Raw genomic sequence first — 115,343 nt, 5'->3', positions numbered from 1 at the left:
TTGAGGAAGGATCTTGGATACAGATCACTGACAATAGCCACTTGCTTCGAGGAAATATCGTAGCATCCAAAGATGAATCTGATAAAGCACTTAAGGATATTAACAAGTCACTAGCTTCTGCTAAAGGAGTGGATTCGGAAGGAATCAAAAAGCAATTGTTAGGAAATATCTTGCAAGGTGATCGGATTGCTTTGCCTTTTCAATCCAGCGGAAATATCAAAAATCCAATAGTAACCCTAGCAATTCAATTGCCTTCACTTACTGATTTGTTAAAAGGACAAGCAACTAAAGCTGTTAAAGATGCAATTGGTAAAGAACTCGAAGGTAAAATTCCAGGTGGTGCCAAAGACGCATTGAAGAGTTTCGGATTTTAATTTTTTCGTTAGTAAATTTAAAATTTCTGCGGATTTAGTTAATCTTAGTTTAAACAAAAAACCCCGAGAAGCTTCAAACTTCTTGGGGTTTTGTTTTTTTGAATTAGATTTTTATGAAATTACAAAAAGGGAAATGAATTATTTCCCGCTTCGTTTTCTCATATTCGGATCTAAATGTTTCTTTCTGAGCCTGAGGCTTGCAGGTGTGACTTCGAGCAATTCATCGTCATCCAAGAATTCTATCGCTTGTTCTAATGAAAGTTTCTTATGCGGAACCAATCTGATTGCCTCATCGGAACCAGATGCTCTCACGTTGGTTAGCTTCTTTTCTCGAACTGGGTTCACTTCAAGATCGTTTTCACGGCTATGAACGCCAATGATCATTCCTGAATAGACAGAGATTTGAGGTCCAAGAAAAAGATCGCCTCTTTCTTGAGCTTTCCACAATGCATAAGCTGTAGTTTCTCCTGTGTCCATGGAAATGAGTGCACCGTTTTTGCGTCCTGGCATTTCACCTTTGAATTTATCGTAGCGAAGAAATAGACTCGACATTGACCCTTCACCGCGAGTCTCCGAGATAAAGAACCCTCTAAATCCAATAATTCCACGAGTTGGAATGATGTATTCAACACGAGTCATTCCAGAAGCATGTGCATCCATAACAGTCATTTCACCTTTTCTTCGGTTCAATTCTGCAATGATTGTGCCGCTATAAGCATCTGGTATGTCCATAACAAGATTTTCGTATGGTTCAAGCTTGTCGCCATTCTCGTTCTTTTTGATAATAACTTCCGGTCTGGATACATTCAATTCATATCCTTCTCTTCTCATGGTTTCAATGAGAACGGATAGATGAAGCTCACCTCGACCGAGAACTTTGAATCGATCTTTATCTTCTGTTTCTTCGAGTCTTAAGGCAACGTTGGTTTCTAGTTCACGCTCCAATCTTTCTTTGAGTTTACTTGTTGTAACAAATTTTCCTTCTTTACCAGCAAATGGAGAATTGTTTACAAGAAAGAACATCGAAACAGTTGGTTCTTCAACTTTGATTGCAGGAAGTGGAAAAGGTTTGCCTAAATCACAAACTGTATCTCCGATAAACACATCTGGAATACCGGCAATAGCTGCAATATCTCCTGAGCCCATTTCATCTTGCTCAACTCTTTGTAATCCTTGAAAGCCAAAGATTTTGGAGATTTTGTAGTTGGAGTTTGTACCGTTTGTACGGCACATAGTAACATCCATTCCTCGTTTGATTTTTCCAGCATAAATTTTACCAACAGCGATACGACCAACATAATCGTTGTATCCCAGGGATGTTACTTGGAATTGTAGAGGCTCTTCATCTTTTGGTACAATTTTTGGAACATGCTTTAGGATCATATCCAATAGAGGAGAAATATCTTTACCAGGTGCATCTTTAAGATCGGTAACTGCCCAACCTTCTTTTGCCGAAGCATAAATAATTGGAAAGTCCAACTGTTCATCATTTGCACCAAGATCACTGAATAGATCAAAAGATTTATCTACAGAGAATCCTGGACGCGCGCCATCTCTATCTACTTTATTGATTACTAATATTGGTTTATGTCCTAGTTCTAAAGACTTTCCTAGAACGAATCGAGTCTGCGGCATTGGACCGTCGAATGCATCAATTAGAAGAAGAGTACAGTCTGTCATAGACAAAACTCGCTCTACTTCTCCACCGAAGTCAGCGTGACCTGGTGTATCAACAACGTTAATTCGAGTATCTTTATAAATAACCGATGTGTTCTTGGCAAGGATAGTGATTCCTTTTTCTTGTTCTAAGTCATTAGAATCCATGATTCTTTCACGATCTTCTTTTGCATTTACAGAACCAGTCTGTCTCAAAATTGCATCTAGAAGTGTAGTTTTTCCGTGGTCGACGTGGGCAATGATTGCGATATTGCGAATTTCCATAATTTAATTACCATAAATTTGTTTGTGTTTTTCCTGTCTATGGGTATTTGACCTTGACTACAGCGCCTGTCCTGAAAACCTGGACAATTAGCATAGATTCAAGGATTTCTCATATGTTCGCAATTATTTCAGTCGGAAACAAACAATACAAAGTAGAAAAAGACCAAGTTTTCTTATCAGAGAAAAGTGGGAAAAACCCAGGTGAAGAATTCAACGCAAGTGTTCTTCTTGTTGCTGATGGTAACAAAGTAAATGTTGGTGCATCTCCGCTCGCAGGTGCAAAAGTTGTATTGAAGGTAGTTGAAGATTTACGAGGTAAAAAGATTCGTGGATTCAAATACAAAAGGAGAAAGAACTACAAACGTGCTTGGGGACATAGACAAGATCTCCAAAAATTGCAGGTAGTTTCAATCGTTCCAGCTTGATAGAAGTTTTAATAACTAAGAAACAAGGACTTTTTACCGGACTTCTAGCTCAAGGACATGCTTCTTTGGCATCCGGTTCTAAGGGAACCAATGTTCTTTGCGCTGCGGTATCTACTTTAGTGCAGACCATGTTTCTATATTTGAAAAAAGAAAAAGCTGTCACTGCGATGGCAAAACAAGAAGGTGTTCTCGGCTTCCAGTTGTCGGAAGTTCGGAATCCAAAGCTTTCGATCTTGGTTGACCAAGCATTTCAGATGACAATTATTGGTCTGGAAGCACTAGCCTCAGAGAATCGCGAAGAGATTCAGGTTAGGATTATTGAAGAATTTATAGAAGAAGATAAGAGAGCGGTGTCATAAAAGGCACTTCTTTACATTAGGAGATTTAACATGGCACATAAAAAAGGTGGTGGTTCATCTAAGAACGGTCGCGATTCTCAATCGAAAAGATTGGGTGTAAAGATCTATGGCGGTCAAAAAGCGATCTCAGGAAATATCCTAGTTCGTCAAAGAGGAACCAAAATGAAGCCTGGCAAAAATGTTGGAGTCGGTCGTGACCACACATTGTTTGCTCTCGTTGATGGCGTAGTTGCCTTCGAACATGTGGATAAGAAGAGACAGCAGGTTTCTGTTCATCCAGCAATCGCCTAACCAGGCAGAATTTTTACCACCTGTCTAAGTTCATTGATGAAGTTTCCATCAGTTTAAAAGCTGGGCACGGTGGTGCTGGTTCTGTCCACTTTCGGCACGAGAAATATGCTGAATTTGGTGGACCAGACGGCGGTGACGGAGGAAAAGGCGGAAACATCATCCTTCGCTCTCGAATAGCAATCCAGACTCTAGATAAATTTAGACCAGATAAAACATATGCAGCGGAAGTTGGCGATTTTGGTCGTGGACAGAAGCGTGATGGCAAAGATGGCGAAGATTTAGTTCTACTTGTTCCGATCGGAACTCAAGTAATTGACAAAGTGACTATGGAATGCATCTACGATTTCACAGAAGAAGTGGATTTTGTGATAGCACGCGGTGGTCGTGGCGGTAAAGGAAATACATTTTTCAAATCATCAACGCTACAAGCTCCCAAATTTGCTCAACCAGGTGAACCAGGCGAAGAAAGAGAAGTTTTACTTACTCTCAAATTACTTGCAGACTTAGGTATTGTGGGTTTTCCAAATGCTGGAAAATCTACCCTGCTCTCAAAAATTACAGAAGCCCAACCAAAAATTGCAAACTATAGTTTTACAACATTGATTCCCAATTTGGGAGTTGTGAAACGGCAATCCGATAGTTTTCGTTATACAATCGCTGATATTCCTGGAATCATTGAAGGTGCCAGTCGGGGCTTAGGTTTAGGATTGTCATTTTTAAAGCATATTGAACGAGTTAAAGGAATCTTATTTTTGTTAGATGGCTCGAGGCTTGAAATTGAGCATGATCTCGCCCTACTCCGCGCTGAATTGGAATCATACGATCCTTTGATCATGGAAAAGCCATTTCTTATCGTTTTGAATAAGGTAGATTTATGGGAAAGTGATCCTAATTTTACTGAAGAAATTATGAATCAATATTCTCAACTTGGGGAGATTGTTCCGATCTCTGCTGAGAAAAATATAAACATTGAATTATTGTTAGATAGAATTGATCAAATATTTTTCCCAATTGAAACAAATCATGAACGATCAGATATTTCATAAAATACAAAATGCAGAAATCATCGTTATCAAAGTAGGTTCTGCTCGAGTCTCTGGCGATAAGAATTCAGTTAATGATTTTCTCTACCATCTAGCGGGCGATATTCGAAGCTTACGAGATAAAGGAAAAAAAGTAATATTGGTGTCTAGTGGAGCAATCGCCCAAGGCAAAACCATTTTTTCTGAGACAAGTGAGCATAGTTTCACTTCACGCAAGACTACAATGGAAAAAGAGCAATCTCGAGAAGATAAATCTGATATTGGATCCAATAAAACTTTTGTAGATGAGATAGCTTCCACAACTAAACATAAACTTGCAGATAAACCAAGTCTTGCTGAAAAGCAAGCTCTTGCTGCATTGGGCCAAAACAAATTGATGAATTTGTATGAAAGATTTTTTTCGCAAGTGAATATACCCATTGCCCAGATTCTTTTTGGTAAGGGAGATATAGTTACCAAAGAGGGTCACAAAAACTTAGAAAATACTTTTCGTAAATTATTAGAATGGAATATACTTCCAATTGTTAATGAAAATGATTCCATATCCACTGATGAATTGAATCTTGGAGACAACGATTTTCTATCTGCAATGGTTGCAAGTCTTCTGAATGCTAATGTATTGCTAATACTAACAGGCGTAGATGGATTTCTTCGAGATGATAAATTAGTTCCGTTTTTGAATAAAGTAGAAGATGATGATATGAAATTTGCCTATGGGCCAACTGGACCTGGAACTGGCGGAATGACAACGAAATTGAAAGCAGCGAAAATACTTTTGGATTTTGGAATCATCACTGGAATTGTGAATGGCACTAAACCTAATTCTGTTCGAAATTTTTTTGAAGGAACGAATAAAGGAACTATCATAGCATCCGAGAATTTTGAACAAACGAGCCAAAATCAGAAAAATTGGATAGAGAGGTTTTTTTAATCATGAAGGATTGGACAGATTATACAAACCAGATTGCAAGTCGTGCATACAAAGCAAAGCGATCTGTTAAATCATTAACTACAAATGTAAAAAACAAAGTTCTAATTGAACTCGCTGATTCCTTGGTAGCAAACACAAAGCTTATTGTATCAGAGAACGAGAAAGATATTGAGAATGCAAAAATAAAAAAACTCAGTTCAGCGTTGACCGATCGTCTTCTGCTGAATGAAAAAAGAATTGCAGGAATCGCTGATTCTGTTCGAGAGATTGCTAACTTGCAAGATCCAATCGGACAGGTTGTACGCGGAGTGAATTTACCAAATGGTCTTGAGTTGGTGACAGAAAAGGTTCCAATCGGTGTATTGCTTGTGATCTTCGAATCTAGACCCAATGTTACCATTGATGTTGCTGCTCTTTCTTTTAAATCGGGTAATGTTTGTATTTTGCGAGGTGGCAAGGAAGCAGTTCATTCCAATACAATTCTTGCAAAAATTTTCTCAGATGTTTTAGCGAATAATCATCTTCCAGCAGACGCTGTAGTATTTGTGGAAGAAACAGATCGAGAAGTAATGGCTCCCTTGCTTAAGCTAGATAAGTTTATTGATATAGTTGTACCTCGTGGTGGTGAAGGTTTGATAAAAACTGTAGTCGAGCTATCCAGTATTCCTGTTGTGAAGCATGACAAAGGAGTAGTAAATCTATTCATTGATGAATCTGCCGATTTCCAAAATACTATTGATATTGTGATCAACTCGAAAGTTCAGAGACCTGGAGTATGTAATGCACTCGAAAATCTTATAATTCACAAAAAATATCCTTATACCAAAGAAGTAATTTCAGCTTTAAAAAATTCTAATGTGGAATTGTATCTAGATGAATTGCTCGCGAAAGATTATCCTGGCAATAAACTTGCGACTGAGGAAATCTATTCAGAAGAATTCTTGGATCTTCGACTGTCTTGCGCGATGGTTAATGATTTGGATGAAGCCATTCAATTCATAAATAAATACACTTCTGGACATACAGAAGTTATTCTATCGAAAGACTATTTGAATATCCAACGATTTAAGAAAGAAATTGATTCTGCGGGAATTTTCGTAAATTGCTCTTCTCGTTTCCATGATGGTGGAGAATTGGGACTTGGTGCCGAAGTTGGAATTAGTACGGGCAAATTGCATGTGCGAGGTCCAATGGGACTTGAGCACCTAACAACAACTACAACCTATCTTTCTGGAAATGGTCATGTCCGAGTCTAAGAGAATTGCTTTATATGGAGGAAGTTTTGATCCTCCACATTTAGGACATAGAAAATTAATAGAGTTTTATTTAGACAGATTTCCCTCAACGCATAAGGTTTTGATTGTTCCGAATCGACTATCCCCATTCAAAGAAAATAAATTATTCCTTCCAGAAGAATCATTGATATTATCGAAAATAAATTTCCAAGATATCAATCCAGAAAAAATCGAAATTTGGGATATCGAAATTCTCAAAGAAAATATCAGTTATAGTTATGAAACCATTCTTGCAGCCAAGAGTTTATATCCCGGATACGCCTTAGATCTACTGATTGGTGAAGATCAATTGGAAGATCTAGAAAACTGGAAAGCAATTGAGATTATTTTGAAAGAAATATCTCGTTTCGTTGTGTTTCGCAGGAATTCAGAAATCACGCAGACTGTTCCAATCCCTGTGAAAATGTTTAAAGAGAATTTTGAGATATTGGATAATCCATTATGGATTGTATCTTCCAGTGAATTTCGAATGTATCCAACTGGAGATGGAATCTATCCGCCAGTGTTTGAAGAGATGAAGAATATCTATTCATTAAAATACAATGAAAATGTTATAAAAAAATGGCAAGGGATCATGAAGGGTGAAGTTACTGAAACAAGGTTCAACCATTGCCTGCGAGTTTCTGACTTTGCAAAGCAATTGGCTTTGTCTCATAATTATCCTTTTCCAGAAAAAGCAGAAATCGCTGGTCTGATTCATGATATTACAAAACAAAAAACAGACAATTATCACTTAGATCTATTTCAAAAATACGGATTCAATTCCGAATCGATACCGAAGCAATCCTATCATGCGTTCTCAGCAAAATATAAGCTAAGAGAAATGGGAATTGAAGATAATGAAATACTAAATTCGGTGTCCTATCATACTCTCGGATCAGATTCAATGGGATTTCTTGCAAAAATTCTCTACGTTGCTGATTTCCTTGGTTCTGACTACGCATTAAAACATGAGGACCGTCAACTCTGGATTGAAAAATCCTTGATGTCATTAGAATTTGGAATGTTTATGAAATCTAGAACTACTATGAATGATCTGATTGCCAATAAAAAAAGTATTCATGCGAACACATTAGCTGTTTATAATATGTCGATCAATCAATTAGAGGAAATGTCATCATGATTAAAAATCGAACCCAATTTATCATTTTAGTGGTCGCAGCAACACTCGTTTTGTTTTCTTTGGTGCTTTTTGTATCCAAGCAGATGGGACATCTAAAGCTAGACAAACAAATCACTCAATTGAGAAAAGTTACCTTCCTTGTTCATGCAATGAGTGACGATGATGATTATTTTTTTAGCGTTCTCATTACAATTTTCCCCAAAGAAAAGAAAGTGGCATTGTTTTTTGTGAATCCACTTGCTAGTTTTGAATCCGAAGAAACCTCATTAGAAAAATTGAAATCAGGTGCGCCAAAAACTGTAGAGAATGAAATCGCTGATATTTTAGGATTTAATCCTAATTATACTGTTACGATTCATGAGAAAAATTTTAAGAAAATTATTGATTTTAGTGGTGGATTGCCTGTATTTTTTGAGCCCAAAACTGCTTTAAATACGGATCGATACAATCGCCCATCCAATGGATTTTATACTTTAGATGGATCCGATGCATACGACTATCTTACTGCCTTGTCATCAAAGAAAGCTCTTGACTATGTTGCAAGGCTAGAACGTCAAGAGAGTGCTATACTTTCTTATTTTTTCTATGTCCAATCGTTAAAAGAGACAATTAAAAAACCTTGGATATCATTTCTCTATTCATTAATTCAAACCAATTTAGACGAAAACGAATTTACAAATTTGATTGAATTTCTGATATCAGAGGATATCGGATTTGGAATTTCTGAGTTACCAGGTGAGCTAGTTGGAGTTCCTAATAAAGATGAATCACTACTAAAAGTGAGATCTGATACAGCAAAAATTGCTTATAAGAAATTCGAAGCAGATGTCTTATCAGAATTCTTCGCAGATTCTGAACGTGGCAGGACAGAAGTCCTAAACGGAACTCCAATCAATGGACTTGCTAAAAAAGCAAAGTCACTACTTGGTGAAAGAAGAATCAAAGTTCTTTCCGTAGAAAATGCATGGGAATCCGATTTCAAAGAAACCTTTGTGATCGATCGATCAGGAAATACTAGACTCTCCGAAAAAGTCTATTCCGCTATGGGTGAGAAGAATCGTTTTTTTGTAATTAGAAAAGAGTTGGGTTTAGATGTAACGGTCGTTTTGGGAGAAGATTTTGATAAAACAAAGCAATAAAAATTCTGATGTAATCGGAATATTAAAAGAAATAAAGCGAATTTTCGTAGAGAAAAAATGTGATGATATGCAATTTTTAGATTTGCAAGATGTAAATTCTTATCTAACCTATTTTGCAATTGCAACAGCTAAGACCAATACGCAAGCTAGGTCGGCTGCTCGTGATATTGATAAGTATATGAAGCCATTGCGTAAAGGAAAAGGAATCCAAAATCATCAATTGCCTTCCAATGCCGTCGGTAAAGATTCATCAGGATGGTTGCTATTGGACTACGGTGATATTTTAGTTCATATAATGGAACCAGACATTCGTACATACTATGATTTAGAAAGATTATGGGGTGACGCAAATTTTCTATCTCTGGAGGATTGATTTTTTTAAAGCGTCCAGGCTATGAACTGGCAATAGACAACGTCTATTCTGACAGATATATATATCCAGATTGGACGTTGGTTTTCTACCTTCCAAAATCGGAATAAGCTTAACGTCTTCAGAAAATGTCGAACTGGTTGAACTAACTATGATCTTACCCGGAAGGAACTCTTCTTTTAAAAACTGAATCACTTCATCATAATTGGAATTTTTTTCTTGGGCTACGACAACAATTTCTGATGCGAGTTCTCTTGATTCTAAATAAGTTTTAAGCATATGAGCATAGCTGATTCCTTGAGTAGATAGTTCCTTAGAAAAATATCGAAAAATATTTTCAGAATGAAACATAAGAATATCTGTATTAATTCCTAGACTCACTAGCGCGAGAAAGAAACGGACGGTCGCACTATTCCCTGATGGCTCCACAGAATCAAATCCGTCTATGGAACGTCGAATAAGGTCCGAATTATTTTTTTCAGTTTCATAGAATGGTCCGATGTCAGAAGAAAATTTATTGAGAATCCATTCACTGATTTTCTTTGATTTTGATATATATTGAATATCTTGCGTTGCTCGAAACAAACTCATTGCCGCAAGACCCAATTCGGCATAGTCAACGAGGGTTCCGGAATATTTACTTTCACCATCCCTATATCTGCGCTGAATTCCCAGATCCCAATTGATCAATTTTTCTTCTATAAAATTAAAAGTCTTACAAGCCAGGTTTATATATTCTTGGTTTTGAAAAGCGGCTCCAGAATATGCTAATGATTGGATATACAATGCATTCCAAGATGCTAATACTTTATCATCTCGTAGAGGTCGAATTCTTAGATTACGAACTTCAAGTAATTTATTTTTTACGATTTTGATTTTTTCTTGAAACTCTTTCGTATCAAACACTGGATTTTTATCCGAATCTTGATTTGGTTTTGAATGAAAAGTTTCATTGAGAATATTCTTTGAATCGAAATTTCCTTGTTCAGAAATATTCCAAAATTTTGTAAATAAGTGATAGTCATCTTCAAGGATTGCTTTGATCTCTTTGGAATCCCAAATGTAGAATCTACCCTCTTCTCCTGCACTGTCAGCATCCTCGGCCGATGCTATTCCTCCTTCCTTAGTTCGTAAATCTCTTTCAATATATTCGATAACATCGAGCGCAGCTTTTTTATAAAAATCTTTTTTTGTTATCTGCCAAGCTTCTGTTAAAGCCTGTAAGAATAATGCATTGTCATAAAGCATTTTTTCAAAATGAGGAACAAGCCATTCATGATCCGTAGAATAACGGCAAAGTCCACCACCTATCTGATCGTAGACGCCCCCTTTTTTCATTGCCTGTAAAGTAAGCTCTGCCATCTCTAGAGCATGAGGTTCATTGATCCATTGAGCAAATGCCATAAGGTAAGATAAGCCCATACTAGGTGGAAATTTATTTTGGTTATTAGTCTTAAATCCATAATAATCAGGATCAAAATACTGCTCAAAGAGTACATAAGCATTCTCAAACGCAAGCCTTTCTGGAAGTTCTAATTTTTCTGAATCTGAATTTTGATCTGAATTCAGGTATTCGGTTAATTGTTGGGCTGCATTCAACATCTCATCTTTATTTTGTTTCCAGTATTCTTGCACGGATTCCAGCACTTCAGGGAAACTTTTCATTCCATACCGAGCCTTTGGCGGAAAGTAAGTTCCGCCAGTAAGTGGCAATTTGTCGGGAGTTAAGAAAATATTGAGTGGCCATCCACCTTGCTGATTGAGAGCATGAATTGCGTCCATATAGATTCGATCCACATCTGGCCTCTCCTCTCGATCTAACTTGATTGATACGAAATTTTCATTCAGTATTTTTGCTGTTTCAACATTCTCAAAAGACTCTCTTTCCATTACATGACACCAGTGGCAAGTCGCGTAACCGATCGAAAGAAATATTAGTTTGCCTTCATTTTTAGCTTTCGTGAAGGCTTCATCACCCCATGGAAACCAATCCACTGGGTTATGTGAATGTTGTAGCAAATAGGGACTTTTTTCGTGGATCAGTCTATTGGTGTATTCCATTTATAGTGTTTTCTCTCAGTTTTGACTCTAGACCAGGGTCGAATATAAGCTTGAAGTTTCAATGAACAAAAATTCATTTTCTCTTGAACTATCGGATATGGTTTTCATATTGACAAACAGGAAGCTTTGAACCGAATTTTATGAACCTCTTTTACAATCGAAAGGCATCACTCGCGGTTCCTATTCTGTCGTTTTCGTTGTTGCTTTCGCTTCCTTCAAACTTGAATTCTGATGAATTTGATGAGCAGATAAGAAGAGCTGCGATTAATGAGTTGGAAAATCCTGGGCTAATTCTTCCTGAGCTTACTAAACAAAAAAAGTTAAATCTCACGATTGATCAAGCAGTACAATATGTAATTTCCAATAATTTAACTGTACAAAATGCAAAATTTGAAATTTTAAAAGCGGATAGTCCTGAACTAAAAAACGAATCCAAATTTATTTGGAAAATAGTTGGTGGAGTTACAGTTTTTAAGCAACAACTACCTCAGAACAATGTAAACCTTTTTCAAGGAACGAAAATTAGCCAAGATAGAATTTCTGCAGGAATTGAAAAGCAGTTTGCTCAAGGAACTTATTTCAAAGTAGAAGGATATACACAACGCTTCGACTCATCTGCATTTGAAGGTAACAATACTCCTAGTAGTTTTAGCATTCTAGCAATCCCTCCCCTTTATACAGGAGGTTTGAGTTTTACACTCTCTCAAGAATTATTAAAATACTCTTTTGGACAGTCAGAAGAGAATACAAAAAAGATTCTACGCAATCAAACAAAATTGAAAAGAGACGAGATGATCAATATTTTGACTCAGCTTGTTGTGAGTGTACTAATTGACTATTGGTCCCTATCGATCTACGACTCACAAGTTACAACTTATGAAAATTTACTTAAGAATACACAAGAGATTCGTAGCTTAACGATTCGTAAACAAGGCTTGGGCTTGTCCGAAAATTTTGAAGTCAATCAATGGAATTCAGTTTTGAGTAAAACTGAATCCATTCTGGAAAAAGCGAAAATTGAGAGATTACAAAAAGAAAGAGATCTTGTACGAATTCTCAATGTGGATACTAACTCATCAATTTCTGGTTTAACGGATCTGAACGAGAAACCTCCAGCTAAAGTGAACCTAGAAAAGGACATTGACTATGCTTATAGTAATAGGCTTGATTTAATTACCATTAGACGATCCAAAGAAATGGCGAAATTGGGGCTCGCCAATGCCGAAGAAGAAGAAAAACCATCTGTGAAAGCAAGCCTCACATATGGCAGTATAGCTCAGTCGGTATTGGGTCCTCAATACAACTGGTCAAATCCCAATCAGTCAGCCTATGCATTTTTATTTCCTCAATTGTATGCAGAAATGAAGATTGATTATCCTCTATGGAATGAAGAAACAAAAGCAGAAATTCGTGCAGCAGAAGTGGATATCGCCGATTTGGATATTGCCGAGAAGCAACTTCGCGACGGAATTCGAGATGAGTTAAAAGATAGATGGAATAATATTCAATCATCCTACGCAGTTCTACAAGAGACCAAGCAAACGCAAGTTGAAAATCAAAAATACTATAACGGCCTTTTGTCAAGATTTAGACAAGGTAGATACAATGCAGTCGTTGTTAAAACTGCACTTGATGCATTGGTTCAAACAGAACTTGCTGTAACTCAGGCAAAAATCAATTATAATATCAACCTTTTACGATATGATTTAGCAAAAAATTTCATATTTGAAAAATATGGAGTGGATATCTATAGAATTTTAGCTGAAGTGGAAAAGGAAGCTGTAAAGGCGGGTATGCCAAGTTCCGGTTCCCTTTTTGATGAGTCTAAATGACATGTTATCTAATTTAGTATCCGATCAGAGATATCAGGAAATGGTATCGAATCGACGAACCATTCACAAGCATCCGGAATTAAAATACGAAGAAGTCCAGACTGCAAAGTTTGTTGAAAAACACTTAACTACTTTAAATTTTACTTATGAAGGTGGTATTGCTGAGACTGGCATCGTTTGTTTGATTGATTCAGGAAAACCAGGCAAGACCCTACTGGTTCGTGCTGACATGGACGCACTTCCCATTTTTGAAGAGAATAATGTATATTATAAATCAACCCATGAAGGAATTATGCATGCCTGCGGTCATGATGGACATACTTCTATCCTCATGGGTTTAGCATCGGACTTACATGAAGATTTGAAATCTATAATTCCACAAGGTCGTGTTTTGTTAGTTTTCCAACCTGCTGAAGAAGGCGGAAGTGGTGCGGATCGAATGATTGAGGCAGGAATATTAGAAAAATACAATGTGGATGCCTGTCTTGCTCTACATGTTTGGAATCATATAGATATCGGTCGAGTCGGAGTGGTCAATGGAACTATGATGGCTTCGGTTGATCAATTTGAAATCAAGATCAAAGGAATCAGTGGCCACGGCGCTATGCCTCAACATACAGTTGACCCGATCGTTGTAGGATCTCATATAGTTACTGCACTTCAGACAATTGTATCTAGAAATACTGATCCGTTGGACTCTTGCGTTGTCACTGTCGGTTCTTTCCATAGTGGTAATGCTTTTAACGTGATTCCAGAAACGGCAACTTTAACAGGAACTGTTCGAACTTTCTCTAAATCTGTATATGAGTCCGTTCCAGAAAAAATAGAAAAATTGGTAAGAAATATTGCTTCCGGTTTTGGTGCTGAGATTGAATGGACTTATACAAGAATTGATAAACCTACAATCAATGATTCGAACATGGCTGATCTTGTTCGCAAGTCCGTAATAGAGGTATTAGGTGAAGATTCCCTTACAGAAGAAAATACAAGAACAATGGGTGGAGAGGATTTTTCTGCATTTCTTATGAAGGTACCAGGTTGTTATTTTTTTGTTGGTTCGAGGAATCCAAGCAAAGGGTTTACACATTCTCATCATAGCAGCTTTTTCGATTTTGATGAGGATGCAATGATCTATGGCCTTTCTATATTAAAGAAAGCAATTTGGAATTATCTTAAGAATTAGCGAAGGCTCTAATCTCTTCGATATCAGATAATTCTTTTGGTATCGCTTCAGTTAGATTGATTGGCTTCTTACCAGATACCAAAATATCATCTTCAATTCGAATTCCAATTCCCCTGAACTCTTTCGGTATAGTTTTATCATCTGGATCAAAATACAGACCTGGTTCAATTGTGACTATCATTCCATCAACCAACGCTCGATTTTTGCCTTGGATATAGTATTTACCCACATCATGAACATCCATTCCTAGATAATGGCCGATTTTATGCATGTAGAATCGTTTGTATTCGCCCGATTCAATATTCTTATCAATGGATCCTTCTAATATACCTAGATCAATTAGACAATCGACAAAAAACCGAATCGTTACATTTTGAATATCGTAAAATGGACGCCCAGATTGAACCATAGAGATTGCATTTTTCTGCGCTGCTAGAACAAGTTGGTAAATATGTGCTTGTGCATCCGAGAATTTATTGCTAACAGGAAAACAACGGGTAACGTCCGCAGTATAGTTTTTGATTTCTGCTCCGCTATCAACTAACACAATATCACCATTTTTCAGCATTGCATTGTTGGATACATAATGTAATATGCATGCATTTTTACCGCTAGCTACAATATGTCCATATCCCCCACCCCAAGCTCCTTCGGAGAGATATGCTTTCTCAAGAATTCCTTCCAATTCATATTCCATCATTCCAGCCTTTGCTTCATTGAAAAGCTGACTATGTCCGAGAAAAGTAATTCTCGCTGCTTCTTTAAGGATTTGGATTTCTTCTTGTGTCTTGATCAATCTCATCTCGTGTAAGAAACTCGGCTGCTCAATTTTTTCTGGACCAAATTTGCCATCTCTTGAACGAGAAGAAACTTTTTCTACGGCTTGAATAATTTCTGTATCACGAATGCTGTTCTTACCAAAGAAATAGAATAATCTAATTTTATTGCTTAATAAATTGGGTAAGGTTTTCTCCCATTCACTAATATCGAAAGCCTCATCTAAATTAAGGTATTTTTTTATTTTTGCTCTACCTAAGCGTATCCCTGTCCAAATTTCCTCGTCCTTATTCTTCGGAAGACAGAACATACATGAATAGTTTTTGCTTAAAACGAGTATTGAATCATGTTCTTCGATTCCAGTTAGATAGTAAAAGTCTGAATCTTGTCTGAATTTATATTCAACATCTCGATTTCTAATTTTATGAGAAGCTGCAAATAAAATAAGTAAATCATCGGACTCGAGTTTTGATTGAACTTTTTTAATTCTTTGTTGGAAAACAGAATAGTCTATTTCTTTCATAATTTCTCACTTTTATTGTAGATTCTATTTAGAATATTTTCAATTTTCGAAAAGAGGGTTTTTGGATCTTGATCTAGCATACATCTAAAATGTTTTTCGGGACAGATTCGTCCTCCGTGAATGCCACAAGGTCTGCAATCAAGTCCAGTTATCTCCGCTATTTCCTGATTTTCGACTAAGGTTGAATATCCAAATTCAGGAATCGTTGCACCATAAATCATCAATGTAGGAATATTAAATGCTGAGGCATAATGAATTGGAGACGAATCATTAGATACAATAATTTTACTTTTTGAAATCAATCCAGCAAGTTGAATTAGATTTGTTTTGCAAGCCAGATTCAGAAGTCTTTCTTTCCATTTCGGTTTTGATTCGATGACAGATTCGTAAATTGAATTAGTTAATTCTAAATCACTTGGAGATCCACTTAGCACAATTGCCAGATTGGTTCTTTCCAAAATGATTTTGCTGAGTTCTATGAATCCAGAAGAAGGATATCTTTTTGTCTCCCAAAGAGAAGATGGCGAAATGAGAATAAAATCCTGTATATCTTTGGATAATAAACTATTGACGAAGTTTATATCTTCGGACTTAGGATATAGATAAGGTCTTCTCTCCCGTCCTTTTGGGAATTCAATTGTATTATCATAAATCAAAGAAAATAATTTATCCACTTCATGCATTCCTTGCAGCGGACGGTTCACCTTTTTTGTATATAGAAAAGAAAAACCTGCCTGTTTGTAGCCAATTCTAACTTTTGCTTTGGTTAACCAGGACAGCAGACTTGATCGAAAGGAAAAATGTGGACTCAATACTAAATCAAATTTCTTTTTCCTGAGTTCATAAGCAAATCTTACAAAGTAGCTTACACTTTTCTTTGCTCTTTTCTTATCGAGCTGAAGTATTTGATCCAAATCTGGATTACCTTCTAATACACTTGCGGTTCCTTGATTAACCACAATGGTTATCTTCGAATTGGGATACAGCTTCTTCACCTGGTGAACGAAGGGAGTCGTCAGAATTAGATCACCCAAAAAGGCAGTTTGTATTATAAGTATATTTTGATATGCTTGTTTCATGATAAATGTTCCAAAATGGTAACAAAGTTATTTGTTGCAAGTCCACCTATGGAATGAGTTAATCCAATATTTAATTCTGGACGTTTATTCCAGAATCGTATAATTTCAGCTATTTGAGCGAGTCCAGATGCACCTACGGGATGACCTCTAGATTTTAAGCCACCGGACGGATTGATCGGAAGTCGATTGTCCGGATGGGTTTCTCCGTTTACAACTGATTTAAGTCCTTTTCCTTTTTCAAACATCCCGCTATCTTCCATTCCGATTATTTCAAATATTGTAAAAGCATCATGTAGTTCAGCGACTCTAATATCTTTTGGATTTAGTTTTGCATCTTTGTATGCTTTATCAAATGCTAAATTGGAAGCAGGAAAAGAATTATTGATAATTGATGAATCGACAGCAGCTGTTCCATATCCAAGCCCTCTAACTTTTACTTTGCTTTTATTCTTGGAAACAATTAATGAAACAGATCCATCAGATAGAGGTGAAATATCATATAGACATAGAGGGGAAGCAATCATAGGAGATTTTGAATAGTTTTCCCATGAAATATTTTTTTGAATTTGTGCATTTGGATTATGGCAACCATTATCATGTAATTTTTTCGACAGCGCGAATAGATCTTTTTTGGTATATCCGAATTCATGCATATATCGATTTGCTACTAATGCACCACCTTGTGCCATCGACATTCCGAGGGAAATTTGTTTCGGTGATAGAACTTTTCCAAGCAATAAATTATTTGCCTCCCGATCAAGCTTAGACATGATTTCCGTTGCAACAACCATCCCAGATTCAAACCTTCCCGATTCGATTAGATTGCATGCTAGATGAAATGCACTTGCTCCACTACTTGAAGCCGTCTCCGATCTTAAGCAGAATATTTCTGTTAATCCAAGACCTTCGGCAATTCGATTCGGGATATGGTATTCTCCAGTGTAATTTTCCGGACAGAAGGATGTGAAAATTAGAAATTCGATTTTATGATTTTGGAATTCACTGAGAGATTTTTTTGCAGTATTGAGACTCAGTTCAAGTACAGTTGTTGAATGCTTACCAAATTGACTCATTTTTGGAGCATGGATGTATACCTCAGGCATAATTCCAATAAAATAGATTGCATGTCTTGAGAAAACAATTTACCATGAAGTCGGAGGGTTTTTATGAAAGGAAAACAAGAGGTATTAACTGTTCTCGCAGATGTTTTATGCGCAGAGCTTACAGCAATCAATCAATATTTTATTCATGCAAAGTTATGTAAAAATTGGGGTTATCTAAAAATTGCTGATTTTTTGAAGCATGAGTCTATCGAGGAAATGAAGCATGCAGATGCAATTATAGATAGAATTCTCTATTTAAATGGCGTTCCTGATCTTCAGAAATATATGGTTATCAAAGTTGGAAAAAACTTTCCTGAGATTTTGGAACATGATTTGTCATTGGAATATGCTGCAGTGGATCGATTGAATAAGGGAATAGACATTTGCGTAGCCTCTCATGACAATGGAACTCGTGAACTTCTCGAAAAAATCCTCGTATCCGAGGAAGAGCATATCGACTGGATCGAAACCCAACAATCCATCATCTCAGATATTGGAATCGAACGATTCCTCGCAGAAAAACTCGGCGAGTAAATTTCAATTTTTTCGACCAGAAGAGTTAGAATTCCATGCTGCCTGCAGTGATGGACTTGCTAACCTTTTGGTTGCAGAAATTCAATCTCATAACCTCAAGATTACATCTCAGAATCGAGGTGGAGTTTTTTTCAAAGGAAAAGCTCATCAACTTTTTCAATTTTTTATTTCCACAGAAGTGAGTTCAAGGATCGGTTTTACAATCGCCGATTGGAAAATTCGCGATTATGATGATCTTTATAATGAAACTATATCTTTCCCTTGGGAAGATTTCCTAGGACCAAGAGTTAGTTTTCGACTTGATTCTAAAACAAAAGATTGCCTTCCCGATTCACGTTTTGCGATGTATCGTCTGAAAGATGGAATACTGGATCGATTTAGAAAAATCGAGAAACCCATTCCTGATGTCCAGAGAGATGATGCTGATTTAGGAATCTTACTAAGATCTTACATGGATCATGCGAAAGTTGAAATTTTGTTAGATCCGTTGAGTCTGACCAAACGAGGATACAAAGGATCGGTTGGCGATGCAACGCTCAGGGAAAATCTAGCTTCTGCGATTCTGAATTTCTCGGAATGGGATAAAAAATCTCCATTGATTGATCCATTTTGTGGGCAAGGGACAATTCTTATTGAAGCTGCTCTGCATATCAAAAATGGAAAAGCGAGAAATCTAGACCGACTTAAGAAATCCTATGTATTCAAAAATTTATTTCCAAACGAAATTGATGATCTAGATTTAAAATCCAAATCGAATTCTGGATCTAAATTATTGAATAATGATACTGATCGACCAAAACAGAAAATCGAATCTGAAGATCTAATGCAAAGCTCTAACTTTCCCGTTTTAATCGGATTGGATTTATCTGAAGATGCATTGAGACAAGCAAAAACAGATGCCAAAAAAGCTGGTGTCTTAGATCTGATTCATTTTGAATATGGTGATCTCAATGATCTCAATCATATTTTGGATCGCAAGAATCCTAAAGAAGAACCGATCTGGATTGTAACAGATCCCCCATTTGGCAAAAGAATGGGCACAAGAGAAGAAGCAAGCGAGGTCTATTCTTTTATAGGACGTACTCTTAAGGATTCCTTTCCTAATACAAAACTCTGTTTAATTACAGGTGATTCATCATTATTGGGTTATTTAAAACTAAAAAAAGATGCAGAGATGGGTCTAAAAAATTCGCAAATAAAATCAAAAATGGTTAGATACACGATCGAATGGAAACCCGAGAAATAATAACCAAACTTCTTGAAGTTACAGAAGAGAGAACAGATGGTGTTCGGTATTTAGAATTTTTTCGATCTTTAGAACCTTGGAAATTTGGACTAGTTTACCCGACAGCTGAATCGATTTATGAATCTTGGAATCTTTTACTATATGATTTAAAAGTATTGCATAGCCTAGAATTGTATCCAGTTGTCTACTTACATTCGTCAATTCCAAGTTATATTAAAACTTTTTTATATCAAGGCATAACTGATTCAGAACATAAGAATACAGAGAAATTTGTACCAATGCAATTGATTCGGATGTCTGGCGATTTAAAATCAAAAGTTGTTCAATGCATATCCGATCACAAAATTCCGATAATTCTTAATGAAGAAGATGAAACTAATGGATTTGAAAAGATTAGTGAGGTTTTGAGAATTCTCGAATCCAATAAATTAATTATTCTCAATTCTAATTCAGGAATAAGAAAGAGAAATGATGCGGGCAACTATTCTATTATTAGTCTTCAAAGAGATTTTGATAAACTAATCCATGATTCAGGCTTAGGAAAAAATGATTCAAAGTTATTAACTTTTATAAAAGATATATTTCTATTAAACAATAAATTAAAATTCACGGTATCTATAACTTCACCAGCCCTTTTACTAAAAGAATTATTTACTGTAAAAGGTAGTGGAACATTAGTTAAGCGAGGAAGTCAGATTCATATTTTAGATAGTTTAGATCAAGTAGAAATGCCGAAACTCAAAAATTTGGTTGAGGCGTCTTTTCGAAAGGCAATTAAACCCAATTTTTTTGATCAAAAAATTGTGAAGATCATTTTAGAATCTGAATACAAAGCTTGTGCATTGATGGTTGCAACACCGATAGGAATTTTACTTTCCAAATTTGCAGTTGATGAGATCGCTCGTGGTGAGGGTATAGGTCGTGATATTTGGGATAGAATGCGCGAAATCTATCCTAACTTTTTTTGGAGAGCTAAAAAATACAATTCTATAACAAAGTGGTATGCTAAGGAAGCGGATGGATTGCATAAAACTGGAGATTGGGTGTATTATTGGATCGGAGAAAAACCTGAGAGAATATCTGAAATCATTCACTATCTAGAAAATCTCCCAGAAGATTTGGTATCTATTTCATGAAACATCTTTTTCTCTATGATGGAAATTGTGAGTTTTGTACAGGACTTGCGTCAAGTCTAGAAATACGCTGTGAGGATAAGCAAGTTGAATTTCGATCTTTTCGTAATCTGGATGATTTGGAACTCGCAAAGATTCATCCAAATCTAAATAAAGATTTATGCGAGGGCAATGTACAGTTTATCAAAAATTCAAAACGATATCCCGGTTTTTTTGCAGTTCGAAAACTTTCTCAGTCTTTGAAGATATATAAATATTTTTTTTGGATTCTTTATCTTCCACTTGTCCCATTCATTGGTATGGGTGTTATGTATTTATTGAAATCAATTCGAAATCGTGAGTAATCCCTTGTAAAAAATTTCTCGAGCATCCAATGCCCATTGATTGCCCTCTTCCACGAATTTTCTTTTTTCGTGATCGACAGCCATTTTTTCTATCAAATCAAATAGTCTTTTTGAATGCCCTTCATCTGCATCTAGGTTTACTTGAAAAAATTTTGGTTCTGGTAAAATCACATTCTTTGATTCATAAATATTTCGTTTGAGAATATCATAGATCCGACTCATCTCAAAATATTCGAGCTTTAGCAAATACTCATTGGCTGGACCCAAAGCGCCCAAAGCATGAAAAAATGAATAATTTACAATTTCTTCCATTCTATATAAGTAGGCTTTGGTTTCTTCTAGTTGGGTTCTCAGATCAAAAGTCAATCCCAATTCATTGAGAAAATCATCTAGGATTCTAACGTGAGTATTATTTAGATCGCCTTCCCCTAACTCTTCCCAGATATTTTGAACCAAGATTATTTTTGCGGACTGATCGTTCGTTTTCGTCGCAGCAATAAGAAACCAGTTTACGAAGGCAATGGAAACCAAATATTCTTGGCTCAGCCATAATTTCATATCGAACAAAGAAATTGAATCTTGCCTAGATCTCAACCATTCATTTTTTAATATGGAATGCCCTTTTACTTGATCGATCAATTTGTTAGTTATTGTGATGGTGTTTTCCATAATTGTACCTTGGCTTTCTTGAAAAGTTCTCTAGCGCAGTGGTGATTATATTTTGTATGATTGATTCATAATTTAAAAGAGATGATTCAAACATTTTAGGCAAAAGGCTATAAAATTTAGAAAGTCCTGGAGTGATGTTTGCTTCAAGAAATTTTACATTGCCCGCATGGTCATCACGAAAATCAAGCCTTGCGTATCCTTCTATGCCCATTGCCATAACAAATTCTAGACTCATTTGCTCGATGGCTTTTTTCTTTGATTTATCAAACTCCAACAGAAAAGTTTCTGGCATGCAATCCTTTCTTTTCACTTCTTCACCATAAACTACATCGGGATATTGGATCAAAGCAGAACAAATTTCCCATTTACCAAAGCTTGTCTCAAGCATAGCAACGCTATACTCATTGCCTTCGAGATATTCTTCGATCAAAATTTCTCGGAATGATTCAGAATACTTTTTGATGTAGAATTTCAAATCTGAAACTTGCTTGATAATGCTCTCTTGGCCAACACCCAAACCTGAACCTTCGCCGTTGGGTTTAGCAAACCATGTTTTAAAATTTTGATCGTTGCCCTTTCCGTTCCAAAGTTTTCCTGATTCAATGATCCTATCTATTTCCGATCCTTGGGAAGAAAGTGTAAGAATTCCTAATTCTTCAGCGATTGGAATTCCAATCGCTTGAGCTTTTTGTTTTGTCAATGATTTATCTAGGCAAATTGCCTGCGCATAGGAATCACTTCCCGTATGACAGATACCTAGGTATTCTGCTATAGATGGAATGTAGCTCTCGCGGTTTCTACTTTGGTAACCTTCAACTAGGTTCCATATAATTGTTTTATTTCTTTGATTCAAATTTATATGATTCAGTCTATGAATCAGATTTTTTGGTGAATCAATGATATAAGATTGATATCCCAGTTTTTCTATCGTAGAAGAAAGATATTCAATGCTCTCAATACTTTCCCACTCCTGAGTTCCAATATTCTTAGATTCCTTGTTATCCTTAGGATAGATATCACAGGCTAGCAGGCATTGAATTTGGGAATCGTTTGATTTGTTTGGATTCATTTATTTTTGCTTTTACTATTTACATGTCTTGCAGTTGGCGAGACTTCATTCCATAATCTGATATCAACTTCTTGGTATGAATTTTCATATTCAGAATCCAAAGGTTCAGGAGATAAATGGTATGTTCCGTGAGCTGCGGAACGAAAAAGATGGCGTTTGGATTCTTTATGGTAACCGAGATACCAATTGGGTGAGAGTGTGATTTTGCCTCCACCGCCAGGTAGATCATTTACAAAATGAGGAATTCCCATTCCACTGATTTTGCCACGCATATATTCAATGATCTCAATTCCTTTATGTAATGGTGTGCGAAAACCCCTTGAACCAGGCAGAATTTCTGGATCATACATATAATAGGCTCTCACTCTCATTTTTAAAAGTTTTTTATGCAATTCCAGCATAACTTCCCCGGAATCATTGATACCTTTCAAAATTACGGTTTGATTACCAACGCTCACGCCAGCTTTCAATATTCTTAGAATTGCGTCTTCTGCATCCTTTGTGCATTCTTTCGGATGGTTGAATTGAGTATTACAAAAAATTGACAATTGATCGGAATTTCGTTTTTCAATAATTTCACATAGTTCTTTGGTGATTCTCATTGGATTTGTTACAGGATTTCTTGTTCCTAATCTACAGATCTGAACTGATTCAATAGATTCCAGTTCACCTAATATCCAATCTATTTTTGAATCAGAGAGATTTAAAGGATCTCCACCTGACACAACTACATCGGTAATTTCTGGATGGCTTCTCAAATAATCAAAGCATTTCGATAATGCTTCGTGATCCATGCGCTCTTTATTATCTGACACTTTTCTTCCGCGCATACAATGTCTGCAATACACACTGCATTCATGATTTGCAAAAAGCAATGCTCGATCAGGATACATACAAGTGAGACCAGGAACTGGAGATAAATCTTCCTCATTCAGAGGATCAGCTGATTCTTCTTGAGATATAAAAATTTCTGTTTCTGTTGGAACGATCATTCTTCTGATCGGACAATTCGGATCAAATGGATCAGATAGTAGGATATAATAAGGAGTTGAACTCACATTGAGCCGAATAGTTTCTTTGATTCCTTTTTCTTCCGATTCAGTAAGCAGAAAATAATTTTTTAGATCGCTCGATCCTATTCGATTCTTTAGCTGGAATTGATAATTTGAATTTTCAGAAATGGAAGCGAGTTTATCTCGATTCGTTTGAATCCTTGATTTTTCTTCCTTATTATCCAGCATAGAATAAGGTTTTTTCAGTGCTGAAATTCGACAAATGCAAAATCCTGTATATCAATGAGATTTGAAATTCTTGCACTAGATATTGATGGCACTGTTTTCTCATCGGAAGACATTATTCTCGAAACTTACTTAGATTCTGTTTCGGAATACTCGCAAAAGTCTGGAGAAAATATCCAATTGCCATCTCATGAACGGATAATGGCTGAGATTGGAAAACCCGTTAAAACGATTTTTAGAAACCTGCTTCCAGATCTACATGAGCAAGGAAGAGACCAAATTTCTGATCGTGTTTTGTCATTGCTTGTTGAAAAAATACTTTCTGGACGTGGTAAATTTTATGATGGAATCGCTGAGACGATTTCTGAGCTACACAATCAAGGATTTCGAATAGCTGCATGTTCGAATGGACGCTATGCCTATGTTGAAGCCATTTTGAGAAAATTGGATGTTTTGCAATACTTCTTGCCAATCGTCGTGCTCGACAATGAACAACGTAAAGTGAAAGGCGATATACTGTTGCATTATTTGGATGTCTATAATTTGGAATCAAAACAAATACTAATGGTCGGAGACAGGCATTCAGATTGGGAAGCAGCTCAGGTTGCCTTAACCCCATTTGCTTTCTGTGAATACGGGCATGCGGAACCCAACGAGATTCCAAGTTACGATTTTGCTTTAAAAACTCCTAGTGATTTAAAAAAAATCGTACTTTCTCAAAAATAGAAACGATCCGATACATTTAGTGTGGGTCCTCCTAACCAGCCAGATAAATCTAAATCATTAGTCTACCTGTTATCAGGTATTCTTTTCGTGCTCGTATTACTTGAGAAGTCTATGACACCAAAAATCCAGCATCTGGACCCTTCTCAAGTTGTGAATCAGGCACAAGATAATTTTTCTTTGGGTAAGGATTGGACAAAAGGATTCTCGGAATTTAGGAATTTAGGAAAATCCAAGAATACATTGGATGAAATTCCTAATCAAGAAATTCCAAAACCAATCCCTATTGAAGAGACCGATTATAAGCCAATCTGGGATGATGAAGATGTAGCGGTAAAGGAATTGAATGCGCTTGTAGAAGAAGACGAAATTCCAGTAATAGACGACTCATCTGCGGTTGCAAGTTCTCATGTGAATATATATTTTATCAAATTCTTTGGATCCGATAATAAAGCTGAATCGAGATTGGTGAAAGTTCCACGCAAACTTCCCAAAGGAGCTGATCCAATTGAGTTTACTTTGTCGGAGTTAAAAAAAGGTCCATCAGCTGAAGAAAAAGAAAAAGGCGTTCTGAATGCTTTGCCCACAAATTTTAGTTATGCGAAATCGTATAAATTGGAAAATGGAATTTTAAAAATTGATCTTGGTGGAAGTTTTGAATATGGTGCAGGTCCTGAAATTTTAAAAGATCGAATGGATCAGATCGCTTTTTCTTTGATTGGAATATCCTCAATTCGCGGAATACAGTTTACGCTTGATCAGAAAAAAGTAACAAGTTTGGGTGGAGATGGAATTCCAGTTCCAATTGTTTTGAGTAAAAGAGACAGACGAGTTACTACATTGTGAAAGGCTTGCCACCTTGCTTAAATGTCTAAATCCTGGTATTAAAGGTTTTAGAAGGCTAGAAAAAATTGAGTAAAAATCAGTATTTAATCAAAAGGTATTGGAATCGATTTCGGTATCTATTTTTTCAATACTTTCGAACTGGTTTTATAAGATCAAATAGCGTAGACATTCGTGATTCAATATTAATCGTTACAAGTTTACTCAGTATTTCCAGTTTAGTAAATATATTTTTGATAGATCGTCATATCTTAGATGATATGATTAGGCATAAAGTAGTTGCCATTCGTTTTTGCTTTATAATTCTTCCTCTGGTCACTTATCTAATTCTTCGAAAAAGATTGGTCATTATCAACCGAAATTTCGGAAATTATCTCTCGGGTTTATTATTGATTCTATTGTTTTTGCATGTTCCATTGATCCAATTTGATCCAGGCAATCATTTTTACTATCTAATCGGATCGAGTGTGATTTTGCTTGCGTGCAGTATTATCCTCTGGATGGAACCGATGCGAATCGGACTCGTATCACTTGCATATATTTTTATTCTCATACCATTGATTACGAATATTAGTACCGAATTTGGAATCAGTTCCCAGGTCGTGAATCAAAATGTTCTAAATTCATTATTTCTCACTTTTATCGGATTTGTAGCCAATACGATGATCAATTATTGGAGATTTGAAGACTTTCGATCTAATGAAAGATTGAAGAGAACTTTAAAAAATCTCAAGATTACCAATGATAAAATCCGCATTCTTTCACACCAGGACTCGCTAACATCACTCTACAATAGAAGATTTTTATTGGAATCTTTTCCAATCCGCGTCGAAGAAGCAAAACGTGATGCTTACAATTTTGGTTTGATTATTTTGGATTTGGACTACCTAAAAAAAATCAATGATAAATATGGACATATTCAAGGCGACAGAGTCATCCTACAATTTTCTGAGATATTTCTGAAGAATATAAATAAAACGGATATAGCTGCACGAATTGGTGGTGATGAATTTTGTTTGATTACGGGCAAAATCACCAGATCAGAGTTAGCTGTTCTATCCGAGAAAATTCGAACCGAAATTGAAAATTATCCTATGAAAGTTTACAACAATGAATCTACGCATAAATTCACCGCAAGTATTGGAGCGATTCTTGTGGATCCCAATAAAGTTAAGAATTTTGATGTGTTATATCATAGCATAGATGAAGCTCTGTACAAAGCCAAAATGGAAGTTCGAAACAAAGTTGTTTTCTTGGATAAGGACTTTTTATAAAGCATAGTCTTTGTAACGATCATAGTTGTAGAATAGATCTCTTCGTTTAGGTTCAAATCCGGCAGACTTTAGAAATTTTACTGCTTCCTTTTCTGTTTTTAGACCAAATGATCTTAGTACGTTTTCTTCAATCACAACACTTGATATATCATCCGCACCAGCAAATAGAGCAAGCTCTCCGACTCCTTTTCCAAGCACCATGACCGATGTCTCAATATGCGATATATTATCCAAGAAGATTCTAGATATTCCTAAAACTTTCAGATATTCATGAGTTGGCACATGCCGAATTTTGAAACGTTTAGTCTGTGGTTGAAAAGTCCAAGGAATAAAAGATAGAAATCCGCCTGTGCGATCTTGAAGATTTCGAATCAGACTGAGATGTTCTATGATTTCTTCAGGAGTTTCTTCCGATCCAATGACAATATTTGCACTTCCTGGAAGTCCGTTCTCATGACAAGTTTCCATCGCTCTAATCCATTCATCAGCACTCGCTTTCTTAGGAGAGATAATATTGCGCATTCTCTCTGTCAGTATTTCAGCCCCGGCTCCGGGAACAGAATCCAAACCGATTTCTTTGAGTTCAATTAAAACTTCTTTTAGAGATTTGCCGGTGATTTTTTCTAAGTTTATAATTTCAACGGGTGAAAATGCTCGTATATGCATATTCGGATATTTGGCTCGAACAGCTTTGATAACGCCTGTGTAATATTCATAAGGAAGATCTGGATTGACTCCTCCTTGAAGAAAAATCTGATCTGCTCCCATATCCACAGCATAATCCATTTTCTCGATGATCTCATCTTTACTAAGATTGTATCCTTTTCCACTTCCGATTTCGTCCATAAAAGAACAAAAACTACATTCCACATTACAGTAGTTAGTATAGTTTACTACTCGAAACATAGTATAACTTGCATATTCATGACTTAGGATTTTTTCTCTTAATCCCCGAGCAACAGACATAACTTTCAGATAATCTGCATCTTTATAGAGAAGAAGTGCTTCTTCTGGGGAAATTCTTTTTCCTTCAGATGCCTCCATTAAGATACGATCTGATTGAGAATCTTTCTCATAATGGAAACTATTTATATGCATTTGAAATCCTCTAAGTTCATGTATTAAGTTAGACTGGAAATAATTTTATCGACACGATCGTACATTGAATTACGCTGGTCTCAGTAAAATTAGAAAGAAGGGTACCCATACCAATGGAAGTTTCCAGAATTATTTTCCATGTATTATTCATTATCTTATTCGCGGTAGCCAATTTTGTGTTCGTCCGCGCAATCGTTTATCGTCTTGGACTTGTGTTCCGTGCAAGAGAAGCGAGGTTCAATGAGGATGCAAGAACCAATCTCAATCTTGGCTTCAGAATTAAGTCTTTTGTCGAAAATGTTCTCTTGCAAAAGAAAAACTTCAAAGAACCGCTTCGCGGAATCATGCATGCCTTTATTTTCTATGGATTTATCGTCTATCTTATTCATACTTCAAGCCAGATGGTTGCGGGAATTTTTGGTTGGGGAATGGATGATCCCTATTCTTTTACTCTCATTGGATCGCTCATCTCGGAAGATCTGGAACATACGTATACAGCAATTTTAAACTTTGTTTCCATTCTTGTTCTTATTGGATTGGGATTTTTTGCCTGGAGACGATGGATACAAAAGGCTCATGGTCTAGATGTTCATTCGCCAGCTTCTGCTATTGTAATTGGAATGATTTCCACTCTGATGATCAGCACTATTCTTGGCGAAGGTGCTAAATCTGTAGCGAGCGTATATAATGTAGCAGATGCAGATTTTATTGCGGCGGGTCTCGGAAGTCTTTGGAAGTCCATTGGGGTTGATTATGACCGAGCAGATATTGCATTTCAAGTAATGTGGTGGGGTCATATCCTAACTGTATTTGCATTCATGTTGTATGTTCCAACTTCGAAACATGCGCATTTAATATTTGCTCCTGTGAACTATTTTTTCGCAACGGATACTCCTAAAGGCGCTCTATCTAAGATGAATTTGGAGGATGAGACTGGAGTTTGGGGATCGAACCGAGTTGAAGATTTTCCTTGGCCTAACCTTTTGGATGGTCTTTCTTGTATTGAATGTGGAAGATGCCAAGTTCAGTGTCCGGCCAATAGAACTGGAAAGGTTCTGAATCCTAAAGCCATTATTGTTGAGTTGAAGCATGCCCTACTAGAAAAAATGGTAGAAGTAGACAATGTTTCCGCAGGTAAAACCAAAGAAGAAGCAGCGGATGCAGTGGCTGCCTTAGATACGGGCGTAATCAATACATACGAAGGATTGTCTGAGGAAGCACTCTGGGGTTGTACAACTTGTTATGCTTGCGTTGAAGCTTGCCCAGTTGGCAACAACCAAGTGAATGCCATTATTGAGATGAGAAGACATCTAGTTCAAGTTGAGACAAAGATGAGTCCTGAATTACAAGGTGCCTTCACAAAAATGGAAAACAACTCTAACCCTTGGGGAGTTGGAGCGCATACTAGAGCAGATTGGGCAGAAGGCCTAGGTGTAAAAACCATGGCAGAAGATTCCAATGTGGATCTTCTCTATTGGGTTGGATGTGCTGGTGCTTTCGATGAAAGAAATAAATCTATTACCAAATCTTTTGTGAAAATTCTACAAAAAGCTGAAGTGAACTTTGGAATCTTGGGAACAGAAGAAGGTTGTTCTGGAGATTCCGCAAGAAGAGGTGGAAATGAATATCTCTACCAGACTCTAGCTCAACAAAATATTGACACAATGAATGGATACAATGTTAAGAAGATCGTAACTGCTTGTCCTCATTGTTACAATACAATCAAGAATGAATATCCTCAGTTCGGTGGTAACTATGAAGTGATGCACCATTCTGATTATATCAATCAATTGGCAAAAGAAAAGAAGATCGATGTAACAGTTGCTGAAGATGCCAATTCAGGAAAATACACATATCATGATTCTTGCTATTTAGGTAGATACAATGACAACTACGAGAACCCAAGGGACTTGGTCAAAAAAGTGTCTGGTGGCAAGCTAGTTGAAGCTGTAGACAACAAAACAAAAGGTCTATGTTGTGGAGCCGGTGGAGCTCAGATGTGGATGGAAGAGCAAAACAATGATCGTGTAAACGTGAAACGAACAAAACAATTGATCGACACTGGTGCAACAACAATTGCAACTGCCTGCCCTTTCTGCATTACCATGATCACTGATGGTGTCAAATCAGAAGAGAAAGTGGATATGATCAAAGTGAAAGATATCGCTGAATTGGTAGCCGAGAATCTAACTTAATTCACTGATTCTAAAAAATTTTAAGGCTGCGGGGGTTTATTCTCCGCAAGCCAACTAAATTTCAAAATGTCACAGGAAGGGATTGCCCTTCCTTTTTTTATGCTGAGATCTTAACTGCGAGTTTTTGATTGATTGCCATATCTTGAGCTTTTGTCGGATCTCGTTCAATTAGATATTTTTGAATACTGCTTGCGAAGAAAAGCGCAATAGTTCCATTGAAATGCTTAGCACCCTTGGGTGTAAGTGACAAGCATTGGCTTCTATTTGTTCCGTGATCATTTCCTAATATTTCCAATCCGTTTATACTATTCGTATATTCCATTAATCCGTGTTCCAGCGCATAATTGACAGAATCTGTATAAGCATCCTCTAGTCTGATATGAAATTTATTGTAAAAACTTTCCAAATTGATTTCGCCAAAATAAAAACTTACAGCAATCATCTTCGACATCATATGCGCGAGTGGAAGATTGTAGAGGTCTTGAATCGGCAGTAAACCATCATCGATCTTTTTGAAGTATGGATTTAGATTTTTTCCCACGGAACCGCTATTGTAAGAAATGGTTGTATCAGTAAATGTTTGTGCGCCCAAACCCAGTCCTAGATAGGGGAATCCTTGAATTACCCTACGAGTAAGATAGCTACTAGTTCCTGTGTCATTGTTAATTATTGAATAGGTGTTTTTGCCAGGATTGGCATAATAACCATTAGCTGATAAAAAATTCTTAGCGAGATCAGCCATCTGTCGAATTTTACTTAGCTCAATTCTAGAAGCTTGATCGGAGATCCGAGTCAATTTATATCTCATACGATAAAGAGTTATATAATCAGGATCGAGTTGCATCGCTACCTTCAGAGTAGATTCCCAACTCTCAAGAGTCTGATCCGCAAATCCATACATAAGATCAATATTGAATTTATTGAAATTTACTTTGCGAATATTCTCTGTTGCTTTGAAGATATGGTCTAGTCCATTTGCAGATCTGCCGAGTATTTTTAATAGATCTGGCTGAGTGACTTGAATACCCATACTAATTCTTTTGATTCCTGAGCTACGGTAATCCTTTAATTTTGCTATATCATCACTTGCGATTTTTGGCGTGGTCTCAATACTGATTTCTGTATCTTTATCTAAATCAAAAAAACGAGATACATCATCAATATGATTTGCTAGCAATTTGGAATCGACAAAGGAAGGAGTTCCTCCTCCAATATCAAATCCAAGAATTCGCTTTCGTCCTAAAATATTGCTATAATTCTCCAATTCCTTTCGGAGATAGTCCATGTATTTCTTAGTTTCGCTCAGTTCATCCTTTCCAACAACTGTGTATTCACAGAAGTAACAACGCTTTTCACAAAATGGTATATGAGTATATAATGAAATATCCGTTAGGTTCTCGAAAGATTTCACTACGGTCTGTAAATGTTGTTCGAGACGGACACGATAGGGCTTCCATGTTATTGCATGTGCAATTGGATAAGCAGTATTGGAAATATGATGGTTGAGTTCGCCTGCTTCAAAAACTTCTTGCGGATCATATTTTACTTGGTCAGAAGAATCTGGCTCTACCCAAGTCATCTGCCAGATTTCTCCAAAGCAGAAAAAAGTGTGAATCCACCGGCAACATTTTTAACTTTTAGACCATACGAGTCTAAGATTCTAAGTGCAAGATGACCTCTTCTTCCTGAATTACTGATGATAGCAATCTCAGTTGCTTTGGATTGGTTGTATGCTTCAATCAAAGTCTGAATATTGGAACGTAGATCTTCCAATTTAAGATAGAAATCCGCAATTTTATTTTGAGATTCTTGGACGCCAACATCAACAATAAAATAATTATTTCTGCTGTTAATAATTTTTTGCGGTTCGATCCAATCAGTTAGTTTGAGTTCACCAAACATTGCAACTGTGGAAACCACATTCAATGCATCTCTAGATGTTCCGAATGCAGGTGAATAGGAGAAATCCACTTGAGATAGCTCTTCCAAATTCATACCTGCTTGAATCGCAACAGCACAAGAATCCAGCCTAGATTTAATATCTCTGCCGATCGCTTCTAGTCCTAATATTTTGCAACTTCCTTTCTTATAGAAAATCTCAAGAAAAATTGGAGATGCATTGGGCATATAAGATTCAATATTATTGGCTTGAATGAAAACTTTGTCCCATTTTCCCTTTTTATATTTATTGCGAATATCATCTTCGGATAATCCAACTCGTCCAACTTCTGTGTTGGGGAGACGAACTATCATAGAACCTGTGAATTTGCCTATTTCTAAACCGAGACCAACAGCATTGGCTCCTGCCACCTGAGCTGTTTTATCAGCGATTGCAGCTTGTGGAATCCATCCAGATGAACTAAATGATTCTGGAAGGCTCACGCAAATACTGCACGCATAAATATTCTTATCTGTTGTTCGACAATTTTTATCAATTGGGATCGATCCGTCCGGATTCAATTTCAATCCTGACTCAGCGAGTAGCTCTGTTCTTGGACGAACTCCAATTGCACAGACAAGGAAATCAGTTTCGATTTCTTTTCCATCAACAATCACAGCTACCAATTTGCGATTCTGCGTTTTGAATTCAATTTCTCGATAGCCGCAGATGAGATCCACTTGTGACTTAAGTGAGTGTTCAGCGAGGCTTGCAATATTTTTACTAAAATGAGGAAGAATATGTTCGTTCTTTTCTATCAATGTTACCTTACCTCCGCCACGAACGAGTCCATCCGTTGCTTCAAGTCCCATTGAACCACCACCAAGAACGATAAATCGATTTGCTCCATTGATTAAATTTTTCTGAATCGCATCAAGGTCATCGAGAGTTCGAAAATAACGAAAGTTTTCTATATCAGGAAGGTTTGCGGGTTTTAGGGAGCCAGCACCCGTTGCAAAAATTAAGCGATCATATTCGAGGGTTTTTTCTGTTTCGGAATTGCGAATCAGAAGTGTTTTGGATTTTCGATTCAGCGAAATTACTTCTGTCTTAGTTAGAACATCAATATTATAGACCGATTTGAAGAAGTCTTCTCTTTCGCGATTGAGATCCTCTAAGCTCTTTACATCTTCACTTAAATAAAAGGATAAACCGGCAAGTGCGTAGCTTACTCGAGTATTTCGTTCAAGCAGGATAATTTCTGCATTTTCGTCAATCTCTCTTGCTCTTGAAGCCGCTACTGGACCCGCCAAAGCGCCACCGACTATGATGATTCTATTTTTTTTCATAATGATTCTTTACTCTGTGATGCAAAACAGTTTAAGAATAAGCAAATTTTATCAATCAATAAATTGTATTTTCTTATACTATTCTGAGTAATGAAATCTTTCTTCAACATGATAGAAAAAGAAATTATGAATGATAAATTGAGTAAAATTCTAAGACATTGAGGGAAAAATCTCAGCAATTGATTCATCGCCCGGTGCATTTTGCAATTTATGCACTCGAAATAAATCTTAGTCAGGGAGAAAAAGTTGATTTAGAAAGCTAGAATAAGCCATCTTGCGGGAAAAAAAGCTGCTCCCCCTGCTGGGCTCGAACCAGCGACCCAATGATTAACAGTCATTTGCTCTACCAACTGAGCTAAAGGGGATTGTCAGCAATTGCCAGAGTCTTGGACGGGCTAAAAATGACAAGGCAAAATCTATTAGATTGGGTTGATTTTTTCTAAAGGAAATTGTAATTTTGTGCGTAGAGCCAAGATTTTTTTGGTGAAACTAATTAGGTTTAGATCATAGTGACATAATTCCATCTATCTTGAAATCGGAGCTTTTCTCGCCCATGAAACTTGAACGTCACTTTACAAAAAATCATACTGAAACATACCCAGGCATCAACTGGACAAAAAGAAATTCCAAAATTGCTAATCCAGATGGTTCCGTTGTCTTCGAAGCGAAAGATGTTGCTGTTCCCGACTCTTGGTCGCAAGTCGCAACAGATATTTTAGCACAGAAATACTTCCGAAGAAAAGGAATCCCAAAATATTTGAAGAAAGTAGCTGAAGAAGGAATTCCAGAATGGCTACAGAGATCCGTTCCAGATGAAGAGAAGCTGAATTCTCTGGCTCCAGAAGATCGATTCACGGGAGAAGGAGATTCAAGACAAGTTTTTCATAGGTTGGCTGGTTGCTGGACTTATTGGGGCAAAAAACACGGCTACTTTTCCGATGATGAAAGTGCCAGATGCTTCTATGAAGAGGTTATCTTCATGCTCGCAAACCAAATGGCAGCTCCCAATTCACCTCAATGGTTTAATACGGGATTGCATTGGGCGTATGGAATCGACGGCAAATCACAAGGACATTTTTATGTAGATCCTAAATCAGGAAAATTGACTAAATCTGCATCTTCCTATGAGCATCCTCAGCCACACGCTTGTTTTATCCAAAGTGTGGATGATGATCTTGTAAACGAAGGCGGAATCATGGATCTTTGGGTTCGTGAAGCGCGATTATTTAAATATGGATCAGGAACAGGAACCAATTTTTCCAATTTGCGAGGTGTAGATGAACCTCTGTCTGGCGGTGGCAAAAGCTCCGGACTTATGAGTTTTCTGAAAATTGGAGATCGGGCAGCTGGCGCAATCAAGTCTGGTGGAACTACAAGACGTGCAGCAAAGATGGTCTGTTTGGATTTAGATCATCCTGATATTGAAGAATTTATCAATTGGAAAGTGGAAGAAGAGAAAAAAGTTGCATCTCTCGTAACTGGATCAGTAATCAATAACCGCTTACTCAATGATATCATGCAGGCTTGCTATATTTCAGATGAAGGAAAGCCTCTAACAGAAGACAGCCGATTTGTTCCTTTGGAAAACCCTAGACTCAAAAAAGCTATCAAAATTGCAAAAAAATCTTTCGTGCCTGACAACTACATCAAAAGAGTTATCGATCTAGCGAAACAAGGGTTCAAAGAAATCTTATTCGATGAATTGACAACCGATTGGCAGTCCGATGCATACAATACAGTATCTGGACAGAATAGCAATAATTCCGTTCGAATTCCTAATTCCTTTATGGATGCGGTCGATAAGGACGAAAATTGGCATCTATACAATCGAACAGAATTAGAAAAATCTGCAAAAGAGAATCGAGAGTCAAAACCGACCAGAACTCTTCGAGCAAGAGACCTTTGGGAGAAAATTGCTTATTCTGCTTGGGCTTCTGCAGATCCAGGAACTCAGTATCACTCTACAATCAATGAATGGCATACATGTCCAGAAGATGGAGAGATCAAAGCATCCAATCCTTGCTCCGAATATATGTTCTTGGATAATACGGCATGTAACTTAGCTTCTGCGAATCTTCAAAAATTCATAAATCATGAAGATGGAACTTTCCAAGTTGAAGATTTCCGCTACCTCTGCAAAATCTGGACAATCATTCTTGAAATTTCTGTTACTATGGCGCAATTTCCTTCCAAAGAAATAGCTGAACTTTCTTATAAGTTTAGAACTTTAGGATTGGGTTATGCGAATCTTGGTTCTCTTCTTATGGTAATGGGAATTCCTTATGATTCCAAGGAATCGATGGCTATCACAGGTGCGATCACGTCCATCATGCATATGACAGCCTATGCGACTTCAGCGGAAATGGCAAAAGAATTGGGAGCTTTTGACGGATACAAAAAGAATAAAAGCCATATGCTTCGCGTTATGCGCAATCATAGAAGAGCCGCATACAATGCTCCTCGCGAGGAATACGAAAAACTTACTATTACACCAATCGGAATTGATCCAGCCTATTGCCCATCTTATTTACTCAATGCTGCAAGACAGGATTCAGACCTTGCAGTTAAGTTAGGTGAAGAACACGGTTATCGGAACGCACAAGTTACAGTTATCGCACCGACTGGCACGATTGGATTGGTTATGGATTGTGATACTACTGGAATTGAACCTGACTTTGCTTTAGTTAAATTCAAAAAACTGGCTGGTGGTGGTTATTTCAAAATTATCAATCAATCCGTTCCATATGGATTGAAGAAGTTAGGATATTCAGCGAGTGAGATTGAAGCAATCGTTAATTATTGCAAAGGACATGCAACTTTTAGAGGTGCACCGGGAATCAACACTCAGAATTTGAAAGCCAAAGGGTTTACTGATGAGATCCTTGATAAATTGGAAAAGGATTTACCTTTTGTTTTTGATATTCAATTTGCGTTCAATAAATTTACACTTGGTGAAGATTTCTTAAAAGTAAATCTTGGAATCGGTCCAGAGGTCTACAACGAACCAAATTTCAATCTCCTAAATAAATTAGGCTTTACTGAAGAAGAAATTACTCAAGCTAACGATTATGTTTGTGGAACTATGACAGTTGAGAATGCACCTTTCTTGAAGGAAAAGGATTTAGCTGTTTTTGATTGTGCAAACAAATGTGGAAAATATGGTAAGAGATTCTTATCTTATGGGTCGCATATTCGTGTTATGGCGGCAGCCCAACCTTTTATTAGTGGTGCGATTTCGAAAACTATCAATCTCCCAGAAGATGCGACAGTGGCTGATATAAAAGACGCTTACTACCAATCTTGGAAGATGATGGTAAAGGCTAATGCATTGTATCGAGACGGATCGAAACTTTCCCAACCACTAAACTCAGTATTTCAATTATTGAGTTTTGCAGATGAGGAAGATGAGCTTCCAATGAACACAGCATCGGCTGCCACGAATACCAAAGAAGTAGCAGAAAGAATTGTCTATAAATATGTATCTCAGAGACGTCGACTTCCTAATCGAAGAGCAGGATATACTCAAAAAGCTATGGTCGGTGGACATAAGGTCTATCTGCGAACTGGTGAATATGAAGACGGACAGATTGGAGAAATCTTCATTGATATGCATAAAGAAGGTGCTGCATTTAGAAGTTTGATGAATGCATTTGCTATTTCTGTGTCTTTGGGATTACAGCATGGAGTTCCGTTAGAAGAATTTGTTGAAGCTTTCACATTTTTCAAATTCGAACCAAATGGAATGGTTTCTGGGAATCCGCATATAAAAATGAGTACTTCGGTAATAGATTATCTATTCAGAGAACTTGCCGTGACTTATTTGGGACGATATGATTTAGCTCAAGTGAGTCCTGAAGATTTACGTGCAGATGAAGTGGGAAGAAAATCTTCGCAAGTTCTGCCAGATGATCCATCTCGTGATGAATTGCCAAAGCAAGCTGTTGTTTCAGAGAAAACTAAAAGCTCAACTGAGTCATCGGCTGCCGTTATGCAAGAAGTAAAAACACTTTCAATTTCTGGTGCTCTTGATAAAGAATACAAAGATTCACCATTAGCCTCCGTTAACTCGGCTGTAGCATTGGCAGAAACAAAATTGAAGACGACAAAAGACACCATGAGAATCATACAAGAAGCAAGAACCAAAGGATATACTGGTGATTCTTGTGTAGAATGTGGATCTTTCGAAATGGTAAGGAATGGTTCTTGTCTTAAATGTCAATCTTGTGGATCTACAACTGGATGCAGCTAAGTCTGGACTAAAATAAAACTCTCAATACAATTCGTAGCCTAACTTAGATGTTATGCTACGAATTGATTCAGTCAAAAAAATATAAACAATCATTTATAGCATATTTTTATTCTTTTATCAATCCTTATATCAAGATCTTTCTTAAGCGTGCAATTGTTGGCAAAAGAATTAGACATTTGAGATGAAAGTGGGAAAGTTTTCATTCCATATTAAGCGGTAAGATTGGTCTTATTGATCCCCTTCCTCAGTAGAGCTCGCATCTTTTACAATCGGATCATTTGTTGCGTTTGGTTGGCTTCCATCGCCAGGCAGTGGCGGTGTTCCGAATCCCGTTGCACCAGTTAATGCTGGTATGTCGAATTGGGGTGCGGAAATTGTTCCTTTTATCGGCAAGCAACCTCGCCCATTCTCTTGTGGTAAAATAGCAAGCATGCCTGCTAAATCTGGTCTTTCATTCGCAAATTTTTCTTGAGCTGTTGCACAAATTTTAAGATCGATATTGCTGTATGAAAATGAATCCGCCAAGCGGATGACGCCTGTTAAATTAATCTTAAACCAAGATGTATCAAAATTTCCTTTTTCGACGAGTATTTTACCAGATCGGAATTTTAGAAGAAAATTGCCTTTTAAAATTAAAATGTCTTTTGCATCCGACCCTACCATTGGAATCTCTGGAAGACTAATGATTTTGCCTCCATGAATATTGATATTGAGATCGCCTATTGTTTTGCTGATCCTTTCATCAAACCCAGACAATCGACCATTTACATCCAACGACTTAATCAGAATAGAAGTCTCTCCCGATTCAACCCTGAATGAACTTAAGTGGATATCACCATCAAATCTACTTTGTAAAATTTCCAAAATTTTAAGATCGATGATTACTTCCTCGGATTTAATAACAGTATCGCTGGAAGGTTGAATTGCTAACGAATCAATTCTTTTTTCTCCAAGTAAGGGAAAGTGAATATCTTTGAATTCAACGATGACATTACTTTTTTTTGTAAATTCTAATATTACAGATTTAATAACTTCATCAAGAGGGAATAAAAATAATGAAAAAACTAGAAAAGTAAAAAAACCAATCCCAATTAGACCAAGGATTGTATTTCTTGTAAGAGGCTTCTCCTCTTCTTCTAAAAGTTCATCATCTTCATCTGAGTCAGTTAAACCACGAAGCTCTTCTTCATCAACATATTCATCTTCTGCGATTTCTTCCAGATTCATGATTCCCCCTTGCCCAATTTTTTAAATGAAGAAATCTTCATATTGATGTCATAAACTTCTTTGTCTTGGAATGGTTTACGAAAATCTAAATAGTCCACTTTTGCATTGATTTGTTTATTTTTTTCGATGTCGTAAACTAGCTTAATAATATCATTTAATATTACAGATCGAAAACTTACATCGATTGTAATTTGTGAATACTCTTTTCGAATGGTATTGCTTGAATCTTTCATGGTAGATACTTTTTCTTTTAAATTGTATCTTATCAGAATCTGATCTAATTTGGAATACATTTGATTGACATCTTCGTCTTGACCACCAGTCTCGAGAGATTGGTAGTATTTGTAATCGTTTATGATGCGATCTAATTGAGTTGCTTGAGACATTGTTTCATTGACGGTCTCCGAAAGTTCTCGCCTAAGTTCAAATGCCTTGTTGAAGACCAGGAATAAACTCATAACTACAATAAGCAGAATTCCCGCGAAAACAAAGACTCTTTCTCTTTCATTTAATTGATTAAACATTTTACTCTGAGTCTGGGCTCACTATCTCCATTTTCAATTTAAAAGAAACTTTGAATTTTGTAACTCCAGATATCAATCTTTTGTTCATGACTTTCACATTTTTGAATTTGGAAGATTTAGCGAGTCCAGATTCGATGACTCCGATATCTGGGTATTCATTTACTTTTCCTTGAATGCTAACTTCTGAACCTTCAAATGTAAAATTCTCCAAAATGAATGGGAGTGATTCCTTGTCTGGAAAAAACTCCGAAGTCTCAGTGAGTATATCAAGCATACTCTCTTTATTTAAGAATAAGCGAAAAATTTCCGTTTTTTTCTGCTCAGCTTTTAGTTTAGATATTGCTGATTGAATAACCAATTCCGGATCCGAAGGTTCTTCTCCAAAGCCAGATCTATATTTTTCAACTAGGATTTGACGATTCTGGCTGATTTTTCTTTTATCAATGATGATTCCGAAAACAAAAACAGCAGCAAGTAGAAAAACTGATATTCCAGCGAGAATCAAGTGTGGTAAAAAATTTCCTATTTTGAAACTATTCTTATTGAGTCTCTTTGCAAAATCGGTAGTTAAGAAATCAATCTGATCGGATGATTTTTGTTGATAGTGATTCCCAGTTGCCAGTGCTTGAATATAAGAAGGATCCTGAATATCAAGAAAATCATATTCTTTGATTGGGATTTCCAAATGTGAACTTATAAATCTTCCTAGACCAGCTAATTTCGATCCACCGCCAGAGATGTAGATTGTCTGCGGTCTTTCAGTATCAATTAAAGAGAATATTGATTTTTCGATTTCGGAAACTATTTTTTTACCAAATATTTCCGTTTTTGAGCGTATTGATTTCCAAATAGAATTAGTAATTTTATATTTCTTTTTATAGTATTCTAGACTTTCAGGAAATTCATCGCTTCCTTCGAATAGAAATGGAGACAATAGAATTTTAAAATCTTCGGCATCCTCATCATCGATAGATAATTCTTCAGCTAACATTTCTGTAAGATTCTGTGAACCCAAATGGATGCTTCTTGTATGATACAATTTTCCATTATGAACTGCATTGAAGACAGAAAGTTGAGATCCGATATCGATCTGGCCGAGATAGCTTTGATCAAGAGTATTTTTATCAAGTTTGTGGAATAGTGATGATAGGGCCAAAGAATCAACCGAGAGACATGCGACTCTTGCGTCACCCCGATTGAATGGACTCATTACTCGACTGAGTTCTTCATGTTTAACATTAAAAGTTACAACAAAAGAATTCTCCGAATCCATTCTTGCGAGAACTCCCAGAACCTCCATGGTCTCAGAAGGAAATGGCAATTTATTTTCTACTTCGAAAGGAATCACTTCGCGAACAGCTTTTTCTGTGGTAAGTGGGATTACAAGATCTCTGATGAACAACCGATCAAGAGATAAATTGGTAAGGAATTTTGATTCTTCGGGAAAAAAACTTTGAATGAATCTTATGATATTGTATTCATATTCATCTCCTTCTTCATCTGCCAGATGAACGATAGGGAGAGTTTCAAGTCGAATTGCTGTTGTTGTTCCTAATACATTTTTGAATAAAATTCCTTTGATAAATTTGGAACCGTAATCAATTGCTAAATACTGATCGTATATCATTTCAATCTTCCGTATAATATAACATTGTATCATTCGGTAAATCGAATATACCAGTTACACGTCTAACCACTTTATCTTTTATAATTCCAACACCGATCACTTTGTATATTTCACCTTTTGTCTTGATTCGTCCACCAGATACATCAGTCCCCTCGCCAGCGAGTTCCTTGTAGAGAGTTAAATTCCCAGCAGATTTAGCCTGAAATTCTGGTTCATTTTCTAGATCTTTCAATTCTTTGATATACCCATTCTTTTTTAATTTCAATTTTAAAATCTTCATGACAGCAGCTTTGGTCATAAAATCTGACATAGACATCAAAACATGATAAGGAGCTGCATTGATATTTATTCTGTCATCGTATGTATCCCCAAAAGGTAAATAAGCAGTTATATTATTCGAGAGAACAAAGTCCTTATCACTGATTAAAGCCTTCTCTTCATCCGTTTTAAAACTATCGGAATTATTCTTGTCATAGTCTTCCATTTTTAAAGTCTCATAGACCATTTTTCTATCATAACCCTTGACACTTAGTAATTCTGACATGGAATAAAATGGGGCATTCTTAATCTTTCTAGGTGGTTTGAGTCTTGAGTAATAATAGTATTCTGCGCCACCGCCCATTTCTTGGGTGTTTGTATCAATCCAATCAATCACGGGATAGATCAACTCTCTTTTTATTCCAAACTGAGTATACAGCCGAGTTACAATTTCAATCATACGCTGATTGGGTTGATCATCGTAGAGTTTCACTAAACCATTCATATTGATTTTTCCATCTTCTGGAATCATCGAATAGTAAATTACTCCTCCTCCAAGTGGAATTGGTGGCGGATCAAACGCAATCCCAGATTGATACAACACTTCTTCTGGAATTTTCTTGAGTGCTCCAATTCCCCCCAAAAAACCAGCCTTGGCTAGAGAATTTGCCTTGAACCCATCTGCTTCTTGAATGCTGATTCGATACTCGACCAAAGAATCTTCTGAGAATTTAGTAGCTGTAAAAAAAGCCGCAGTTCCAACGGCCACCACAAGAAGGATAACCATGGAACCTTTTCGTCTTTTTCTATTTAAAGAGAATCCCTGGATGCGCAAGACTTTCATATTTTAAAAATTGGTTTCCTACTAAGGCAATGATTTCAATTCGTATCAATCTGGGAATTTTTTTATTGGTTTTGGAATTCCACTCATCCAACCATTTATCTCCTCTTTCTGAATATTTCATTTGAAAACTTTTCACATTTTCAAGTAAAACATGCTCTACCCCTCCAGTAAGAGGAACATTATCAACCATATCATCTTCTCTTCGAATCAATTGAAAAAGCCCCGCTTTTGATTCCATTTTTTTTAGATAAAACGATACTTCTCTCACGGAAGGTGTATCCGTTTCTTCTGCATTGGGATGAGCTGAGGCAAATACGATTCTATCATTTCGCTCGCCTGGACCACCGTCATTCTTGCCTATAAAAACAAGCCTCTTCTGGCTTTCAAAAAAATAGGTTCTAGACAAAGTACTTCGAATATTCTCAATGGATTGCATTAGGAGAGGTCGAGTTGTGCCATCTGGTGGATCTGCCTCTCTAGAAATTTTTAACGCCATAAAGAATGTTGTGAAAATCCCAGTAAACAAAACTGACATCAACATAACCACAATGGAAATCTCAATCAATGTCATACCGACGCGCAATTTATTTCTTTTACTTTGATGTCGGTAAAATGATTTTAAATAATTTATTCTAGTTAATTTCATTTGCTTATCAGTATTTTGTTGCTCGAAATGTTTCGACGGAATATACAGTTCCATCTTTTCCGAGTGGATAAGTAATAGAAACTTTAACTCGGAAAACCTTTATCAATCCACCCGTTTCGGAACCTTTTGCCTGCCCTCTATTCTTAAGAATATCATTGAGTCCTGCATCCTTATCACCTAGCAGATCTTTGGGTGCTTTTTCTTTTAATTTATCTGATTTATCACCGGAAGCTAATTTTAAAAGATCGAGTTCTTCTTCTTTGATTTCTGTTTCGAATTTATAACCCGGATATCCTGGAATATCTCCTTTGGTTACATCGGACTGCATATTGGTTGATGAATCTACTTGTGCCATTTTTATTTTGGCAAGATGGACTGCATTAGCGAGAAGTATAGATTCTTTTCGCATAGCGATACCTTTTGCAATCAAGCCATAAGTATAAGCCATTATAAAAGCACCAAGACCAAGAGCTAAGGCTACTTCGATAAGAGTGAATCCATTTCGAAATTTTGAATTTCTAATTCTCATTTTAATATCGATTCATATCCCGAGAATCAGAGTCGTCTCGATCATCCACACCATAATCAACTTTCTGTAAGTTTGGATTAACGATTCTAAGTTTTTCTCCGTTCAAAGTATTTACTTTACCACCGTACCGATATACCTGAATTGATTTTTTTATCGTGTTCTCTTCGCCCATAAGCAAAGTATAATCAACTCCTGTTCCATCGTGGCTATAAGGAATTCGAATGATTCCACTAGTTGTAATTTTACCAGAAAAATCAACAATGGAGATTATTTTATTATTGAATGGTAATTTTTTAGGTTTAGTAACTTGTTCTTCTCTAAGACCTTCATCATCGCGTTCAATTCGAATCAATTTATAAACTTGATTGTCCAAGTCTATTTCGAATATTACAGTTTTATGATTGAGTAAGGCATGGTTGTAGGCAAATTTAATTGACCCTTCAATTGCTTGAGAAACATCTTTAGACGATGGAATGATGAAATTTTTGAGACTAACGGCTGTAACGGTAAATAGAAAGCCGATCAGGGCAATGACCACAATCAACTCAATTGTAGTCATTCCATGACGTAGCTTTAGTCTTTTGGTCTGTAACAAAACTCTGTCCTATTTACGACAGACTACCTTCTTTTGAAAGCGGATGGGTATTCATCTTCATTTAAGATATTGAAGTCAGCATTTTTACCGTCTCCACCATCTTTTTTGTCTTTACCAAGTGAGTAAATTGCCAATTCTCCATATTCGTCAACACGCAAAATATATGGTGTTCCCCATGGATCTTCTACACCGGATTTCTTCTTTATGATAGGATTATAGTCTTCGGGGATATTGTCACCGACCGTTGGCTTCTCAACCAATGCAATTAATCCTTGTTCAGGTGATGGATAGGTTCCATATCTTTGTGCATATCTTTCAAGATGCATCTGAAGTTCCTGAGCGTCTTTCTTCAATTGCAAAGCTGCAGTATCATCTTTTAATTCACCAGGGTTGATGTTCACCGCGACAATAGCTATTAGCGCTCCCAAAATCATGACCACGACTGCAATTTCAATCAATGTCAATCCTCTACGGAAGCTGCGTCCTGCAATTTTGAATTTAGATTTGTTTGTTTTCATATATCCTCCAAGATTAAAAATTCTGTTGAATGCTTTTCGTGAGCGTATACATAGGCGTCATAATAGCCGCCATAATTGTAAAAATCAATCCACCCATGACGATAATCATAATTGGTTCCAAACTTTGTGTCATTGATTTTATTGTATTTTCAACTTCACCTTCATAGATTTCGGACAATTTGTCCATCATTTGTGGAACTTTATCAGAAACTTCTCCCGCCGCAACCATACCTATTACCATCTGTGGGAGAATTTGTGAATTTTGAAAAGCGTCACTGAGTTTTCCACCTTCTTTTACTTTCTCTATGGCTTCATTGATTTCCGTAAGAAAGGTATGATGGTTTACAATTCTCGAAACAATTTGCAATGAAGTGATCAAAGGAACACGATTCTGTAGTAATACAGACAAACTCCTTGAAAAGTTTGAAATCATTACCTTTCTTATTAGACCACCTATAATGGGAACTTTCAGTAGAAAAGCATCCCATTTCTTTCTTCCTTCTATGGAATTCTTGAACCGAATGAATACATACATTCCAACAACAAACCCTAAAATGAGTGCCCACCAATAGTTTGTAAGCAAATTAGATAAACCTATTACAATTCGAGTGATCAAGGGAAGTTCCGCATCAAATTGTGCAAACAATTCCTGAATCTGAGGAATTACAACTGTCAAAAGAAAAATCGCAACCAGAACAGATAAACTTCCCATGATAAATGGATATACCATAGCAACTTGTACTTTTGATTTTAACTCATTGGATTTTTCTTCAAGCTCCGCCAATCGATTGAGAGTCGGTTCGTAATCACCTGTCTGCTCTCCAACTGATATCAATGAAGGGTATTGTTCTGGAAAAATGTCTGGATGCTTCTTCATCGAATCAGAAAGGGACATTCCTTCTGTGATGTCCGCTCTCATTTGAATTACGACTTTTCTTAAATAAACGTTCTCAGTCTGATCCGTTATACTTGATAAAGATTTATCAAGTGGTATTCCTGCCCCAAGTAGAGTTCCTAATTGTTTTGCAAATATACCTACATCTTTTCTTGGAATTCGATAAAGAAATTTGGATAGAATTGGGAATAATTCGCGCTCTTGCTTTTCTCTATCTTCTTGTATGTTTTTTACATACAAGCCCTTGGCTTTTAATTTGGATCTTGCACCTTGGATATTGTTTGCGTCAACTATACCCTTCTCTTCTTTGCCTTTTTTGTTAAAGGCAACATAGGTAAATAAAGCCATTGTTAGCTGACCCTCAAGACTTCTTCTACTGTGGTGACGCCATCTATAACTTTTTGTTTTCCATATTCTTTTAATACTGATAGTCCAGTATTTTGAGCTACTTCTAAAATTTTGTTTGAATCAGAACCAGCTAACACAACTTTTTTGACATCTGGGTTCATAACCAAAAGTTCATACAGTCCTGTTCGTCCTTTGTAACCTGTATTCATGCAAGAACTACAACCATTTCCTTTGTATAAAACTCCAGATTTTAAATCTTTAGCTTTGATTCCTAAAGAATCCAATTCTTTTTGTGAAGGTTTATAAGCCGTCCTACAATCTTTACAAATCAAACGAACAAGTCTCTGTGCCATAAATCCCAAAACAGTTGAGGTGATTAAATATGGTTCAATACCCATATCCACAAGTCTAGTAACGGCAGAGGCGGCATCATTTGTATGCAAGGTTGAAAATACAAGATGTCCTGTAAGCGATGCTTGGATCGCGATTCTTGCTGTTTCTTGATCACGAATCTCCCCAACCATCACGATGTCAGGGTCTTGACGTAAAATTGCTCTTAGCCCTGTAGCAAATGTTAGACCAATTTTTTCTTGCATTTGCATCTGTGAAATTCCATCAATCTGGTATTCCACAGGATCTTCACAGGTAATAATATTTCGCTCTTCGGTGTTCAGTTCACTTAACGCAGAATATAGTGTAGTAGACTTTCCAGATCCAGTCGGACCAGTTACGAGTATGATTCCATGGGGTTTATAAATTAGATTTCTAAAATTGTCCAAAATGGTCTTGTATAAACCCATTGTCTCTAAAGAATATTTTTGATCCGTCTTGTTCAAGACCCTCATTACGATCCTTTCTCCATACTGACAAGGAATGAATGATACCCGTATATCAACATCTTTACCTGCAAGCCGAAGTTTAATCCTTCCATCTTGAGGTAGTCTGTTCTCAGCAATATTGAGGTTTGACATGATTTTGATACGAGTCGATATTCCTGCATGGAATGACTTCGGTGGATTCAAAACTTTATGCAAAATTCCGTCCACACGGTATCGCACAACAAGTGCTTTCTCATAGGGCTCGATATGAATATCGGAAGCTCTCTCAGAAACAGCTTGCGAAAGGATGACGTTCACCATTTTGATAATCGGTGCTTCGTTAGATAAATCCAGTGCTTCAGATTCTAAACTTCCTGTTAGATCACTGAAGTCACCATCCATTTCATCCATCAGTTCTTTCGTGTCCGATGTTGTTGTATCATAATGCGAATGAATCACTCGCATTATCTCTGGCTCTGGAACCAAAACAAATTCAACTCTATATCCTTTCAGAAAGGAACGAATATCGTCCATTGGATGGAGGTCTGTTGGATCACAGATTGCAATTTTTACAATTTTTTTCTTTATGTCGAATGGAACGAGTCGACTTTTTTGTATGAGTTTGTTTGGAACCAATCGAAAGGCTTCATGGATTTCAGTGATTTCAATTTTTTCTTGGAATTCCAAACCATGGAGCTTTGCCAGAGACTTCAATATATCGATTTCTCCGGCGAGTCCTTTCTTTTGTAAAATATGCGTTAGTGGAACATTGGATTTTGCTTGGGTTTTAAGAGATTCAAGCAGATCTTTCTCTGTTAATAGCCCATCCTCAACTAAGATATCACCAAGCGTTTTTTTCATCTGAGCCTTTTATCTCTTTCTTTCTCTTCACGTTCTTGTTCAATTTTCTTTTGAATTGTGATTCTATCTGACATACTTCGATCATTCAATATATGCGGTGTTAAAAATAACATGAGGTTCGTTTTTCGAAGTTGATTGGTTGTTCTTCGGAAAAGGTTTCCAATCAATGGAATTTCACCAAGAATTGGGATTTTTGAAACCTTTTTCTGTTTGTCATTAGAAATCAATCCACCAATAACGATTGTTTGAATATTATCAACCACGATACTTGTTTTGATATCTCGTTTATTAAAAGTTGGGTTTCCACCAGTTGCTTCACTGGAAATACCAGCTACGTTTTTGATTTCCTGGTATAGATCTAAAGTGATTTTGTTGTTCTTGTTAATGTGAGGTGTGAATTTTAACTTAATTCCTGTCGGACGATACTCGAAGTTCGCAACAGTCACAGCATTGTCTCCACCAAGTCCCGCATTTCTATTTTGAGTTCTTACCGGAACATCCTGTCCGACATTGATTTCTGCTTCTTGGTTATCCAAGGTCAATACTTGCGGAGCAGACAGCACATGGAAGTTTTCATTCGTAGAATTCGCATTCAAAATTCCCACAATTTGATCTCCTGTCCTCCCTAAAAAACCTAGAGAGAAACCGGACAAAGTGTTCACATTCGTTGGTCTTCCAGTCGAATCAATGATACCACCTTGAGCAGCAAGTCCAGTGTTGAATTGGGCATTAGGAGCTTCACCAGTAACATTCGTATACTTCCAGTCTATACCAAAGTCGTTTAGATCAGTTGACGTTAATTCTACAATTAACACTTCCAATAAAACTTGTTTTCTTGGTTGATCGAGGACTTTTATTATTCTTTGTATCTCTTCCCATTCTTGCATTGAAGCAGTTACAATTATAGAATTCGATTCTTTATGGGCGACCGCTTTGATCTTATCAATTCTTCCAGGAGTTTTTGGTTTGGCCGCTTGCGCTGCCTGAGCTTGAGCAATAGCTTGTTGTTGAGCTGCTTGCGCCGCAGCCTGTGCAGCAGCTTGGGCTGCCGGATCAGCATTTGGGTCGGCATTCGGAGTAGAAGAAGGTGCGGCTGATACCGGAACATCAGGCATATCCAGTTTTACTAGAATTGCAGCAAGCTTTTCTGCTTCATTGTATTCTAATGTATAAATATGAATATCGCCGGATGAACTAACAGCTCCAGGTCCAGTTGTTGGAGCCGCAGTGTCTAGAGTTTCTACCATTTTTAATAATTTGTTTATATCTGCCGAAGAGCCAGATAGAACTAAAGTGTTAGAATTTCTCGTGACGATTACATCTGTGTCGGGTGAGGTTACTCTTTTGAGGATAGGTTCTATATCTTGACCTGTTATGTTTTCTAACGGAACAATTTGCGTAATGATTTTATTTCCGAGTGCTTCTTCTTCGGTAATTGGATCACGCCCAACTCTTACGATCGGAGCTTTCGCTAGAGCGTCCTTAATTTTTACAACTTTAATGATGTCGGATTCTTCGATGATTCCAAAGCCTTGTGCTTCCAGAACAGATTTCATGAAATTATAGGCGTCTTCAACTCGAATACGCTGTTGGGAAATGATCGTAACTTTTTTGCCTTTGATGCTATCATCAATTAGTATATTCTTTTTTATGATAGCACTCATTCCCATAAGAAAATCTTTGAGTTCCGTGTCTCTCCAATCCGCAGTAAAAGTGGCTCCCTTCTTCGCAGTAGCAGTATTAGTTGCTGCTTTCTTATTCTTATTTTCTGTAGATTTTTTGGTTGTGGTTTTCGGTTCTATCGTGTTGTCTTCGAGATTCTCAGCATCTTGAGAAAATAATTCCAAACAGAAAAGTATTAGCAACAATCCCAATAATTTTCGAAATGTTATAAGATATTTTGGTTTTTTTTGATTCATTCTTTATTGCTTCTATTTAGTTTGTAATTAAAAATTCGTAACTTATGATTTTGCTTTTTCGATCCAGGTCTATCGTAATTTTCTGAGCGGTTTTTATAGAACCATAAATTTCCAACATTTTTTCGGTATCGTTTAGAGGCATGCCATTCACTCGTTTTATGATGTCCCCACTGCGCGCTCCAAGAGAATAGAAAAAATGTGATCTAGCAACTTGGTAAAGTTTGTAGCCTTCGATTTTGCCGTCTACCAAATGCGGACCAAATTTTGCATCCTTATAGATTACGTTTGGATCTTTCAATTTTTTATTGACATCTTCCCGAGATAAAGTCTTTTGAATTGTCTGTGATGAAGTAAGCTGAGCTGGAGCTTCATCGGGCATCTTGTCTTTGATTTTTTCTTTTGCTTGTGCAATAGATTCCCCAATCAATACTTTCAGTTTAAATTTAGACTTTTGTAATATAATATAATGCTGTTCTATAGATCGAACACGGAAGCCACCAATTTCTTCACCGATTGCGTATTCTTCCGTAATTCCGTTCTTTTCTCGTATCGTTACTCTTGCAAAGCTAGAATCCCCACTAACAGTTCCAGTTACGACCATTTGATCAATGTCTGGATCCTCTGCGGCTTCAGAACTCATTCCATCTGAGACTCCAGAAATTGATCTTTCCTGAGTCGGATCCAAATACATCCCTCGGATGAGATTTCCTGTAATTGCTTCTTCGTAAAATGAAAGGGATTTTAAAGTCTCAGATTTTTGCAAACGCGCTTTGTAAGGAGCGGACAATGTCTGAACTCCAGAATTGAAGAAAACAATCAAAATCATTCTAACCAGATATGCTAATGCATAGGTGAATAAAAGAACAACCGGAATTAATGTGTAAAATTTGTTATTCTGTAATCGTGCAAGGTATATATTCATGAATGAAATCTGAACTGGATGGACTTAAGTTAAAATCCCAGATTACAACTCGCTGGCAAGCAGAATTCTAGAGTCCAGCAACCTCTGTGATAGGAAGTTTTGTAATGATTTTCTGATAGGAATTGAGAGCTGTCTGGGGATTGATGAGTTTTCCATTTTTATAGACTTCAAAATGTAAATGAGCTCCCGTTGCAGTACCAGTTCTTCCCACAGCAGCAATTACCCGACCCATAGTCACTTTCTCACCAACTTCTACAACAATTTTTGCACAATGCGCGTAAACTGTTTTATAGCCATCCGGATGTAGAATGATAACAGTATTGCCATATCCTCCATTTTTGCCCGTAAACGCAACTTCTCCATCAGCAGAAGCAATGACTGGAGTTCCAACAGCGGCTGCCATATCTAAACCTGCATGAAAATTTCGACTGTATTTATTGAAAGGATCCTTTCTTCGCCCAAAAGTTGAACTGATTCTGCTGGATGGAACTGGATTTATAAAAATTCTTTTCGTAACGACTTTTTTTCTGGAGGCATTCGCTACTTTCACGGGAACTTCCAAAATATCCCCTAATCTAATGAGATCTGTTTTGAGACCGTTTTTTGATTTGATTCGAGCAAGATCGCTACCGTATGTTTTCGCAATTCCAAGCAAAGTATCTTTTGCCTTGACCGTATGTTTTTTTACGATTTCGCCTTTCTCATTGATGATCTTTGAGGATACGATCGCAGAATATTTTATGTATTTTGGCAAATCATCCAACAAGTCTACTTCTTCATGATCACTTGATGGTATGAAATTACCAGATTGAAAGAAATGCTTAACTTTCTGGTCATTTGAATTGAAAAATGAAACAGTTTGCTTACCAGTTAAAGCGTTCAGCTCCTCTTCATATTTGTCAAAAGGATTCGAAAAAATAGCTGTAGTATATAAACTCAAAAACAAAATAAATATGAATGATTTGGAACCCACCTTAAATCTATCGACACGGTGTATGAACAAACTTGAATCTGAATGCAACTTCATAAAATGTAACCAACTAAACCTAATAATTTCTATCTTTTTCTTTTTTTGTTTGGATCATAAGGCTCAAATTTCTGAGCTATGATCTCTTCTAGTTCTTCTAATTCAATATTTCGCTTCTCGACTGTATCGTTTATCAAGTAGATTGCTAATCGTCCAACTGCATATTCTCGAGATTCAGTGATTGGGTAACATTTAACTTTCAATAAGGAAGGAGTAGACTCAACATAGAGTTTAACCAGAGATCCTTTGCCTATTGTATCATCTTTTGAGAGCTTGAGTTCTTCTTTTAAGACATAAGTTCTCTCATAAAACATTTCATTGTATTCAAGAACTTTCTCTTTAGGTATCAATCGAGTGGAACAATCGATCAAAAGTAGAATACCTACAAAACCAATGAAAATCGAACGAAAACCACTCATAATTTAAAAAGATGCTAAAATATAAGGCAAACTAGGCAAGAAATAAATAATAAAACCTAAAAAAAACCATAATCTGGAAATCATACTTAAGAAATTTAGAAATACCTTATGAATGAAGCAGAGCCATAAGGGAAAATTTTCTATCGTTCAAACACTGAGCCTAAGCGATATGAGTCCAGTGCTTGTGAATGTGGAGATCTACTTGAGAAGAGGAATTCCTGGATACCAAGTTATTGGGCTCCCTACTACGACCATGCGTGAATCAAGAGATAGAGTCAGAGCTGCAATTGAAAATTCTGGATTTGAATTCCCTTTGCAAAATATTACAATCAATCTAAGTCCTACTGGAATTCCGAAAAAGGGTTCTCATTTTGATTTAAGCTTTGCTGTAGGAATTCTCTTGGCTTCAAACCAAATTTCCCTGGAAATATCTGAACATCCTCTCCTTCTTCTAGGAGAACTTGGATTGGATGGTTCCATCAAGCCGATTCAAGATGCCTCTCGGTTGCTCGCTTGCAATCTTTCAGACGAATTATCTACTATAGTTTTACCGACGGAGAACCTTGAGCAGTGTAGAATTTTCTGGAAAGGAAAAGTAAAACCAATTGAATCCTTATCACAAATCAACTTGGATGACTCAGCTTTAAATTCGCAGTTAGCGAATCCGAAATTTGAAAGTGTAAAAAGTGTAAAAAGCAATCCAATCAATCAGAATATGAATCTGGAGAGCTTAGGATTCATTGATCTGTATGCAGGTCAGCGATTTGCATTTGAGGCTCTAGAAATCGCTCTTGCTGGCAACCATCATATGCTTATGATCGGTAGTCCAGGCTCAGGTAAGTCCATGCTTGGTGAGATTGCAAGTTCTCTGCAATCCGTTCCGAATTTAGCTGAATGGAAAGAAATCGCAGCCATTCAATCACAAGAATTTTACGGAAGTGGGAATCAATGGATGCGACCTTTTCGTAACCCTCATCATTCGATCACTATGAGTTCATTAATTGGTGGTGGATCAACTTTAGAACGAGGGGAAATCAGTTTAGCTCATAATGGAATTTTATTTTTAGATGAAATTGGTGAAATGAAATCTAGTATTCTTCAGAATTTGCGTGAACCATTAGAAAAGGGTAATATTACGTTGAACAGGAATACGAAATGGAGTAGTTTACCTTGCCGATTCCAACTGATAGCTGCATCTAACCTTTGTCCATGCGGTGAATTCTCGATCGCAGAAGGAAGTTGCGGATGTAGAAAAGATCAGATCCGAGGATACTTATCAAAGTTAACAGGTCCCCTACTCGATCGAATTGATATAATCTCAGAAGTTTACGCACCATCAAAATATCCCGGCAATTCAATTCGCATAGATCTTAATGAAGTTCGTAGCAGAATTCAAAATGTTAGATGTATACAATGGAAAAGATATCAAAACTCTAATATAAGATCCAACGCCTCTATGACTTATAATGAAGCAATAGAACAGACTAGATGGGATAAACATGCGATTATTGCCTGGGAGAATTTTGCTTCAAAAGAAGCGATGTCTATTCGAGAGAGAGAAAAGATTTTGGGACTCGCAAGGACAATAGCAGATCTCAAGTGCAATGACTTAGTCACTGAAGCTGATATCTGCCTTGCCTGCAGTTTACGGGACGGAAGTAAAAACATAAAAAAATTAGCAGCCTAATCGAGTTTTTTACTTTGAAATAAAATGGAGCAATTCAACGGCAATCTTATCTATCGCAAAATCCATATAAGATGGATCGTCAATTCTCTGTTTATAGGATTCCGACTTTTTTTTCAGTTTACTTGCCTGCCCACTTTTTCTGAGCATGACTGGATCCGGTCCATAACTGGGAGCTTCAGCGAGGTTACCCTGCACCAATAATTTTTTCATGATAATACTTCCTTGTATTTGCCTTGACTCTTCCGTGAGTCATTTAAGGAATCGGTCTATAAACTTTGTAACTTAAAAAAACAAATTTTATAAATCGGAATAAAAATCTACTTTACCTTTTTCATCAACTGTAATGAGACAGAACGAAATATTGATGGCATTGAATTGTGTATGGGCATTTATATATGTCTCTATGACCTTTCTCATCCTTAACATCTTTTTAGTATTCATTACGTTTATAGGATGAAAATCTTCATCTATCTGTTGCCTATATTTGACTTCAATCGCATATAAGACTTCGTCTTTCGATGCGATTATGTCAAGTTCACCATATCGTTTGCGGAAGTTCCTCTCGATAATTGAGTAGTTGTTAGATGCCAGGAATTCGGCAGATAAGTCTTCGCCGTGTTTGCCGAGACTTGTTTTGCTTTCCGGCATTAAGAAGTTGCTTTTTTGGAATCAACAGCGGATGTGATGTAAACTTGTAAGTCAAGACCAAGATTGCAAAATTGCAGAGTTCGAACTTTTTCTCCGTTTGATTCTTTGATGATTCGAACCGATGGACGTATGGGTTTATCTTTGTTCACATCTACAACCATAGCGATTCGTCCATCTGATAATTCTACATAGGATCCAAGTGGATACATAGATAGAATATTGAGAAATAGCCTCACCATTTTAAGATCAAACTTAGTAACCATCTCACCAATCATCATCTTGATTGCATCATGAGGAAGGAACGCAGTTCTATAAGGTCTTTTTGCCGATAAGGCGGAGAAGTTATCAGCAATCGTATAGATTCTTGAGAACTCTTCAATGGAATTGCCTGCCATTCTTTGAGGATATCCAGTTCCATCAAAATTTTCATGATGTTGAAGACAGACTACTGCTAAAGCATTCTTCAATTTTACTTTTTGCGTTAGGACTTGGTAGCCAGTTAGCGTATGCTTCATGATAATTTTTCTATCATTCTCATCCAAAACAGTTGTCTTTTCGGATATTTGGCTCGAAATCAATGACATTCCTATATCCGCAAAGAGACCAGCAAAACTCAGGTCAATCAACTTCGGTCTTGAATAGTCTAAATGGGATCCAAGCAGAATTGAGAAAAAAGTTGCAGATACAACTTGGTTGAACAGGTAATATCCAGTTTGGGTTTGGCTATTTAAATAAACGGCAACTTGAGGATTTGCTTTTACAAAGTCGACAATCTTCTCGCCAACTTCTCGAAACTCACGGACTTCAACATTTTTACCATCAGCTATCGATTTATAGGCTTTTTGAACTGTTTCCAGGGTTGATGAATACAGAGAATCAAATTCATATCGGTTGTGAGTAATTTTATCATAGATGACTTTTAATCTTAGACCATCTTCTGATTGGTCTAGAAACGGAAGTTTGTCTTCTTGGCTTTTCGGACTGAAAGCAGGTGCATCACTCCGATCGATTTTGCTTCCATCAGAAAAAACTTCCGTGATACCGAACTTGGATAAGCGTTCCAAGTCCGCATCTGAGATAGGAGAATTTGAACTAATGAAAACTGTGTCCGCATCCAGATAGACTGGTTTTGAGAAACGATCTCCTTTTTTTAAAGATGAAACACTAATCTTGTTCATAAATTCAGTTGATGCCCCGGTTCGATTTTGATTCCCTTTCCCATAAATATTGAAAAAGAATGGCTACTGCCCTATAGAGATTTTCGGGTATCTCTACCCCTAAACCTAAATTTCCTAGAGATTTAACAAGCAATTCGTCTTTTATTACAGCAACTCCATTTTTTATAGCAAGTCTTTCAATTTCTTCTGCTAAAAATCCTTCTCCCGTTGCAACTACTCTTGGAGCCATATCGCGACCAGGTGTAAATTTAAGTGCTACGGATTGCTTCATTATGCAATCCAGCCCTTATTGGATTCAATCGAATTCTCTGATCCATATTCTATGCTTACGGAATTTGGTCGAATACCAGCATCCACAAATAGCTGACGGAGAGAATCGTAGTCAGCCAAAAATAATTCGTAAAATTCAATATTTTCGATCATTGCTTTTAAATCCCAGTTTTCTTTCTCATCAAAAAAGAAATAAAACCAAGCCTTGCCCAAATTATTTGAATTGTATTGAATCAGAAAGCCTTTTTTTGAATCATCGTTAGAGAAATAACCTTCTGCTTCGGAATCTTCCCACTTCCATGAAAAAAATTGCGTTTCTGGATTCCAAGAAATTAAAGAAAACATCTGATCTAGAGTTTTGAAGATCTTATCGTCTATGAATCCGTCCTTTATGAAATTTTCAGGCTGCGCAAGTTTTTCCAAAACTAGGGAAACTTTTTCAGATCGGAATGTTTTGCTTGGATTGTTATCTGTTAAAGAACTGGATTTATTTTGTAAATGGTCTTGAAATATTCTTTGTCGTACCTTCCATTGCAGTCCTTTATGGTCTGCTGCATCTAGCAATATGACTTCTTTCGCAAAAACATTGAAGGCAACTTTTGCTTCCCAAATTTTTCCAGAAGTTTTAAATTGTGCAATATTTCCGGCCTTAATCGAATTCTGAACCATCGCGGATACTTGGCTTGATGAAACCCCTTTCTCATGCGGCGCCGAACGAATGACACTAATCGTTTGACTTACACTAGTTTTTCGAATAGGATCAGGTTTCACTAGGCATTATATTGCGGAGATAGGATTTTCTATGCAAGCGAGAAATCCCGAATTTTTGAATCGCGAGTCTATGCTTTTCTGTGCCGTATCCACTGTGACAATCGAATCCGTATTCAGGAAATTTTTTAGCATACGCGTTCATCAATCGGTCTCGGAAAACTTTTGCCAAAATGGAAGCTGCACTTACCGAATAGATGAATTCGTCAGCTTTAGGAATAGATTTGTATTTTGGAGGTTGCCATTCGAATACATTGGATTCTAGGCGATAGTTTCCATCCAAAAGAAGAAAGAGAGAATCATGCTTCAATTTTTGTTCAATTCTTCTTACGGACTTTCTGATTCCGTAAAAAATAGCCTGATTGATATTGAACCTATCGATAAATCTTGGGCTGACTATTGATATATGATAAAAATTAGCTAATTTGATGATTTGATCAAATAGATTTTCTCGGAGTTTAGACCTGAGTTTTTTGGAATCATTGAGTCCAATAAGAATTTCTTTATTATGAATGGATTGAAGAGTTGAAGGATGAAAATTTACGATAGCTGTGCAGACTGGTCCAGCTAATGGACCTCGACCTGCTTCATCAAATCCAAAAACAAGTCCCTCATTCTGGAAATTGAATTCCATCAATGATGGTTGTTGTTTGTTAAAAGACTGTTTTTCTATGCTGTTGGAGTTTCGGCTGCTTGTGCTGCCGCATCTTCTTTGGCGCGAACTTGTGCTGCTTTCACTTTGTCATCGTGAACTTTTCTGTCCCTTGCAACAATCGCTTGTCCACCTTTTTTCTCTTTGATTCTCGCAGCCTTACCAGACTTGCCACGAACATAGTAGAGTTTCGCTCGTCTTACTTTACCTTTACGAACTAATTCAATTCTTTGGATTTTTGGAGAATGAATTGGGAAAATTCTCTCAACACCTACATCGTAAGATACTCTTCTTACTGTAAAAGTTTTACCATAAGATTTGTTATATATTGCAATCACTAGGCCTTCATAACCTTGGATACGTTCTTTACCAGATTCTACGATCTTATAATGAACTTTTACTGTGTCCCCGATTTCAAAATTGATCTCGTTTCTTGGATCTTCAGCGATGGCTTTTTCAATCAATTGATTCATTTCTTTTGTCCCATTATTCAATGTTTTGGGTTCTTCGATTGGCTTCTCGCCAAACGTTGATTTCTTTATGATTCCCGTCTACTAAGACTTCGGGAACCGTCCAGCCCATAAACTCTCTCGGTTTTGTGTATTGTGGATATTCCAAGACATTCTCCAAATTGTGAGATTCTTCTTGGAGGCTCGAGAATCTACCTAAATAACCTGGAATCAGCCTAGAAATACAATCTGCAACGCAAATTGCAGCAATATCACCCGATGAAATTACATAGTTTCCAAGTGCCACTTCCCTGTCAATTAAGTGTTCGCTGACCCTTGCATCCACGCCTTCGTAATAACCTGAGATGAATGTAATCTTGTCATATTGGCTTTGCATAGCTTCCGCAGTAGATTGCTGAAAGGTCTCACCAGCTGCTGAGAGAAGCACGACATGCCCTTTTTTATCTCCTAAGGATTCGAGTGCTCGATAGATTGGCCCGACTTGCAGTAACATTCCCGGCCCACCGCCATAGATTGTGTCATCTATACGATTGTGTTTATTACCAGCAAAGTCCCTGAGCTGAATTGTATTGATTTGGATGATTTTTTTCTCTATAGCCTTACCAGGAACACCAGTTTGAAAAAAACTATGGATGCGTTCTGGAAATAAAGTTATAAAGTTAAAGAGCAATCCAGTCCTCCCACCCATTGATTACGATCGTTCCCGAACCGAGAGAAATATCCCCAACCCAGGACTTTGTATATGGAACGAGAATTGGATTGCCTGAATCAGATTTTAAGAATAAAATATCATGTGCGGGACTTTCTTCAATTTTTTCTACAGAATATCCAGTTGGCTTTCCATTTTGATCTAGAACTGCTAGCCCTTCCAGTTGGTAATAAAAGAATCCGTCTTCTTCATCAAAAATTGAATCCGCTTCTGATTTTTCGATCAGAATTTTCGCGCCATTCCACTCTAACCAAAATTCTGGTTGGTTTACGGCTTCTGCTCGAATCAATAAATAATTGGGTTTGATTTCTACTTGAAGAATATTGAATATCTTTGTGCGATTCGCTTTTTCAAAGATTATTTTTTTGGGGAAATCGAGCTTAGACCAGGATTCGCCAGCATTCTTAACTTTCGCCCAACCCTTCACACCGTGCGAAGAAGCTAGAATTCCAATCTGAATGCTATTCTTATCCTTGGTGTTAGTCGAGAATTTCGAGTTGGGTGTTTTTTCCGTGTTTAACGGAAGATGCTTGGAGGATAACCCTGAGAGCTTTTGCGATTCTTCCATTCTTACCGATTACCTTACCGATATCTTTTTGTGCTACCTTTAGTTCCAATACAGAGCTCTCAGTCCCATCCACTTGATTCACGTGAATTGCTTCAGGCTCATCAACTAGTGAAGTAGCAATATATTTGATCAAGGAATCCAATTTTAGCTAGCCTTTGCTACAGTTTTAGTCAGAAGACCTTGTTTTTTGAATAGACCTTTTACAGTTTCAGTTGGTTGCGCACCCTTTTTTAGCCAATCATTCGCTTTTTCTTCGTTGATTGTAAATTGGTGTGTTCCACCTAAAGTAGGATGATAATGTCCAATCAATTCAATAAATCTTCCATCTCTTGGTGATCTTGAGTCTGCTGCAACAATTCTATAATGAGGATCATTTTTGGATCCAGTTCTTTGAAGTCTTATTTTTACCAATGGAATTCCCTATAAAACGGTGTTTTTTACCATGAAATGTTGTTTATTATGCCTGTCAATGAAATCATGATCCAATAGGTTTGAATGGCTCGTTTTTAGCCTGCAAGTTTCTTCAAATTCAAGCCGTTCGATGATGGGTCGCCTTCTTTGAAAAGTCCAGCCCCAACAACACAGATATTTGCCCCAGCCTTTCGTATATCGGCTATATTGGACGCGTTTACTCCGCCATCCACTTCGATGTCTATCGGAAGATGAGAAACCATATCTGCTGCTTCCTTAATTTTGTCCAAACCACCTAGAATAAATTTCTGTCCGTAAAATCCTGGATCCACTGTCATAATCAAGATCATATCAATATATGGTAAGATATACTTTAGTGAAGTCACAGGAGTCATAGGGTTTAGGCTAATTCCAACTTTTGATCCAGACTTTCGAATCTCGTCCGATAGCCTGACCCCAAAATCTGTAGTTTCTTGGTGAAAAGTGACGTAGGCTGGCTTGAGATCCAGATACTTTTGGAAATGATCTTCTGGTTTTTTGACCATCAAATGAACATCCAGTGGAATAGTTGTGAGTTCTTTTACTTCTCTTGTGATCGCCTCACCAAACGAGATTTGTGGAACATAGTTTCCGTCCATCACATCCATATGGATATAGTCTACGGCTTCTGGATTAATGGACGGAATGATTCTGCCTAGTTGAGTGATGGAAGTTGCGAGAATGGATGCTGATATTTTCATGAATTTATATTTCTGATTTAAACTTTTCTTTATCTATTTCTTTGTCGTCAATCGTTAACAGTTTCGCTACGATATCCCCTTTTCTATACAATACTATTGATAAAATTTCATCTTTGCGAAAGGATTGAGGAAGATAGATGATTTCTCTTTGATCCGAATTGGATATGCGATCAACTGACACTTGATAGACGCCATCTCTTGGAATCTTCCAGTCTACAAATTCGTATCCTTCTTCAATTCTGTTCTCCAACTCTTTCTTGAATACTACAAATTCATACATTCCATTATTCTGAGTAGAAGACTTAATCAGTCCAATTTGTTCTCTTATTTGAGTAGGCTCCCAGCTTGTGATTTTCCAAGGGAATTTGATTGCATTCAGAGCTTTACCTGCGATTGGAAGCGGAATTGAATTGAAGCTTTGATCATTCTTATTTTTTGGATTGGATGGTTCAGTTACGAGAAGATATACTTTTTCCCCACTATTGGTAATTTTGCCTGGCTCGGGAATCTGATCAATGACTGTATCCGCTTGTTCCGTTTCTTTAGCCGGAACGAATGTAATTCCTCCAATCGGCATAGAAACGTATGTCTCTCCAGATAAGACTTTGTCAAGTGAACCTTTAGCAGTAGATAGGTTCTGTCCAATGATATTGGGCATTTCTACGCGGTCAAAACCTTGAACTACTGTGAGATAGACATGTGAGCCAGCATCAACTTGCTTTCCTGGTGATATCGATTGTGCAACAATCTCTCCATCATTCTTCTCAGGGATTCTTGTATTCTCCAGTGAGACTTTGAGGCGTAAACGAATGAGTTCATTATGTACGGATACATAATTTTTTCCAATTAAGTTTGGCATAGTCGTCAGGTATGGATCTTTTGTTCGAACCAATATAACTGAGAATGCGCCTATGAAAAAAATAACCATTCCCAGGCTTAGAAATAGAATGTAACCACGTAATTTTAAAATTTTCAATCGAATCTCTCACCTTCGAGGAAATTAATGCCATTCAAAAATTCACTGACTGCCATAGGCTTCTTACCTTCTGGCTGAATCTCCCCGATACCGATCATTTTTTTATCACCACAAATTACGAAAAGTGATTTTTTATCCTTTAAATAAACCGTTCCAGGTGGGCTGTCTACGGTTGTATCTTTTTCTAAATAGGATTTATGGATTAGGATTTTTTTGCCTCGAAACCCCGACATGGCTATAGGGTTTGGATAGAAGGCTCGAATTCTATTGTGAATCGACTCTGCTGATTGGGTAAAATCAAGTAAACGATCTTCTGATTTGAATTTTCCGCAAAATGTTGCTTTCGAGTTATCTTGGGGAATGGAGGAACTCGGTTTTTGAGTTTGGTTAATTTCTTCCAAAATTCTCAATATTGCTTTTCCACCAAGATCTGTTATGCGATTGAGTAAAATATCAGTTGTATCTGAATCGGAAATCTCAAACTCTTCTTGAGCTATTATATCACCTGAGTCGACTTCATTGGCTAGATATTGAATTGTAAAACCCGTTTTCTTGTAACCTAAGAGAATCGCCGATTGAACAGGTGATGCACCTCGTAGTTCTGGTAAAAGACTTCCATGCAAATTCATACTTCCAAATTTCGGAGATGTAAAAATAATTTCCGGTATTATAGAGCCATAGGCGTATACGATATGTATGTCCACAGCAATGGAAAGAATTTCTTGAATTGCAGGTTCTTGCTTGATTTTGATTGGTTGGAAGACTGGGATACCATTCTCTAAAGCATACTTCTTAACGGGTGACGGAACTAATTCTTTTTTTCTACCTTGTGGCTTATCTGGATTGGTTACGACAAATCCAATTTCATTGCCATGGTCTTTTAATATTTTTAGTAAGTCTTTTGCATGTTCTGGTGTTCCAAAAAAACCAATTTTCATGATCTTACTATACTAAATCAAGAGGATCAAAGTCAACTTCCAAATACAGTTTATTGGATTTCTTCCATTGGCTTTGTATGATTCCGACAAGCTCTCTTGTTATCGAATGATTTTTTGTTTTGATAAGAATATGATTTCGGAAATATTTATCGAGTTTATAGAATGGACAAGGAGAAGGCCCAAGCATCTGAAAAGAATCCTTTTGGTTCTTTCGAATGATCTCTGCAATTTTTAATATAGATTGTCCAGACAATTCTTCATCGGTTGAGCGTATGACAAGCCGGAGGAGTCTAGAAAATGGAGGCAAGTTCATCTGTTCGCGAAAAAGTATCTCATCCTGATAGAAACCGTCATAGTCTTGTCGCATTGCTTTTTGCAGAACGGGATGGTTTGGATCATGAGCTTCAATAAGAACCAATCCTTTTTTTGTACTTCGCCCGGCTCGACCAGCAACTTGAGTTAGTAGAGAAAATACCCTTTCTCCTGCGCGAAAATCTGGGATCCCTAATCCTTGGTTTGCATTCAAAACTCCAACAAACGTTACATTAGCGACGTCAAGCCCCTTGGCGATCATCTGAGTTCCGGTTAAAATATCCAACTCTCCGTGATAAAGTTTTGATAAAATACCTGTCAAAACTTCTTGCTTTCTTGAGCTGTCTTGGTCCAATCTTTCAATTTTTGCATCAGGGAGATTCGTAAGCAAAAACTCTTCTAATTTCTGAGTTCCAATTCCGATCAGATCAACTTTTTTATGACCTGATTTGATTTTATCAAAGCTCTCTTTGTATCCGCATGTATGACATTGAACAATTCCATTTTTATGATAACATAGATTCGTTGAACAATTGGGACATCCAAGAAATTTCTTTTCTTCAGCTAGGTAAATAAAAGGGCTATACCCTCTTCTATTTAGCAAGAGAATTGATTGTTCACTTTTTTGAATCTGCGATTTCAATTGTTTCATCAATTCAAATCCGACCGGCCCTTCCATATCTTTTTTTGGAACGATGCGCACTTCCGGAAGAACCGACGCATTCACTGCTCGATTTTTCATTGTATGGAAATGAATTTTTTTTGATTTAGCTAAATAAAAAGTTTCTACACTAGGTGTAGCACTTCCTAATAATAAAATTCCGTTGTTTTTGCTAACACGATAATGAGCTACTTGCCTCGCATGATACCGTGGACTGGTATTTTCTTTATAGGATTGATCATGTTCTTCATCTAATATTATAAGTCCTGGCTTTGAAACAGGAGCAAAGACTGCAGACCTAGTTCCAACTGCAATCCTACGTTCCCCTTTCAGTAAGGACTGATAGGATCGAAATCTTTGTGATGTTTTTAGGCCAGAATGAATCAATGCGATATCTTTTGGAAAAATTGTTTCTAATTTTTTTATAATATGAAAAGTTAAAGAAATTTCTGGAACGAGAAATATAACTGTACGGTCAGTCTTTTCTAATAATTCTCGAATAAGATGAATATAAATTTCTGTCTTGCCACTTCCTGTTATTCCATACAATAAATGGGAAGAATATTCTTTACCGATTCCTTTTGCAATCGCATCAAATGCTACTTGCTGCTCTTCATTAAGTGATTTGTATTCGGCATCAATTTCAACATCTAGTTCCTCTTCACGAATCAATCTTCTTCCTTGAGGAATCATTCGAAAAAGAGATTCACCAAGTCCCGCCATATAACTATTCTTCATCCATTCGGCGAGATCCCATTGTTCTTCATTGATGACAGGGTTTGTATCTACTATTTTTATAAGTGGTTTACATTTAAAATTTGGTTCATTTGAGTGAATTGAATGAATGATGCCAGTAAGTTTTCTTGATTTTACTTCGATCTCAACTCTCATTCCACGTTGAGCTATTTTATTCGAGTTCGGAACTTCATAAGTTAGAAGCTCATTGTCCATTGGAAGATCTACGACAATATCTGCGTATTGAATCAATTGAAATCGCCGACTTTTTTTTGAAGTATTCTTAAGTGTTCACTTAACTGTGTGAGCATATTCTTATATTCAGATGGTTTTTTTATTTTGCAATGGAGAAGTGCTTCTGGAGATCTTGTTATGAGATATGGAATTTTGAGGCCATCTGAAAACTTCCATTCCAATAGTTTTCCTGCATTAGCTTTACAATATTCGCTTGGCCATCTAAGAAGTGCTGATGATCCAAGAACTAGAATTGCTTTGATACCCTCTTTGCGCACAGTTTCTTCAACATGTATGTCGCATAAATTTGCACGCCTATGCCAATCGCTCACTTCAAATCCTTTGTGAAAACGACAAGCTGGATACTCTTGATAATGAAATTCTTCGTATGATGTATTCAAACCTTCTTGAATCCATTCAGTAAAACTCTCTTCTACTTCCTTAGATCTAAACAGTGTCTTTGAAGATTTTTTTATAAATGAAGAACCAGGCATTCCCGTTTCGCCCGTATAGTGTAAGATCAATAATTTCTTTCTTCCTCTCTGAAGGAATCCTCGAATACCCATGGATCGATCCGAACATTTTTTACACGCAAAGTTTCGCGTAAGATAACCATCGAGTGCGATTACTTCTCCTTCTGAATTTAATATTTTATCACCTTCAGAAGTTATATTGATTTTGGATGGATTGAATACTAAAGGAAATTCATCAGGATATGGTTCCTTGGATAAATTATAGATTGGAAATTCATTGTTTTGCAATAAAAAACCAGTCTCTTGAAGAATGGAATCTAAAGTTTTGAGTCTATTTAAATATTCGGAAGCTTTCATTCTGACAAAGAATCCATTTGTATGTTTAGACTTTTTATTTTTCTATATAGATGTGTTCTTTCTATACCGAGTATTTTACTTGCTTTGGTAACATTTCCTTCATTCGCTGATAATGCTTTTATAATATACTGCCTTTCGAATTCATCTTTTGCTGATTTCAAGTCGCCTTGAGCTATCATTTCATTCGCTTTCTTAAAACCAACTAAAGCTTCTCGAACATGATTTCCTCCGATTACGTTTCCTGGAACCATAATGGATAATCTCTCTACAATGTTTTTTAATTCTCGAATATTCCCTGGCCAAAAATGTTTTTTTAGAATCTCAATTGCTTCATTCTCAATTTTCTTTATTGGAAGGTTGTTTTCTTGAATTGATTTTATTAAATAATATTCTGTCAAAACTGGAATATCAACCATTCTTTCTCTAAGCGGTGGAAGGTTGATCGGAATTACATTTAATCTGTAATATAGATCTTCTCTAAATTTGCCTTCTCGAATCGCATCTAACACTGGAATATTGGTCGCGGCAATGATACGAACATCAACAGAAATCGTCTCGGATCCACCGACCCTTTCAAATCTTTGTTCTTGCAATGCGCGAAGAACTTTCGCTTGAGTTGCAAGTGACATGTCACAAATTTCATCTAAAAATAATGTTCCGTGATTCGCTAATTCAAATCGACCAATTTTTCGATCAATTGCTCCTGTAAATGCACCTTTTTCATGTCCAAACAATTCAGATTCTATGAGTTCTTCGGGAATAGCTGCGCAATTGATTTCAATAAAATTTTGATCTCGTCTCTTTGAGTTCTTAAAAATCGCTTTGGCAACAAGTTCTTTACCAGTTCCATTCTCACCATAGATAAAAACTCGTGCATTTGTCGATGATGCCTGCGAAATTGCAAATTTAACTCGCCGGATTTCATTAGAACTTCCTAATATATCATCAAATTCTAAATGATAATCAGGAATATCTTCTACTGGATTCGATGAGACGCTTTCTTGAATTGTTGATAGGACTTTCTCAATAGATAAAGGTTTTTCAAGAAAACCGATCGCACCTTTTTTCGTTGCACTGACAGCGATATCAATGGTTCCATGTCCCGAAATCATAACGATCGGTAACAACGGATAGATTTTTCTGCATTCATCTAGTATTTCAATTCCATCTTCTTTACCAATCCAGACATCGAGTAGAACAAGATCAGGTCTTTCTTTCGAGAGTGTTTTAAGAAGTGCTTTGCCAGTCGAAAAATCTTCAACATAATAATTCTCATCTTCCAAAATTCCTTTTAGAGTCCTTCGAATATCTTTTTCATCATCACATATAAAAATTTTCATGTTTTTCCATCACTTATGCTGGTCGGAAGTTCAATGGAAAATTTGCATCCTCCAAGTTTTGAATCAGATACAGAAATATGTCCATGATGATCAATAATTGTTTTCTGAACTATCGCAAGTCCAATCCCTGATCCATGCTTTTCTTTTGTGGAATAGTAAGGCTCAAATATTTTTTTTCTAAGTTCCGGATGTAAACCTAAACCAGAATCTTCTATAGTAACGGTTATTATACGTTTCATAATTTTTCTTTCGAGTCTTGACTGGACTCGAATTATTTTTACTTTATCAGGATTCGGGTTTTCTTGGATTGCTTCGACAGCGTTTTTAATGAGATTATTGATTACACCGAGAAAAAGTCTTCGATCTAAAAAAACTTCCGGTAAGTTTGACATAAGTTTTCGTTCTATCTTTATATCAGTAGATTCTTGAAATAAACGAATGGACTCTTCAAGAATTGGATTGAGAGACTGGTTTACAAGTGTTGGAACTGGCATTCTCGCAAATTCAGAAAATTCTTTAACAAGATGTTCTAATACACGAACTTGATTGATGATGGTTTCAGTCGATTCTAAGATTACTTCTTTTAGTTTTTCGGGCTTGGTATTTGTTTCGAATCTTTTTCTTATTCTCTCAGCAGACAGTTGAATGGGTGTTAAGGGATTTTTAATTTCGTGAGCCATTCTTTGAGCAACTTCTTTCCATGCAGCAACTCTTTGAATATGCATCAATTCTTCATTCTTTGATCTTAAGTCCTTTACCATTTGATTAAAAGAATCAATGAGAATTCCCATTTCGCCTTCTTCTTTTAGATCTAAGGAAATATTTGTTTCACCTGATGAAACCTTTGTTGTTGCATTGGCTAACGTGATAATGGGACGAGATATTTTTCTTGCAAACAAGAATGAAAAAAATATTGAAAAACCAAACATGAAAATAGAAAATAATCCGATTGCCAATCTCACGCCTGAAGGAATTTTTTCTTTCCATAGATTTAGTGCTTCATATGAGTTCTTAACACTGACAATATTGTAAACGAGATTGTAATTGTTTTGATGAATGCGCTTTCCTATCAATACATATCCTGCAGGATTCCATTTTATCTTAGCAAGTATAAAGGATCGATCTGCACGGTACAATGTGTAGCTTGGAAGAATTTCATTTGCTTGAATGGAAAAAAGTTCTGGTAATATCCGTTCTTTCAGTGAAATGGTTTCGAGTAAAGGACTGCCATCAACATTGAATAATCCCATATAATAAGTATTATAATCTAACATTCCTATACGAAAGGCTTCTACAAGAAAATCTTCTTCAGAAATATTTTTCTTACCTAGCCAATTATTCATATGTGTAGCTTTTGCTATAAGGTCGACTCTGTCTTTATTTTCTATTTCCTTGATAAGTTCAAGACTTGAATTCAGCGCATTGGTAATGTCAACTCTATAAAATGTCTCCATTAACTTACCAGTTAAGTTAGAAGACAGGATAAATATAGGAACGGATGGAAGGAGTGCAACAAACAGAAATGCTAATGTCAATCTATAGCGAATAGAACTTCTGATTTTGCCAGTTTCAATATTTCTTTTATTCCTATATATATATGACATGATTACAGAAAATACAAAGAAAGGCAGAACAAAAATAACATAGCTATCTAATTTGTTAAGTACAGGAATCTCGTCTCTTCCAGAAAAATAGAAAAATTCAGCAAAGAATATACCTAAACTAATACTAAACGTAAAAACAAAAAGATCTCTTAGGTAGTACCTAATCTCATCATTTTTCGGTCCTTTGAATAGCATGGACTAGTTGACCTGGAAATTATTTATAACTAGGTCTTTTAATTTTTCCAAAGCCTCTTCTTCTTTTTCGCCTTCAGCAATCACAGTAAACTCGGCTCCAGGTCCTAAGGCAAGCATCATCAATCCTAGAATTGATTTCCCGTTTACAGTAACATCATCGCGAATAACTGATATTTCACATGGGAATTGAGACGCTGCTCGAACGAATACCGAGGCTGGTCTTGCATGAAGGCCATTGCTAGTATCAAGAATTTTTAATAGGATTTGTTTCAATTTGGTTCTGCTTTATATATTGAGTGAGTTTTTGATTGAATTCTTGAGCGCTATGCTTGCCCATTTTCTTAAGTCTTTGATTCATTGCGGCAGTCTCTACAAGAATTGGAATATTCCTTCCTGGTCGAACTGGTAATTCGATAAAAGGAATTGGGAGACCTAGTATTTCTTCTGTTAGGTTATCGAGTCCTGTGCGGTCAAATTCCATATCGTCATCCCATTCTTTTAAATTGATAATGAGTTCTATGATTTTATGATCTCGCACTGATCCAACACCAAATATATCTTTAATGTTGATGATTCCCATACCTCGAATTTCCATATGATGACGAAGTAGATCTGAACAAGAACCGATCAAGTAGCTTTCAGAGAGCCTACGAATCTCAACCATATCATCAGCAACCAATCTATGTCCACGTTCAATCAATTCCAGTGCAGTCTCACTTTTTCCAACTCCACTTCGTCCTGTAAGTAAAATCCCAATTCCGAAAACTTCAATCAGTACTCCATGACGCACTGTTCTTGGAGCTAGTGCTCGATCAAGAATTTGGGAAATGAGCGTAATAAATTTATGAGTAGAAATTTTCGCAATAAAGAGTGGAATATTCTTTTCTTTGCAATGTTTAACAAAAGGTTCTGAAGGTGTATTGCCGTGAGTGTATACAATGCAATTCAAAGGAAATTCAAAAAACTGATCTGCAATTTTTTGCAATTCCAATTCATTTAAAGATTGGAGATAGGCTCGTTCTCCTTTTCCAAATACTTGTATTCTATCATTGGCAAAGAAATCAAAAAATCCAGTAAGTGACAATCCAGGTCGGTTGATCTCAGAATTATAGATTCGATTGGATAGACCGCCTTCACCTGCAACAAGTTCTAATTCCAACTCATCATGCTCTTTCATAATGATCTCGACTGTGATCCCTGGAACTGGCATACCGATTATCCTTTATAATGACTTATTCTCTTTCTCTGATTCGAAGGAAGAATTTTTAATATTTTTCTATATTTAGCAACTGTTCTGCGAGCAATTTCAATTCCTTTTGTTGCCATTGCTTCAACTATATCTTGATCCGAAAGTGGTGCAGTCTCGTCCTCTGCCTTCACCATTTCTAGTATCATATCATGAATTTTTTTAGATGATGCCTTGCCACCTTCCGTATTTTTAACTCCAGATGAGAAAAACCATTTCAACTCATAAATTCCCCATTTCGTTTGGATATATTTGTTTGTTGTTATACGAGATACTGTGGATTCAGATAGGTTGGTCTTTTCGGAAATGTCTTTCAGAGTGAGTGGTTCAGTGTGACTCACGCCGTTAAAAAAGAATTCTCTTTGTGCATCGATTATAGCGCTGACAGTTTTATAGAGAGTTTGACGTCTTTGATTCACGGAACGAATTAGCCAATTCGCTGAATTTAGTTTCGTTGTAACAAATTCCTTATCTTTTACTGATACTTTCTCATTGAGGACAGATTTATAATTTTCATTAACTGCTAATTTTGGAAGCCACTCATCGTTGATCAGAATGGAAAAGTCGCCACCATTGTGTTCTATGATTACATCTGGAATAATGTAATCAGTTTTCTTACCTTGATAAAGAGTTGCAGGAAATGGTTCAAACCTTTTGATTATTCTTGCATTTTCCATAACTTCGTCTTCTAAAAGTTTCATGGATTTCGCAATTTTTTTATAATCGAATTTCTCTAAATCTGTAAGATGATTTTTTATAATTTCGTGGAGAATTTTATTCTCAGGAAGAATAATCTGGGATTGAATTAACAAAGTATCTTGTATATTGCTCGCTCCAATTCCAATCGGATCAAGATGATTGATATTTGATCTAACCTTCTCAACAACTTTTATATCAAGGTTCATTTCCTTGCAAAGTTCCGGAATTCCTACTTCAATAAATCCTTTTTCGTCAATCAGGGAGACCAAAATTTCCCCAATATAGAGTTCTTCTTCAGTAAGATCAAGTAGTCGTAATTGATTGAGCAGATGTGTGCTTAGCGATTCTGGAACGCTAGAAGATTCAATATATTTCTGATTGCGATCACTCGCTTCTTGATCATAGACTTTGGGATTTTCCATCGAATAGGAATCGCCCCAATTGCCGTCAGTGTCCTTGAGATAGTTGCTTTTTTCTATGCTACGTACTTCCGAATTGGAATACAACTCCGGAGTCTTTGCTTTCTCCTCACTCGAGAGATCTTCAAGAAGAGGATTTTCGAGAAGTTCTGATTGGATTTTATCTGATAATTCTAATGTAGACATTGCAAGTAGTTCAATTGACTGGCGGAGGTCTTGCGTCATCACAAGTCTCTGAGATTGTCTTTGAACTAATTGCGTACCTAAATTCATGATGATTTAAAGGGAAAAATCCTCTCCTAAATAAATTCTTCTAGTTTCAGGATCATTGACCAAATCTTCAGCAGATCCCGAAATTAGAATCTTTCCACTGTACATTATATACGCTCTATCTGTTATTTTGAGAGTTTCTCGTACATTATGATCAGTTATTAGAATGCCTAGCCCTTTATCTTTCAAACTTTTTATAACTGTCTGAATATCTTTTACTGCAATTGGGTCGACCCCAGCAAAAGGCTCATCGAGAAGAATGAAATCCGGTTTTGTTACCAAAGCCCGAGCGATTTCGCATCTACGTCTTTCACCACCGGACAAAGTGTATCCTTTCTGGTTAGCAACTCTCATGATTTGCAATTCCATAAGTAATTCGTCGCGTCTTTGAACGATTTCCTCACGAGGCAATTTCATTGTCTCAAGAATTGCTTCTAGATTTTCAGCAACAGTCAGTTTCCGAAATATCGATGCTTCTTGAGCTAGATATCCGACACCCATCCGAGCTCGAATATGCATGGGCGAAGAAGTTAAATCTTGATCATCTATAAAAACAGTACCTTCATCAGGTGTAACAAATCCAACTGACATGTAAAAGGACGTTGTTTTACCAGCACCATTTGGTCCAAGTAAGCCAACAATCTCTCCTTTTTGAATATGGAAACTAACCCCGTCCACAACCCGTTTACGATTGTAGATTTTTACAAGATTTTCCATTCGAAAAGTCTTAGCATTAGGATCTGGCTGCGTGCGAGTTTGTGCCTGTTTTTTCGTTGCTACTTTCTTACTCATTCAGATCCTTTCAAGTTCATCCCTTCTGACAATAACACACGATCGTCCTGCGGATATATAATAATTTTTCCAGAATGAAGGATTTTTTTGTCTCTTTCGATGGAAGGATCACCTTCTAGCACGATTTTTTCCTCTTCTTCGTAGTAAGTGGCATACTCTCCTCGTGCTATGGAAGTCTCTGATTCTATCTTAACGTTTCCACGTGTTACAATTTCTTTTCGATCCATGAATCTTTCAATTTCGATCGCAGTAATTGTGGATTGGATTTTTTCATTTTCTTTATCCATTACTTCGATTTTAGGATTTTCCGTAAGGTGTGAATATTCTCTTTCTTTGAAATGTTCCATAAATCCACCAGTTAGGATTACATGATTTTCTAAGTCGATGATTCGAACATTTTTCTTTGCTTCGATTATTTCACCTTCATTGTTAGTGATATTTCGCTTCAAAGAATCAGCATAGAATTCATTGTCAGGTCTGATGATCATAGCATTTCCGATCAAACCTGTGGATTTATTATCTCCAGTAGATTGATGAAACATTTTATCAGCGATTGAAATGGTTGTGACTAGAACTTCTTCTTGCTCTGCCAGATTTTTATCTTTTGTATCAGTCGATTTGGATTTACTATTTTTTATTTTATCATTCGATTTAGATTCTTTCTTTTCTAAGGATTTTTGAATTAGGAAAGTCCCATCTTCTAAGGCAACTTCTCCCGAGTCGGTATCATATATTAAACTTTTTCCACTTAAGAACCTTTTATCTGAGAAAAGAAAAGGAGATCCCGAAATTATCATTTTCTTTGTATCATCTAGATAGGTTGCATTCTCACCAACAACAGTATAGTCCTCGTTTTCAACATATACTTTTCCCTCTAAAATGGTTTTACCTTCATCGAGATATCTTACAATTTTAGCGGCACTGATTCTGGTTCTTTTCTTCTCTGGCGAGACATGCAGAAGTCTCGGTGTTCCTTCCAGAGTAATTTTGTCTGATAGTTTATCGTAATAACCTTTTGAAGCAGATAGAGTTGTCCCATTTGAGGTATCTTGAACTACTACTCTTCCTTTTAAATCAGCTCGAATTGCATCTTCACCAAATATTTCTATAATTGAAGATGTTAATTTTATATCATTATGATATATCCAAGCACCGCCACCTAATGTAAATGTTGTGACCGGAATCCCTTGAAAGGATTTTTCCGATTGCGTAAGACTGCTACCACCCCATTTAGTTGGATCATTATTTTTTTTCTTATTTTCGCCAGGCTTTAGTGTAGAACTTGGATTGTAAAATATATCTTCTGGCCCGATTAACAAAGGTGGTTGAATGACTGGATTCAAAAGGAACAAAGAAGAAAAATATATTATAAATAACTTAATTGGTAATCTTTTCATTCGGTTGAATCCTTTTTGAATGGATTCTCTCCACCTCGAGTTACCGCTGTCGGTCGTATTATTGTAAATTGATTTAGATCTTTTTTAGCTCTGAGACCCATCCCTCTTATGGATGTTCCGGAACTGTAGATTTGAACTTCTTCATCTGTTGTTAATTCTTGAGTCTCCAAATCATAATTTAAAAACTCAGTTTTGAGGGATTTTTTATCTGGAGTAATTAAAAAGATATTGCCCTTTAATACTAATTTCTTAGTAGTATGGTTTACTTCTCCCCAATCACTTTCTAATTCACTTGTGATTTTGCCTTCTTCAAATTGAAAGAATTGCATATCATAAAAAACAGTTCTATCTTCTTCTGAAAAGATATAGGATTCTTTTGCAATCAATCTCCATTCTTTGACGCCGTTATCATCATAGTAAACGCGTTCGAATTTTCTTAGAGCGACTGTAGATCCTGATTCCTTGTCGGATTCAATTTTTTCAATTTCTTTTTTACTACAATTTACATTGGTAAAAAATAAGGAAAAAAATATAGAAAATAGTATCAATATTTTCATGGGACTAGCCCTCTAACATCGATCCTTTTACCAAACGATCCAATGAATATAGATCCTTGAGTAGTTTTTTGATTTTAGAGAGTGGATATTGTGTTGTTGCATCCGACAGTGCCTTGTCTGGATCAGGATGAACCTCCATAAACAGTCCTTCCACTCCGCATGCAACAGCACCCCGTGTCATATGAGGAATGAATTGACGCACGCCACCTGTAATATTGCCCGCTCCTCCTGGAAGTTGGGCTGAATGTGTCGCATCAAAAATCACAGGAATGTCTAAATTGTGCAGAATAGGAATTCCTCGGATATCAAAAACCAAATTATTGTATCCAAAGCTAGTTCCTCGTTCTGTGACTATATATTTCTCAGAGCCAGATTCCTGCACTTTAGCTTTTATATGTCTGCAATCTTCTGGAGCAAGGAATTGACCTTTTTTGACGTTGACCCATTTTCCCGTTTCGGCTGCTTGCGCAATAAGATCTGTTTGGCGACAAAGGAAAGCTGGTATTTGATAAATATCGATTACGTCTTTTAGTGGTCCGATATGGGAAGTTTCATGAATATCTGTAAGCACAGGAACTTTGTATTTAGATTTTATATATTCAAGATTTTTAATACCTTCAGATAGTCCTGGTCCTCTATATGATTTTACGGACGATCTGTTCGCTTTATCAAAGGAACTTTTGAAAACATAAGGAATTCCTATTTCGGAAGTTATTTCTAACATTTCACTGCATACTCGATCTAGTAATTCTTTAGATTCCATAACACAGGGCCCAGCAATTAGAAAGAATGGATTCTTTCCGCCTATTTTACTTCCTGATAAAAAATCTCTTTCTGTAACTGTATCTAACATTACTCTTCTCCCTTCTTGACTAATTTCAAACTTTCTCGAACGAGCCCAACAAACAATGGATGCGGCTGAGTTGGTTTGGATTGAAATTCTGGATGAAATTGAACCCCAATAAACCAAGGATGAGAAGGAACTTCTACAATTTCTACTAGATTCTGATCAGGGGAAAAACCTGTAAGTTTCATACCTTTTTTCTCGAACTCTTCTTTGTATCTTAGAGTGAATTCAAATCTATGTCTATGTCGTTCAGAAATTTTTTCCGATTTGTATTCTTGGAAAGCTATGCTTCCTTTTAAGATGCGACAAGGATAACCTCCCAATCGCATGGTTCCACCCATTTGTTCAATTTCCATTTGCTCTTCAATCATCGAAATTACAGGATGTTCACTTTTTGGATTGAACTCTGTTGAATTCGCATCTTTGTATCCCAGTTCATTTCTAGCAAATTCGATAACTGCACATTGCATACCCAAGCAGATCCCCAAGAAGGGAATTTTTTTGGTTCTTGCATAATGAATGGCAGCAACTTTACCTTCAATGCCTCTTTCTCCAAAGCCACCAGGAACTAGAATTCCATGTATACCTTTTAATGCATCTTTGATGTTGTTCTTGTCTAGATCTTCTGGATTGAGTTTAATAACTTCGACATTTGCTTCATTTGCAATTCCGCCGTGAGAAATCGCTTCATAGATGGAACGATATGCATCTTGTAATGAAATATATTTACCGATTAAGGCAATTTTTACCTTTTTCTTAGATGTTCTAATGATTTTTACGAGGGATTCCCATTTAGAAAAATTGATCTTTCTTAGGTCCATACCCAAAGTTTTAAGAACAACTTCATCGAGCTTTTCATCTTTGTACATTTGAGGAATTTCATAAATGGAATTTGCTATGTCGACCGCAGAGATAACATTCTCATCTTTTACATTGCAAAAAAGTGAAATTTTATTCCTCATTTCTTTGGTCATATTTTTCTGTATGCGACAGATCAATATATCTGGTTGAATCCCAAGAGCCAATAATTCTTTAACCGAATGTTGCGTTGGCTTAGTTTTAGCCTCACCAGCTGCATGAATCGTTGGAACTAAAGTTAGGTGAATGAACATGACTTGTGATGCACCGTGTTCATATCTCATTTGTCGAATCGCTTCTAAAAATGGAACCGATTCAATGTCTCCAACTGTTCCACCAATTTCTACTATTACGAAATCTGTTTCATTTTCTCTGGAAAGTGTATAAATCCGATTTCGAATCTCATTCGTGATATGTGGTACAACTTGTACGGTTCGACCAAGATAATCACCTTTTCTTTCTCGTTCGATAACCGAATAATAGATCTGACCCGTTGATACCGAATTCTTTCGGCTTAACTTAGAATTTGTAAATCTTTCGTAGTAACCTAAATCTAAATCTGTCTCAGCACCATCGTCTGTGACATAGACTTCACCATGTTGGTAAGGACTCATAGTACCTGGATCCACATTGATGTAAGGATCCATTTTCTGAAGTGATACCGAATATCCTCTAGATTCTAAGAGAGTTCCGAGCGCGGCGACAGTGACTCCTTTCCCAAGAGAAGAAGATACACCACCGGTTATAAATATATAGCGAGTCTTTTGCATTCAATAACAGTTTTCTAATGACCGAGGGTTCTTTCCAGTTTTTTTAAAGTATTCGTAGTAGATTTACCTTCGACAAATGGCAAAATTTTGACAATTCCTCCAAATGAGCGAACAATCTGGGTTTCGGGTAAAGTTTCTGGATTATAATCTCCACCCTTGGTATGAATATCCGGTTTAATTTTTTTGAGCAATTCAATAGGTGTTTCTTCAGGAAAAATCGTTATGAAATCAATACAGCTAAGTCCAGCAAGCACAATAGCTCGGTCAAACTGTTCATTTATCGGACGGTTTGAACCCTTTAGCTTGGATACAGATGCATCAGAATTCAAACCAAGCCAAAGTACATCGCCTAGATTTTTCGCTCGATTCAAGTATTCAACATGACCCCGATGGATTATATCAAAACATCCATTTGTAAAGACGATTTTTTTATTTGCCAAGTCTTCTTTCGTTTCTTCAATTTGATTCCAAGCAATAATTTTCTTGTTTAAGCTTGAAATTCCTTCTGTTATCGGCAATTCATTCATCCCACACACTCAACTCTTGCAGTTTTGTTCTGATCTCATCAATGGAAGCTGTTGCTGCACCAAGTTTTGCAACCACTACTCCGGCAGCGGCATTAGCAACAATACTTGCTTCGACTGGATTCAATCCAGCAGCATGAAAGGCAGTATAAACAGAAATTACAGTATCGCCTGCGCCCGTTACATCGAAGACTTCTCTTGCGACTGTTTGAATATGATGAATGGATTGATCATGGGCTTGAAAGATCGTCATTCCTTTCTCACCCCTTGTGATCATCACTGCTTTTGGATTGATTTTTTTGTATATATCAAGACATGCTTCTTCTACATCTTTAGTTGTTTCAAGGGATCTACCGAGAGCTTTACCTGCTTCATGATGATTCGGCGTAAGGATAGAAACATTTTGGTATCGAAAGAAGTGGCTAACTTGCGGATCAACAGTTACAATTTTATTCTGCTTCGTGCATTCATCTACAAGCTTGGAAATAAATTCGCCAGACAATAAACCTTTATCATAATCGGATAAAATGACTGCTGAACATTCGCTAATCTTGGTGCAAAATTGTTCGAATAGATAATTTTCTTCTTGTGTAGTTAACGCGACCACTTCTTCTCGATCGACTCTACATACTTGTTGATGTCCAGCGAGAATGCGAGTTTTAAGAATGGTTGGTATAGACTCCGATCTTGATAGTATAATATCATTGGTATGAACAGACTCCTCTTCAAGAAGACGAATCAATAATTTTCCTTTCTCGTCCACACCACATCTTCCTATTAAAGCTATCGGATTTCCTAAGCAATGAAGATTTTTAACAACATTTCCTGCTCCACCGAGAGTAGTCTGTTCATTTCGTACCCAGACAACGGGAACGGGAGCTTCTGGAGATATTCGGCTTACTTGACCAAATAAATATTCATCTAAAATAAAATCCCCAACTACAAGAATTTTGGTAGTTTTTAAGTGTTCAGTTGCCGTTTCAAATTTTTCTCTATTCATTGTTTCCGGTGGATCACAAGTTCATTTTTCCTTTACAAAAACAAAGGACAACTCCAGAATTCTAAAGTGACTCCGTCTACGATAGCAATTTTTCCCTTACCTGATGTAATTCTATTTCCAGGTACCTTTTTACCTTTACATATTTTTGAACCGAGATATAGATCCATGATTTCCTATTGTTCGGAATCCGGAAATGATATTGCTATCGCAGCTTTCAAAATTGGAATTGATTGGAGAAAAAGTAAAAATCCAGACATAGAAGAAATCTTCGGTTGGGGTAAAATTGTCCAACGAAATGACCTGCCCGATGGAAGATCGAATATTCTGGTCGAAGGAAAAGGAATTGTTAAACTTCAAAACTATCGAGAGTTCGAACCTTTTCGAATTGGAAATGTTTTTGAGTATCCTTATTATAAAGATTTTGCAGATGAGAATGAAAATAAAGAACAGATTCTCGAAATATTGCACCTAACGAAAAGAATTCTACTGGCAGATGGTGCGCCTGAAGATTTTCTAATCAAAATCAATCATCTGATGAATCATCCTCACCCTTTTGATTTTGTATCATCAATTCTCAATTTTCCCATAAATCTAAAACAAGAATTATTGGAAATTCAAAGCGAAGTAAAGAAAGCAAGGATTCTAAAAGGTATAATCGAAAATATCAACCTACGAGAGTGATCCAATAGTAATAAAATTCTGGGAAATTGAATGAGTGCTTATCTTGAACAAAAAGTCCAGTTTTGGAATCTGTCCCAATTTTAGGTAAATAGAGAAAGGATTGTCTTGTTGTTCGGAGATAGATCTTACCATTTCCTATAGAAATTAATTTATCCAAAATTTTTGGAAAAATTTCATTTTCTGTTTTCTGTATGATGCCGCATCCAGCGAGTTGATTTCCATCTTTCCAATCAAAGCCATCTATTACAGAGACATCATCATCTAAACCCAAAACTGATAAGCTAGTTTGAAGTTTGTCTTCTATGGAATCTTTATTGGAATTGGAAAGAAGTTGCGGAAAGTATCCTCTCCATTCATTCGGAAGATTTGTCAGATCCCAATTTTTTTTGCCCATAGCACGTCGAAATTCTTGAGATGGAATTTTGAGGCCTATGACTTTATTAAATAACTTATTGTGCACGAGAGTTCTTAAGGCAAAAAAAGAGAAACTGAGAATATCAGGTTTGGAAAAGGAAGAAAAATCCCATATCTCATCTGCGGAAATATCCGAAATATACATATTATCTAATCCGTAAGGATCATTATGTGGAAAAGGTTTAAAAGTTTTGCTATCGGATTGGGAAAAAGCTTCCATAGCTTAAATATCGGAAACTATGGAAATCATAGAGGAAAAAAAAGAGAGATAGTTACCTATCTCCCTTTTCTATGGTAAAAGATCAATCAGCGTATACTTTGCTAATTTTGTCCTTATACTTCTCTGCGATCACATGTCTCTTCATTTTGTGTAGATTGGTTAGCTCATCACCAACTTCGAAAGACTTTGTGATTAGAAAAAATGGAGTCACTTGTTCAAAAGATTTAAAACCAGTTTTAGTGCTATTTAGGCTCTTGATTTCTTTTTTGTATAAATCTAAAACTTTTGGGTTTTCGATTAGTTTCTCTTTATCCTTTTCTTCAATGCCATTCTCTTTGCACCATTCTCCCAATGCTTCGAAATCAGGAATAATGATAGCACCAAGATTTTTCTGATCTTGTCCAATCACCATCACTTGACTGACTAGTGGAGACTCTGTGATTTTGTTTTCGATTGGAACAGGCTCAACATTTTCTCCTCCAAGCAATACAACGGTGTCTTTTGCACGACCGGTCAAAGTCAGAGTTCCCTTGTAATTGATCATTCCGATGTCGCCTGTATCCATCCAGCCATCTTTGATAGCTTTCGCAGTCGCTTCGGGGTTCTTATAGTATCCCTTCATAACTTGTGGCCCGCGAACATGAATAACACCTTTCTTACCAATCGACCCAGAAATGATCTTGTCATCAGCATCTATATGTGTTAAAACATTTCCTTGATCATCGCGGATTTGCAATTCTGTTTCTGGAACAATTGCTCCAACTGAGCCCTGGATCAATTTTTTAAAAGTTCTGACTGCAATCACAGGACTAGTCTCTGTCATTCCATATCCTTCAAGAACATTGATTCCAATATCGTTAAAGAAAGCATCAACATGTTTTTGAAGTGCCCCTCCTCCAGATACAGATGCTTTAAGCTTACCACCGGTCGCTTCGCGAATCTTCGATAAAACAATTTTATCTAGAGTGAAGTAGTTGAAGAATAAACCCAAAACTGTTGGAATCAGAAATAGTTCACTCAAATCTCCAGCTAACTTAAATGCGTATGCTGCAAAAGAAGCCATGGAAACCAAAAATGGTGCTGTTAAGAAGAAAATGATTAACGAATATATTCCAATAGCAATAGATGTGAAAAAATTTCTTCCTTCATAATCAACCATATTGCCTTGGAGAAATCTTTTTGACGCATTAAAATGCTTAGAGAAAAAATAAGCTACTTTAAATAATCCCCTTCTGATTGCTGGAGTCTGCTTAGGATCATTGATTCTTGTGTAGATTCCATTGTAAATACTCTCCCAAAGTCTTGGAGCTGAAGCCATAAAAGTAGGTCTCACCTTCTTCATGTCATCTCTTAGGTCACGGACGTTGGTGTAGTATGTTGATGATCCTGCAGCAATAGCAAGATACTCAAATACTCTCTCATAAACATGCCAAATCGGAAGAATGGCTAACATTTTTTCATCCGATGCAATTTCTATTCTTTTGTTTAGAATATTGGAAGTTTGGTGGATCATATTAGAATGCATTAGCATAACGCCTTTTGGCAATCCAGTAGTTCCTGAAGTATAGATTAATGTAAAAACGTCATCAGGCTTAATGCCCTTTATGCGATCCTCTGCTTTTTTCGATCCAGATTCTCTAGACTTTTTACCTTTTTCAATCAAATCATTGAGAAGAACTACGTCCTTTGCTTGGGACTTTGAATCCATCATAACAAGAGTTTTTACTAAGCTTAGTTGAGTCTTATTCTTGTTGAACTTTTCAAGCATTTTATCATTCTCAATGAAAACCACTTTCGCTTCGGAATGATTTAGTATATAAACAATTTCTGAATCTGTAATATCCGTTCCACGAGGTACATCAGCTGCACCTGCCATCAAGATTCCATAATCTGAAATGATCCACTCAAGTCTATTGTCCGCAAGAATTGCAACTCTATCTCTTGCTTCAATTCCTAATTCAATAAGAGCTTCTGCTAGGTTAAGACCTGTCTCATAAAGCTGTTTATAGTTGACTGATTCATATTCTTTTTTTGAATTTTTACTGCAGAAAGCTGGCGAGTCACCAAATCGTTCTGAAGCTTCTTTGAATAATTCTGGTAGATTTGTTGGCATTTGATCTCCCTCTGTAAATCTAATGTGAAAAATTGCGAGTCAAGCCAATCAAAATTGGCTGACTCGTTTTGGTTATGGTCTCTCTAAAATAGCAGAACCTGCGACACCGCCGCCTGCACAGATAACACCGATTTGTTTTTTTGCATCTTTGAAATTATCAAAATTCATAATCATGTTCAGAAGAACTCGAATTCCAGTAGCACCTAATGGATGTCCTAACGCCAAAGTTCCACCGTGTGGATTGACTTTACCGTCTTCATTAGCCTTGACTAAATCAAAACCATAGGATTCTTTCACTTCTTTCATAGTTCCCATTGCAGTCGCTGCAAATGCTTCATGGATTTCGAAATAGTCGACTTCTTCAAATTTTGAGCCAGTATTTTTTACAGCTTGATTGAGAGCTCCAGCCATACCGATTCCCATTACTGCAGGATCTACTCCATGCATTCCCCAACCAGAAAGAACTGCTTGAACCGGAAGTCCCAATTCTTTTGCCTTTTTCTCTGTAGTTACAAAGATTGCTCCCGCACCATCAGATCTTGGGCACGCATTGAATAGTGTAACGGCTGCTTCTGTCTCCCCTTCTTTGTAAGGGTGCTTGATCCATTCGCCATATTTATCATAAAATTCTTTTATGGACATATACTTAGAATCGAATATAGCTCCTGCTTTCTCGAATCTAGCTGGGTTTTCTACCATTCCAGTTTTAGACATGATAAATTCATCGTCTTCTAATTTACCATCTGGAGTATCTACTGCTACTTGATAAGGTCTATACTTACCTGCTTGAATAGCTTCTAGAGCTTTTCTATAAGAATTGAATGCATAATTATCTAAGTCTTTTTTCTTGAGTTGGGAATTTTGAGCAACTACCTCTCCTGTCATTGCCATATTCAATTGGCGAATTGGATCATTTAATCCTTCGTCGATTGAATCTACAACTTTGAGTCCGAGAGCTTGCACTTCTGCCCAGTTTGCATTGATCTTTTCTGCAGTTGATGTCTTTGGGCTCTGTTTAGCGCCTGTTACAATGAGAGCACCTTGTGACATGGATTCCATTCCTAAAGCTAGATAGAAATCACCTTCACCGATTAGAATTCTTCTTGCTGCATCAAAAACCGCTTCAAATCCAGAAACGCAATTGTTCTGAACAGTGATTGCGGTTGCTTCTAATGGCAAGTTCGCTCTGACGGAAATTACCCGTGCAACGTTGGGTGCAAAACAAGACTGCCCGATTTCTCCGGCAACTACACCGCTCACCACGGATTTCGGAACACCAGTTCTTTTGAATATTTCTTCAGTTACGAGGTATCCTAGTTCATAGGAAGGTATATCTGCGTATGATTTGCCGGCTTGACCGATAGGGGTGCGAACACCACCTGCCAGAACAATTCTGTCATTGTCTCTGGTTTTAAATTCCATAAAAGTATCCTTATTGTAATAATCTAAAGTCTGTCGCAACAATAGAACGGGCTAGATTTCCGACAATCGGTTTTTTATTCAATTGTGTCAATCAACGGTTTTCCATGCGGAAAGTCTGGCGAATAAGCCATCCAGATCGTTTTCGTTGATTCCGTATTGCCGATATAACAAATTACCATTTTTAGAAAAAACAATAAGCGCGGGCAATCCTTCTATTTTGAACAAATCAACGAAAACATGATGGGGATCCAGTAAACTTATATAGCTCATCGATAATTGCTTAGCGTGATTCTCAATTTCTTCAGGACTTTTATTGGTATCGGTATTGATCCCTAAGAAAACCAATTCGTCTCCCGATTTCTCTTTCATCTTTTCTATAACGGGAACTGCTTTCTCACAGGGCTCGCACCAGGTCGCCCAGACATCTACTATTAAAACTTTGCCTTGGAAATCTTGTATGGAAATCTCATTTCCGTGCCAATCTAGAAAAAGCAAATTCGGAAGTTTATAGACGGCATCTCCCTCCTCCCAGACTTTGCAAGAAGTGAAGAGAAATAGTGAAGCCGTAAGCAGAATAGATATCAATTTAGTTGTCATCTTTGTATCCAAGTCATGAAAATTTACAATTACTTTGCAAGTGAGGTTGAAGCTAATTCCTTCTTTAGACTCCCTTTTGTTGGAAATGGGATATTCTGCGAAACATTACTGATCGATCCGTATCTTAATGAAGTTAAGATCAAAGTTCAATTTGGGTATTCAGAATCCACCAATAAATTAAAAATCATCTGCAATTCTATCGATCGTAAAGAGTTTCAAAATCTTGGACAACTCATCAATTTAGATTCGGATAAATTGAATTGGAACGAAGATATCGTCCATTTCCAAGATGACGATAATCGAATAACGATTCAGGCTATGAATTCTAACGAAGCATTTGTTGTCTGGGAGAAATTTAACAAAGGTAAAACGACTATTCTGTATTCAGAAAAGATTACAAGAATTTCAAATTTCTCATTCAAAATTAGAAAATTATTTCCATTGTTTTTCAAAAGCTTCTAAGGTTTTTTGTGCTCCTACTGACCATAGAAATTCTTTAAAAGGAAAATTTACTTTTTTATTTTTTTTGATAGCCTCATTTGTTTGATCTAACCAATCTTTTATTGAATGATCTTTTGAAGTGGATAAATATACAATTAGATCCTTCCCGATTTCTCGAAAAGTGGGAATGTCGGAAGCTACACAGAATTTTTTATGGAATAGTGCTTCAAGTAATGGGATTCCAAATCCTTCGTAATGGGAAGCCATCCAGAATAACTTGCAATTTTTATACAAATGATGAAGTTCTGGATCATTAAGACCTTCCAATACAATTATATCTTTGAATTCTTGGATTTGCATATCTAACTCATCGTAGAATTCTTGAGACTCCCATCCGCGTTTCCCGGCGATCACCCATTTAATATTTTTATTCTTGCGTCGGATTTCCGTGAAAACTTTCAATAAAAACGGATAATTTTTTCTGGGTTCCATTGTAGACACTGATAGAATATAATTGTCACCTAAGTCCCGAATACGATTTGTTATTTTTGATTTTAGAAATTGATTAATGGACTTTGGATCTATTCCAGGATATGCTACTGATGTTTGCGATTCTGGATAATTGAATTTTGCGATCAAATCTCTTCTTGTACTTTCTGAAATATTTAAAATATGTGCAGATCTATTGACAGAGTATTTCTGAAATAAGCGCTGTTGAAATCGTGCTAGTGGTCTCATTGTTTCAGGATACAAATACAAAACCAGATCACAATAAGTTAGAACACAGGGAATTTTATTCGGAATTGCAGGCGGAAGAACCTGCTGTGAACCCCAGAAAAGACTTAAATTTTCTTTTCTAATCATAAATGGAAGTTGGATATTATAAAATGTTCCACCTTTTTTACTCAGAATACCTTGACCTTGTCGCCATTCAATATTCGGTAATTTTAATATTTCCTTATGAGATTCATGAATGGGATTATGTGAGAATAATATAAAATGATAATTCTGATTATCTGGGAATGCTTTTATAGTTTCATGAATAAGTCTTCCAACCCCACTCATTGGTGTAGATAAGGGTCTTGCATCTAAACCAATTCTTTTCAATTCCAATCTCGCAGTGATTCAATTAATATTTTTTCGTATCTATTCCAAAAGGCTTTTACAAGATCCGATCTTCCCGCAATCAATCCATAGCTTCGTGTATCCTCTTGATTGAATACTTGTTTTGATTTAGTTTTTATCTCCAAATAATCAAATCCATTAGCCTCAATAATAGCAAGTCCTCCGCAAATATCCCATTCATTTTTTGGTTTTAGAGAAATCACCAGATCACACTCGGATCGACTAAGAAGAGATAACTTGTATGCTATTGAACCTTTGCCAATAATTTTAAAATTACTTGATAATTTCAAGTTATCAAATAATTTTTCCGCCAATTCCTTTCTGGATACAAAAATAGTAATTTCTTTTTCCAGAAGATCTTGATATAACTCTGTATTGTGAATAACCTGATCTAGATTTTTGGCAGATTCTTTTCTCTCATTTGATTTCAAACTCAAATTCAATTTATCTAGAAATTCCAACTTTGCTGATTGAAAGTTTGCATCAAGTATATCCATTTGAACCATACGTCCAAATTTATCACCATAGGAAAACTCGCCAGTTACAGGATTATACACGAATCCTAATATTAGCCCTTTAGAATCTACTAAGCCTAGACTTACTGCGAATTCAGGATTTCTTTCTACAAAATCTCTTGTCCCATCCAGTGGATCGAGTATCCAAACTCGTTGGGCGGATTGTCTATCTTTCCAAGTTGGTAGGACTTCTTCGGAAAGTAATATATTTCCAGGAAATGAATTTTGAATAGCATCATGAATTGCATAGTGGGCATCCATGTCCGCTTTAGTAACTGGATCATCTGCAGATTTCATTTTCACTTCGAAATCTGTTTCATAGATTTTTTTGATCGCGAGTCCTGCGCTATAGACTCCAATAAAGCCTGTTTCTGCTTCCGCTTCTAACACAGAAATAAATTATTTAACGTCTGGAAGAGCCGCAGATTCTTCTTTATGAGGAGCTTCTTTATCAAAACTTGCAGGTTTGACATAAAGAATTTCTTCTTGAGGAAGTTGTAAATATATTTCTGGTTCCATAGAAAAACTATAATACATGTAGTAATTTTTATACTTGATATAGAATTTATTTGTATTGGCTGGCCGCTCATAACTCAGTTCTGAAACTTTCAAATTTTTTAATTCTGTGGCAGGTGCGCTGATTTTTCTACTGAGTGTATTGCGAACAGAATCCAAAAGATTCTTTTCTAGAATTTTTTTCCGAGCTTCAGGTGAAGGTTTTTTTTTGGAAAGATAATCCTCAACCTCTAGGAATTCTTGAACAAGCCCTTGCACTTCTTCAGCTTGGATTCTACCAACCGCAAACTGTGCAACAATGATCATTGTAAATAGGGAAAACTTTCTCATAGTGGTACCTTAATTAATTATTTCGAGAGGTGTATAAGCAAGTAGAAATTTCTTTTCGATATGGTTACCGAAACGAACTTCAACTTTTCTATTATCACCAGCACCAGAAATCTGAAAAACAACACCTTCACCATAGACTTTATGTCTCACGATGCAACCTTCTCTCAGTTTACCTGGTTCACCTTTCTCTTTATTATCATCGGATTTCATAGACCCAGGAATAGGTTTGTGAGTAGGTTTTCGTACGCCGTACTGCTTTTTTTCTCCAGATTCATCGAAAAAATCTCCAGAAATTTCGGATAGAAATCGAGAAACCATTCTTGGTTCAACATATCCAAATTTTCTTGTATTCCGACAATAACTCATATCGAGTTTCTCTTTTGCCCTTGTGATCGCAACATAGGCGAGCCTTCTTTCTTCCTCCGGCCCTTCTAGAGAATCCATGCTGAGAGAATGCGGAAAAGTTCCATCTTCTAATCCAGCCATATAAACGAACTTAAATTCCAGACCTTTCGAATTGTGAACTGTCATCAAAGTTAAGTAATCATCGACTTGTGCGCCATCGTCTTCACTCGTCAATAAACTGATCTGATTCAAAAATTCATCAAGATTCGGATCTTCGGTTTTGGCTTCATAATCTTTGATTGAGTTTACAAATTCATTGATGTTTTCTAGTTTCGAGATCGATTCTTCCGTGCCTTCATTTTCCATCTCTTCACGAAGACCAGAGCGTTCAATGAGTTCGTAAGCGATAGCCGAAGGTAGAACTTTTTGTTCGTATTTCTCTTGGAGATCATCCAGAAGTTTTCGAAAATCTTGAATTTTGATTGAGGTTCCTTTCTTGATTCCTTGAAGATGAGATCCTAATACTTCATAGAGAGAAATTCCTTCGGATACCGAAATATTCTGTAGCTTTTCGATGGAAACGTCCCCGATGCCTCTACTAGGTGTATTGATAATTCGAATGAGAGATGTTGAATCCAAAGGATTTACAATTATATTCAAATATGCTATAATATCTTTAATTTCTTTACGATCAAAAAATCGAAATCCACCAAATATTTTATATGCGATTGCATGCCTACGGCAAGCTTCTTCAAAATATCTGGATTGGGCATTTGTCCTATAAAAAACAGCATGCTCGCGCAGTGGTAGATTGGATTTGGAATTTTTTCTACGATTGATAACTTTTAGTATAATTGATTCTGCTTCTTCCATTTCATTTTCGAATGAATTGAGAGAAATTTTTTCTCCATCCATGTTGTTAGTGAAAATGGTTTTATCAGTTCTATTTTTATTATTACGAATTAACTCAGCGGCAGCACCAAGTATAGTTGGTGTGGATCGATAATTTTCTTCCAATTTAATAACGCAAGAACTCGCATAATCCTTATTGAACGATAGAATGTTGCTTATATCCGCTCCCCGCCAAGAATATATTGACTGATCATCATCACCAACGACGCAGATATTATTGTTTGGTCCGGCAAGTAACTTCACCAATTCATATTGAGCTTTATTGGTATCTTGGTATTCATCTACCATCAAATATTTCCAACGATTGACATAGTAGTTCAGCACACTCGGTTGATCACGAAATAATTTTACTGTTCGATAAATTAAATCTCCAAAATCGAGAGCTTGTCTATTTTCTTTTCTTTTTTCATATTCTCGATAAATTGCATCGACCTTCTCAGTAAAAAAATCCGTCTCATATTCATCTAAATATTTGTTGGAAGAGATCATCGCATCTTTCGATCTCGAAATTGTATTCGCAACAGTTGATGGCTTTAATTGCTTAGGATCAATTTTTAATTCTTTCATCACTTCTTTGATTAAAGATTCTTGTAAGCTCGTATCATAGACAGTGAACCCCGATAGGAATCCCAGTTTCTTTGCATCTCTTCTGAGAATAAATAAGCATAAAGAATGAAATGTTCGAATCATCACTCTCTCACCTATACCATTTGGCAATAATGAGTTAACACGCTCTCGCATCTCACCCGCTGCTTTATTGGTAAAGGTTACAGCACAAATCGATTCAGGTTGCTTTTCTAAATTGTCAACTAAATGAGCGATTCTATGAGTAATTACACGAGTTTTGCCAGATCCAGCACCTGCAAGTATGAGAACTGGTCCTTCGGTTTGCAGAACAGCCTTTCTCTGTTCCTCATTGAGTCCAACGGTAAAATCCAATTTTAAAACCTCAAGTCGCCGATACCAAAAACAAATTGAAACGCCCTATCATCTTGATACGTGGAAAAAGGTCTATCAGCTACACCGGTGAAACGTAGCTTTTGTGCGAAATACAATCGCAAAGGAAGTACTGGGATTTGAATTCTCAAACCAAAACCCCAAGAATAGCGAAAGTTATCCATAGCCAAGGTTCTGCCGGATAAAACTAAACGAGCTGGATCATTGATATCAAATCTTGATTGTGATAATCTCTGTCCACTGAGTGAATCATAATTTTCTAATAAATAGGTTTCTGCAACATTTTGCGTTCTTGCTTCAAAAACTCGCTGTTGATAATTATTAAAAAATTCCTTTCTCTCTCCAACAGCCCGATTGACTTCTTCATACATGGAACCGGCGTCCCAGAAAATTACAAACCAAAGAAGAGATGGCTCTATAGGAAACCGAAGTTCAGATGTGAACAAAACTCTATGTGATGATCCATCTTTCCACTCATCTGGATAGTATTTATCATCAAAGAACCAACCACGGAGAGATTCATAACCACCTAGAAAGAGACGATCTTGAACCTGAACGTACGGAATTTTTTCTTTGTCTTGTTTTCTGTATTTTGGTGTTCTCTCAAAAGTAAATACGGAAGAAGTTCTAAATTGTTGAACCACTCTCCATCTACGTAGTTGATTCGACCGAAATAATCCAAACAAGGTATAGTCGAACCAAGTTTGGTAATATTCTAATATAGGACTATATTGATCAAAATGGCTTTGTCCACCTAAATACTGACCTACGTTATCAATAGCAAAAGTTGCACTAAAACCTTCCGTAGTATTGAAAATATTATCTCGATTGTCATAAGCGATTCCATTCGTTATTTGCGATCGAAATTGCCATCCCAAATTCACTTCCGCAAGAACTTGATCGGATACTAGCGATGAAGGCCTTGTTGATGTGAAAAAACTTGGAGAATATCTATGGAAATGCGTCCAGTTTATCAAAAATCTATGTCCAATTCCAACAGAAACCCCTACTCCAGATCTGTCATAGGTAGCTCGTTCACGAATGGCTTGATTATTATTTTCAGTGATGGATGCCGCACCAACATTTAAGGTTCTGCTTGAATAGAACATACTTAGGGTTAATGCCCAAGGCTTATCATATATCCAGGGTTCGGTCCAGGATAATTGAAAAAATCTTCTGATTGGACCGAATTCCAACCTTCCTTGAACTTGCTGACCAGTTCCATTAAGGTTATTTTCACCTAATTGCGTAAATATGGAAAAACCGGTAATCGTTCCATACCCACCACCCATTGAAACTGTTCCTGTCGGCTGTTCAACCAGTTCAATGATAAGGTTCATTTTAGTTTCATCAGATCCAGGTCTCATGTTGAAGTTTACTTCTTTGAAATATCCTAGATTAAAGATCCTCTCCCGAGACCTGTTTACAAGAGTTGAATTGAAAAGGTCACCAGGTTTAAATAACAGTTCACGTCGAATAACTCGATCTAAGGTTTTCTTATTTCCCTTGATGATGATATTTTCAACATAGGCAAGATTGTTTTCTCGAATTGTAAAATCTATATGGACGAATTTTTTCCCTCTTAGTTCAGGTTTCTCATCATAGATTTTTCTCAATTTTGTAATATTTAATTCTTTATTCTCTTTTTCACATTCTTGCTGAGAATTCTTAGGTTTGGATTCGCAATTTTCATAATTGGAGATATTAGCATCCGTTAGCTCGATAAACCTTCTTCTTGGGACAACTTGCGCAAACAAATAACCTTTCGTACTATAAGATTCGTTGATAAATCCTCTATCTCGAAAGAATTTTGTTTCGTCAAAAATTTCTCCCACATCGTCATTCGTAAATTCGAAGTTTTTCATAAATAGATCAACTTCGAAAACCGGCTTTAGCTCTGCAACTGGAGTTCCCGGTGGGTTGTTCTCTTTGTTCAGATAAAGGGGATTATTGTCTGGACCTAACGATAAATCATGGGACAGATTATAACCGTTGAAGAAATATCGCTCGCCTTCTATAATTTTATAGTTAACAATTATGACTCTTTTGTCTTTTTTTGCAGGATTCTCCCAGCGAATTTCCCAGTTGGTTCCATCACTTGATAATTCTGCATCTATGTAGCCCTTCGATTTTAGAATACCAACTATCTTTTGCTTGTCGGTCTCGAAAGATGTTTCTTTGAACGTTCCACTTTCGAGAAATCCTGATTCTTTTAGCTCAAGCACACCAAGTATATCATAAGTATCTACTTCTTTATTTCCGAATATATTGATTTTTGAAACTGGAATTTCTTCCCCTTCATCAATTATAAATTTGACAACGACTGTATTGGTTTTTTCATCTACTTCACTTAGTTCTACTTTTACATAAGCTAGGAAAAAACCTTCGTCGCGATATTTTTTGAGGATTAAATCTTTTGCGACAACTACTTTGTTTGGAGTGATTACTTCATTTTCTTTGAGGGGGATTTTTTCTCGGAGATCAGATGGGAAAACTTCATCAGCTCCTATAAATTCTATTTCTTTCACTCTGGGTCTTTCTTTTACAAGAAAGACTACCTTAACCCCGTCTTCAAAAAGCTCACCTTGAACATCAATAAAGAAAAAATATCCAGAAGCGAAAAGAGTTTTAAGGTCGCCATTCACGAGCTTATCTTCAAGCTTCATCCCAACACGCATCTCTATCATTTCTAAGATATCTTCGCTGCTAGTATTTCGGTTTCCTTCAAATTCGATTGCTTTGATCTGTTTACCAAGAAATTTAGATCGATCAGAAAAAATATCGTTTGTAGCTGTGATATAGATAAGGCAGAGTAAAATTGAAAATAAAGCTGACTTAAATAAAAGACGAGGTTTCAATTTTTAGAACTTCAGTTTGTTGATGTGCCTTTGACCATGGCTAGATTGAATCTTGTGACACCAGCCGAATTAACCGAATCGATAACCTTAACAACTGTTTGATACGATGCACCACCGTCACCACGAATTATAACGCGATTTTTTTTCGGGTCTCTATCCTTTTCTGGACCGAGAAAGCTATTGATTTTATCGGTAAGTTTATCTAAAGGAACAGATTCCGTATCCTTATCAAGATAAATTTTACCTTGCTTGTCTACAGTTATTATCAATTCATCTTGATTCTTTTCTTTCGCAATGCTAGACGATCTAGGTAACTCAACTTTCATGGATGTATTCTTTTCTAAGGTAGCATTCATAAGAAAGTAAATTACAATAAATGAAATAACATCAATTAGAGGTGCTAGTTCAATTTTATCGTGAGTTCCATGGGATTTTCTGAATTTCATTTTATTTCTTTTTATCTTCCAAGTAGGGAAGTATTTGATTGGATAGATTTTCCATTTCGATGATTCTATCTTCTTTGACTCTTACCAAATAATTATAGAAAACATAAGCGGGAATAGCAACCGCCAAGCCCATAGCGGTAGTTATAAGAGCCTCAGAAATTCCCACTTCTGCCCCTTTTGTACCAGCTCCTTCAGCAAAGGATCGAATAATTCCTATCACTGTTCCCAATACTCCGAGTAAGGGAGAAACAGTCGCAATAGTTCCTAAAGCAGATAAAAACTTCTCCATGAGTCTGATTTGTTTATATCCTTCAGATTGCATTTCTTCTTCGATATAATCTAGATTTCTTCGTTTACGATCAATTCCAACTTGCAACACTAGTGAGGCTGGGTTAGAACTCTTACTTGCCAATAAATCTTTGGCTTCATCCCATTTCTTAGATCTTAGAAGTTCCTTGGTTTGAATGTATGAGTCATTATCTATTGGCTTTAACTTCCAATAGTAAACCATCCTTTCTATCACAATCGTCAACATAATGATAGAAACCATAATAATTACAACCGGGATCGTCTCCGGTGGAACAGATGAAATGAGCGAGTCGGATTTACCTAAAAAAAACATACCTGCTTAGTAGACTTTCAAACCAACCATCTAGTGCCAAACAAAAATTTCATAAAAAAAGACCCGACTGTAGTTGTTTTTTCAACTACAGTCGGGAAGAAATTTATACAGAGAGCATCTTAACTTGCCTTCTTTTCCAAAAGAAAGCGAGCATGAGCTACGGCAGCTTCAGTTACTTCTTTGCCGGCTACCATTCTTGCAAGTTCGATAGGTTTGTTTTTGGAAGCAATGGAGGTTGCTTTTGATATAGTTCTTCCATCTTTCTGGAATTTCTCAACCTTCCAATGAGCTGTTGATACTGCGGCAATTGGTTGGGAATGTGTTATGACTAATATTTGGGAAATTTCACTTAACTTCCCTAACCTTTGTGCCATGGAAAAAGCACCTTCTCCACCTACACCTGCATCAATTTCATCAAAGATCAATAGCTTCTGCGAAGTATGAGTTTGCCCTAAAACACTTCGAATACCAAGCATGATTCTAGACATTTCACCTCCAGATGCAACTTTTCTTAAAGGACGCGGTTTTTCGCCTGCATTAGCAGTAAAATAGAATTCTGCTTGATCTAAGCCAAACGAAGTAAGTATATAATTCTTTTCACCTTCGCGAAGTTCACCGTCCGGATCTTCTTCCCAACGCAAAACAATTTGGATTCTGGCACCTTTCATTCCAAGAAATTCTAATTCTTTTTGTATTTCTGCTTCGAAGTGAGCAAGTCCGCTTCTGCGTTTTTTTGAAAGATCCATTGCTAGGATTTTAATGTTATTTAGAGCTGAATTGTATTCTTTGCGAATTCGATCCAAGGACTCTTCCGAATCGTGCATTGTTTGAAGTTCTTTTTTCCATGATTCGTGATCTATAATCAATGCATCAATATCTCGGTCGTATTTTTTCTTTAGCCTGTGCAATTCTCTTAGCCTAGATTGAACTCCATCCAATCTTTCGGGAGAGAAAAAGATTTCTTCTTCTTCGTTTCGGACAGAAGTTTTGATCTCTTTGAGTCGATCATAGATTTCTTTGAATTCTTGTGAAATGGATGAAAAACCATCATGAATCCCAGTGATTTTTTCAGCTGATGCTAGAATTCCGGGAAATTGAGCAAGAATTGAATCTTCGGATTCAAAAAGATGATTTGAAATTGTTTTAAAATTTTCAAAAAGCTTTTCGCCATGTGTCAGTAACTTTTCTTCTTTTTCAAGCTCTTCCATCTCGCCAGGCTTTAGTTTAGCAAGGTCTAGTTCTCTGATTTGAAATTCTAAAGATTCTATATGATTCTTTCTTGCTGAATCACGGATTTCCAATTCAGTAAGCTTTTTCTTCCATGATTTAAAAAGATTAAAAGCTGATCTCATTTCTTCCCTAAGTGGATTGAGTCCTGCGAAACGATCCAAAAATTCCAGTTGGTTAGATTTATCTAAAAGAAATAATTGTTCGTTCTGATTATGGATATCACATAAAAGCGATCCTATTTCTCGGAGTAAGCTTAAGCTAACTAAAGACTCTCCGACAAAGATTCTCGATTTGCCATCTCTTTGTAGCTCTTTCGAAATGCTTAGGTCTTTCTGGTTATTCTGAATTCCTTTTTCGATCAACCATTCCTTGACAGGAATATTCGTAGAAATATCAAATCCGGCTTGAAGTATGTAGCGATCTTTGCCTTGCCGAATATTGCTCGAACTGCACCGGCCGCCCATAAGAGAGGATATAGCATCGAGAATTAATGATTTACCGGAACCGCTTTCTCCAATCAGTGAAGTTAAACCTTGTCCGAAACGAATTTCCTGTTCTTCGAATAATGCAAAGTCTTTTAGATATAAACTCTTAAGCATAGACCACTCCTTATGTTTACTATACAATAGTATTGCACTATATATAATTAGTCAACATAAATATAGTATTTTTTAGAAAAAAATCTGACGCTCAAGAAATTTATTTCTGGATTGGAAAGATTGATTTGGAAATCTATTCCTATTGATGAAAAAGCAAGACTCGCTTGGGAAATTTTACTTAGTAGAAGGGATTCCGATTTTTAGGAACTTACAGCCTGAAGAGATAGAATCTGTTGCCGAGAAAATCCAAATTCTTGATTTAAAAAAAGGTGATTTCGTTTTCGAAGAAGGAAAAGGAAATCCTTATTTTTACGCAATCGCTACTGGTATGGTAGAGGTTTACAAATCTAAAAAAGATAAATCTTTTGAGATTTTGGAAATCCTTCGAAAAGGAGATTACTTTGGACTCATTTCTCTTCTAACCAATCAGCCTCATTCTAGCACGGCGAAATGCCTAGAAGACACACGCCTTCTTCGGATGAACGCAAAAGATTTTCGAAAGGTCTTGCAGGATATTCCGAATCTTGGTATGGCATTTGCAAGAATTCTATCCTTGATTTTGCGAAAAGAGATCCTTGGCGAAAAAGACGATATTCGAAATACAATTTTTGCATACTGGGGTGACCAAACTAATCCCGATGATTTTTTGGATCAAATACTAGAGCAAACCGAAATCCTTTCCGGGAAAAAACCCGTTCTATTGAAATTTCAAAAAGGCAAAAAAGAAAGCAATCATCCTTATGAGAAAGTTTATCAAATAATTTCTAAACCTAAAATTCGAGAAATTCTCGAACGCTATATGGCAAACTTTGATTTTTTATTCCTAGATGTATCTGATAGTCTTCCAGAAGTTAGGCGTCTGCTTCTGTCTATGACTGATATATTGTATTATAAAAAAGAGGTTCTATTAAAATCAGATATCCAGAAATTGATAGATGAATATCCAGCTATAGAAATCAATGCAATTGAATCTATACAACCCGAAACAATAAAATCGATTTCTAGAAAAGTGACAGGTCGTAGAGTCGGTATTGCATTGGGTGGAGGAGCAGCTCTTGGACTTTCGCAGATTGGAATTTTAAAAGTCTGTCAAGAAGAAGGATTAGAATTTGATATGATTTCCGGAACGAGTATCGGAGCAGTGATTGGAGCATATTGGGCTGCTGGCATATCTTGGGATGTTTTATTGGAAGTGATCGCGGAATTCGATTCGGTTTTTAAATTTTTTCGATTTATAGATTTTTCCTTTCACAAGGGATTATTCTCAGGAAGAAATATTCGTTCATTATTGGAAAAACATTTATCAGGTTTACAATTTTCTGATCTCAAAATTCCACTCAAGTTAATTGCCTGCGATATTATTACGAGGACAGAGGTTGAGCTATCCTCAGGTAACTTAGTGGATGCCATAATGGCAAGCGTAGCCATACCAGGCGTGTTTTCGCCAATTCATTTGGCTGATGGAAGAGTTCTCGTCGATGGTGGAATTGTAAATCCATTACCTGTTTCTTCGCTAACCAAAGAGGGAATCAATCGCATTGTAGCTGTCAATTCAATGCCATCATCTAAAATTGAAGTCAAATCTAATGATAAAAATCCATCTATCATCGATATTATTGTGAACAGTTTATATTCATTACAGTATCGTATTGGAAAATACTCTGCTCAAGAAGCTGACGTTTATTTAAATCCGATTCTTGAGAATTCGTCTTGGTTTGAATTCTATCGCGGTCGAGAATTTATGGAATTTGGAGAGATCAAAGCAAGAGAATCTATCCAGGATATTAAGGCATTATTTTCTTAAGTTAAACCAAAACCTTTATTCTCGATCAGGACAAAGTATAACTAAATTCCTTGGCTCTGGAATACTAGTTACATCCAGTTTCTCTGCGTATCTGATAGCAGCACATAGTATCATTCCTGTTGTGATTCCAACAGGAATACCTTCTTTGATCAATAAATCAGATTGATAATGTAAAGCTTCCTCTTTGGTTACAGCTATAAACTCTGCGACTACGGATGGATCAAAAATTTCTGGAATGGGAACTTTCTCTTTGTTAGTTGTAGAAAAATATAAATCAAAATTGCTATTTTTAAATCCAGACAATACAACTTGAGTATTTGTTTTTGGTCTGATGGATCGAAAGAATCTTCCAATGCCTGTAACGGATGCTCCTGTTCCACCACCTGTTACGAAGATGTCAACTTTTCCTCCAAGGTCTCGATAGATTTCTGGACCAGTTCTCGCAAAATGATGATTAGGATTCGCCATATTAGAGTTTTCATCCGGATACCAGAAATTACTATTTCCTGAATATTTAAGAATACTGTCTTTTGGGTCCCCAGATACAACTTCTACATCCGCTCCATAATGACTTAGCTTCTGGATTTTCTCTTGATCCGTGCCTTCTGATACAAGACATTTAATCTTGTATCCCATAGTTCTCCCTGCCCAGGAAAATGATAAGGAAGAAGAGCCGGTTCCGGATGTGAGAATGGTACCATTTTTTTTTAATTTATTGCGTTTCTCTGCGTCTCTGATCATCGCAATTGCGCTTCGATCTCGCAGGCTTCCAGTTGGATTCTGGAATTCCGCTTTTAGATAAAAATTGATTCCAGGAATATGGCTCCCGATTTGGTTCAATCGAATGATGGGAGTATTTCCAACCAAATCCAGGATACTATTTTTTACAGGGTTTGCGACACTCAATTCCTTTCCAAACATGCCTTGAATATCATTCAGGGCATTGATGATTCCGTTACCTAATTCATCGATTGATTTGGAAATCTGGTCGATCATTTCTAGTTTACTTTTAATAACTCTACATCAAACAAAAGGGTTGAATTAGCCGGGATTGAGCCAACAGCTCTTTCGCCATATCCCATTTGAGGAGGAATTGTAAGCTTACGAACCCCGCCTTCTCGCATTTTTAAAATCCCTTTCTCCCAGCCTTGGATCACTTGGTTCTCGCCTAAGATAAAAGTAAAAGGACGATTTCTATCTCTTGAGCTGTCAAACTTCTGACCATTGGTCAGTGTACCTACATAGTGCACGGTTACTTGAGTTCCTCGAAGTGCTTCTTTGCCTTTGCCTACTTTAACATCCTTGATTCCAAGGTCGGCAGCATACAATACTGCGCTGGCAAATACTAGTGTAACCAAAATTTTATTGAAATTTCTCATAATTGTCTCATCCTTATTGTTTTGTTTTTAGACTGCTGATCTGTAGAGCCAGGGCATTGTAGCTTTTTGTTTATTTTCAAATTTAGTTATATCTTCTTCAAAACGCATTGTTAATCCAATGTCGTCCCAACCATTGAGTAAACTCTCTTTGCGAACGGGATCTACCTCGAATTTATAAGATTTACCATTTGGAATTTCAACAACTTGATTTACTAGATCTACTGTAATCTTTTTGCCTTCATTTCCTGCAACGAACTGAAAAATCTCATCTACTTCGGAAGTTTGAAGCACTACAGGTAGCATTCCGTTTTTGAAACAATTATTGTAAAAAATATCCGCAAAACTAGGAGCGATCATAGCTTTGAATCCAAAATCTTCAAGTGCCCAAGGAGCGTGCTCTCGTGAAGATCCACAGCCAAAATTATCACGAGCAACCAATATGGAAGCACCCAAATATCTGGATTGATTGAGGATAAAATCTGGATTGATCTTTTCACCAGCATCATCTAGAAATCTCCAGTCATGAAATAAATGTTTTCCAAACCCTGTTCTTTCAATTTTCCTTAAAAACTGTTTCGGAATGATAGCATCGGTATCAACATTCGCGCGATCCAAAATTGCCGGCAGCCCTTCGTGTTTTGTAAATGGATTCATATTATTTCCAGCTCCTGATATCAACAAATTTCCCTTCGACCGCAGCAGCTGCTGCCATGGATGGACTCACTAAATGCGTACGTCCACCCTTACCTTGCCTACCTTCAAAATTACGATTGCTTGTTGAAGCACAACGATCTCCTGGATTTAGAAAGTCATCGTTCATAGCAAGGCACATGGAACAGCCTGGATTTCTCCATTGAAATCCTGCTTCAATGAATATCTTATCTAAGCCTTCAGCCTCAGCTTCCCTTTTCACTCGACCTGAACCGGGAACAACGATCGCTTCCACTTTGGATGATACTTTTTTCCCTTTGATAGTTGATGCTGCCAGTCTGAGATCTTCAATTCTTGAATTGGTACAGGATCCAATAAAAACCTTATTGATTGTAATATCAGTAATTTTCTCTCCACCACCTAATCCCATATAGCTCAAAGAATTTTCTAAACTCTTCTTCTGGGTTGGATCTTTTTCTGAACTCGTTACAGGAACAGATTCGGTTACAGGAATCACTTGACCTGGAGAAGTCCCCCATGTTACCATCGGCGCAATATCTTCTGCTTTAAGGATAACTGTTTTGTCAAATTTTGCACCTGGATCTGTAACATAATGTTTCCATTTTTCTACAGCTTTATCCCATTCTTCTCCTTTGGGAGAGAAATCTTTGCCTTTTAAATATTCAAAAGTAATTTCGTCTGGGCTAATAAGTCCTGCTCTTGCGCCAGCTTCTATGGACATATTGCAAATGGTCATTCTTGCTTCCATAGATAATGAGTGGATTCCGTCTCCTGTATATTCGATCACATATCCGGTCGCCCCGTCAGTTCCAATTTTTCCAATGATTGCGAGCACTATATCTTTTGATGTAACTTTATCAGAGATCTTTCCTTCTATGCGAATCTCCATGGTTTTTGCTTGCTTTTGAACCAGTGTCTGTGTTGCCAAAACATGTTCCACCTCGGATGTTCCAATTCCAAATGCTAAGGCTCCAAAAGCTCCATGAGTCGATGTATGGGAATCACCACAGACCAATGTCATGCCAGGCTGCGTTATTCCTAACTCTGGAGCGATGACATGGATGATGCCTTGATCAGGATGTTTTAGGTCGTATAATTTAATTCCGTTTTCTTCGCAATTTTTCTGAAGGGTTCTCATCTGGATCGCTGAGATTGGATCAGCTGAATCATAATCTCTGGTTCTAGTTGAAACATTGTGATCCATAGTTGCGATCGTCGCTTCTGGCCTTCGCACTTTGCGTTTGGTAAATCTCAAAGACTCAAAGGCTTGTGGACTAGTCACTTCATGAATAAGATGTCTATCTATATAAATAAGACTCGTCCCACCATCCTCTTTGACAAGGTGATCTTCCCAGATTTTCTCAAACATCGTTTTCATAAGTGAAATGGCTCCTTGTGCCATGTTCGGAAAATTGACGTAAATCGTAAACTTAGATTTGGAGATTAGGGTGCAGAATAACCAGAAACATAAGTGCCACTAAGCCCAGAGCAGACCGCTGTTGCAATTGTTGATCCGCCAACAAAAGAATTGTAGAACAAAGATAATCTATATCCATCAGTCTTGGGTTGTTTACAGGTTCCTAATACATCGTCTGTTGAGCATTTTTCCGTATCGTCAGTTTCACCCGATAGGCAATCTGTCTCAGTTCCATAAATCTCTGAGCAGGCTCCAGAAGAAGTACAGGATTTGTTGAAAGTTAGATCGTCTGTTGCACCAGTTGAAGCTCCATCCGTAGATACTGGAGTTCCTGATAAGACTGCTGTAAACGAAGCGGAATCGTCTGATTGGTTCAATAAATAAAAATAAACCAAATAGCTACCAGATTTTATAAAAGTAATTGTTGTTCCAGAAGTATTAGTTTGGGTATATTCTGTATTTGCTGTCGCGGCTGTATCTGTCTGAACATTGAGAGGACAAGTAGATGAAGTATAAATATCTGGATCAATAGACGCAGTAATCTCTAGCACCGTACCAATATTTGCATTCTTAACAAGAATTACGCCATAACGAGTTGTATTTATTCTAGCCAAGGCAACATTCTGAGTCTCTGTCGATGCCCGAGTAAATCCTGCTTTGAATTGTGAGTTAAGTCCTGTTACAGTACAGAGTCCATCATCGCCAGATTCTTGAGGTAACAAAGCAAAAACAGAGTTGTCGTCCGAATCATCAGAATTACCGCCACAAGAAAATATACATACTAATAGAATGAAAATTGTGACATAAATAATTGCGATTGATTTTGCGATCATAACTAAATATATAATGCTTATTTAATATTGTCAACTTTATTTGCCACGAAATATCAAAAGAGTCTTTCCTATTCTAATTTCATCGAAATCAAATAGGACTTTTGGTCTCAGCAATTTTTTTCCATTTAGAAAAATACCCTGCGAAGAAAGCAAATCATAGAGAATGAAATGCTTTTCGATACTTCGAATCTTTGCATGTTGTGGGCTCACTGAATTGTCCCATATCACAAAATCTGAGGTTTCGCTTCGACCTATTATCGTTTCCGATTGATTGATATTAAATTGTCGGCCCGGACTTGGACCTTCCTTTTGAATCAAAATTGCTCGCTCATAGGCTTCGCCATTCAGCTGAATAGCTAAAGAATTGTGAGATGCTTCTTCCATGCTAGATTCATAATATTCATCATCGAAACTTCTCGAAGTCTGCCCTGAACCTTCTTTTTTACCATACATATGTTCATAAACAGATTCTTCATCTCGACCATTGCCAGATGTCTTTTTATGTGAATCTATTTCTGAAGATCGATTCTTTCTCGATGCTCTAATTCTAGGTAATAAGAAAAGGGCTGTTATGCAGATTAACAGAAAGAATATGGAAGTTGGAAGAAAAATGGAAGGATCACGAAGAGCGTCTTCGAGACGAGTCACTATATTGATTCGGTAGGATGTACTTAAATTTTGTACATTCAAGATTCCAATATCGACTTGGATTGTTTTCTCATCAAAGAGCTGAATTTTTTTTCTAGAGCTGTATTTGATTCGATACGGTGGTTTTTTGTAATGTTGAATATCTTCGAATAGTTTTTTGGTGGAGTTCTTATCTTCTAAGGAATAAAAATTCGCATCCGTATATTCTGTGAGTTTTCTTGTTTCTGAGGAATCGAATCCAAGAATATGAATTGGTATTCCCATTCTTCTGGATTTTTTGGAAAGTTCAATTAGGTTGTCTCGATCTGGAATTTTTCTTGAATGCAATACTATCAACAAAAACGGAGGTTTGCGTTCCGAGACGCTGAGTTTATCTAGCAGAAATGAAATCGATTCCAGAGTTTTGGAATACGTCTCAACAGAAGGCAATATAAAACCCGATTGCAATGAGTCGGTTGATTGATTTGCAAGGAAAAGAAATCTTTTATCTTCTTGGATATGTACAGCTAAGCGATCTTTTTTTTCAATGACGGTTGAAAGAGATAGGACTAAATCGGTGCTCCATTGGTTGATTGCCTTGGAATCCGTTGGTTGGATACTGACAACCAATTGGATCGGTTCAGAGACAGCATCTCGATGAATTTCTAAGTCTATAGGAATTGTTCTGAGTCCATCCATTTCTTCTGCAACCACAAGATTGGAAATTCCTAAATCTGTTTTCATATTCTCACGAATACGGATTTCTATTTCGGGAAATTTTGACTTATCGATACCTTCAAAAATGAAAGTGGGTTTGGATATGACTGCAGATGTATTCAGAAAAAAGAAAATCGTAATGATGAACAATCTTACATGCATGTAAAAACTATACCTAACAAACTACTAAATATTTTCCATAAGCATCTGCGCATATTCAGATTTAAACGAGAATATTTCACCGTATGATCTAATATTCTTTTCGACCATTTTGCCATTTTTGATCACCATAACTTCATCGGCGATTTTATTCATTAATTTTAAATTATGAGTAATCAATATCAAGGTTCTATTTTCTTCTTTAACTGGCCTTAACAATAACTGCATAATTTTTTTGGTTTGGATGGGATCTAAAGCGGTTGTAGGTTCGTCTGCAACAATAATCTCTGCACCTGAAAAATGCACCATTGCAATGCAGATTCTTTGTTTTTCCCCTCCCGACAGACGAGATGGAAGTGAGTCAAAAGCTTGTTCTGGGGACCTAAGTCCAAAATTCTCTAGAATTTCGATAATTCGATCAGGTTTTGCATAGTCATTATTGGTAATCGCAAAGAATTCAATAAGTTGGTCTCCCAATGTTCTATAGGGATGAAAAGCAAGATTTGGATTCTGAGGAATCATTGCAATCTTCTTGCCTCTAAGATTCAACCAATCGCGTTGTTCCCAGACCTTCCAATCAGTTCCTCCAATGTCGAATTTGGAATAATCAATTTTTGAAAGTCTAGGTAAGATTCCGAATAGAGAAAAAGCAAAACTAGTCTTACCACTTCCAGATTCGCCAATCAAAGAATAGATTTTGCCTCGTTCAAAAGTCCAGCTAAAGGAATCCAAAATTTTTGTACCAGTTCGAACAGTGATACTGAGATCCTGAATTTCTAGAATTGGTGCAGGTTTAATCTCAGTTGAGGTCAAATAATTTCTTCTCTATAATAGAACAAAATATATGTCCAATCAGAATATGAGATTCTTGAATTCGTGCAGTCACGGTTGAAGGAACAATGATTTCTCGATTACAGATTCCTTTTATTTTTCCACCATTGCCTCCAAGTAATGCAACGGTAGACATTCCTAGTTCTTGCGCTTTTGCTATAGCTTTGATAACATTATTTGAATTACCAGATGTTGTAATCGCAACCAGACAATCTCCCTTTGCACCAAAGGCTTCTACTTGCCTAGAAAAGATTTCGTCATAACCATAATCATTGCCGCAAGCAGTCAAGACTGCATGATCAGTTCCAAGTGCCATAGCAGGAAGAGCTCTACGATCATTTCCTGATTTATACCGAACAACGAGTTCTGCTGCAATATGTGCTGCATCACAGGAAGATCCTCCATTGCCACAAATCAGAATTCTATTTCCATTCTGTAAGCACTCAGCAAGCAATAGTCCAGCATCTAGAATTCCTTGTTTAGATTCTTGGATGAGTTTTTGTTTTGTTAAGATCGAATCTTCAAAATGTTCTATGACAATATTTTCCATATTAATAATTTTTTTCCTTATCTATCTTTTTTTCAATAAATTCGATAGTCGAAATCAGTTCTGCAATCGCAAGATCAGGTTCGGTCAATGTTTTATTCCTTGAATGTGGATTCCAATCATCCGAGTTTTTTCCTTGATTGAGATAGAAGATTTCATCATGCACAATCTTTTTTTGTTTAATGGTAGCATTTGCAAGATAGAACTTTTCAAATTCTAACCCTAGGCTGATGATTAAGAGTGCTAGTGTATCATGTCGTAAATGCAGTATTAGTTGTTGCTTCCAGATTGTATCCCAAGTAAGTATTCTTGACCAATCTTTTTTGTCTCGGATGTTTTTAGATTCAAAATTTGAATCCATGTCTATATCAGTAAAATCAATTTCTTTATCCCAAAGTTGTAGAAATGAATTTAGATCAGAATGTTCTCTTTGGATTGCGCGATTAAGAATAGATTCGGATACATGAAGAACTCCAGTTGTTTTATGATCTTTTGTTGTGAGAGAATTACCTGTAATTACAACGACTTGATAATCTTTTCCTTCCAATCGATAGATTTTATCATTAGTTTTTTTGATAGTATAATCTTTTCGCTTAATTTCCTCTCCGTTTTTAAGTTTTCTTGTGAGATAAAAATTCGCAAATTTCTTTCGAGCTTTTTCAATTTCGATTGCCATAGTATCTGCGGTTTCAATAAATTTTTCTTCTTCTGGTTCGGCTTTGTGTTTATCTCGTCCAAAAACTGAAAAAATTCGTTGGAACAACGAGCGCTTATTCTTTTTCTTTGCCATAACTTTCTCTTAAGTTGGACGGACGTAACAGACCCTTTCTATCTAATTCATATATTTTTGCAAATTTAAGGAAAGTTGAAAATGATGAAGCAATAGCAATTGTAAAACCTGGAAAGCCATCTAAAAAACCACGCTTGACTATGTAGATCTCAATGAATTTTATAAACGGTTTGATCAAAGTATTTAGCAGTGAAAACTTCTTCCCTTTTTTGAAACGAGTAAAAGACACAATTGATGAAAATTTATTGATTGTATCAATTTGTGCGGATAGATCCGTAAAACTATAATGGATGATGTCTCCTTTCATTTTGAGACCTTGACCTAAGACTTCTAAATAATCGTGGGGGTTCTCTCCGATCCAAGTAGATTGACCTTTTCGGAAAAGTCTATAGCGATGCAAAGGATACCATCCTGAATGGCGAATAAATCTACCCATATGCCAAGTAAGCCTGGCTATTTTATAGCCGTTGATATTAACTGGAGATGGTGTTGATTTCCATTTAAGTATTTCTGTTCTCAATTGGTCATCTATTCTCTCATCTGCATCCAACGACAGTATCCATTCATTCGAACAAAGAGTGATTGCTCTGTTTTTTTGTTCAACATGCCCATCAAAACTATGAACTGAAAATTTTACTTTCGCATATGACTCAGCGATTGATTTTGTATTGTCTTGGCTATGAGAATCGAGAACTATGATTTCATCTGCTACTTCTAAAACCGATTCTATGCAATCAGAAATGTTTTTTTCTTCATTGTATGTTATGATCGCAACAGAAAGTTTGGATGGTACGGACTGTTCCATAGATAGGTTCAGTTTCCCTAACATAGATAAAAATGAAACCAAAAAAGGCTGATTTCTATTCCTTAATCTTCTTCCTCATATTTATTATTAGCTTCCCTCTTTCTGTTTCAATTTCACAGATTAGCTTTATAGTATCGTTTTTATTTTTTATTCCAAGCTGCTGGAGTCATTTTAGAAATTTTAAAAGTTCAGGAAAAAAAGAGAGCGACCCAATTTTTCCTTTAATTTTTTGGCTTGCATTGGGAATTTATGTGAGCATATTCTTTGGCAGTTTGATTCATGGAATCGGAGATTTTTCCATAGTTTTTGGCTTTCTCCGTGGTGAAGTTTCTGATTTTTGGATGACTTTTTCTATTCCGGTTGCTTACTTCCATTATAAAAAAATAGAAAATCGTTCCGTTATCCACAAGGCTATCGGACTGAGTTTTGCCATTATTGTATTCACTGGAATTGTATCAATCTTCACTCCTTATCGTCTTGGTAAATGGATATCTATGGGTTTTGCATATCCTGAAGGAGAGAGACTTCAACATTTTGCGGGAGTCATCGGCGGACACTTCACCTATCTTCCCATTGGTCTTATGAATACTCACCTAACCTATGGTGGAATTTTGGGAATGGGTTATCTCGGATTTGTTTTCTATTGCTTGCATCGATTTTTTGATTTTAGTCCAATAAGAAAAATTATCATTTTCCTCGCATTATTCATTTCCACTTTTGTTGTTTTTTATAATCAAAGTCGGTCTATTTGGATTGGTTGTATATTTACATTATCAATCTATATTGCTTCCATCTTTGTATTCAAAATTTATACTTTCTTCCATCATAGATTTTACGAATCACATAAATTGCATATTCTCTCAGAAGGAAATCAGAATTTACCAAAAGCGATCGAACCCCCCACTCAGATAAATTTCTGGAAAAAGCGATGGGCTCAAATCTTAATAGGAATCGTTTTCCTCGCAAGCATAGTTGTGATGATGAATCTTGCCTGGAGCAAAAACTGGCTGATTCAGAGAGCTCTACAAGATAGCCTCACTCAGAAAACCACAGAAAATCAACGTTATTTTATATGGAAAAATTCTATCCAAGTATTAAAAAGCAATTGGATTCTCGGAGTTGGAAATGCCAATTTTCGCAAAATACATACTATAGAATCCAATCAAATGATAAAGGAACATGAAGAACTATGGTATGAACTATTTATCACACCGAGAGGTCATGCGCATCATGATTTTATGCACTTCTTTATCGTTGGAGGTATATTAACTGCCATTATATGGATATTTTTTTGGTCTCTACTTTGGACATATTTTTATGCATCCATAAAAACATATACTCAGAGTTTTTCTTGGGGCGTATTGGTTTTATTTGCAGCTGGTTTTTTTCAATGTTATCAATTGGATGATGAGGTTGTATTGCCTTTTTATGCTTTGGTTGGAATTTTCATTGGTGGTCGGCAAATTTTTCGACCTTGGCATTTTATTGCAGGATTCATAACTACAATTCTGTTTCTTGTGATGAGTATTGGATATTGGACTTATAGATCGAGCGAAGACCCAGCTCAGATTCATTTAAGAAAAATCACCTATCAGAATCAAGAAAACATACAACTCAATAAAAACCCAGGTTCCATTTACTTGGAAGGTTGCCTTAGTCATTATTTCGGAGATCCTCCAAAAAACCGAGATATTGCGATGAGTATTGGAATTTTTATAGAAAAAAATCAGATTCATTCACCAAAAAAAGCAACCATTACTTTGTATGATCGAGATAGTTTTGATCAAGATCAGCTTTACAAAGCCCATAGTAAGACTCCGATAGTAACTAAATATTTCTCTTTAGAGCAAGGTGAGAATTGGTTTGACTTTCCTGAATCAGTCGTGAAGGAAAAATCGGAAGAATTCCCAGGACAGGTACGGTTTCGAGATTTCGAAATTATTTTCGATGATGGCGATCTGAATCAAAAATTAGAATTGCCGATTCTTTATTTGTCCCCTCTATGCGAAAAAGTGAAAAGCATGTGATAAATTTTTGACAGAATGTAAATTTTTGGGCGGAAAATTTACCTAAATTGTATAATACAATTATATTTAGGAATTATAAATTTATAAATTATTTATTAATCATTGACACAAAAGTTGGCATTTAATTAGGATTGTTCTAAATTTTATATTTGGATAGGTAATTCTTAAATGACATTGATTGCAAAGAAAATTGCTGACTCTCCTCAGTTTCAGGGATTTATAACGGCTGTGATATTAATAGCAGGTGTATTAGTCGGATTGGAGACCGATCATGAACTTGCCGTAGATTGGTCAGTACTTTTACATTTGGCAGATAAGATCATTATTTCGATTTTCGTTATAGAGATTGTAATCAAAATGGCTTCATTTGGTTCTAAGCCATGGCAGTATTTTCTTGATGGATGGAACGTATTTGATTTTATCATTGTTGGAGCAACATTTCTTCCATTGGGTGAAGGTGGACAGTATGTAACCATTCTCCGACTTTTGAGACTTCTCAGGGTTCTTAAGCTTGTCCGAGCGATTCCAAAATTACAGATCTTAGTTGCAGCACTTCTAAAAAGTATTCCATCCATGGGCTATGTTTCCCTTTTGCTTGTCCTACAATTTTATATTTATGGGGTTGCTGCTGTATTTATGTTTGGAGCAAATGATCCAGTTCACTTTAAAAATCTAGCGATATCTATGGTCTCTTTGTTTCGAGCTGTTACCTTAGAAGACTGGACAGACTTGATGTACATTCAAATGTATGGTTGCGAGAATTACGGCTACGGAGGCATTGAGTCCATCTGTACTAATTCTAGCGCTACACCTGTATTAGGCGCCTTTTTCTTTATAAGTTTTGTCCTGACAGGAACAATGGTGATCTTAAATCTATTCATCGGTGTCATTATGAATGGAATGGCAGAAGCGCAGAAGGAAAACGAAGATTTGGATTTTCAAAATGCTTCTGAATCCAATGATCCAAAAGTTCAGTTGCTTCATGAAGTAACAAAAACGAAGGAAGACTTAGCAAAAATGAGCACATTATTTGAAAGGTTGAGTGCAGAATTGAAAAAATAAAGAAAATCTTTCTTTAAATTTCTTTGGCACCATATTTTAGAAGTACAAATCGTAGCAAATCTAATTATCTTTTAAAAAATGGTGCTGCATGATGGGTTTAAACCGCCTTTTATTCATTTACAATAGTAATTCTTTTATCACATAACGTTAACGTGATTGTATATAAAACTATATTCTAAGTTCTAATTTCATCAAAAAAATTTAGACATATAAACCTTTTTAGTAGGTCTTTTTAAAATCTTATAATTTAATTTTTAAGGAATCATTTAGCTAGATTCGTATACAATTTGAGTATTAGTCTATATGGCTTAAAAAAATCTTGGTGATTTTCTTCAAATCTAGATTATATATAGAACTATTTTGAAAAAAATTCCACAGGCTATAGAAGAAACTCATACATAATCGATACATTGAAAGCTAATCGCTACTGGTAATAAATGCGAGAAATGTAAAACTCATTTTGCTCTTCGATAGATTTATCCAGTTTTTTCAATATATTTCGCATTAATGCAGAATATCACAAATCACATAAATTGAATTTATATAACTTTATTGTGATTCAAAATTGAATTAGATTTTTTGGAAAAAAGATAATTGAATTGTTACTAAGCGGGGGGCTTAAGCCCCACCCTTTTACGAAAGACTGCGTGCATCCTGCGAGTGCGATAATCACAACAGAAAACTTCGTGAAATGTGTCCAACTCTTCTTACACTTTGAGTGATCTCCGTGAACTTTGTGATAAAAGTCTTTTCTTCAATGTATGCAAATGAATAAAGTCGCGGGACTCACGTTCGCTTCTTCGTCATCCTGACTCTCAAAGCGATGAATGTCCCAGTCACGTTCATTGAATTTTATATAGATGGAAAATTCTATGATTGGCGGGACTCGCTCAAGACTGCGTGCATCCTGTAAGTGCGATAATCACAACAGAAAACTTAGTACAATATTCCCAACTCTCTCTTACACTTTGAGTGATCTCCGTGAACTTTGTGGTAAATATATTTTCTTAAATCTATGAAGTAGAATAAAGTCGCGGGATTCACGTTCGCTTCTTCGTCATCCTGACTCTCGAAGCGATGAATGTCTCAGTCACATTCATTGAATTTTATATAGATGGAAAATTCTGTGATTTGCGGGACTCGCTCAAGACTGCGTGCATCCTGCACTCCGTCTTTCACCCGTCCCAGCCACCGCTTCATGTAACTAAATAAAAATTGTTTTCCAGTTTGAAATGAAGTGCGGGACTCACGTTCGCTTCTTCGTCATCCTGACTCTCGAAGCTCCGTCCGTCCCAGCCACCGCTTCGGGCTTCCTTCCCTCAGTCCGATTGCTTACGCTCCCTTGGGTCGCTACAATCGGATCGGTGTCTGGTCGTTCTCGTCCCTTTTGGGATGACAGTTTAGTTTGATTTGAATGCGTTAGGTGTTAGACCATGTCTAAACTATTTACCTGGAGCGGGACTCGAACCCGCACGGGATTTCTCCCACAGGATTTTAAGTCCTGTGTGTCTACCATTCCACCATCCAGGCGTAACGAATACCGAGGCGTCGCCGGGATTCGAACCCGGGATCAAGCTTTTGCAGAGCCATGCCTTAGCCACTTGGCCACGACGCCCTGTGCATAATGGTAGGATTTTATAGAGTCATTCAGAGTCAATGGAATTTTGGTCAAACCACTATTCCCATTCAATCGTGCCAGGTGGTTTGTTGGTCAGGTCAAAAAACACATCCGAAATTCCCGATATTGAGCGAATCGAATGTTTCATTTTGTTCAGGACTGCACGATCCATTCTATAGAAATTTGCGGTCATTGCTTCATTGCTCTCAACTGGTCTGAGTACGATTGAAAACTGATCAACCTCACGTCCACAAGGCACCATCACAACTGGCATCTGCCAGATTTCATTATGAATGTTTCGATTGTGTAAAATAGAAAAGACAGTCGAGTCCGCCTCTCGCAGTAAATCAGAAAGTTCCCGATTGAGATGCAATTCAGTAAATAAGTATTTTACTGGTAAATTGATTTCTCCTGGTAAAAACACCACTCGATTAATACTTCGAAATTTGTTAGTCGCATCCGTTGCGATCTTATCTAATAGCTCCCAGTCTTCAGTAAAGTCATTCAGAACCAAACAATTGGCATAAGTTCTCTGATCACCTTGCACACCGACTGATGGAAAAGGCAAAAGCCTAGTTTGGATTTTTGAATTAAATTTTTGAAGGTATGATTGAATTTCATTCTCAAGGTTTGCTTCAATATCTTTTTTCGTTGCAATCATTCTTACGACAAGTCCTGGTCCAGGAAATGGATGCCTTTCGGTCCATTCGGATGGAAGTCCAAGTTTTGTTCCGAGTTCTCGAACTTCATCTTTGTATAAATCACGTAAAGGTTCGATGATCTCACCCGATTCAATTAAGGCTTGGATTGCGGGAACTCGATTGTGATGAGTTTTTATCTTGTGAGAATGCTTTGTTCCACCGCTTTCAATAGTATCTGGATAGATCGTTCCCTGGCCAAGTAGCCATTCTTTTGGATTGAGGTTGAGTTCGGATACAGCACGTGCTTGCGCATCCAGGAATAAATTTCCAACGATCATTCTTTTTTCCTCAGGATCGACTTTGCCAACCAATGCATTGTAAAAAGCTTCAGATTCATCTCGAACTGTTAAATCAAAACCAAGTTTTTTTAAATTGAGTTTTAAATCCGTCACTTCATTTTTTCTCATAAAGCCGGTGTCAACTAGCAAGCCGCGCACACGATCAGCTCCTAAAGCTTTAGCTAGCAATAGATATGCTACAGTTGAATCAACTCCTCCAGATACCAAGAGGAAAACTTTTCTTTCAGGACTCACATGTTCTTGGATTATTTTTATTTCTCGCTCTATGAATTGATCAACACTCCAAGAATGTTCCACCGAACAAATCCGAATAAAATTGCTCAATAAGATATTTCCATGTGTTGTATGGGTCACTTCGGGATGGAATTGTATTCCGTAAATTTTTCTTTTGTCATCGCCAACAAAAGCAAACTCACAAGAATCACTTGATCCATAAACTTCAAATCCTTCAGGAAGTTTGCGAACTTCATCACCATGACTCATCCAAACTTTTTCTAGATTGGAAAGTCCTCGAGATATTTCATATTTTTTAGGATTTTTGATTTCGATATTAGCTGGACCATACTCTGCATTTCCCGAGTTCTCAACTTTTCCACCCATTAGAAGAGTTGATAATTGATGTCCGTAGCAGATTCCAAGAACGGGGATTCCTAAATTCAAAATTTCGGGATCAATTTTTGGAGAATCCTTCTCATAAACAGATGATGGTCCGCCTGAGAATATGATTCCTGCGTAGTTTTTGAATTGTTCTATTGAGTCTTCGTTGGAAAGGATCTCAGTATAAGCCCCTAGCCTTCGAACTCGAGATGCAATGAGATGGGCATATTGGCCCCCGAAATCTACAACGGCAATTTTTTTATCACTTTCCACGATGCTTGCCAAATTATTTTTGGAATTCTAGGGGTAAAGCAATGACTGAAAAAAATCTATCGAGTTATGAAGGAAGACAAACTCATATTCCCGACTTAGAAACCCCGAAAATTGAAGTTTTTGAGAATGTCTATAAAGGTCGCGACTATTCCATCGAGTTTACGATTCCTGAATTCACAGCTATTTGTCCTAAGACCGGACTTCCTGACTTCGGAATCATAGAAGTAACATATTCTCCAAATGAAAATTGTATTGAACTCAAAAGTTTAAAAGAGTATATATTAGCCTTTCGTAACATTGGAATTTTTCATGAAAATGTCGTGAACAAATTAGTTGAAGATCTCATTTCAGCAAGTAAACCCAATTACCTAAAGGTTCGTGGGAATTTCAATCCACGTGGTGGAATCAAAACTGTTGTAACCCGAGAGTACAAGAAATAGAATGGAACATTTTATTGGCTATTTCGCAGCAATTTTAACTACCGTATCTTTTCTTCCCCAAGTATTAAGAGTTGTTGTAACGAAAAGAACTCGTGATATTTCGCGAAATATGTATCTAGTTCTGAGTGTTGGAGTATTCCTTTGGTTAGTGTATGGATTTCTAAAATCAGACCTTCCGATCATTCTAGCCAATTCAATTACACTTTTGTTTACAATCACCATTCTAGTTTTTAAAATCACTTCTAAAGAAGAAATTGAGTGAGATCTAAGTATTGACCACGAAATGTCCAATAAAAGGATAGCAGATAGAGACAAGGAGGAATCTGAATGTCAAAAATAGCCTATGTCGATAAAGACAATTGCACATCTTGTAATATGTGTGCTGATAATCTTCCGAAGTATTTCCAAATGGATGCAGATGATATTTCCGAGACGCATATCAACGGAGAAAATATCAACAATGCAGCAATTGATGAGATGGATGTAAAAGAAGTGCAAAAAGAAATGGACGAGTGTCCAGGCGAATGCATCCACTGGAAAAAATAAACTGCTCTATTGTTTAGGACAGGACAATTTCAACCAGTTACATGAAACTTTAAATACATCCTTGACCGACGTCATTGAAATGTTGTCCCCATCACCGTTTACCTTCTCGCTAGGATTACCGTAAAAAAAAGCAATAGTATCCATTTGCTCAAAATTTGAAGGAAATCCATGTGTATGTATTCCTTTTTCACTTGTTGAAAAATATTTATCATCCCAAGATGAACTCAAAAAAACAGACTTATTGGATTCCAAGAATGCGAGAGCCTTCGGATGGGAGTTCCTTTTTCTATCCAAAAAAGCATCTCCGTTAGAATAGAACTTTGTGGTCGGACATGTCTTTTGAAGTCTTGTATTCAAATCCATCAAATCAATATTCGGCAATTCTGTTTTCGAATATTGTGGATTAGATATTAGATAAGCAAGTCCGCCAGAACTTTTAAAATAATAGAACCAATCTTTTTTGTTCGGATTCAGCATTCCCATATCAATCAGATGTCGATTGGGTCTACAGATTCGTGTTGCCGTATGAAATCCATGATCGCTAACAATGATTAATCCCAAGTCTTTACGATTGTATAGATCGATGGAATCAATCAGTTCCCCAAGATATGTGTCCGTTGCTTTGAGTCGAGCAAGTGCTTCTGGAGAATATGGTCCTTTCCAATGATGAAATGAATCCACATCGGTTGAGTAGATCAATAGTAAATTAGGATTTTTATCTTTAAATATTTGTAATCCCGTTCGAATTTTTGCATCATCTTTTGTTATCTCGGATACGGGAATTCCAACTGTTGTTTTCATTTCCATAAATAATTCAGGTGTTGACAATTGACTTAGAAGATTCCAATCTTCTTCTGTCTTCGTTCTCCAAATCTGAGGTATGTTCCAATCCGTAAAGCGACCAACCGATACTGGCCAAAAAACAGAAGCAGTCGAAAGTCCTATATCCTTCGCATAATCAACGATTGTTTTGGATTTATTATCCGCTCGATACCAAAGCCATGCCCCATCTTCTATATTGTAAGGATCTATAGGAGTATTACCCTCGATACCATGAATTCCAGGATCAACTCCAGTTATCATTGATGTATGTGCCGGATAGGTCAAACTAGGATCTACTGTTTTTACACGTCCTCCCACTGAATTCGAAAAGAATTTTTTTAGATTGGGCAACGAATCCATAACATAAGTGGATTTCAGGTAATAGGCAGGGAATCCATCAATCGACAAAATGATTAATTTTCTAGATTCCAGGGAATCATTTCTTGTTAATGATGTTTCGGCAGTGGTGGTATTGAGGTTGATCCCTACAGTGAAAGAAAGAATGATGATTAGGAAAAAACAAGATTTGATAGTTAAACTTGCATATTCAAAAGATCTAATATTCCTGCTCCGATCTCGTTGAACCAAGAAGTTCATCCGGTATTTCTTCGATAAACTCACCAATCTGAACAGCTAGTCGATTGCCGACCTTACCTGGAGTAGCTTTAAATTTAGAGCGATCTCCCACTCTTACTGTAAGTTCGGATTTGGTTGGAGTATTTTCTAGTTTTACAACATCTCCAACTGTAAGACTTAAGAGATCATTCATATTGATATCTACACTGCCGACTTCTGTAATCAAAGGAACTTTCACACCATCTAAACGTTCTTGGATAACTGCTTTGTTCTCATCCGTATCTCCACGACGAATCGATGAATACCAATACTGAGCTGAGAGTTTATTGATAATAGGTTCAATGGTAATATAAGGAATACAAAGGTTCGTCATCCCTTCCACTTCCCCTACTTTCGTTTCCAAAGTAATCAATACCACCATGTCATTGGGAGGAACTACTTGGGCAAATTGTGGATTGGTTTCTATCGCACCAAGTCTTGGCCGTAAGTCAATAACAGTTGACCAAGATTCTCTTAAGTTCCCGAGAATTCTTACAATAATCCCTTCCATTACACTCATTTCGATATCGGAAAGTTCTCTGGTGATCTTGGCTGATTCGCCCTTACCACCAAACAAACGGTCAATGATTGTAAATGAGATAGACGGATCGATTTCTAGGATTGCAGATCCTTTGAGTGGATCCATGTTGATTACACCCAAAGTAGTTGGGTTGGGAATTGATCGAATGAATTCTTCGTATGTTAACTGATCCACCGACGCAACGTGGACCTGAACCAGTGCTCGCAACTGAGCCGAAAGTCCAGTTGTTGCTAAACGAGCAAAGGTCTCATGCATCATTTGCAGAGTTCTGATTTGGTCTTTTGAGAATTTATCAGGACGTTTAAAATCGTAGATCTTTACTTTTTTTTGCTCACCGACAGAAGAATATTCTTCTTCGCTAACTTCTCCACTGGAGATAGCCGAGAGCAGTGCGTCAATTTCATCTTGCGAAAGTATTTCTGTCATTTTCTAACCCTTACCACAACATTGTGAATTTTCCACAGTGATGCAGTGGACTCTAATTCTCTTTTTAACGTATACTCATATTCATATCTAGTCGGAATTCGTTCTTCGATCCTTTCCACAAAAACACGAACTTTAGATTCATTTTTGTTTCGATGATCAACACCAGTGATTTTGAAATACTTCAATTTACCGGATGGCAAAGTTGTTAGGTATTTTCTGAATTCATTTACAACCAATTCACGATCTCTCGCATCAGAATTTAAATATTCACCCGCAAACTGATCATAGGCAAGTATAAAATCTTCAAATTCAATCCATTTAAAATAATTGCTCCAATTCTTTTTGGACTCAGCACCTAAGAATAGAAAAATCGCTTCTTCTGGTGAAATACCACCCGCACTTCCAGCATAGGAATTCTCAGTGAAAGTATTGATGCTTGGCTCTTCTCTTCTTTTGTCATAAAAGAATGAAACTGTATTTTCGGTTCTCAGAAAACTAAGAGTTCCTTCCGATTGGTTTCCCGCAAGTAAGCTATTTTTTTTGCTTTCAGTTGCGTTCGGATAGAAGTAGCCTATAACATTGTATTTATGACCAGGAATTAGATTGAAATTTTCTTGCAAATGTATACGAAAAGCAAAGGTTTCACCTGGATTTAAGGAAATTTCTTTCGATTCATCACCTTTTAAATTGGTGATTGTGTTTCGATTTTGTTGATTTTTGTCTTTTTGGTATTTTGGATTCCAAGGATTTAGTGCAGGCTCAATATTGTCTTCGATGAGTCGATTGTTCTCATCTCTAATTTGCAATTGAAAACTCTCTCTCCAGTTCATCGCAGGAAAGATTCGCACTACTTCTTTTCCGGTATTGAAAATTGTAAAATTCAAGGGAATATCATCTGTTTCTTTGAAAGATATAGATGGTAGATTAAGTTTTGCCTGAACCTGAAGATGTGTAAAATTTTCAGTATAATTTCCACGAGCATCACGATCTGGAAATGCATGCATAGGTGCATATATTAGGTAAATTATGAACAGGACATAAGAAGAATGTTTCTTCATCTTGATTTTATTTTCGGACAAAATTCAATAAAAAGCTAAATAAATTTTAGGAAACTTTCTTAGTAACTTCTTCTATTATCAAGTCTGATATGCGAATCAATCTCTGGAACGGATCTCGCAATTTCTGGTATCCATAAAAAGTTTCCCGATGTTTATCCAAATGAGGTTCAAGCAAGGTTGTAGTTTTATTGGAAATTACCAATTTTTCTAGTTCAGAATCTGTCAATGCTTCCAAATGCTCTTCTGCAACAAAACGATTCAATTCCTTGATAATTCCCTCGTCTGTAAGATCATTGATTTCGAAAATTTTTTCTAATTTCAGAATATAATCCGTTAGAGTTTGTTTGATTTTTGCTTCATCATCGGTCGGTCTGCGATGCGCTGTTAGATCGCCTAGTTTTTCATAGCGATCCATTGCTT

110 protein-coding genes and 3 tRNA genes (2 of these 113 only partly in view) are annotated in these 115,343 nt (G+C 36.7%); 30 read left to right on the top strand and 83 right to left on the bottom strand.

The genetic code is table 11. From position 1 onward, the window contains the following. Positions 1-374 carry the final stretch of an AsmA family protein gene (locus O4O04_RS11650; RefSeq protein ID WP_272531871.1) on the top strand. Its footprint begins 1,078 nt before the window's first position, so 374 of the gene's 1,452 nt are visible here — the last part of the coding sequence; the start codon falls outside the window, past its left edge; the stop codon is at positions 372-374. Between the two features lie 138 nt (positions 375-512). On the opposite strand, the gene typA is transcribed toward O4O04_RS11650, so the two are convergent. Further along, positions 513-2,315, bottom strand: a complete 1,803-nt coding sequence (gene typA, locus O4O04_RS11645) for a translational GTPase TypA (RefSeq protein ID WP_272531870.1) — start codon at positions 2,313-2,315, stop codon at positions 513-515. A gap of 113 nt (positions 2,316-2,428) precedes the next feature. Here typA and rplU point away from each other — a divergent pair, with 113 nt between their 5' ends. From rplU to rsfS, 9 genes are read left to right on the top strand one after another with little or no spacing between them, the layout of a single operon-like run. After that, complete coding sequence (gene rplU, locus O4O04_RS11640; RefSeq protein WP_272531867.1) at positions 2,429-2,740, top strand: 50S ribosomal protein L21; 312 nt, start codon at positions 2,429-2,431, stop codon at positions 2,738-2,740. Beyond that, positions 2,737-3,099 carry a ribosomal-processing cysteine protease Prp gene (locus tag O4O04_RS11635; RefSeq protein ID WP_272531865.1) on the top strand — a complete coding sequence of 121 codons (363 nt, stop codon included), beginning with the start codon at positions 2,737-2,739 and terminating at the stop codon, positions 3,097-3,099. Before rplU ends, O4O04_RS11635 begins: the two co-directional genes overlap by 4 nt. 30 nt (positions 3,100-3,129) lie before the next feature. Further along, complete coding sequence (rpmA, locus tag O4O04_RS11630) at positions 3,130-3,390, top strand: 50S ribosomal protein L27 (protein WP_272531864.1); 261 nt, start codon at positions 3,130-3,132, stop codon at positions 3,388-3,390. A gap of 20 nt (positions 3,391-3,410) precedes the next feature. Continuing rightward, positions 3,411-4,436 carry a GTPase ObgE gene (gene obgE, locus O4O04_RS11625; protein WP_272536084.1) on the top strand — a complete coding sequence of 342 codons (1,026 nt, stop codon included), beginning with the start codon at positions 3,411-3,413 and terminating at the stop codon, positions 4,434-4,436. Continuing rightward, positions 4,414-5,364, top strand: a complete 951-nt coding sequence (proB, locus tag O4O04_RS11620) for a glutamate 5-kinase (RefSeq protein ID WP_272531862.1) — start codon at positions 4,414-4,416, stop codon at positions 5,362-5,364. Before obgE ends, proB begins: the two co-directional genes overlap by 23 nt. A 2-nt stretch (positions 5,365-5,366) precedes the next feature. Continuing rightward, complete coding sequence (locus O4O04_RS11615) at positions 5,367-6,620, top strand: glutamate-5-semialdehyde dehydrogenase (protein ID WP_272531861.1); 1,254 nt, start codon at positions 5,367-5,369, stop codon at positions 6,618-6,620. Continuing rightward, positions 6,607-7,782, top strand: coding sequence for a bis(5'-nucleosyl)-tetraphosphatase (symmetrical) YqeK (gene yqeK / locus O4O04_RS11610; RefSeq protein ID WP_272531860.1), 1,176 nt, complete (start codon positions 6,607-6,609; stop codon positions 7,780-7,782). The genes O4O04_RS11615 and yqeK overlap by 14 nt, the downstream gene beginning before the upstream one ends. Next, positions 7,779-8,921: an LCP family protein gene (locus tag O4O04_RS11605; protein ID WP_272531858.1), complete on the top strand. Its 1,143-nt coding sequence runs from the start codon at positions 7,779-7,781 to the stop codon at positions 8,919-8,921. Before yqeK ends, O4O04_RS11605 begins: the two co-directional genes overlap by 4 nt. After that, positions 8,902-9,294 carry a ribosome silencing factor gene (gene rsfS, locus O4O04_RS11600; RefSeq protein WP_272531857.1) on the top strand — a complete coding sequence of 131 codons (393 nt, stop codon included), beginning with the start codon at positions 8,902-8,904 and terminating at the stop codon, positions 9,292-9,294. The genes O4O04_RS11605 and rsfS overlap by 20 nt, the downstream gene beginning before the upstream one ends. On the opposite strand, the gene O4O04_RS11595 is transcribed toward rsfS, so the two are convergent. Further along, positions 9,277-11,352: a thioredoxin domain-containing protein gene (locus tag O4O04_RS11595; RefSeq protein WP_272531856.1), complete on the bottom strand. Its 2,076-nt coding sequence runs from the start codon at positions 11,350-11,352 to the stop codon at positions 9,277-9,279. The two genes, rsfS and O4O04_RS11595, sit on opposite strands and share 18 nt — an antisense overlap. Positions 11,353-11,492: 140 nt before the next feature. On the opposite strand from O4O04_RS11595, the gene O4O04_RS11590 reads away from it, so the two are divergent. Continuing rightward, entirely contained in the window at positions 11,493-13,184 is a 1,692-nt protein-coding gene (locus tag O4O04_RS11590) for a TolC family protein (RefSeq protein WP_272531853.1), read from the top strand. Between the two features lies 1 nt (position 13,185). Next, positions 13,186-14,367 (top strand): M20 metallopeptidase family protein, encoded by a 1,182-nt coding sequence (locus O4O04_RS11585; RefSeq protein ID WP_272531852.1) that lies wholly within the window; start codon positions 13,186-13,188, stop codon positions 14,365-14,367. Here O4O04_RS11585 and O4O04_RS11580 read toward each other — a convergent pair. From O4O04_RS11580 to O4O04_RS11570, 3 genes are read right to left on the bottom strand one after another with little or no spacing between them, the layout of a single operon-like run. Continuing rightward, the gene (locus O4O04_RS11580; protein WP_442915891.1) at positions 14,357-15,667 is read right to left on the bottom strand and encodes an aminopeptidase P N-terminal domain-containing protein; all 1,311 of its coding nucleotides are present in this window, start codon (positions 15,665-15,667) and stop codon (positions 14,357-14,359) included. The genes O4O04_RS11585 and O4O04_RS11580 overlap by 11 nt on opposite strands. After that, positions 15,664-16,746, bottom strand: coding sequence for a lipopolysaccharide heptosyltransferase II (gene waaF, locus O4O04_RS11575; RefSeq protein ID WP_272531851.1), 1,083 nt, complete (start codon positions 16,744-16,746; stop codon positions 15,664-15,666). Before waaF ends, O4O04_RS11580 begins: the two co-directional genes overlap by 4 nt. Beyond that, positions 16,743-17,852 carry a thiolase family protein gene (locus O4O04_RS11570; protein ID WP_272536082.1) on the bottom strand — a complete coding sequence of 370 codons (1,110 nt, stop codon included), beginning with the start codon at positions 17,850-17,852 and terminating at the stop codon, positions 16,743-16,745. Before O4O04_RS11570 ends, waaF begins: the two co-directional genes overlap by 4 nt. Before the next feature lie 60 nt (positions 17,853-17,912). Between O4O04_RS11570 and bfr the strand changes: the two genes are divergently transcribed. From bfr to O4O04_RS11550, 4 genes are read left to right on the top strand one after another with little or no spacing between them, the layout of a single operon-like run. Continuing rightward, on the top strand, positions 17,913-18,383 hold the full coding sequence (bfr, locus tag O4O04_RS11565) for a bacterioferritin (protein ID WP_272531850.1): 471 nt from the start codon (positions 17,913-17,915) through the stop codon (positions 18,381-18,383). Continuing rightward, entirely contained in the window at positions 18,343-19,629 is a 1,287-nt protein-coding gene (locus O4O04_RS11560; RefSeq protein ID WP_272531848.1) for a THUMP domain-containing class I SAM-dependent RNA methyltransferase, read from the top strand. Before bfr ends, O4O04_RS11560 begins: the two co-directional genes overlap by 41 nt. Further along, positions 19,611-20,765, top strand: coding sequence for an acetylglutamate kinase (locus O4O04_RS11555; protein ID WP_272531847.1), 1,155 nt, complete (start codon positions 19,611-19,613; stop codon positions 20,763-20,765). The genes O4O04_RS11560 and O4O04_RS11555 overlap by 19 nt, the downstream gene beginning before the upstream one ends. Then, a complete protein-coding gene (locus tag O4O04_RS11550; protein ID WP_272531846.1) occupies positions 20,762-21,106 on the top strand; it encodes a DCC1-like thiol-disulfide oxidoreductase family protein in 345 nt (114 codons plus the stop codon). Before O4O04_RS11555 ends, O4O04_RS11550 begins: the two co-directional genes overlap by 4 nt. On the opposite strand, the gene O4O04_RS11545 is transcribed toward O4O04_RS11550, so the two are convergent. From O4O04_RS11545 to O4O04_RS11535, 3 genes are read right to left on the bottom strand one after another with little or no spacing between them, the layout of a single operon-like run. Further along, positions 21,086-21,775 (bottom strand): iron-containing redox enzyme family protein, encoded by a 690-nt coding sequence (locus O4O04_RS11545; RefSeq protein WP_272531845.1) that lies wholly within the window; start codon positions 21,773-21,775, stop codon positions 21,086-21,088. The two genes, O4O04_RS11550 and O4O04_RS11545, sit on opposite strands and share 21 nt — an antisense overlap. Next, the gene (locus O4O04_RS11540) at positions 21,750-22,844 is read right to left on the bottom strand and encodes a D-alanine--D-alanine ligase family protein (protein ID WP_272531844.1); all 1,095 of its coding nucleotides are present in this window, start codon (positions 22,842-22,844) and stop codon (positions 21,750-21,752) included. The genes O4O04_RS11545 and O4O04_RS11540 overlap by 26 nt, the downstream gene beginning before the upstream one ends. Further along, positions 22,841-24,103, bottom strand: coding sequence for a KamA family radical SAM protein (locus O4O04_RS11535; RefSeq protein ID WP_442915960.1), 1,263 nt, complete (start codon positions 24,101-24,103; stop codon positions 22,841-22,843). The genes O4O04_RS11540 and O4O04_RS11535 overlap by 4 nt, the downstream gene beginning before the upstream one ends. Before the next feature lie 36 nt (positions 24,104-24,139). On the opposite strand from O4O04_RS11535, the gene O4O04_RS11530 reads away from it, so the two are divergent. The 3 genes from O4O04_RS11530 to O4O04_RS11520 all read left to right on the top strand — a co-directional run bounded on the left by O4O04_RS11530 (position 24,140) and on the right by O4O04_RS11520 (position 26,922). Next, positions 24,140-24,808: an HAD family hydrolase gene (locus O4O04_RS11530; RefSeq protein ID WP_272531842.1), complete on the top strand. Its 669-nt coding sequence runs from the start codon at positions 24,140-24,142 to the stop codon at positions 24,806-24,808. Positions 24,809-24,919: 111 nt separating this feature from the next. Beyond that, positions 24,920-25,651: a GerMN domain-containing protein gene (locus tag O4O04_RS11525; protein WP_272531841.1), complete on the top strand. Its 732-nt coding sequence runs from the start codon at positions 24,920-24,922 to the stop codon at positions 25,649-25,651. Between the two features lie 65 nt (positions 25,652-25,716). Next, positions 25,717-26,922, top strand: a complete 1,206-nt coding sequence (locus O4O04_RS11520) for a GGDEF domain-containing protein (RefSeq protein WP_272531840.1) — start codon at positions 25,717-25,719, stop codon at positions 26,920-26,922. Here O4O04_RS11520 and mqnC read toward each other — a convergent pair. Next, positions 26,917-28,020, bottom strand: a complete 1,104-nt coding sequence (gene mqnC / locus O4O04_RS11515) for a cyclic dehypoxanthinyl futalosine synthase (protein ID WP_272531839.1) — start codon at positions 28,018-28,020, stop codon at positions 26,917-26,919. The two genes, O4O04_RS11520 and mqnC, sit on opposite strands and share 6 nt — an antisense overlap. Positions 28,021-28,133: 113 nt before the next feature. Here mqnC and O4O04_RS11510 point away from each other — a divergent pair, with 113 nt between their 5' ends. Then, the gene (locus O4O04_RS11510; RefSeq protein ID WP_272531838.1) at positions 28,134-30,215 is read left to right on the top strand and encodes a heterodisulfide reductase-related iron-sulfur binding cluster; all 2,082 of its coding nucleotides are present in this window, start codon (positions 28,134-28,136) and stop codon (positions 30,213-30,215) included. A gap of 97 nt (positions 30,216-30,312) precedes the next feature. Here O4O04_RS11510 and O4O04_RS11505 read toward each other — a convergent pair whose 3' ends face one another. The 3 genes from O4O04_RS11505 to O4O04_RS11495 all read right to left on the bottom strand — a co-directional run bounded on the left by O4O04_RS11505 (position 30,313) and on the right by O4O04_RS11495 (position 33,808). Further along, positions 30,313-31,794, bottom strand: a complete 1,482-nt coding sequence (locus O4O04_RS11505; protein ID WP_272531837.1) for a coproporphyrinogen-III oxidase family protein — start codon at positions 31,792-31,794, stop codon at positions 30,313-30,315. After that, positions 31,791-33,443, bottom strand: coding sequence for an FAD-dependent oxidoreductase (locus O4O04_RS11500; protein ID WP_272531836.1), 1,653 nt, complete (start codon positions 33,441-33,443; stop codon positions 31,791-31,793). Before O4O04_RS11500 ends, O4O04_RS11505 begins: the two co-directional genes overlap by 4 nt. A gap of 292 nt (positions 33,444-33,735) precedes the next feature. Further along, positions 33,736-33,808, bottom strand: a tRNA-Asn gene (locus tag O4O04_RS11495). A 188-nt stretch (positions 33,809-33,996) separates the two neighbouring features. Between O4O04_RS11495 and O4O04_RS11490 the strand changes: the two genes are divergently transcribed. Next, positions 33,997-37,692: a vitamin B12-dependent ribonucleotide reductase gene (locus tag O4O04_RS11490; protein WP_272531835.1), complete on the top strand. Its 3,696-nt coding sequence runs from the start codon at positions 33,997-33,999 to the stop codon at positions 37,690-37,692. A gap of 228 nt (positions 37,693-37,920) precedes the next feature. Here O4O04_RS11490 and gspN read toward each other — a convergent pair whose 3' ends face one another. The 14 genes from gspN to O4O04_RS11420 form a co-directional block, all read right to left on the bottom strand. Continuing rightward, on the bottom strand, positions 37,921-38,919 hold the full coding sequence (gene gspN, locus O4O04_RS11485) for a type II secretion system protein GspN (RefSeq protein ID WP_272531834.1): 999 nt from the start codon (positions 38,917-38,919) through the stop codon (positions 37,921-37,923). Beyond that, a complete protein-coding gene (locus O4O04_RS11480; RefSeq protein ID WP_272531833.1) occupies positions 38,916-39,443 on the bottom strand; it encodes a hypothetical protein in 528 nt (175 codons plus the stop codon). Before O4O04_RS11480 ends, gspN begins: the two co-directional genes overlap by 4 nt. A 1-nt stretch (position 39,444) precedes the next feature. Then, positions 39,445-41,070, bottom strand: coding sequence for a cell division protein FtsA (locus O4O04_RS11475; protein ID WP_272531832.1), 1,626 nt, complete (start codon positions 41,068-41,070; stop codon positions 39,445-39,447). Between the two features lies 1 nt (position 41,071). Next, positions 41,072-42,172: a type II secretion system minor pseudopilin gene (locus O4O04_RS11470; protein WP_272531831.1), complete on the bottom strand. Its 1,101-nt coding sequence runs from the start codon at positions 42,170-42,172 to the stop codon at positions 41,072-41,074. Further along, positions 42,135-42,743 carry a type II secretion system protein GspJ gene (locus O4O04_RS11465; RefSeq protein ID WP_272536081.1) on the bottom strand — a complete coding sequence of 203 codons (609 nt, stop codon included), beginning with the start codon at positions 42,741-42,743 and terminating at the stop codon, positions 42,135-42,137. Before O4O04_RS11465 ends, O4O04_RS11470 begins: the two co-directional genes overlap by 38 nt. Positions 42,744-42,825: 82 nt before the next feature. Continuing rightward, positions 42,826-43,347, bottom strand: a complete 522-nt coding sequence (locus O4O04_RS11460; protein WP_272531830.1) for a type IV pilus modification PilV family protein — start codon at positions 43,345-43,347, stop codon at positions 42,826-42,828. Position 43,348: 1 nt separating this feature from the next. Further along, entirely contained in the window at positions 43,349-43,942 is a 594-nt protein-coding gene (locus O4O04_RS11455) for a pilus assembly FimT family protein (RefSeq protein ID WP_272531829.1), read from the bottom strand. 23 nt (positions 43,943-43,965) lie between these two features. Beyond that, entirely contained in the window at positions 43,966-44,460 is a 495-nt protein-coding gene (locus O4O04_RS11450) for a type II secretion system protein GspG (protein WP_272531828.1), read from the bottom strand. A 13-nt stretch (positions 44,461-44,473) separates the two neighbouring features. After that, positions 44,474-45,703 (bottom strand): type II secretion system F family protein, encoded by a 1,230-nt coding sequence (locus tag O4O04_RS11445; protein ID WP_272531827.1) that lies wholly within the window; start codon positions 45,701-45,703, stop codon positions 44,474-44,476. A gap of 2 nt (positions 45,704-45,705) precedes the next feature. Then, positions 45,706-47,382, bottom strand: a complete 1,677-nt coding sequence (gene gspE / locus O4O04_RS11440; protein ID WP_272531826.1) for a type II secretion system ATPase GspE — start codon at positions 47,380-47,382, stop codon at positions 45,706-45,708. Continuing rightward, on the bottom strand, positions 47,379-49,301 hold the full coding sequence (gspD, locus tag O4O04_RS11435; protein ID WP_442915890.1) for a type II secretion system secretin GspD: 1,923 nt from the start codon (positions 49,299-49,301) through the stop codon (positions 47,379-47,381). The genes gspE and gspD overlap by 4 nt, the downstream gene beginning before the upstream one ends. 16 nt (positions 49,302-49,317) lie before the next feature. Then, complete coding sequence (locus O4O04_RS11430) at positions 49,318-50,223, bottom strand: general secretion pathway protein GspC (RefSeq protein ID WP_272531825.1); 906 nt, start codon at positions 50,221-50,223, stop codon at positions 49,318-49,320. Positions 50,224-50,290: 67 nt separating this feature from the next. Next, on the bottom strand, positions 50,291-51,250 hold the full coding sequence (locus O4O04_RS11425; RefSeq protein WP_272531823.1) for a peptidoglycan DD-metalloendopeptidase family protein: 960 nt from the start codon (positions 51,248-51,250) through the stop codon (positions 50,291-50,293). Between the two features lie 29 nt (positions 51,251-51,279). Continuing rightward, positions 51,280-51,669 (bottom strand): type II secretion system-associated lipoprotein, encoded by a 390-nt coding sequence (locus O4O04_RS11420; protein WP_272531822.1) that lies wholly within the window; start codon positions 51,667-51,669, stop codon positions 51,280-51,282. A gap of 112 nt (positions 51,670-51,781) precedes the next feature. Here O4O04_RS11420 and O4O04_RS11415 point away from each other — a divergent pair, with 112 nt between their 5' ends. Continuing rightward, entirely contained in the window at positions 51,782-53,356 is a 1,575-nt protein-coding gene (locus tag O4O04_RS11415) for a YifB family Mg chelatase-like AAA ATPase (protein ID WP_272531821.1), read from the top strand. A 9-nt stretch (positions 53,357-53,365) separates the two neighbouring features. On the opposite strand, the gene O4O04_RS11410 is transcribed toward O4O04_RS11415, so the two are convergent. The 28 genes from O4O04_RS11410 to rfaE1 all read right to left on the bottom strand — a co-directional run bounded on the left by O4O04_RS11410 (position 53,366) and on the right by rfaE1 (position 76,974). Continuing rightward, positions 53,366-53,566 (bottom strand): hypothetical protein, encoded by a 201-nt coding sequence (locus O4O04_RS11410; protein ID WP_272531820.1) that lies wholly within the window; start codon positions 53,564-53,566, stop codon positions 53,366-53,368. Positions 53,567-53,653: 87 nt separating this feature from the next. Next, positions 53,654-54,004 carry a YraN family protein gene (locus O4O04_RS11405; protein WP_272531818.1) on the bottom strand — a complete coding sequence of 117 codons (351 nt, stop codon included), beginning with the start codon at positions 54,002-54,004 and terminating at the stop codon, positions 53,654-53,656. Further along, on the bottom strand, positions 54,004-55,182 hold the full coding sequence (locus O4O04_RS11400) for a cyclic di-GMP phosphodiesterase (RefSeq protein ID WP_272531817.1): 1,179 nt from the start codon (positions 55,180-55,182) through the stop codon (positions 54,004-54,006). The genes O4O04_RS11405 and O4O04_RS11400 overlap by 1 nt, the downstream gene beginning before the upstream one ends. A gap of 4 nt (positions 55,183-55,186) precedes the next feature. Then, the gene (locus tag O4O04_RS11395; RefSeq protein WP_272531816.1) at positions 55,187-55,453 is read right to left on the bottom strand and encodes an EscU/YscU/HrcU family type III secretion system export apparatus switch protein; all 267 of its coding nucleotides are present in this window, start codon (positions 55,451-55,453) and stop codon (positions 55,187-55,189) included. Then, positions 55,453-56,223, bottom strand: a complete 771-nt coding sequence (locus tag O4O04_RS11390; RefSeq protein WP_272531815.1) for a hypothetical protein — start codon at positions 56,221-56,223, stop codon at positions 55,453-55,455. The genes O4O04_RS11395 and O4O04_RS11390 overlap by 1 nt, the downstream gene beginning before the upstream one ends. After that, positions 56,213-56,854, bottom strand: coding sequence for a ribonuclease HII (locus O4O04_RS11385; protein ID WP_272531814.1), 642 nt, complete (start codon positions 56,852-56,854; stop codon positions 56,213-56,215). Before O4O04_RS11385 ends, O4O04_RS11390 begins: the two co-directional genes overlap by 11 nt. A 35-nt stretch (positions 56,855-56,889) precedes the next feature. Next, positions 56,890-57,345: a 50S ribosomal protein L19 gene (rplS, locus tag O4O04_RS11380; RefSeq protein ID WP_272531813.1), complete on the bottom strand. Its 456-nt coding sequence runs from the start codon at positions 57,343-57,345 to the stop codon at positions 56,890-56,892. A gap of 13 nt (positions 57,346-57,358) precedes the next feature. After that, positions 57,359-58,012 (bottom strand): tRNA (guanosine(37)-N1)-methyltransferase TrmD, encoded by a 654-nt coding sequence (gene trmD, locus O4O04_RS11375; protein ID WP_272531812.1) that lies wholly within the window; start codon positions 58,010-58,012, stop codon positions 57,359-57,361. Further along, positions 58,002-58,619: a ribosome maturation factor RimM gene (gene rimM, locus O4O04_RS11370; RefSeq protein WP_272531810.1), complete on the bottom strand. Its 618-nt coding sequence runs from the start codon at positions 58,617-58,619 to the stop codon at positions 58,002-58,004. Before rimM ends, trmD begins: the two co-directional genes overlap by 11 nt. Then, positions 58,531-58,761: a KH domain-containing protein gene (locus O4O04_RS11365; protein WP_272531808.1), complete on the bottom strand. Its 231-nt coding sequence runs from the start codon at positions 58,759-58,761 to the stop codon at positions 58,531-58,533. Before O4O04_RS11365 ends, rimM begins: the two co-directional genes overlap by 89 nt. A 2-nt stretch (positions 58,762-58,763) precedes the next feature. Further along, entirely contained in the window at positions 58,764-59,030 is a 267-nt protein-coding gene (rpsP, locus tag O4O04_RS11360; RefSeq protein WP_272531806.1) for a 30S ribosomal protein S16, read from the bottom strand. A gap of 95 nt (positions 59,031-59,125) precedes the next feature. Beyond that, positions 59,126-59,770, bottom strand: a complete 645-nt coding sequence (gene rpe / locus O4O04_RS11355; RefSeq protein ID WP_272531805.1) for a ribulose-phosphate 3-epimerase — start codon at positions 59,768-59,770, stop codon at positions 59,126-59,128. 4 nt (positions 59,771-59,774) lie between these two features. Continuing rightward, positions 59,775-60,746 carry a PASTA domain-containing protein gene (locus O4O04_RS11350; RefSeq protein ID WP_272531804.1) on the bottom strand — a complete coding sequence of 324 codons (972 nt, stop codon included), beginning with the start codon at positions 60,744-60,746 and terminating at the stop codon, positions 59,775-59,777. Beyond that, positions 60,743-61,684, bottom strand: a complete 942-nt coding sequence (gene fmt / locus O4O04_RS11345; RefSeq protein ID WP_272531802.1) for a methionyl-tRNA formyltransferase — start codon at positions 61,682-61,684, stop codon at positions 60,743-60,745. The genes O4O04_RS11350 and fmt overlap by 4 nt, the downstream gene beginning before the upstream one ends. Before the next feature lie 7 nt (positions 61,685-61,691). Next, positions 61,692-63,644 (bottom strand): replication restart helicase PriA, encoded by a 1,953-nt coding sequence (priA, locus tag O4O04_RS11340; RefSeq protein ID WP_272531800.1) that lies wholly within the window; start codon positions 63,642-63,644, stop codon positions 61,692-61,694. Continuing rightward, positions 63,641-64,456 carry a hypothetical protein gene (locus O4O04_RS11335; RefSeq protein ID WP_272531799.1) on the bottom strand — a complete coding sequence of 272 codons (816 nt, stop codon included), beginning with the start codon at positions 64,454-64,456 and terminating at the stop codon, positions 63,641-63,643. Before O4O04_RS11335 ends, priA begins: the two co-directional genes overlap by 4 nt. Beyond that, on the bottom strand, positions 64,453-65,796 hold the full coding sequence (locus O4O04_RS11330) for a sigma-54-dependent transcriptional regulator (protein WP_272531798.1): 1,344 nt from the start codon (positions 65,794-65,796) through the stop codon (positions 64,453-64,455). The genes O4O04_RS11335 and O4O04_RS11330 overlap by 4 nt, the downstream gene beginning before the upstream one ends. Beyond that, complete coding sequence (locus O4O04_RS11325) at positions 65,793-67,595, bottom strand: LIC_11548 family sensor histidine kinase (RefSeq protein ID WP_272531797.1); 1,803 nt, start codon at positions 67,593-67,595, stop codon at positions 65,793-65,795. The genes O4O04_RS11330 and O4O04_RS11325 overlap by 4 nt, the downstream gene beginning before the upstream one ends. 3 nt (positions 67,596-67,598) lie before the next feature. Then, positions 67,599-67,868 carry an HPr family phosphocarrier protein gene (locus tag O4O04_RS11320; RefSeq protein ID WP_272531796.1) on the bottom strand — a complete coding sequence of 90 codons (270 nt, stop codon included), beginning with the start codon at positions 67,866-67,868 and terminating at the stop codon, positions 67,599-67,601. After that, positions 67,840-68,805, bottom strand: a complete 966-nt coding sequence (gene hprK / locus O4O04_RS11315) for an HPr(Ser) kinase/phosphatase (protein ID WP_272531795.1) — start codon at positions 68,803-68,805, stop codon at positions 67,840-67,842. Before hprK ends, O4O04_RS11320 begins: the two co-directional genes overlap by 29 nt. 5 nt (positions 68,806-68,810) lie before the next feature. Then, a complete protein-coding gene (rpoN, locus tag O4O04_RS11310; RefSeq protein ID WP_272531794.1) occupies positions 68,811-70,232 on the bottom strand; it encodes an RNA polymerase factor sigma-54 in 1,422 nt (473 codons plus the stop codon). A gap of 6 nt (positions 70,233-70,238) precedes the next feature. After that, positions 70,239-70,946 (bottom strand): LPS export ABC transporter ATP-binding protein, encoded by a 708-nt coding sequence (gene lptB / locus O4O04_RS11305; RefSeq protein ID WP_272536079.1) that lies wholly within the window; start codon positions 70,944-70,946, stop codon positions 70,239-70,241. A 71-nt stretch (positions 70,947-71,017) separates the two neighbouring features. After that, a complete protein-coding gene (locus O4O04_RS11300) occupies positions 71,018-72,418 on the bottom strand; it encodes a hypothetical protein (RefSeq protein ID WP_272531793.1) in 1,401 nt (466 codons plus the stop codon). Further along, complete coding sequence (lptC, locus tag O4O04_RS11295) at positions 72,415-72,975, bottom strand: LPS export ABC transporter periplasmic protein LptC (protein WP_272531792.1); 561 nt, start codon at positions 72,973-72,975, stop codon at positions 72,415-72,417. The genes O4O04_RS11300 and lptC overlap by 4 nt, the downstream gene beginning before the upstream one ends. Positions 72,976-72,979: 4 nt before the next feature. Continuing rightward, the gene (gene kdsA, locus O4O04_RS11290; protein ID WP_272531791.1) at positions 72,980-73,828 is read right to left on the bottom strand and encodes a 3-deoxy-8-phosphooctulonate synthase; all 849 of its coding nucleotides are present in this window, start codon (positions 73,826-73,828) and stop codon (positions 72,980-72,982) included. After that, positions 73,828-75,450: a CTP synthase gene (locus O4O04_RS11285; RefSeq protein ID WP_272531789.1), complete on the bottom strand. Its 1,623-nt coding sequence runs from the start codon at positions 75,448-75,450 to the stop codon at positions 73,828-73,830. Before O4O04_RS11285 ends, kdsA begins: the two co-directional genes overlap by 1 nt. A 14-nt stretch (positions 75,451-75,464) precedes the next feature. Further along, a complete protein-coding gene (gene rfaE2, locus O4O04_RS11280; RefSeq protein ID WP_272531788.1) occupies positions 75,465-75,977 on the bottom strand; it encodes a D-glycero-beta-D-manno-heptose 1-phosphate adenylyltransferase in 513 nt (170 codons plus the stop codon). Then, positions 75,970-76,974, bottom strand: coding sequence for a D-glycero-beta-D-manno-heptose-7-phosphate kinase (gene rfaE1 / locus O4O04_RS11275; protein WP_272531787.1), 1,005 nt, complete (start codon positions 76,972-76,974; stop codon positions 75,970-75,972). The genes rfaE2 and rfaE1 overlap by 8 nt, the downstream gene beginning before the upstream one ends. Before the next feature lie 66 nt (positions 76,975-77,040). Between rfaE1 and O4O04_RS11270 the strand changes: the two genes are divergently transcribed. After that, positions 77,041-77,655, top strand: a complete 615-nt coding sequence (locus tag O4O04_RS11270; RefSeq protein WP_272531786.1) for an LON peptidase substrate-binding domain-containing protein — start codon at positions 77,041-77,043, stop codon at positions 77,653-77,655. On the opposite strand, the gene O4O04_RS11265 is transcribed toward O4O04_RS11270, so the two are convergent. The 4 genes from O4O04_RS11265 to O4O04_RS11250 all read right to left on the bottom strand — a co-directional run bounded on the left by O4O04_RS11265 (position 77,639) and on the right by O4O04_RS11250 (position 82,421). After that, positions 77,639-78,289 (bottom strand): hypothetical protein, encoded by a 651-nt coding sequence (locus O4O04_RS11265; RefSeq protein ID WP_272531784.1) that lies wholly within the window; start codon positions 78,287-78,289, stop codon positions 77,639-77,641. The genes O4O04_RS11270 and O4O04_RS11265 overlap by 17 nt on opposite strands. An 82-nt stretch (positions 78,290-78,371) precedes the next feature. Beyond that, positions 78,372-80,402, bottom strand: coding sequence for an AMP-dependent synthetase/ligase (locus O4O04_RS11260; RefSeq protein WP_272531782.1), 2,031 nt, complete (start codon positions 80,400-80,402; stop codon positions 78,372-78,374). Positions 80,403-80,474: 72 nt separating this feature from the next. Continuing rightward, on the bottom strand, positions 80,475-81,824 hold the full coding sequence (locus O4O04_RS11255) for a thiolase family protein (protein ID WP_272531780.1): 1,350 nt from the start codon (positions 81,822-81,824) through the stop codon (positions 80,475-80,477). Between the two features lie 87 nt (positions 81,825-81,911). Then, positions 81,912-82,421 carry a TlpA family protein disulfide reductase gene (locus O4O04_RS11250; protein WP_272531779.1) on the bottom strand — a complete coding sequence of 170 codons (510 nt, stop codon included), beginning with the start codon at positions 82,419-82,421 and terminating at the stop codon, positions 81,912-81,914. A 15-nt stretch (positions 82,422-82,436) separates the two neighbouring features. Here O4O04_RS11250 and O4O04_RS11245 point away from each other — a divergent pair, with 15 nt between their 5' ends. Beyond that, positions 82,437-82,883: a hypothetical protein gene (locus O4O04_RS11245; RefSeq protein WP_272531778.1), complete on the top strand. Its 447-nt coding sequence runs from the start codon at positions 82,437-82,439 to the stop codon at positions 82,881-82,883. On the opposite strand, the gene O4O04_RS11240 is transcribed toward O4O04_RS11245, so the two are convergent. The 8 genes from O4O04_RS11240 to recN all read right to left on the bottom strand — a co-directional run bounded on the left by O4O04_RS11240 (position 82,854) and on the right by recN (position 93,317). Continuing rightward, on the bottom strand, positions 82,854-83,969 hold the full coding sequence (locus tag O4O04_RS11240) for a glycosyltransferase family 4 protein (RefSeq protein ID WP_272531777.1): 1,116 nt from the start codon (positions 83,967-83,969) through the stop codon (positions 82,854-82,856). The genes O4O04_RS11245 and O4O04_RS11240 overlap by 30 nt on opposite strands. Next, positions 83,966-84,892, bottom strand: coding sequence for a 3'(2'),5'-bisphosphate nucleotidase CysQ family protein (locus tag O4O04_RS11235; RefSeq protein ID WP_272531775.1), 927 nt, complete (start codon positions 84,890-84,892; stop codon positions 83,966-83,968). Before O4O04_RS11235 ends, O4O04_RS11240 begins: the two co-directional genes overlap by 4 nt. 9 nt (positions 84,893-84,901) lie before the next feature. Continuing rightward, complete coding sequence (locus O4O04_RS11230; protein WP_272531774.1) at positions 84,902-85,348, bottom strand: hypothetical protein; 447 nt, start codon at positions 85,346-85,348, stop codon at positions 84,902-84,904. Between the two features lie 9 nt (positions 85,349-85,357). Continuing rightward, on the bottom strand, positions 85,358-87,544 hold the full coding sequence (locus O4O04_RS11225; RefSeq protein ID WP_272531772.1) for an ATP-dependent helicase: 2,187 nt from the start codon (positions 87,542-87,544) through the stop codon (positions 85,358-85,360). A gap of 2 nt (positions 87,545-87,546) precedes the next feature. Beyond that, positions 87,547-90,420 (bottom strand): BamA/OMP85 family outer membrane protein, encoded by a 2,874-nt coding sequence (locus O4O04_RS11220; RefSeq protein ID WP_272531770.1) that lies wholly within the window; start codon positions 90,418-90,420, stop codon positions 87,547-87,549. A gap of 11 nt (positions 90,421-90,431) precedes the next feature. Then, positions 90,432-90,866 (bottom strand): ExbD/TolR family protein, encoded by a 435-nt coding sequence (locus tag O4O04_RS11215; RefSeq protein ID WP_272531769.1) that lies wholly within the window; start codon positions 90,864-90,866, stop codon positions 90,432-90,434. A 1-nt stretch (position 90,867) separates the two neighbouring features. Beyond that, a complete protein-coding gene (locus O4O04_RS11210) occupies positions 90,868-91,488 on the bottom strand; it encodes a MotA/TolQ/ExbB proton channel family protein (RefSeq protein ID WP_272531768.1) in 621 nt (206 codons plus the stop codon). 119 nt (positions 91,489-91,607) lie between these two features. Beyond that, positions 91,608-93,317: a DNA repair protein RecN gene (gene recN, locus O4O04_RS11205; RefSeq protein ID WP_272531767.1), complete on the bottom strand. Its 1,710-nt coding sequence runs from the start codon at positions 93,315-93,317 to the stop codon at positions 91,608-91,610. Between the two features lie 145 nt (positions 93,318-93,462). Here recN and O4O04_RS11200 point away from each other — a divergent pair, with 145 nt between their 5' ends. Further along, positions 93,463-95,121, top strand: coding sequence for a patatin-like phospholipase family protein (locus O4O04_RS11200; RefSeq protein ID WP_272531766.1), 1,659 nt, complete (start codon positions 93,463-93,465; stop codon positions 95,119-95,121). Between the two features lie 15 nt (positions 95,122-95,136). Here O4O04_RS11200 and O4O04_RS11195 read toward each other — a convergent pair whose 3' ends face one another. The 10 genes from O4O04_RS11195 to O4O04_RS11150 form a co-directional block, all read right to left on the bottom strand. Further along, entirely contained in the window at positions 95,137-96,117 is a 981-nt protein-coding gene (locus tag O4O04_RS11195; protein WP_272531765.1) for a PLP-dependent cysteine synthase family protein, read from the bottom strand. A 2-nt stretch (positions 96,118-96,119) separates the two neighbouring features. Continuing rightward, complete coding sequence (locus tag O4O04_RS11190) at positions 96,120-96,500, bottom strand: FKBP-type peptidyl-prolyl cis-trans isomerase (protein ID WP_272531764.1); 381 nt, start codon at positions 96,498-96,500, stop codon at positions 96,120-96,122. A 27-nt stretch (positions 96,501-96,527) separates the two neighbouring features. Further along, the gene (gene leuD / locus O4O04_RS11185; protein WP_272531763.1) at positions 96,528-97,154 is read right to left on the bottom strand and encodes a 3-isopropylmalate dehydratase small subunit; all 627 of its coding nucleotides are present in this window, start codon (positions 97,152-97,154) and stop codon (positions 96,528-96,530) included. 1 nt (position 97,155) lies between these two features. Beyond that, positions 97,156-98,550 (bottom strand): 3-isopropylmalate dehydratase large subunit, encoded by a 1,395-nt coding sequence (leuC, locus tag O4O04_RS11180; protein ID WP_272531762.1) that lies wholly within the window; start codon positions 98,548-98,550, stop codon positions 97,156-97,158. A gap of 65 nt (positions 98,551-98,615) precedes the next feature. Then, complete coding sequence (locus tag O4O04_RS11175; RefSeq protein WP_272531761.1) at positions 98,616-99,422, bottom strand: hypothetical protein; 807 nt, start codon at positions 99,420-99,422, stop codon at positions 98,616-98,618. Between the two features lie 36 nt (positions 99,423-99,458). Then, positions 99,459-100,928, bottom strand: coding sequence for an FHA domain-containing protein (locus tag O4O04_RS11170; protein ID WP_272531760.1), 1,470 nt, complete (start codon positions 100,926-100,928; stop codon positions 99,459-99,461). Between the two features lie 24 nt (positions 100,929-100,952). Then, positions 100,953-101,738 carry an ATP-binding cassette domain-containing protein gene (locus O4O04_RS11165; RefSeq protein ID WP_272531759.1) on the bottom strand — a complete coding sequence of 262 codons (786 nt, stop codon included), beginning with the start codon at positions 101,736-101,738 and terminating at the stop codon, positions 100,953-100,955. After that, entirely contained in the window at positions 101,725-102,312 is a 588-nt protein-coding gene (locus O4O04_RS11160) for a D-sedoheptulose 7-phosphate isomerase (protein ID WP_272536078.1), read from the bottom strand. Before O4O04_RS11160 ends, O4O04_RS11165 begins: the two co-directional genes overlap by 14 nt. Then, positions 102,308-103,093, bottom strand: a complete 786-nt coding sequence (locus O4O04_RS11155; protein WP_272531758.1) for a hypothetical protein — start codon at positions 103,091-103,093, stop codon at positions 102,308-102,310. The genes O4O04_RS11160 and O4O04_RS11155 overlap by 5 nt, the downstream gene beginning before the upstream one ends. Continuing rightward, positions 103,074-103,898, bottom strand: a complete 825-nt coding sequence (locus tag O4O04_RS11150; protein ID WP_336297479.1) for a glycosyltransferase family 2 protein — start codon at positions 103,896-103,898, stop codon at positions 103,074-103,076. The genes O4O04_RS11155 and O4O04_RS11150 overlap by 20 nt, the downstream gene beginning before the upstream one ends. A gap of 251 nt (positions 103,899-104,149) precedes the next feature. On the opposite strand from O4O04_RS11150, the gene O4O04_RS11145 reads away from it, so the two are divergent. Together O4O04_RS11145 and O4O04_RS11140 are read left to right on the top strand one after the other, a co-directional pair. Then, on the top strand, positions 104,150-105,925 hold the full coding sequence (locus O4O04_RS11145; protein ID WP_272531757.1) for an O-antigen ligase family protein: 1,776 nt from the start codon (positions 104,150-104,152) through the stop codon (positions 105,923-105,925). A gap of 168 nt (positions 105,926-106,093) precedes the next feature. Beyond that, positions 106,094-106,987 carry an ion transporter gene (locus tag O4O04_RS11140; protein ID WP_272531755.1) on the top strand — a complete coding sequence of 298 codons (894 nt, stop codon included), beginning with the start codon at positions 106,094-106,096 and terminating at the stop codon, positions 106,985-106,987. A gap of 1,447 nt (positions 106,988-108,434) precedes the next feature. On the opposite strand, the gene O4O04_RS11135 is transcribed toward O4O04_RS11140, so the two are convergent. From O4O04_RS11135 to guaA, 3 genes are all read right to left on the bottom strand, one after another. Continuing rightward, positions 108,435-108,517 (bottom strand) — tRNA-Leu (locus O4O04_RS11135). A gap of 13 nt (positions 108,518-108,530) precedes the next feature. Next, positions 108,531-108,602 (bottom strand) — tRNA-Cys (locus tag O4O04_RS11130). A gap of 61 nt (positions 108,603-108,663) precedes the next feature. Continuing rightward, a complete protein-coding gene (guaA, locus tag O4O04_RS11125) occupies positions 108,664-110,475 on the bottom strand; it encodes a glutamine-hydrolyzing GMP synthase (protein WP_272531754.1) in 1,812 nt (603 codons plus the stop codon). A gap of 41 nt (positions 110,476-110,516) precedes the next feature. On the opposite strand from guaA, the gene queF reads away from it, so the two are divergent. The 3 genes from queF (at position 110,517) to O4O04_RS11110 (ending at position 111,461) form a co-directional block, all read left to right on the top strand. After that, complete coding sequence (gene queF / locus O4O04_RS11120; protein ID WP_272531753.1) at positions 110,517-110,915, top strand: preQ(1) synthase; 399 nt, start codon at positions 110,517-110,519, stop codon at positions 110,913-110,915. 1 nt (position 110,916) lies between these two features. Beyond that, on the top strand, positions 110,917-111,177 hold the full coding sequence (locus O4O04_RS11115) for a SemiSWEET transporter (protein ID WP_272531752.1): 261 nt from the start codon (positions 110,917-110,919) through the stop codon (positions 111,175-111,177). A 65-nt stretch (positions 111,178-111,242) separates the two neighbouring features. Next, a complete protein-coding gene (locus O4O04_RS11110; protein ID WP_272531751.1) occupies positions 111,243-111,461 on the top strand; it encodes a ferredoxin in 219 nt (72 codons plus the stop codon). 6 nt (positions 111,462-111,467) lie between these two features. Here O4O04_RS11110 and O4O04_RS11105 read toward each other — a convergent pair whose 3' ends face one another. The 4 genes in view from O4O04_RS11105 to O4O04_RS11090 are tightly spaced (at most 46 nt apart) and all read right to left on the bottom strand, a layout consistent with a single transcriptional unit that may run on beyond the window. After that, entirely contained in the window at positions 111,468-112,880 is a 1,413-nt protein-coding gene (locus O4O04_RS11105) for an alkaline phosphatase family protein (RefSeq protein WP_272531750.1), read from the bottom strand. Beyond that, positions 112,840-113,865 carry a flagellar motor switch protein FliM gene (fliM, locus tag O4O04_RS11100; protein WP_272531749.1) on the bottom strand — a complete coding sequence of 342 codons (1,026 nt, stop codon included), beginning with the start codon at positions 113,863-113,865 and terminating at the stop codon, positions 112,840-112,842. The genes O4O04_RS11105 and fliM overlap by 41 nt, the downstream gene beginning before the upstream one ends. Continuing rightward, positions 113,862-114,923, bottom strand: a complete 1,062-nt coding sequence (locus tag O4O04_RS11095) for a hypothetical protein (protein ID WP_272531748.1) — start codon at positions 114,921-114,923, stop codon at positions 113,862-113,864. The genes fliM and O4O04_RS11095 overlap by 4 nt, the downstream gene beginning before the upstream one ends. Before the next feature lie 46 nt (positions 114,924-114,969). Beyond that, positions 114,970-115,343, bottom strand: partial view of a hypothetical protein gene (locus O4O04_RS11090; RefSeq protein WP_272531747.1) — the 3' portion only. 229 nt of this gene lie beyond the right edge of the window; 374 of the gene's 603 nt are visible here — the last part of the coding sequence; its start codon lies off the right edge, out of view; it ends in the stop codon at positions 114,970-114,972.

Origin of the sequence: Leptospira sp. GIMC2001 (assembly GCF_028462125.1) — a bacterium.
Classification (GTDB): Bacteria; Spirochaetota; Leptospiria; order Leptospirales; family Leptospiraceae.
Note: the sequence above shows the minus strand (reverse complement) of the source record. Positions and strands in the feature narration are given on the sequence as shown.

Bases quoted from the DNA above. Each gene is read 5' to 3' on its own strand.
- O4O04_RS11095 (WP_272531748.1), bottom strand. From the start codon at position 114,923: ATGAAGAAACATTCTTCTTATGTCCTGTTCATAATTTACCTAATATAT.
- O4O04_RS11300 (WP_272531793.1), bottom strand. From the start codon at position 72,418: ATGAAAAGATTACCAATTAAGTTATTTATAATATATTTTTCTTCTTTG.
- O4O04_RS11550 (WP_272531846.1), top strand. From the start codon at position 20,762: ATGAAACATCTTTTTCTCTATGATGGAAATTGTGAGTTTTGTACAGGA.
- typA (WP_272531870.1), bottom strand. From the start codon at position 2,315: ATGGAAATTCGCAATATCGCAATCATTGCCCACGTCGACCACGGAAAA.
- O4O04_RS11430 (WP_272531825.1), bottom strand. From the start codon at position 50,223: ATGAATATATACCTTGCACGATTACAGAATAACAAATTTTACACATTA.
- mqnC (WP_272531839.1), bottom strand. From the start codon at position 28,020: ATGCATATAAATAGTTTCCATTATGAGAAAGATTCTCAATCAGATCGT.
- O4O04_RS11525 (WP_272531841.1), top strand. From the start codon at position 24,920: ATGACACCAAAAATCCAGCATCTGGACCCTTCTCAAGTTGTGAATCAG.
- O4O04_RS11230 (WP_272531774.1), bottom strand. From the start codon at position 85,348: ATGAGAAAGTTTTCCCTATTTACAATGATCATTGTTGCACAGTTTGCG.
- O4O04_RS11140 (WP_272531755.1), top strand. From the start codon at position 106,094: ATGACATTGATTGCAAAGAAAATTGCTGACTCTCCTCAGTTTCAGGGA.
- O4O04_RS11385 (WP_272531814.1), bottom strand. From the start codon at position 56,854: ATGGAATTCAATTTCCAGAATGAGGGACTTGTTTTTGGATTTGATGAA.
- O4O04_RS11540 (WP_272531844.1), bottom strand. From the start codon at position 22,844: ATGAATCCAAACAAATCAAACGATTCCCAAATTCAATGCCTGCTAGCC.
- O4O04_RS11595 (WP_272531856.1), bottom strand. From the start codon at position 11,352: ATGGAATACACCAATAGACTGATCCACGAAAAAAGTCCCTATTTGCTA.
- O4O04_RS11450 (WP_272531828.1), bottom strand. From the start codon at position 44,460: ATGAAAACAAACAAATCTAAATTCAAAATTGCAGGACGCAGCTTCCGT.
- O4O04_RS11555 (WP_272531847.1), top strand. From the start codon at position 19,611: ATGGAAACCCGAGAAATAATAACCAAACTTCTTGAAGTTACAGAAGAG.
- O4O04_RS11500 (WP_272531836.1), bottom strand. From the start codon at position 33,443: ATGAAAAAAAATAGAATCATCATAGTCGGTGGCGCTTTGGCGGGTCCA.
- hprK (WP_272531795.1), bottom strand. From the start codon at position 68,805: ATGCCAGTTCCAGGGATCACAGTCGAGATCATTATGAAAGAGCATGAT.
- O4O04_RS11420 (WP_272531822.1), bottom strand. From the start codon at position 51,669: ATGAGTGGTTTTCGTTCGATTTTCATTGGTTTTGTAGGTATTCTACTT.
- rimM (WP_272531810.1), bottom strand. From the start codon at position 58,619: ATGGAAGAATCGCAAAAGCTCTCAGGGTTATCCTCCAAGCATCTTCCG.
- bfr (WP_272531850.1), top strand. From the start codon at position 17,913: ATGAAAGGAAAACAAGAGGTATTAACTGTTCTCGCAGATGTTTTATGC.
- lptC (WP_272531792.1), bottom strand. From the start codon at position 72,975: ATGAAAATATTGATACTATTTTCTATATTTTTTTCCTTATTTTTTACC.
- O4O04_RS11210 (WP_272531768.1), bottom strand. From the start codon at position 91,488: ATGTTTTTTTTAGGTAAATCCGACTCGCTCATTTCATCTGTTCCACCG.
- O4O04_RS11325 (WP_272531797.1), bottom strand. From the start codon at position 67,595: ATGCTATTCAAAGGACCGAAAAATGATGAGATTAGGTACTACCTAAGA.
- gspN (WP_272531834.1), bottom strand. From the start codon at position 38,919: ATGAATCTGGAAGAAATCGCAGAAGATGAATATGTTGATGAAGAAGAG.
- O4O04_RS11605 (WP_272531858.1), top strand. From the start codon at position 7,779: ATGATTAAAAATCGAACCCAATTTATCATTTTAGTGGTCGCAGCAACA.
- O4O04_RS11215 (WP_272531769.1), bottom strand. From the start codon at position 90,866: ATGAAATTCAGAAAATCCCATGGAACTCACGATAAAATTGAACTAGCA.
- O4O04_RS11170 (WP_272531760.1), bottom strand. From the start codon at position 100,928: ATGCATGTAAGATTGTTCATCATTACGATTTTCTTTTTTCTGAATACA.
- O4O04_RS11285 (WP_272531789.1), bottom strand. From the start codon at position 75,450: ATGCAAAAGACTCGCTATATATTTATAACCGGTGGTGTATCTTCTTCT.
- O4O04_RS11155 (WP_272531758.1), bottom strand. From the start codon at position 103,093: ATGGCAAAGAAAAAGAATAAGCGCTCGTTGTTCCAACGAATTTTTTCA.
- O4O04_RS11110 (WP_272531751.1), top strand. From the start codon at position 111,243: ATGTCAAAAATAGCCTATGTCGATAAAGACAATTGCACATCTTGTAAT.
- fmt (WP_272531802.1), bottom strand. From the start codon at position 61,684: ATGAAAATTGGTTTTTTTGGAACACCAGAACATGCAAAAGACTTACTA.
- rpoN (WP_272531794.1), bottom strand. From the start codon at position 70,232: ATGAATTTAGGTACGCAATTAGTTCAAAGACAATCTCAGAGACTTGTG.
- O4O04_RS11250 (WP_272531779.1), bottom strand. From the start codon at position 82,421: ATGACAACTAAATTGATATCTATTCTGCTTACGGCTTCACTATTTCTC.
- O4O04_RS11530 (WP_272531842.1), top strand. From the start codon at position 24,140: ATGAGATTTGAAATTCTTGCACTAGATATTGATGGCACTGTTTTCTCA.
- leuC (WP_272531762.1), bottom strand. From the start codon at position 98,550: ATGAAAACGATGTTTGAGAAAATCTGGGAAGATCACCTTGTCAAAGAG.
- O4O04_RS11395 (WP_272531816.1), bottom strand. From the start codon at position 55,453: ATGAAGCAATCCGTAGCACTTAAATTTACACCTGGTCGCGATATGGCT.
- O4O04_RS11405 (WP_272531818.1), bottom strand. From the start codon at position 54,004: ATGCCGGAAAGCAAAACAAGTCTCGGCAAACACGGCGAAGACTTATCT.
- O4O04_RS11260 (WP_272531782.1), bottom strand. From the start codon at position 80,402: ATGCCAACAAATCTACCAGAATTATTCAAAGAAGCTTCAGAACGATTT.
- O4O04_RS11200 (WP_272531766.1), top strand. From the start codon at position 93,463: ATGAAAAAGCAAGACTCGCTTGGGAAATTTTACTTAGTAGAAGGGATT.
- O4O04_RS11545 (WP_272531845.1), bottom strand. From the start codon at position 21,775: ATGGAAAACACCATCACAATAACTAACAAATTGATCGATCAAGTAAAA.
- O4O04_RS11490 (WP_272531835.1), top strand. From the start codon at position 33,997: ATGAAACTTGAACGTCACTTTACAAAAAATCATACTGAAACATACCCA.
- rplU (WP_272531867.1), top strand. From the start codon at position 2,429: ATGTTCGCAATTATTTCAGTCGGAAACAAACAATACAAAGTAGAAAAA.
- O4O04_RS11510 (WP_272531838.1), top strand. From the start codon at position 28,134: ATGGAAGTTTCCAGAATTATTTTCCATGTATTATTCATTATCTTATTC.
- recN (WP_272531767.1), bottom strand. From the start codon at position 93,317: ATGCTTAAGAGTTTATATCTAAAAGACTTTGCATTATTCGAAGAACAG.
- O4O04_RS11105 (WP_272531750.1), bottom strand. From the start codon at position 112,880: ATGAACTTCTTGGTTCAACGAGATCGGAGCAGGAATATTAGATCTTTT.
- waaF (WP_272531851.1), bottom strand. From the start codon at position 16,746: ATGAAACAAGCATATCAAAATATACTTATAATACAAACTGCCTTTTTG.
- O4O04_RS11415 (WP_272531821.1), top strand. From the start codon at position 51,782: ATGAAGCAGAGCCATAAGGGAAAATTTTCTATCGTTCAAACACTGAGC.
- O4O04_RS11335 (WP_272531799.1), bottom strand. From the start codon at position 64,456: ATGAAAGCTTCCGAATATTTAAATAGACTCAAAACTTTAGATTCCATT.
- O4O04_RS11245 (WP_272531778.1), top strand. From the start codon at position 82,437: ATGAAAATTTACAATTACTTTGCAAGTGAGGTTGAAGCTAATTCCTTC.
- O4O04_RS11410 (WP_272531820.1), bottom strand. From the start codon at position 53,566: ATGAAAAAATTATTGGTGCAGGGTAACCTCGCTGAAGCTCCCAGTTAT.
- kdsA (WP_272531791.1), bottom strand. From the start codon at position 73,828: ATGTTAGATACAGTTACAGAAAGAGATTTTTTATCAGGAAGTAAAATA.
- gspD (WP_442915890.1), bottom strand. From the start codon at position 49,301: ATGAATCAAAAAAAACCAAAATATCTTATAACATTTCGAAAATTATTG.
- O4O04_RS11255 (WP_272531780.1), bottom strand. From the start codon at position 81,824: ATGGAATTTAAAACCAGAGACAATGACAGAATTGTTCTGGCAGGTGGT.
- yqeK (WP_272531860.1), top strand. From the start codon at position 6,607: ATGTCCGAGTCTAAGAGAATTGCTTTATATGGAGGAAGTTTTGATCCT.
- O4O04_RS11445 (WP_272531827.1), bottom strand. From the start codon at position 45,703: ATGGCTTTATTTACCTATGTTGCCTTTAACAAAAAAGGCAAAGAAGAG.
- O4O04_RS11615 (WP_272531861.1), top strand. From the start codon at position 5,367: ATGAAGGATTGGACAGATTATACAAACCAGATTGCAAGTCGTGCATAC.
- queF (WP_272531753.1), top strand. From the start codon at position 110,517: ATGACTGAAAAAAATCTATCGAGTTATGAAGGAAGACAAACTCATATT.
- O4O04_RS11505 (WP_272531837.1), bottom strand. From the start codon at position 31,794: ATGACTTGGGTAGAGCCAGATTCTTCTGACCAAGTAAAATATGATCCG.
- O4O04_RS11465 (WP_272536081.1), bottom strand. From the start codon at position 42,743: ATGACATTGATTGAGATTTCCATTGTGGTTATGTTGATGTCAGTTTTG.
- O4O04_RS11265 (WP_272531784.1), bottom strand. From the start codon at position 78,289: ATGGAAGCTTTTTCCCAATCCGATAGCAAAACTTTTAAACCTTTTCCA.
- rfaE2 (WP_272531788.1), bottom strand. From the start codon at position 75,977: ATGAATGAATTGCCGATAACAGAAGGAATTTCAAGCTTAAACAAGAAA.
- proB (WP_272531862.1), top strand. From the start codon at position 4,414: ATGAACGATCAGATATTTCATAAAATACAAAATGCAGAAATCATCGTT.
- O4O04_RS11175 (WP_272531761.1), bottom strand. From the start codon at position 99,422: ATGATCGCAAAATCAATCGCAATTATTTATGTCACAATTTTCATTCTA.
- rfaE1 (WP_272531787.1), bottom strand. From the start codon at position 76,974: ATGAATAGAGAAAAATTTGAAACGGCAACTGAACACTTAAAAACTACC.
- O4O04_RS11480 (WP_272531833.1), bottom strand. From the start codon at position 39,443: ATGTTTAATCAATTAAATGAAAGAGAAAGAGTCTTTGTTTTCGCGGGA.
- O4O04_RS11150 (WP_336297479.1), bottom strand. From the start codon at position 103,898: ATGGAACAGTCCGTACCATCCAAACTTTCTGTTGCGATCATAACATAC.
- O4O04_RS11590 (WP_272531853.1), top strand. From the start codon at position 11,493: ATGAACCTCTTTTACAATCGAAAGGCATCACTCGCGGTTCCTATTCTG.
- O4O04_RS11425 (WP_272531823.1), bottom strand. From the start codon at position 51,250: ATGAAGTTGCATTCAGATTCAAGTTTGTTCATACACCGTGTCGATAGA.
- O4O04_RS11400 (WP_272531817.1), bottom strand. From the start codon at position 55,182: ATGAACAAGATTAGTGTTTCATCTTTAAAAAAAGGAGATCGTTTCTCA.
- O4O04_RS11115 (WP_272531752.1), top strand. From the start codon at position 110,917: ATGGAACATTTTATTGGCTATTTCGCAGCAATTTTAACTACCGTATCT.
- O4O04_RS11195 (WP_272531765.1), bottom strand. From the start codon at position 96,117: ATGATCGACCAGATTTCCAAATCAATCGATGAATTAGGTAACGGAATC.
- O4O04_RS11190 (WP_272531764.1), bottom strand. From the start codon at position 96,500: ATGAGAAATTTCAATAAAATTTTGGTTACACTAGTATTTGCCAGCGCA.
- O4O04_RS11460 (WP_272531830.1), bottom strand. From the start codon at position 43,347: ATGAGAATTAGAAATTCAAAATTTCGAAATGGATTCACTCTTATCGAA.
- fliM (WP_272531749.1), bottom strand. From the start codon at position 113,865: ATGACAGAAATACTTTCGCAAGATGAAATTGACGCACTGCTCTCGGCT.
- lptB (WP_272536079.1), bottom strand. From the start codon at position 70,946: ATGGAAAATCTTGTAAAAATCTACAATCGTAAACGGGTTGTGGACGGG.
- O4O04_RS11585 (WP_272531852.1), top strand. From the start codon at position 13,186: ATGTTATCTAATTTAGTATCCGATCAGAGATATCAGGAAATGGTATCG.
- rplS (WP_272531813.1), bottom strand. From the start codon at position 57,345: ATGAATCAATTGATTGAAAAAGCCATCGCTGAAGATCCAAGAAACGAG.
- O4O04_RS11470 (WP_272531831.1), bottom strand. From the start codon at position 42,172: ATGAAAGTCTTGCGCATCCAGGGATTCTCTTTAAATAGAAAAAGACGA.
- O4O04_RS11330 (WP_272531798.1), bottom strand. From the start codon at position 65,796: ATGAAAATTTTTATATGTGATGATGAAAAAGATATTCGAAGGACTCTA.
- leuD (WP_272531763.1), bottom strand. From the start codon at position 97,154: ATGAATCCATTTACAAAACACGAAGGGCTGCCGGCAATTTTGGATCGC.
- gspE (WP_272531826.1), bottom strand. From the start codon at position 47,382: ATGAAAAAAACGCTTGGTGATATCTTAGTTGAGGATGGGCTATTAACA.
- rpmA (WP_272531864.1), top strand. From the start codon at position 3,130: ATGGCACATAAAAAAGGTGGTGGTTCATCTAAGAACGGTCGCGATTCT.
- O4O04_RS11475 (WP_272531832.1), bottom strand. From the start codon at position 41,070: ATGATATACGATCAGTATTTAGCAATTGATTACGGTTCCAAATTTATC.
- rpe (WP_272531805.1), bottom strand. From the start codon at position 59,770: ATGAAAATATCAGCATCCATTCTCGCAACTTCCATCACTCAACTAGGC.
- O4O04_RS11580 (WP_442915891.1), bottom strand. From the start codon at position 15,667: ATGAAAGAAATAGACTATTCTGTTTTCCAACAAAGAATTAAAAAAGTT.